Annotated in this window: 92 protein-coding genes and 3 pseudogenes; 19 read left to right on the plus strand and 76 right to left on the minus strand. The window is 44.6% G+C overall.

Translation table 11 applies throughout. From position 1 onward, the window contains the following. Positions 1–62: 62 nt before the first annotated feature. The 15 genes and pseudogenes from ACIFSR_RS31975 to ACIFSR_RS32045 all read right to left on the minus strand — a co-directional run. Positions 63–857 (minus strand): ABC transporter permease, encoded by a 795-nt coding sequence (locus ACIFSR_RS31975; protein WP_339204910.1) that lies wholly within the window; start codon positions 855–857, stop codon positions 63–65. Next, a pseudogene (locus tag ACIFSR_RS31980) lies at positions 854–1,729 on the minus strand (ABC transporter ATP-binding protein); the annotation flags it as partial. The pseudogene ACIFSR_RS31980 and the gene ACIFSR_RS31975, both read right to left, overlap by 4 nt. A 105-nt stretch (positions 1,730–1,834) precedes the next feature. Beyond that, positions 1,835–2,944 carry an ArsR/SmtB family transcription factor gene (locus tag ACIFSR_RS31985; RefSeq protein WP_430063205.1) on the minus strand — a complete coding sequence of 370 codons (1,110 nt, stop codon included), beginning with the start codon at positions 2,942–2,944 and terminating at the stop codon, positions 1,835–1,837. A 171-nt stretch (positions 2,945–3,115) separates the two neighbouring features. Next, entirely contained in the window at positions 3,116–4,060 is a 945-nt protein-coding gene (locus tag ACIFSR_RS31990; RefSeq protein ID WP_339204913.1) for an EamA family transporter, read from the minus strand. 216 nt (positions 4,061–4,276) lie between these two features. Next, positions 4,277–5,104, minus strand: a complete 828-nt coding sequence (locus tag ACIFSR_RS31995) for a carbohydrate ABC transporter permease (RefSeq protein ID WP_339204914.1) — start codon at positions 5,102–5,104, stop codon at positions 4,277–4,279. Then, the gene (locus tag ACIFSR_RS32000; RefSeq protein WP_430063207.1) at positions 5,101–5,985 is read right to left on the minus strand and encodes a carbohydrate ABC transporter permease; all 885 of its coding nucleotides are present in this window, start codon (positions 5,983–5,985) and stop codon (positions 5,101–5,103) included. Before ACIFSR_RS32000 ends, ACIFSR_RS31995 begins: the two co-directional genes overlap by 4 nt. A 146-nt stretch (positions 5,986–6,131) precedes the next feature. After that, a complete protein-coding gene (locus ACIFSR_RS32005; RefSeq protein ID WP_339204916.1) occupies positions 6,132–7,442 on the minus strand; it encodes an ABC transporter substrate-binding protein in 1,311 nt (436 codons plus the stop codon). Positions 7,443–7,588: 146 nt separating this feature from the next. Then, positions 7,589–8,734, minus strand: coding sequence for a response regulator transcription factor (locus ACIFSR_RS32010; RefSeq protein WP_430063209.1), 1,146 nt, complete (start codon positions 8,732–8,734; stop codon positions 7,589–7,591). Positions 8,735–8,756: 22 nt separating this feature from the next. Then, positions 8,757–10,565 (minus strand): sensor histidine kinase, encoded by a 1,809-nt coding sequence (locus ACIFSR_RS32015; protein ID WP_430063211.1) that lies wholly within the window; start codon positions 10,563–10,565, stop codon positions 8,757–8,759. A 249-nt stretch (positions 10,566–10,814) separates the two neighbouring features. Continuing rightward, positions 10,815–12,401: a glycoside hydrolase family 43 protein gene (locus ACIFSR_RS32020; protein WP_430063213.1), complete on the minus strand. Its 1,587-nt coding sequence runs from the start codon at positions 12,399–12,401 to the stop codon at positions 10,815–10,817. Positions 12,402–12,428: 27 nt separating this feature from the next. After that, positions 12,429–14,420, minus strand: a complete 1,992-nt coding sequence (locus tag ACIFSR_RS32025; protein WP_430063215.1) for a YjhG/YagF family D-xylonate dehydratase — start codon at positions 14,418–14,420, stop codon at positions 12,429–12,431. A gap of 28 nt (positions 14,421–14,448) precedes the next feature. Further along, positions 14,449–15,912 carry an alpha-ketoglutaric semialdehyde dehydrogenase GucD gene (gucD, locus tag ACIFSR_RS32030; RefSeq protein WP_339204921.1) on the minus strand — a complete coding sequence of 488 codons (1,464 nt, stop codon included), beginning with the start codon at positions 15,910–15,912 and terminating at the stop codon, positions 14,449–14,451. A 31-nt stretch (positions 15,913–15,943) separates the two neighbouring features. Beyond that, positions 15,944–16,819: a fumarylacetoacetate hydrolase family protein gene (locus ACIFSR_RS32035; RefSeq protein WP_430063217.1), complete on the minus strand. Its 876-nt coding sequence runs from the start codon at positions 16,817–16,819 to the stop codon at positions 15,944–15,946. A gap of 120 nt (positions 16,820–16,939) precedes the next feature. Then, positions 16,940–17,701, minus strand: coding sequence for an IclR family transcriptional regulator (locus ACIFSR_RS32040; RefSeq protein ID WP_339204923.1), 762 nt, complete (start codon positions 17,699–17,701; stop codon positions 16,940–16,942). Between the two features lie 310 nt (positions 17,702–18,011). After that, positions 18,012–18,329 (minus strand): annotated as a pseudogene (locus ACIFSR_RS32045) (IS4 family transposase); the annotation flags it as partial. Positions 18,330–18,567: 238 nt separating this feature from the next. Between ACIFSR_RS32045 and ACIFSR_RS32050 the strand changes: the two are divergent. The 4 genes and pseudogenes from ACIFSR_RS32050 to speD form a co-directional block, all read left to right on the plus strand. Further along, positions 18,568–18,975: pseudogene (locus ACIFSR_RS32050) on the plus strand (zinc-binding dehydrogenase); the annotation flags it as partial. Positions 18,976–19,099: 124 nt separating this feature from the next. After that, positions 19,100–19,921: a helix-turn-helix domain-containing protein gene (locus ACIFSR_RS32055; RefSeq protein WP_339204924.1), complete on the plus strand. Its 822-nt coding sequence runs from the start codon at positions 19,100–19,102 to the stop codon at positions 19,919–19,921. A 183-nt stretch (positions 19,922–20,104) separates the two neighbouring features. Then, positions 20,105–20,539, plus strand: coding sequence for a VOC family protein (locus ACIFSR_RS32060; RefSeq protein ID WP_430063219.1), 435 nt, complete (start codon positions 20,105–20,107; stop codon positions 20,537–20,539). 12 nt (positions 20,540–20,551) lie between these two features. After that, entirely contained in the window at positions 20,552–20,977 is a 426-nt protein-coding gene (speD, locus tag ACIFSR_RS32065) for an adenosylmethionine decarboxylase (RefSeq protein WP_339204926.1), read from the plus strand. Between the two features lie 518 nt (positions 20,978–21,495). On the opposite strand, the gene ACIFSR_RS32070 is transcribed toward speD, so the two are convergent. The 3 genes from ACIFSR_RS32070 to lpdA are packed head-to-tail and all read right to left on the minus strand — an operon-like array spanning position 21,496 to position 24,727. Next, positions 21,496–22,680 (minus strand): ABC transporter permease, encoded by a 1,185-nt coding sequence (locus ACIFSR_RS32070; protein WP_430063221.1) that lies wholly within the window; start codon positions 22,678–22,680, stop codon positions 21,496–21,498. Beyond that, entirely contained in the window at positions 22,664–23,296 is a 633-nt protein-coding gene (locus tag ACIFSR_RS32075; RefSeq protein WP_339204928.1) for an HlyD family efflux transporter periplasmic adaptor subunit, read from the minus strand. The genes ACIFSR_RS32070 and ACIFSR_RS32075 overlap by 17 nt, the downstream gene beginning before the upstream one ends. A gap of 30 nt (positions 23,297–23,326) precedes the next feature. Next, on the minus strand, positions 23,327–24,727 hold the full coding sequence (gene lpdA, locus ACIFSR_RS32080) for a dihydrolipoyl dehydrogenase (protein ID WP_430063223.1): 1,401 nt from the start codon (positions 24,725–24,727) through the stop codon (positions 23,327–23,329). Positions 24,728–24,922: 195 nt separating this feature from the next. On the opposite strand from lpdA, the gene ACIFSR_RS32085 reads away from it, so the two are divergent. Next, positions 24,923–25,489 (plus strand): TetR/AcrR family transcriptional regulator, encoded by a 567-nt coding sequence (locus ACIFSR_RS32085; protein WP_339209751.1) that lies wholly within the window; start codon positions 24,923–24,925, stop codon positions 25,487–25,489. A gap of 143 nt (positions 25,490–25,632) precedes the next feature. Here ACIFSR_RS32085 and ACIFSR_RS32090 read toward each other — a convergent pair whose 3' ends face one another. Beyond that, entirely contained in the window at positions 25,633–25,974 is a 342-nt protein-coding gene (locus ACIFSR_RS32090; protein WP_430063225.1) for a hypothetical protein, read from the minus strand. A 21-nt stretch (positions 25,975–25,995) separates the two neighbouring features. Next, a complete protein-coding gene (locus tag ACIFSR_RS32095; protein WP_430063227.1) occupies positions 25,996–30,381 on the minus strand; it encodes a helix-turn-helix transcriptional regulator in 4,386 nt (1,461 codons plus the stop codon). 352 nt (positions 30,382–30,733) lie between these two features. On the opposite strand from ACIFSR_RS32095, the gene ACIFSR_RS32100 reads away from it, so the two are divergent. After that, a complete protein-coding gene (locus ACIFSR_RS32100) occupies positions 30,734–31,918 on the plus strand; it encodes an acyltransferase (protein WP_430063229.1) in 1,185 nt (394 codons plus the stop codon). Between the two features lie 53 nt (positions 31,919–31,971). On the opposite strand, the gene ACIFSR_RS32105 is transcribed toward ACIFSR_RS32100, so the two are convergent. Together ACIFSR_RS32105 and ACIFSR_RS32110 are read right to left on the minus strand one after the other, a co-directional pair. After that, positions 31,972–32,607 (minus strand): hypothetical protein, encoded by a 636-nt coding sequence (locus ACIFSR_RS32105; RefSeq protein WP_339204932.1) that lies wholly within the window; start codon positions 32,605–32,607, stop codon positions 31,972–31,974. After that, the gene (locus ACIFSR_RS32110; RefSeq protein WP_339204933.1) at positions 32,607–33,074 is read right to left on the minus strand and encodes a hypothetical protein; all 468 of its coding nucleotides are present in this window, start codon (positions 33,072–33,074) and stop codon (positions 32,607–32,609) included. The genes ACIFSR_RS32105 and ACIFSR_RS32110 overlap by 1 nt, the downstream gene beginning before the upstream one ends. Before the next feature lie 242 nt (positions 33,075–33,316). Between ACIFSR_RS32110 and ACIFSR_RS32115 the strand changes: the two genes are divergently transcribed. Next, the gene (locus tag ACIFSR_RS32115) at positions 33,317–34,189 is read left to right on the plus strand and encodes a VOC family protein (protein WP_430063232.1); all 873 of its coding nucleotides are present in this window, start codon (positions 33,317–33,319) and stop codon (positions 34,187–34,189) included. 96 nt (positions 34,190–34,285) lie between these two features. Here ACIFSR_RS32115 and ACIFSR_RS32120 read toward each other — a convergent pair whose 3' ends face one another. The 5 genes from ACIFSR_RS32120 to ACIFSR_RS32140 form a co-directional block, all read right to left on the minus strand. After that, positions 34,286–34,693 carry a GNAT family N-acetyltransferase gene (locus ACIFSR_RS32120; protein ID WP_430063234.1) on the minus strand — a complete coding sequence of 136 codons (408 nt, stop codon included), beginning with the start codon at positions 34,691–34,693 and terminating at the stop codon, positions 34,286–34,288. A 184-nt stretch (positions 34,694–34,877) separates the two neighbouring features. Further along, on the minus strand, positions 34,878–35,924 hold the full coding sequence (locus ACIFSR_RS32125) for a hypothetical protein (protein ID WP_430063236.1): 1,047 nt from the start codon (positions 35,922–35,924) through the stop codon (positions 34,878–34,880). Then, positions 35,890–36,417, minus strand: a complete 528-nt coding sequence (locus ACIFSR_RS32130; protein WP_339204938.1) for an RNA polymerase sigma factor — start codon at positions 36,415–36,417, stop codon at positions 35,890–35,892. The genes ACIFSR_RS32125 and ACIFSR_RS32130 overlap by 35 nt, the downstream gene beginning before the upstream one ends. Before the next feature lie 126 nt (positions 36,418–36,543). Beyond that, a complete protein-coding gene (locus ACIFSR_RS32135) occupies positions 36,544–36,876 on the minus strand; it encodes a hypothetical protein (protein ID WP_339204939.1) in 333 nt (110 codons plus the stop codon). 98 nt (positions 36,877–36,974) lie between these two features. Beyond that, positions 36,975–37,484, minus strand: a complete 510-nt coding sequence (locus ACIFSR_RS32140; protein WP_339204940.1) for a GNAT family N-acetyltransferase — start codon at positions 37,482–37,484, stop codon at positions 36,975–36,977. Positions 37,485–37,598: 114 nt separating this feature from the next. On the opposite strand from ACIFSR_RS32140, the gene ACIFSR_RS32145 reads away from it, so the two are divergent. The 3 genes from ACIFSR_RS32145 (at position 37,599) to ACIFSR_RS32155 (ending at position 40,819) form a co-directional block, all read left to right on the plus strand. Next, a complete protein-coding gene (locus tag ACIFSR_RS32145; RefSeq protein ID WP_339204942.1) occupies positions 37,599–38,480 on the plus strand; it encodes a LysR family transcriptional regulator in 882 nt (293 codons plus the stop codon). Between the two features lie 282 nt (positions 38,481–38,762). Beyond that, positions 38,763–39,692, plus strand: coding sequence for an ABC transporter ATP-binding protein (locus tag ACIFSR_RS32150; protein ID WP_339204943.1), 930 nt, complete (start codon positions 38,763–38,765; stop codon positions 39,690–39,692). Positions 39,693–39,697: 5 nt separating this feature from the next. Beyond that, positions 39,698–40,819 carry an ABC transporter permease gene (locus ACIFSR_RS32155; protein ID WP_339204944.1) on the plus strand — a complete coding sequence of 374 codons (1,122 nt, stop codon included), beginning with the start codon at positions 39,698–39,700 and terminating at the stop codon, positions 40,817–40,819. 84 nt (positions 40,820–40,903) lie between these two features. Here the strand turns inward: ACIFSR_RS32155 and ACIFSR_RS32160 are convergent, their stop codons facing one another. From ACIFSR_RS32160 to ACIFSR_RS32190, 7 genes are all read right to left on the minus strand, one after another. Then, positions 40,904–41,974: a cation diffusion facilitator family transporter gene (locus tag ACIFSR_RS32160; protein ID WP_430063240.1), complete on the minus strand. Its 1,071-nt coding sequence runs from the start codon at positions 41,972–41,974 to the stop codon at positions 40,904–40,906. Positions 41,975–42,206: 232 nt separating this feature from the next. Then, entirely contained in the window at positions 42,207–43,889 is a 1,683-nt protein-coding gene (locus ACIFSR_RS32165) for a glycerol-3-phosphate dehydrogenase/oxidase (RefSeq protein WP_430063304.1), read from the minus strand. 186 nt (positions 43,890–44,075) lie between these two features. After that, a complete protein-coding gene (gene glpK / locus ACIFSR_RS32170; RefSeq protein ID WP_430063242.1) occupies positions 44,076–45,566 on the minus strand; it encodes a glycerol kinase GlpK in 1,491 nt (496 codons plus the stop codon). A 31-nt stretch (positions 45,567–45,597) separates the two neighbouring features. Then, complete coding sequence (locus ACIFSR_RS32175) at positions 45,598–46,152, minus strand: glycerol-3-phosphate responsive antiterminator (protein ID WP_430063306.1); 555 nt, start codon at positions 46,150–46,152, stop codon at positions 45,598–45,600. 60 nt (positions 46,153–46,212) lie between these two features. Continuing rightward, positions 46,213–47,232: a LacI family DNA-binding transcriptional regulator gene (locus ACIFSR_RS32180; RefSeq protein ID WP_430063244.1), complete on the minus strand. Its 1,020-nt coding sequence runs from the start codon at positions 47,230–47,232 to the stop codon at positions 46,213–46,215. Between the two features lie 140 nt (positions 47,233–47,372). Further along, positions 47,373–47,741, minus strand: a complete 369-nt coding sequence (locus ACIFSR_RS32185; protein ID WP_372238973.1) for an ArsR/SmtB family transcription factor — start codon at positions 47,739–47,741, stop codon at positions 47,373–47,375. 92 nt (positions 47,742–47,833) lie between these two features. After that, the gene (locus tag ACIFSR_RS32190) at positions 47,834–50,500 is read right to left on the minus strand and encodes a family 78 glycoside hydrolase catalytic domain (RefSeq protein ID WP_430063246.1); all 2,667 of its coding nucleotides are present in this window, start codon (positions 50,498–50,500) and stop codon (positions 47,834–47,836) included. Between the two features lie 219 nt (positions 50,501–50,719). Between ACIFSR_RS32190 and ACIFSR_RS32195 the strand changes: the two genes are divergently transcribed. From ACIFSR_RS32195 to ACIFSR_RS32205, 3 genes are read left to right on the plus strand one after another with little or no spacing between them, the layout of a single operon-like run. Beyond that, positions 50,720–51,586, plus strand: coding sequence for a helix-turn-helix domain-containing protein (locus ACIFSR_RS32195; protein WP_430063248.1), 867 nt, complete (start codon positions 50,720–50,722; stop codon positions 51,584–51,586). A gap of 49 nt (positions 51,587–51,635) precedes the next feature. Beyond that, positions 51,636–51,797: a hypothetical protein gene (locus ACIFSR_RS32200; protein ID WP_339204950.1), complete on the plus strand. Its 162-nt coding sequence runs from the start codon at positions 51,636–51,638 to the stop codon at positions 51,795–51,797. 47 nt (positions 51,798–51,844) lie between these two features. Further along, on the plus strand, positions 51,845–52,489 hold the full coding sequence (locus ACIFSR_RS32205; protein WP_430063250.1) for a metal-dependent hydrolase: 645 nt from the start codon (positions 51,845–51,847) through the stop codon (positions 52,487–52,489). Positions 52,490–52,594: 105 nt separating this feature from the next. Here the strand turns inward: ACIFSR_RS32205 and ACIFSR_RS32210 are convergent, their stop codons facing one another. The 11 genes from ACIFSR_RS32210 to ACIFSR_RS32260 form a co-directional block, all read right to left on the minus strand. Next, entirely contained in the window at positions 52,595–53,578 is a 984-nt protein-coding gene (locus tag ACIFSR_RS32210) for an alpha/beta fold hydrolase (RefSeq protein WP_430063308.1), read from the minus strand. A gap of 235 nt (positions 53,579–53,813) precedes the next feature. Further along, entirely contained in the window at positions 53,814–55,181 is a 1,368-nt protein-coding gene (locus ACIFSR_RS32215; RefSeq protein ID WP_430063252.1) for an ATP-binding protein, read from the minus strand. Then, complete coding sequence (locus ACIFSR_RS32220) at positions 55,178–55,852, minus strand: response regulator transcription factor (RefSeq protein WP_339204952.1); 675 nt, start codon at positions 55,850–55,852, stop codon at positions 55,178–55,180. Before ACIFSR_RS32220 ends, ACIFSR_RS32215 begins: the two co-directional genes overlap by 4 nt. A gap of 132 nt (positions 55,853–55,984) precedes the next feature. Then, positions 55,985–57,460, minus strand: a complete 1,476-nt coding sequence (locus ACIFSR_RS32225) for a protein adenylyltransferase SelO (protein ID WP_430063254.1) — start codon at positions 57,458–57,460, stop codon at positions 55,985–55,987. A gap of 271 nt (positions 57,461–57,731) precedes the next feature. Beyond that, the gene (locus ACIFSR_RS32230) at positions 57,732–59,945 is read right to left on the minus strand and encodes an S-layer homology domain-containing protein (RefSeq protein WP_430063256.1); all 2,214 of its coding nucleotides are present in this window, start codon (positions 59,943–59,945) and stop codon (positions 57,732–57,734) included. 511 nt (positions 59,946–60,456) lie between these two features. Then, entirely contained in the window at positions 60,457–62,745 is a 2,289-nt protein-coding gene (metE, locus tag ACIFSR_RS32235; protein WP_430063258.1) for a 5-methyltetrahydropteroyltriglutamate--homocysteine S-methyltransferase, read from the minus strand. A 110-nt stretch (positions 62,746–62,855) separates the two neighbouring features. Next, positions 62,856–63,758, minus strand: coding sequence for a LysR family transcriptional regulator (locus tag ACIFSR_RS32240; protein WP_076267414.1), 903 nt, complete (start codon positions 63,756–63,758; stop codon positions 62,856–62,858). Between the two features lie 170 nt (positions 63,759–63,928). Beyond that, positions 63,929–64,789 carry a helix-turn-helix domain-containing protein gene (locus ACIFSR_RS32245; RefSeq protein WP_430063310.1) on the minus strand — a complete coding sequence of 287 codons (861 nt, stop codon included), beginning with the start codon at positions 64,787–64,789 and terminating at the stop codon, positions 63,929–63,931. Between the two features lie 94 nt (positions 64,790–64,883). Further along, positions 64,884–65,885: a phosphotransferase gene (locus ACIFSR_RS32250; RefSeq protein ID WP_339204956.1), complete on the minus strand. Its 1,002-nt coding sequence runs from the start codon at positions 65,883–65,885 to the stop codon at positions 64,884–64,886. 33 nt (positions 65,886–65,918) lie between these two features. Next, positions 65,919–66,644, minus strand: a complete 726-nt coding sequence (locus ACIFSR_RS32255) for a class I SAM-dependent methyltransferase (protein ID WP_430063261.1) — start codon at positions 66,642–66,644, stop codon at positions 65,919–65,921. Positions 66,645–67,007: 363 nt separating this feature from the next. Further along, positions 67,008–67,478: an SRPBCC family protein gene (locus ACIFSR_RS32260; protein WP_339204960.1), complete on the minus strand. Its 471-nt coding sequence runs from the start codon at positions 67,476–67,478 to the stop codon at positions 67,008–67,010. 291 nt (positions 67,479–67,769) lie between these two features. Between ACIFSR_RS32260 and ACIFSR_RS32265 the strand changes: the two genes are divergently transcribed. Next, positions 67,770–68,174, plus strand: coding sequence for a VOC family protein (locus ACIFSR_RS32265; protein ID WP_430063263.1), 405 nt, complete (start codon positions 67,770–67,772; stop codon positions 68,172–68,174). Between the two features lie 105 nt (positions 68,175–68,279). Here ACIFSR_RS32265 and ACIFSR_RS32270 read toward each other — a convergent pair whose 3' ends face one another. The 10 genes from ACIFSR_RS32270 to ACIFSR_RS32315 all read right to left on the minus strand — a co-directional run bounded on the left by ACIFSR_RS32270 (position 68,280) and on the right by ACIFSR_RS32315 (position 78,487). After that, entirely contained in the window at positions 68,280–68,603 is a 324-nt protein-coding gene (locus tag ACIFSR_RS32270) for a hypothetical protein (RefSeq protein WP_430063265.1), read from the minus strand. Between the two features lie 63 nt (positions 68,604–68,666). Then, positions 68,667–69,104: an SMI1/KNR4 family protein gene (locus ACIFSR_RS32275; RefSeq protein ID WP_430063267.1), complete on the minus strand. Its 438-nt coding sequence runs from the start codon at positions 69,102–69,104 to the stop codon at positions 68,667–68,669. Between the two features lie 178 nt (positions 69,105–69,282). Continuing rightward, positions 69,283–70,161 (minus strand): cation diffusion facilitator family transporter, encoded by an 879-nt coding sequence (locus ACIFSR_RS32280; RefSeq protein ID WP_339204963.1) that lies wholly within the window; start codon positions 70,159–70,161, stop codon positions 69,283–69,285. A gap of 236 nt (positions 70,162–70,397) precedes the next feature. Beyond that, positions 70,398–71,891 carry a ribosomal protection-like ABC-F family protein gene (abc-f, locus tag ACIFSR_RS32285; protein WP_339204964.1) on the minus strand — a complete coding sequence of 498 codons (1,494 nt, stop codon included), beginning with the start codon at positions 71,889–71,891 and terminating at the stop codon, positions 70,398–70,400. A gap of 329 nt (positions 71,892–72,220) precedes the next feature. Next, a complete protein-coding gene (locus ACIFSR_RS32290) occupies positions 72,221–72,580 on the minus strand; it encodes an MmcQ/YjbR family DNA-binding protein (protein WP_339204965.1) in 360 nt (119 codons plus the stop codon). Between the two features lie 57 nt (positions 72,581–72,637). Further along, a complete protein-coding gene (locus tag ACIFSR_RS32295; RefSeq protein WP_430063312.1) occupies positions 72,638–73,762 on the minus strand; it encodes an NAD(P)/FAD-dependent oxidoreductase in 1,125 nt (374 codons plus the stop codon). Positions 73,763–73,883: 121 nt separating this feature from the next. Continuing rightward, positions 73,884–74,510, minus strand: coding sequence for a hypothetical protein (locus ACIFSR_RS32300; protein ID WP_339204966.1), 627 nt, complete (start codon positions 74,508–74,510; stop codon positions 73,884–73,886). Between the two features lie 364 nt (positions 74,511–74,874). Further along, the gene (locus ACIFSR_RS32305) at positions 74,875–75,717 is read right to left on the minus strand and encodes a sugar nucleotide-binding protein (RefSeq protein ID WP_339204967.1); all 843 of its coding nucleotides are present in this window, start codon (positions 75,715–75,717) and stop codon (positions 74,875–74,877) included. A gap of 176 nt (positions 75,718–75,893) precedes the next feature. Beyond that, positions 75,894–77,378 carry an amidase family protein gene (locus tag ACIFSR_RS32310; RefSeq protein ID WP_430063271.1) on the minus strand — a complete coding sequence of 495 codons (1,485 nt, stop codon included), beginning with the start codon at positions 77,376–77,378 and terminating at the stop codon, positions 75,894–75,896. A gap of 140 nt (positions 77,379–77,518) precedes the next feature. Further along, entirely contained in the window at positions 77,519–78,487 is a 969-nt protein-coding gene (locus ACIFSR_RS32315) for a DMT family transporter (protein WP_430063273.1), read from the minus strand. Positions 78,488–78,604: 117 nt separating this feature from the next. Between ACIFSR_RS32315 and ACIFSR_RS32320 the strand changes: the two genes are divergently transcribed. Further along, positions 78,605–79,957 (plus strand): PLP-dependent aminotransferase family protein, encoded by a 1,353-nt coding sequence (locus tag ACIFSR_RS32320; protein ID WP_430063275.1) that lies wholly within the window; start codon positions 78,605–78,607, stop codon positions 79,955–79,957. Between the two features lie 3 nt (positions 79,958–79,960). On the opposite strand, the gene pruA is transcribed toward ACIFSR_RS32320, so the two are convergent. The 3 genes from pruA to ACIFSR_RS32335 are packed head-to-tail and all read right to left on the minus strand — an operon-like array spanning position 79,961 to position 83,688. Further along, complete coding sequence (gene pruA / locus ACIFSR_RS32325; protein ID WP_339204971.1) at positions 79,961–81,508, minus strand: L-glutamate gamma-semialdehyde dehydrogenase; 1,548 nt, start codon at positions 81,506–81,508, stop codon at positions 79,961–79,963. A 60-nt stretch (positions 81,509–81,568) separates the two neighbouring features. Then, positions 81,569–82,471, minus strand: a complete 903-nt coding sequence (gene rocF / locus ACIFSR_RS32330) for an arginase (protein WP_339204972.1) — start codon at positions 82,469–82,471, stop codon at positions 81,569–81,571. Between the two features lie 5 nt (positions 82,472–82,476). Next, positions 82,477–83,688, minus strand: coding sequence for an ornithine--oxo-acid transaminase (locus ACIFSR_RS32335; protein ID WP_430063278.1), 1,212 nt, complete (start codon positions 83,686–83,688; stop codon positions 82,477–82,479). Positions 83,689–83,857: 169 nt separating this feature from the next. Between ACIFSR_RS32335 and ACIFSR_RS32340 the strand changes: the two genes are divergently transcribed. Beyond that, the gene (locus ACIFSR_RS32340; protein ID WP_339204974.1) at positions 83,858–84,169 is read left to right on the plus strand and encodes a hypothetical protein; all 312 of its coding nucleotides are present in this window, start codon (positions 83,858–83,860) and stop codon (positions 84,167–84,169) included. On the opposite strand, the gene ACIFSR_RS32345 is transcribed toward ACIFSR_RS32340, so the two are convergent. From ACIFSR_RS32345 to ACIFSR_RS32360, 4 genes are all read right to left on the minus strand, one after another. After that, a complete protein-coding gene (locus ACIFSR_RS32345; protein WP_430063280.1) occupies positions 84,162–85,130 on the minus strand; it encodes a phosphotransferase family protein in 969 nt (322 codons plus the stop codon). The genes ACIFSR_RS32340 and ACIFSR_RS32345 overlap by 8 nt on opposite strands. Before the next feature lie 131 nt (positions 85,131–85,261). Beyond that, on the minus strand, positions 85,262–85,558 hold the full coding sequence (locus ACIFSR_RS32350) for a DUF6509 family protein (protein ID WP_339204976.1): 297 nt from the start codon (positions 85,556–85,558) through the stop codon (positions 85,262–85,264). 109 nt (positions 85,559–85,667) lie between these two features. Next, complete coding sequence (locus tag ACIFSR_RS32355; RefSeq protein WP_430063283.1) at positions 85,668–86,600, minus strand: manganese-dependent inorganic pyrophosphatase; 933 nt, start codon at positions 86,598–86,600, stop codon at positions 85,668–85,670. Between the two features lie 255 nt (positions 86,601–86,855). Continuing rightward, positions 86,856–87,428, minus strand: coding sequence for a GNAT family N-acetyltransferase (locus ACIFSR_RS32360; RefSeq protein WP_339204978.1), 573 nt, complete (start codon positions 87,426–87,428; stop codon positions 86,856–86,858). A 540-nt stretch (positions 87,429–87,968) separates the two neighbouring features. Between ACIFSR_RS32360 and ACIFSR_RS32365 the strand changes: the two genes are divergently transcribed. Then, positions 87,969–88,154: an anthrone oxygenase family protein gene (locus tag ACIFSR_RS32365; protein ID WP_339204979.1), complete on the plus strand. Its 186-nt coding sequence runs from the start codon at positions 87,969–87,971 to the stop codon at positions 88,152–88,154. A gap of 9 nt (positions 88,155–88,163) precedes the next feature. Here the strand turns inward: ACIFSR_RS32365 and ACIFSR_RS32370 are convergent, their stop codons facing one another. From ACIFSR_RS32370 to ACIFSR_RS32385, 4 genes are all read right to left on the minus strand, one after another. Beyond that, positions 88,164–88,619, minus strand: a complete 456-nt coding sequence (locus ACIFSR_RS32370) for a GNAT family N-acetyltransferase (protein ID WP_339204980.1) — start codon at positions 88,617–88,619, stop codon at positions 88,164–88,166. A 324-nt stretch (positions 88,620–88,943) separates the two neighbouring features. Next, positions 88,944–89,837 (minus strand): sugar phosphate isomerase/epimerase family protein, encoded by an 894-nt coding sequence (locus tag ACIFSR_RS32375; RefSeq protein WP_339204981.1) that lies wholly within the window; start codon positions 89,835–89,837, stop codon positions 88,944–88,946. 19 nt (positions 89,838–89,856) lie between these two features. After that, the gene (locus tag ACIFSR_RS32380; protein ID WP_339204982.1) at positions 89,857–90,714 is read right to left on the minus strand and encodes a sugar phosphate isomerase/epimerase family protein; all 858 of its coding nucleotides are present in this window, start codon (positions 90,712–90,714) and stop codon (positions 89,857–89,859) included. After that, the gene (locus ACIFSR_RS32385; protein WP_339204983.1) at positions 90,711–91,769 is read right to left on the minus strand and encodes a Gfo/Idh/MocA family protein; all 1,059 of its coding nucleotides are present in this window, start codon (positions 91,767–91,769) and stop codon (positions 90,711–90,713) included. Before ACIFSR_RS32385 ends, ACIFSR_RS32380 begins: the two co-directional genes overlap by 4 nt. A 143-nt stretch (positions 91,770–91,912) precedes the next feature. Here ACIFSR_RS32385 and ACIFSR_RS32390 point away from each other — a divergent pair, with 143 nt between their 5' ends. Beyond that, positions 91,913–92,779, plus strand: coding sequence for an AraC family transcriptional regulator (locus tag ACIFSR_RS32390; protein WP_430063287.1), 867 nt, complete (start codon positions 91,913–91,915; stop codon positions 92,777–92,779). Positions 92,780–92,791: 12 nt separating this feature from the next. On the opposite strand, the gene ACIFSR_RS32395 is transcribed toward ACIFSR_RS32390, so the two are convergent. From ACIFSR_RS32395 to ACIFSR_RS32440, 10 genes are all read right to left on the minus strand, one after another. Beyond that, on the minus strand, positions 92,792–93,091 hold the full coding sequence (locus ACIFSR_RS32395; RefSeq protein WP_339204984.1) for a hypothetical protein: 300 nt from the start codon (positions 93,089–93,091) through the stop codon (positions 92,792–92,794). Between the two features lie 16 nt (positions 93,092–93,107). Then, positions 93,108–93,773, minus strand: coding sequence for a ribonuclease H (gene rnhA, locus ACIFSR_RS32400; RefSeq protein ID WP_430063289.1), 666 nt, complete (start codon positions 93,771–93,773; stop codon positions 93,108–93,110). 123 nt (positions 93,774–93,896) lie between these two features. Next, positions 93,897–95,129 carry an ArnT family glycosyltransferase gene (locus ACIFSR_RS32405; RefSeq protein WP_430063291.1) on the minus strand — a complete coding sequence of 411 codons (1,233 nt, stop codon included), beginning with the start codon at positions 95,127–95,129 and terminating at the stop codon, positions 93,897–93,899. A 201-nt stretch (positions 95,130–95,330) separates the two neighbouring features. Beyond that, positions 95,331–96,083, minus strand: a complete 753-nt coding sequence (locus ACIFSR_RS32410) for a methylenetetrahydrofolate reductase (RefSeq protein WP_430063293.1) — start codon at positions 96,081–96,083, stop codon at positions 95,331–95,333. 168 nt (positions 96,084–96,251) lie between these two features. Further along, the gene (gene pyrE, locus ACIFSR_RS32415) at positions 96,252–96,782 is read right to left on the minus strand and encodes an orotate phosphoribosyltransferase (protein WP_430063295.1); all 531 of its coding nucleotides are present in this window, start codon (positions 96,780–96,782) and stop codon (positions 96,252–96,254) included. Positions 96,783–97,002: 220 nt separating this feature from the next. Then, on the minus strand, positions 97,003–97,392 hold the full coding sequence (locus ACIFSR_RS32420; protein WP_430063297.1) for an NUDIX domain-containing protein: 390 nt from the start codon (positions 97,390–97,392) through the stop codon (positions 97,003–97,005). Between the two features lie 15 nt (positions 97,393–97,407). Then, positions 97,408–98,070 carry an HAD family hydrolase gene (locus ACIFSR_RS32425; RefSeq protein WP_430063299.1) on the minus strand — a complete coding sequence of 221 codons (663 nt, stop codon included), beginning with the start codon at positions 98,068–98,070 and terminating at the stop codon, positions 97,408–97,410. Then, positions 98,067–99,398, minus strand: coding sequence for a serine hydrolase domain-containing protein (locus ACIFSR_RS32430; RefSeq protein WP_430063301.1), 1,332 nt, complete (start codon positions 99,396–99,398; stop codon positions 98,067–98,069). Before ACIFSR_RS32430 ends, ACIFSR_RS32425 begins: the two co-directional genes overlap by 4 nt. A 371-nt stretch (positions 99,399–99,769) precedes the next feature. Then, the gene (locus ACIFSR_RS32435) at positions 99,770–101,128 is read right to left on the minus strand and encodes a UDPGP type 1 family protein (RefSeq protein WP_339204992.1); all 1,359 of its coding nucleotides are present in this window, start codon (positions 101,126–101,128) and stop codon (positions 99,770–99,772) included. 18 nt (positions 101,129–101,146) lie between these two features. Further along, positions 101,147–102,043 (minus strand): LysR family transcriptional regulator, encoded by an 897-nt coding sequence (locus ACIFSR_RS32440; protein ID WP_339204993.1) that lies wholly within the window; start codon positions 102,041–102,043, stop codon positions 101,147–101,149. Between the two features lie 119 nt (positions 102,044–102,162). Here ACIFSR_RS32440 and ACIFSR_RS32445 point away from each other — a divergent pair, with 119 nt between their 5' ends. Beyond that, positions 102,163–103,245, plus strand: a complete 1,083-nt coding sequence (locus tag ACIFSR_RS32445; RefSeq protein WP_144376722.1) for a branched-chain amino acid aminotransferase — start codon at positions 102,163–102,165, stop codon at positions 103,243–103,245. Positions 103,246–103,291: the final 46 nt, after the last annotated feature.

The following is a 103,291-nucleotide window of genomic DNA, read 5'->3' on the forward strand; positions in this document are numbered from 1 at the left end:
ACTTGACGGGGTGCAGTTCACAAGGTTTTCACAACCTGTGCAGGGCAGCCTTTTTTTACATATTAAACTCGCCAGCTGACCAATCGATTAACGATGACCATTGTCATAGCTGTGTAGAGAAGCATCATGAGGCAATCCAGCATGACCCCCTGTGTCCAGCCATGAAGCAAAACTACGCGCATGGCGTCCGCTGCATAAGTTGTAGGGAAAATATACGAGACGACCTGCAGCGCTTTAGGCAGCTGATTGAGCTCTACCATGACTGGAGATAGAAAGGTTACAACCATCATAAGCAGCTGAGCAAGCATACTGGTCAACTGCTGATTCGGCGACCAGAAGCCTATGCATACGCCGAGCCCTACCACACTCGTCAGCGACAGCAGCATAACGACTGGCAAACCCCATGATAGATGAAGGTCTACGCCATAAACAAAATAACCAATGACACCCAGCAATACGAAGGATGGAATCGTGCTCATAAGCCCGCGCAGCAAATTAGCGGCTACGAAGTTTATTTTCCGGATTGGAAGCGATGCATAAAATGTAAAATGTCCCTGATGCTTTTGCATCGATATTTCTTGCCCCATACTATTTAAGCCCATAATAATGACGCTAAATATCATATTGCCCGCAATGATTTGAACCATCATCTCCGGGGCTGGGTCAGCGATAAAGAAACGCATAAATAAAATCGTCGTGAGCGGAAACATCGTTGCCAGCAGCACAACGATTACCCAGCTGTCACGTATAAGCGCGAATTGAATGCGGAATAAAATTTCCAGCTCCGTCCATAATCGCTTCGGTCCAGATAGTTGTATGGACTGCATGTGCCGCAAGCCAAGTGGTGTTCCATTCATGATGCGGATACCTCCTTCATCGCCAAATCATCAATATGGAAATAAACATCCTCTAAGCTTGGAGGCACTACGGCATATTCCAAAATCGGCAGTTCTGTATGGTCGATAATATACTCTAGCACTCTGCCGGCAACATTCTTCTCAACTAGCAGCAGCAAACGATTCTCGCCGCTCTCCTGCACGATCCCGTAATGATGAAGGGCAGCAGCAGCTTCGGCACGACGCCCATTCTCTGTCGTAAGCTCAAACTTCAAGCGCTGATCAACCTTCTGCTTTAACGTTGCTACATGATCAATCGCCAGCAGCCTGCCATGATTGATAACAGCCGCTCTGTCTACAACCTGCTCAGCCTCCAGCACATTATGCGTGACCAAAATAATCGTCGCGCCTTCGCGATTGCGTTCTTGGATTAAATTCCAAACGAGCCGCCTTTTTTTCGGATCAAGCTCATTGGTAGGTTCATCAAAGATAAGCGCAGGTGAACGGCCAATTAGCGCTGTACCAATACCGATCAATCGTTTCTGTCCCCCGGACAGCTGCTTCAGCAGCTTGTTTCTTACATCCGCCATATCAAATTGCTCTAATAATTCCTTCGCCTGCTTTTCTGCCTCTGATGCTGGCATCCCTCTTAGCCTGCCCGTAAAAGAAAGCGCTTCGTGCACTTTCAGCGCTGACAGCACATGCGGCTCCTGTGCGTAATAAGCCACCATGCCGGATACGTGACGCGTATTCTTCATCACATCCTCGCCGCAAAACAAAACCTGTCCTTTGGTAGGTTTCAATTGACCGACCATTTGTTTAATGAGCGTTGACTTGCCCGCCCCATTCGGGCCGAGCACGCCGAGTATCTCTCCTTCACGAATCGTAAGCGAGATATCATCATTGGCTGTGACCATCGTTTTGCCTTTCTTATATACCTGACTAACTCCCTTTAGCTCGTATACATACTCACCCAATCTCATTCACTCCCTTATGTATTACGGCAGCAGCTTACGCCTTGTTTGCTCCCAGTAATAAGCGATTTTTTCTTTGTCGAGCTCATAATAGATGCGATTATCTACCCGAATCAGCTGAATGAGATTTAGATCAAACAACATATTCGTATGATAGCTTATAGCAGCAGGCGTTAAGCCCATTTCCTGAGCAAGCTCATTGCCATAGTAATTTTTATGGCGAAGCAGCTCAATCAATTCCAGCCTTCGCCTATCGGCAATAACCTTCAAGAAACGCTCAATCGTCTCTTGATCCTCGTTACGCCATGCAAAAGCGTCATTGTTGATTCCAATCACCACCAAATTGGAATGTCCTTCACGGTCATCACGATGAATGCCAACACGCACCTGCGAAAAATAACTAACATGTACGGCTGTCTCTTTATCGACCAGATCAACATCCATCTTCGTAATATCGCGGATCGCGCGCTCTGGCTGTTCATCAAATAAGGCACGATATTTCACAGCTCCAGCTTCGCCAAGCTCCTTCAAGCGATCTCGCATAGGCATATAGGCATAACGATGAAACTGCTCCATTATAAACAGAGTCCGCTGTTTGTATTCCTCAGAAAATCGAATATGTTCCAGCAGTGCCGCATGCTCCGCTTGATCAGGCAGCTCACATCCCGCAACGAGCTCGTAAAGCAGCTCCGCATCCTTCGAGATGGCTCCCCAGTCTCTCCCCTTCGTCCATTCCATGTTCTCGTCATTATATTTCGCAGCTGCCAGATGGAAGACGAGCTCGCTTGCAGGCTTGTCACGGTAAAACGCCAGAAAATCTTCAGAACTATTCAGCTTGTCTCGTTCCTCTACAAACAGCATAACCATGACATAGTCAAGCCGCTCTTTAAACATGTTGTCACCAAACAGGGCAGCTATCTCTGCTTTCACATAATTGCTCATGCTCGCATTCGCGGTCTCCGCCATACGAATCATTTCATCATCCAGTGTAAAATGAATCTCGCGCGCGAAAGCCTTCATATGCTCGAATTGCGCAACAAATTTCATCGTGACTAAAAATTCAATAGGCTCATGATAAGAAAAATGTAATCTTTTGGCTGCTATTTTCCAGTCTAAAATAATTAACGCCTCCATACTTCGTTAAGCATTCATTTAATGTTATTTAAACAATATACAAAAGTCATTTAACAATCGTTAAACATTAATTTAAATGAACCAACCTAAATTGTCAATATCATCCACAAAAAAAGCTCTGCACAGGCTTAACTTCTTAGCCCATGCAAAGCTTCCTCTATCCATTATTTTTTACGATCCGAATAATCGCATCAGCAAGATACCCGCGAAGGCAAGTGAAATGCCGGTGATCTCTATCTTCGTGAACTTCTCTTTCACAACGAATCGTGTATAGAGCAGCACAATCAGAACGTTTAGAGCTGTGACAGCAGATACTAGCCCCGCTTTGCCAAGATCAAATGCGGTTACAATAAGCATCATGCCGACAGCGTTAGTTGTGCCGACGGCCAAACCAATAAGAAACGTTTTTTTGCCGCTCCAAGCTGGTGGCTTAGCGGTTAAACTAACGCTGGAAGAATGCTGTGACACACGCATTTCCCCCCGGGCAGTTACCGCACCCAGCAGCGACAACGCTCTTCTAGCTCTCTCCGCTTGCAGATCTCGCAGCCACCATATACCAAAACACGATGCGCCCGTCAAAAACATAAAAAACATGGTAGGAAACAAATCTGCTTCCATAATTGTTGACCATTTGCCTGACAAATCATTTGCTGCAAACAGCAGCATGGCCAGCAGCCCCCACTGTGCTCCTTGCAAATTGCGCAGCGAGATGTCATTCGATAGCCGAACGAGAAGCACTCCGCCAACAATCACGACAAATGCAATGAATTGCATCGCATGGAGTTTTTCTCCCCAAAGTCCAAACGCAACGATCACAACAACGACTGAAGGCAATGCCGTTAGTATCGCTACAAGTGAAGCCTTGCCGACTGCAAACCCCTTGAACATACTGGCATTCGCACCGAATGAAAACAAGCCCATTTGAATGCCTATCAACGCCGCGAGAGTCCAGTTCGATGAGAACACTAACGCGCAAATTCCATTTACGAGCGCTCCCATAGTAAACGCACCGCATAGCAACAAGTTACGGTTAAGCGGCTTCTGACTCGTCCAATGGTACAGAATGCCTCGCAAGCCAAAACATAAGGCTGCAAACACTGAATAAGTAAGCCACATGAGTGCAATAGAACCCCTTTCCTTAATCAAACCTATATGAAAGATAAACAAAAAGGAAGCGGTTGTCTACACCGCTTCCCTTTTTAAACAAACGTTGCAAGTCCCATCTTGTTCTCCCTCGATAAAACATTCCCTTTGGAATTAAACTTACAATTAGTGAAAAACGCCCGATTATAGAATCAGGCGTTTCTAACAAATCTATTGATTTAATACATGTCAGCCTTTGACAGCGCCAGCAGCGATACCCTTGACGATATGCTTTTGCATAATAATAAAGAAGATGAATATCGGCACCAATGTGATGACCGTAAGTGTCATGAACATCGGCCAATCAACGGTAAATTCGCCTTTAGCTTTATAGATTTGCAGAACGAGTGTCGATTTGGAGGATGAGTTCAAAAACAGCATAGGTGCCAAAAAGTCGTTCCATATCCACATCGTCTGAAAAATGATGCTCGTTATCGTAATGGGCTTTAGCAGCGGAAAGATGATCCGCCAGAAGATGCCCCATACACTACAGCCATCGATGACGGCCGCTTCGGGCAGCTCCCGGGGTATCGACTTCATATAGCCCGTCATTAGGAAAAAGACGAACACAGAGCCGCTCGTGTACAGAATGATCAAACCGGATATTTTGTCGATCAGGTGCAAATCACTCATCAGCTGGAACAAGGGAATGAGAGTCGCTTGGAAAGGAATCATAAATCCGGCAAGCAAATAGAGCATAGCAAACCGTGTTAATCGATTCGCATTGAACACAACCGGGTATGCCGCCATCGCACCAATCAAAACGATCAATACGACAGAACAGACGGTGATTATAAAACTGTTCCAAAAGCTTTGCAAGATCGATGTTTCCTCGAAAACCTGAATATAGTTTTTAAAGATCCATTTCGAAGGAAGAGCCATCGGGCTTCTTGCGGCATCTTGCATCGTTTTGAATGTGTTGACAATGATTAAATAAAACGGAAAGAACGCTATTAATCCTGCAGGGAGCATGATAATGTCTAGAATCCATAACCGTTTTTCAAAGGTTTTTTTCATTGTATGCCCTGCTCCCTTCGTTGCATTACTGTAACTTGGAAGATAGCAATCGCTAACACTATTAGGAAGAAGACGATCGACATTGCCGATGCTAGACCGTATTGTGTTTCAGATATTCCCCTTAATACGATGACCTGGGTTATCGAGTAAGTTTCATAGCCAGGCCCGCCCTTTGTCAATGCGAATGGAATTTCGAATACTTTGAGACCGCCGGTAAGCAGCAGCATGACGCTGACCGTCATCGCAGGTGCCAGCAGTGGAAAAGTTATAAACCGAATTTGTTGTAAACGATTCGCCCCATCTATTGAGGCAGCTTCATAATAATCTTTCGGAATGGATTGCAGAAATGCCAAATACAACACTGCGTGCCATCCTGTTATCGCCCATGTTGCCACGACGATTGTTGACAGTTTCGCTAGCAACGGGGCTGATAGCCATGGCTGAGGACCGATGTTAAACAGCTCACTAAGGACGGTGTTCAGTACCCCTGACCCAATCGGTGCAAGGATAAATCCCCAAATATAGGCAAGCAGCAAGCCGCTTGGAATCGACGGAAAGAAAAAGATGGCGCGATGAATGTTTCTCGTTAAAAATTTTTGATCCAATATCATAGCGAGCGGGATAGCTAACAACGTAACAAGCAAAGCCTTGCCAAAAGTAAAAAATAACGTATAGGAAATGGCGGATGTAATCGCATCATCACTAAATATCCGCACATAGTTTTTCAAGCCAATAAAATCATATGCCTCCGTATATCCATCAAAATTAGTAAAGCTCAAGAAAAACGATTTGATCAGCGGATAGATCGTAAACAATGAGTATATAGCTAGAATCGGAAGCAAAAACAATAGAAACTGTAGTTGACGAACATATTTGACCATAATTTGCCTCCTTTGAGACTTTGATTGATGATGTCGGCAGTCGATAAAACTGCATTGGAAGCATTCAATTAATAGAGGATCAAGGTGTAAATAGTTGAAGAGAGGGTAGTAGGCTTCAACATACCCTCTACTTTAACTACTTCCGATTATTTATTTTCCATTTCTTTCAGTTTCTTATCTAGTGAAGCCGTTGCTTGCTCCGGTGTTATTTTGTTTACGGCTATATCTTGGATCGATACAAGGAATTGGTTGCGCAGCGCTTCTTGATGTCTGTCCCACGATACCATTGGCAAATAAATTTTTCCTGCCATCAGCCCATCGTTATATGCTGGTGCATACGCCGGGTGGACTTTGCTTTCATAACCGTGAGCTGTAATGATGCCGCCAGTGCCTTCCTCGAATTGCTTCAACCCTTCTTGCGTTGTCATATATTCGAGGAACAGCAAAGCTTCTTCCTTGTTTTTCGTTTTACTGTTGACAGCGAAACCTACACCAGGAGCACCGTTGTAATATTTGTTGCCGGGTTCTTTTCCTGGAATCGGCATAATTTCGAACTCAATATCGGGATTCGTTTTCTCAATTGTGGCAATGTTCCAAGGGCCGCCAGGGAACATCGCTACGTTGCCAAGGGAGAACTCGTTCATCACTTGGTCACCGGTTAGTCCAATCATATCTGGCGTCAAAATTTTATTATCGATAAGCCCTTCCTTCCACATCGTTAGCACTTCAGTCCATCCTTCAGCAAATGTTGCCTCGCCCTTAAACAGCTTCTCGTCGAACGTTGGGTCTTTCGTTAGTACATTGCTGCCGAACATGGCGGAATGAATAATCGTAATATCATGCATTCTGTCATAGAGTGGAATGATGCCCGCTTCTTTAAGCTTCAAGCAGTCCTGGATGAACTCATCCCATGTTTCTGGCAATTTAGTGATGCCAGCTTTTTGAAACAATTGTTTGTTATAAAACAAGCCGCCTGCCCATCCGCTTTGAGTGAAGGCATATGTTCTTCCATCTTTACTTAGCATCGGTTTGTTACTGTCCAACATAACGGACATGAATGGTTCGTCAGTCAAATCGAGCGCGTAACCGCCATCGATAATCTCATTGCGGTTTTCTGCGGCAATGATGAAAATATCAGGTGCCGTATTGGACAACAGCATCGTCTGAAGCTTAGCAATGTAATCCTTTACCGGTGGAGCAAATTGAAAATCGAATGAAATATGTGGATATTTTTCTTTGAAGCCGTCTATAACAGGCTTCATTTCTTTTTCATTGTTCCATGCAAGAATGCTTAGCTTGACTGGTTTAGGTGCATCATTGCCCTTTTCAGCATTGTTGGCCGTACCTTCATTACCGGTATTGCCTTTATTACCTGTATTGCTGTTTTTACCGCATGCAGCGAGCACGACTGATAAACAAAGGAGAGTGATAAGAAGCAGTAGAGACGTTTTCTTCATGTTTGATTAACCCCCATGTAATCGTTTTTTTGTAATAAGCACTCGTTGTAAGCACTTACATTTAGAGTGTAATATGAACTCGCTTGAATCTGAATTCATATTGTTGCATCATTTGTTGTCAAATGTTGCACTAGCAGCAAATCCGATTAATTGGGTCGAATAGACGATGCGCGGTACTCTTTAGGCGTTACGCCGAAATACTTTTTGAAAGCGCGGCTAAAGTGGCTCTCGTCCAAAAAACCGATATGCTCCGCGATGTGGTTGTTCCTCCAATTCGTTCCAACGAGTAGTTCTGCGGCTTTAATCATCCGCACCTGGATCACATAAGCCCAATAATTCACACCGAATTCCTGTTTGAACGCACGACTTAATTGATACTTGTCTATATCGAAGCGATCTGCCACTGATTGCAAAGATAAATCCTCTTGATACCGGGTTTCTACATACGGTTTAATCCGCCGCACAGCATCCTGAAGCTTGGATCCGGCTTCCGAAGCAGGCGTTCTTACCGCTAGCATGCTCTCGGAAATTAGCTGTGGCAGAAATGCCGCATCTTGGGAAATTGAGCTGATTCCGACAGACAATGTGTGAGACGGTGATGACTCCGCTACTTTTTCCATCACAGATTCACTTAATTCCCTCAATAGACCGCTAGACAGATCGTCCCCCCCGCCGACTAGCACTACTTGCTCCTTGCGGTTTTTACAACACATAACACAGTGGATTTTGATGACCGCTTGTTCTTGCAGCAAGCAGGAATAATCTTGGTCCGATGGCAGACTGTTCTCGAATGTCAAAATAGCAAAACGTTCGATGGCGAGAAATTCCAGGCAGTCTTGGAAGTTTATCAACGAATTTGCTTCGATCTGTCCAGCGTATATCGTCCGATCGAGCTCACTTCGAATCGATTTCTGAGCATCCAATAGGGACTGTTGAATCAGCTCGCGCAAAGCCTCCTGAAGCAATTCGGCATCGACCGGCTTTAACAGGTACTGGGAAACATGAAGTCGAAGCGCATCCCTTGCATATTCGAATTGATCATATGCACTTAAAATAATTGTTCGCGGTATTTTGTCCAAATGTTGAATCCGCTTCAGCGACTCGATTCCGTCGAGCAACGGCATATGAATATCCATGATCATCAGATCGGGACGGAAGGTTTCTACCATGTTGGCCGCTTCTTCACCGTCATATGCATGTTGCACCTTCGTAATCCCTAGCTCCTTCCAATCCATCACTTTATTTAAATATCTATGCAAAGATAATTGATCGTCCACAATAAGCAATTTCATGCTCGCTACCTCCCCGAAGATATCACGTTCTGGGCAACACGATATAAACCGTTGTAAATATCCCTTGCCTGCTTCTAATCTTCAGTCCGTAATCAGGTCCGAATTTCAATCGGATACGCTGATTGACGTTGAATAGGCCTATCCCATCCGGCTTAAAGTCTTGTTGCTTCAATTGCCTAGCCAATTGACGGCTTCTGCTCCTTGATATCCCTTTTCCATTGTCTTGGATAACGATCATAATTCCTTTTTTGACTGTCATAACCCTAATCGTCATTTTTGCTGACTGCGGATTTTCGCCAAATCCATGAAAAACCACGTTTTCTACGAGAGGCTGCAGGATCAACTTGATCGTTCTGTTTTTTAGAATCGACTCGTCCGGAATAAGAAACTCGATGTCAATTCGATCGTCATATTTTTTGTTCACAATATAGAGATAATCCCTGACGTTCTGAATTTCTTGTTCCAGCTCCACCATCTCTTCCGATTGCTTCATGGAATACCTTAGCAGACTGCTCAATGACAACACCAAATGGTTGGAATCCTCCGTACTTCCACATACAATTTCGGTTTGCAGCAGTTGCAGCGTATTGAATAGAAAGTGTGGATTGATCTGGGACTGCAGCGTTTTGAGCTCTACCTCTTTTAGTGCAATATCTGATTGATAATTTTGTTTGACCAACGTTTCGATCCGGATGACCAGTTCCCTAAATTTGTCGCCTATCAAATCCAATTCGCGATACCTGTATTTATTCTTAATGATATAAATACTGTCTTCGCCAATCTTGTCCAATGTTGAGAGCAGTTGCCCAAATGGGCGGGATATCCGAGCGGTGTTCAAGATGGATATGAGGAGGTTGAGCAGCAAACAAAGATAAATAAAACCGATCAAGTTTGACTTCAGTGAGTCTGATTGTCCTCTGATGACAGACATCGGAATCGTCGAGATCATTCTCCAACCCTGAACGGCAGTAGGGTGGAATATAACAAGTGTCTCATTTCCGCCAAGCTCGGTAACGAAACTTCCTGAGTCGCTGGCATAAATAAGCTCGATACCTGAGAAGTCAAGTTTTGTCCCGATTGCCGAACTATCCTTATGGGCGATGATAGTCTGCTGATCATCGATCATAAAGATGCTTTCATTGTTTTGATAGGAGCTAAATTCAAACATCCCGTTGATTTTGGCTAAATCCAAATTAGCAATGACAGCCCCGATCGTTCTAAGGGTATAATCTTTAACCGGAAGAGCGATCGATAACGTCGGCATGTTATATTTTGAAATATTATTTTCTAAGTAATAGTCCTGCGTATGGAGTCCAAGCGTAATGAATCCTTTGTTTGGAGTATCCGAGATCGCTTGCCTAAACCAAGCTTGTTCGGAGAAAGGATAATCCCACCGAAGTGATTTTCTGCCATCCAGGTTGTTTACATAGCCATTTTTGCCCAATATCAAAACATCACTTACCATTGATTGCAAGGAAGATACGCCAAATGCAAGGTCCGCGATATTCCTCTCATGCTGGATGCGCCCTGCGATATCCATTTCCCTGCCTGGATTCATCAAGCTTCCAACCGAATAATGGCCTGTTAGAAGAACGAGCGGGCGAGTCGCTTCTTCAAGATTGAAGCTGAGCCCGCGTGCTGCCTGCTCCATTATTTTGTAGCTGGATTGAGTGACTTCTTTGGTAAGACTTTTAGTTGAGTCCTGAACGGATAATAGTCCCAGCAACAATAAAAGTAGAATGTTTACAATTAAATATGAGAACATAATCGTTCGAATGATGGTTTTTCCAGGTAAGGAACTAATCAAGAATCTGACAGCATTGTTCATCATTCCGTCCCTCTTTCATAATTTCTAAGCCCATAAAAAGGAGTACCTCCCCAAATCTTTAAGTGTTAAGCACACCACTAACACCGAAAGAAATGGGAAGGTCCTCAGATATATAGTATTCAACAAAAAAATCTATTTTTCCCAGCTGGATTTGTTGGTATTACCACCCGAGTCCACCTGCAGCTCTATTTACACAAAACCCACAACAAAGCTATGGGTCGTATAAGACGTAATATCTGCTGTAATCTTTATTTAATGATCCGTTTGCACAACATCATACTCTTCATATCGAAAATAATCGAAATCAGCATGCTTGCGTTCCCCGCTTAAGTCTTGGACGCAAACACCGATAAAATTGCCTGTAAAACGAATATAATCAGCATATTCATCAGATAAATGGCTAACATCAAGCTGTGGGCCAATCACAATCCATTCACCTGTCTGGCCCGCATACATGAACCTGGCCATTTCACGCTGAATACTGACCTTCAATCGGTATGTTCCATCCGCAATTGGAATATCTTGATCCAGTATTTCGTTATACATTCCATTTTGTGATTGTACAATCCCAATACATGTACCTAATTTCTCATGATGCGTCAGGCGCAAATAGACATAATCACGGGTATCGTAGAACAGAATCAATCCCGCCATTTGCTGATAATGCTCTGGACGGTATTCAATGGATGTTTCCGCTTCACAATACATCGATTGTTGTCTACGCGCGACAAGACTTTGGCGATGCGTTGAACTCATGGACTCCTGGCCGCGAAGCCGCAAGAATCCTGGCCTTTCCGTTAAGGATAGCCAATCGGGACTTGCAGGGATGCGAAGGGTGTTCCATTGCAGCCCAAGCTGTGCTCTATCAAAGTGGTCGAGGCTCGGTTCAGCTGGGAATGGATGTGTTGGCAATTGAGGTGCTTGCACCACATATTGCGGCGAATTGGCTCCTCCGTCAACAGCGATCCAATCATCATCCGTCCAATGACAGCGCTGAATGGCCGTTTCTCTGCCGAGCATACATCGCTTATCAATCACAGGACGACCGACGAGGTGAACCATATACCACTCGCCGTTCTGCGTTTCCACTAGTGAAGCATGCCCCGCCTTTTGTAATTTCAATTCCGGCTTGCCCGCAGATGTCAAGATTGGATTCGCGGGATCAACTTCATAAGGACCATCGATATGCCGAGAACGCGCCATCGTGACAGCGTGTTCATATTGCGTTCCACCTTCAGCTGTCAGCAAGTAATAGTATCCATTTCGTTTATATAAATGAGGCCCTTCGGTTAATCTCAGCTGTGTGCCTAGAAAAATATTTTTCTTAGGACCAATAAGTTTCTTCTTTTCCTTCGAGTATTCCTGAAGAATAGTGCCAGCGAAAGAGTTTGTCCCTCTCCTATGATCCCAGATCATATTCAATAGCCATTGGCGACCATCCTCATCATGAAATAAGGAAGGATCGAAACCGCTGCTGTTCAAATAAATGGGCTCAGACCAAGGCCCCATTATATCGTCCGCCGTCACCATATAATTATGAGTATCCTTGAAGGCTCCCGTGCGACTTTTTACATCTGTATAAATAAGATAGAAAACGCCTTCATGATAGCTTAAGCATGGTGCCCACGCGCCACCGGAATTAATGTTGCCTTCCATATTCAATTGTGAAGAACGTGTCAATATCGAAGTGAGCGGACGCCAATTCACCAAATCCTTGGAATGGTGAACACGTACTCCCGGGAACCATTCAAATGTCGAAGTTGCAATATAATAGTCTTCTCCTACACGCAAGATAGATGGATCAGGATGAAATCCTCGCAGTATGGGATTGTTAATCATGTTCCCCAACTCTCCTTTAAATCTTGTTTAACTGTTCATTATTTCCTGGCCTTCTGCCGTGTTCATACCCGCTTCCAGCAGTTTGACGATTCTGTCTACGTCATAGACGCATCCCCGCCATGTGCCGCCGCTCGCTGCTTGCAGTGCAGCCCATAGCCGAGTGTCGTCAGGAAGATCAGGGTCTTTCGCAAGATCGGGATGAGGCTTTCTAGAAGCCAATACATTCGTTCCCACTTCCGAATCCTCCGGCACCTCACCGCTGCCTACCATTTCGACATGTCCCTCTAATTGACGGAGGTCGATACGGATGTCAATCCAATCGCCATTGCGAAGCTGGCCAACGGGTCCGCCAGCAAGAGCCTCGGGTCCAATATGACCTATACAAGCGCCAGTTGAGACGCCCGAGAAGCGTGCGTCTGTAAGCAGTGATACTTCTTTGCCGAAGGGCAGATGCTTAAGCGCTGAAGTCAGCTGGTAAGTCTCTTCCATCCCCGTACCCGATGGGCCGCGCCCAATGAGTACCATAATATCCCCGGCAACGATGCCTTTGTTTTTTATCGCATGGATTGCTGCACGTTCCGTCGTGAACACTTTCGCCCTGCCGACGTGGCGATAGACCCCATCACTGTCAACCATTGAAGGATCAATTGCAGTCGATTTAATAACAGAGCCCTCGGGACAAATGTTTCCTGTCGGGAAAGTCACAGTCGAGGTCAGCCCTGCTTGTTTGGCGCGTTCCGGGCTGAAGATGACGCGGTCTGGATCAATCCCCTCGTTCTCCAGCAAATGCCGGCGCATGCGGTGGCGGCGTTCTGACGATTCCCACCAATCCAGCGTCTCCCCAATCGTATTGCCTGTTACCGTAAGCGACTTCTCATCCAAAACGCCAAGTTTGCGCATATGCAGCATAACCTCAGGTACACCGCCAGCAAGGAAAGCTCTCACTGTCGGGTGATGTTCTGGTCCATTAGGAAGAACGCTGACTAATCGCGGGACGCTGCGGTTGACTTCTGCCCAATCAGCGACAGTTGGCAGGGTGAGCCCCGCCGCATGTGCGATTGCAGGAATATGGAGCAGCAAATTTGTAGATCCGCCGAAGGCTGCATGAACGGCCATCGCATTTCGAATGGCATGATCCGTTATAATCTGGCCTGTCGTCAGTCCGCTCTCCGCCATTTTGAGAGCAGCTCTGGCAGATTGCCGTGCCATTTCCTCCCACACCGGCTGTCCTGACGGTGCCAGTGCAGCATGAGGAACGGTCATACCAAGAGCCTCCGCTATCACCTGCGCCGTTCCCGCTGTTCCTAAGAACTGACAGCCTCCACCAGGTGTCGCGCACGCGCGGCAACCGAGATCAGCCGCTTCCTCAAGCGAGAGCTCACCATTCGTATATCTCGCGCCAATCGTTTGGATCTTGCCTGCATCCTCGCCTTGGGTCGGTGGAAGAGTAACGCCGCCAGGAACAATTACGCCAGGAAGTTTACCCATCCCTGCCAGTGCCAACATCATGGATGGCAATCCTTTGTCACAAGTGCCTACCCCCAATACGGCAGAGCGTTGCGGCAAGGAACGAATAAGACGTCTTAATACCATAGCCGCATCATTGCGGAACGGCAGTGAATCGAACATCCCCGTCGTCCCTTGTGAACGGCCATCACAAGGATCGCTAACGAAACCCGCGAAGGGCACGCCTCCAAGATCTGTGATTTCCTCCGCTGCGGCTTTCATCATGATTCCAACTTCCCAATGCCCCGTATGATAGCCAAGAGCGATCGGGCGGCCGTCCTCATCTCGAATGCCGCCTTGGGTTCCAAGAATGAGTATTTGCTTTCCCAAAAGCTTCTTCGGGTCCCATCCCATGCCAACGTTCTGTGTTAATCCGAATAAATCACCGCTTGGTGAATTACGAAGCATATCCGGGGTAAGCGGCAAGGAGCCGCTTGGTCCTGGAGCATGGGTATAGATGTCAAAATAAGAATCGATATCTTTGCCCATTATCATTTCGAAGCCTTCATTCATTTCACACCATCCATCCCTTGTGTTGTCGTTATGGCTTAATGAATACGGTTTTGATTGAAGTATAGAATTCAATAGCGGCTTGGCCTTGCTCCCTTGAATGCGAACTGGACTGTTTCATACCCCCGAACGGTGCTTGAAGCTCAACACCGGCTGTCTCTGCATTAATACGGATGAGACCCGCTTCCATATCTTGAACGAACTGCAAAGCGTTTCCGATATTACGGGTATAAATTGATGCGCTAAGACCATAGTCCGTATCGTTCGCAATCTCTATCGCTTCTTGAATATCATTCACTTCGATTAGTGTAAGCACAGGCCCGAATATTTCTTCTTGAGCAATCGACATTTTTGAAGTCACTTTATCAAAAATCGCTGGCGTGACATAGAAGCCATCTGATAATGCGCCCTCAGTTGGTCTTGTGCCGCCATACAGCAATACTGCCCCTTCTTCTACACCCTTACTAATGTAAGATAGAACGGTTTCCATTTGTTTTTCATTCGCACATGGGCCTAACCATGTCTGTCCATCCATTCCATCTCCAACCTTCAATTCAGTCACCTTCTGGAGCAGCTTCGACTTGAACTCCTCATAAATATCCTTTACTACGATAACTCGGCTTGTCGCAGTGCACTTCTGGCCAGTAGAACGAAGCCCCCCGCTAATTGTCGCTTCAACCGCAAAATCAATGTCTGCATCTGCCGCAATTAGGATCGGATTTTTTCCGCCCATCTCAAGCTGATACTTAGCCCCGCGTGCCAACGCTGCCTGCCCTACTGCTTGCCCTACCGCATTGGAGCCCGTGAAGGTGATTCCGTTAATATCAGCATGTTCCGCAATACCTTGACCAATGACGCTGCCACTGCCTACGATCATATTCAGAACACCGGCTGGTAAGCCTGCATCATGGAAGCATTGCATAACTTTCGCTGCTGTAACCGCTGTTTCCGTTGCTGGCTTCCATACGACCGAGTTCCCATATATTAATGCAGGTGCGATTTTCCAAATAGGAATAGCAACTGGGAAATTCCAAGGGGAGATCACCCCTACCGTTCCGAGCGGTGACCTTGTAGTATACAAGAAAGCATCTGGATCGGAAGAAGGTATAACATCACCTATTTTTCGCATGCCTTCTCCTGCATAATAACGCAGAATGGCCACTCCACGTGCCGTCTCGCCCTTCGCCTCGGGTAATGTCTTACCCATTTCCCTCGTCATCGCTTCACCGATTTCATTCATTCTACTTTCCATAATATCAGCTGCTTTGAACAGCAAATTACCCCGCTGTGATCCCGTTAGCTTACGCCAAGCAAGCTTGGCCGCCTTTGCAGCTGCTACAGCATCCTCTAGATCCCGTTTAGTCGAATCCGGGATCATACCTACGACTTCGTTTTTATTTGCTGGACTTATGCTTTTCTGCGTTCTGCCGCTCTCGGAGCTTCTCCATTCGCCATTAATGTAGTTGTTATATATAGCGTAATTTATATTTGCCATTTTAATCTTCCTCTCTTTTTTAAATTGCTATTTAGGCCAAAACAGCAGTATTCACTAGTGTTCCAAGGCTGGTGATTTCGATTTCAATGACATCTTCAGGTGCAAGTGTGAACTGATTCGGAGGAACGATACATGTACCCGTGAGGAGGATCGTACCATCGTACACAATATTATCCCTGTGCAGAAAGGAGACGAGTTCCTCCAGCTTGCGTTTAAGCTGTCCCGTGCTTGCTGATTCATCGACTACTTTTTTTCCATCTCTATATATCCGCAAAGTGATCTGCAACTGGTAGGGATCTTGAATCGTTTCGGCTAATCTTATGACCGGTCCAATTGAGCATGATTGTTTCCAAACCTTGGCTTGCGGAAGATATAACGGATTCTCTCCTTCAATATCGCGGCAGCTCATATCGTTGCCAATAATGTATCCTACAATATGGCCTCGCTTATTTAAAACCAAACCAAGCTCCGGTTCCGGAACCTGCCAATTCGAGTCGCTTCTCAAGCAAACATTATCAAGATGGCCAACCGTCCGAGCTGCTGTGGATTTCATGAACAATTCTGGCCTTTCTGCATCATACACCTTGTCATAGTAGGTGGATGCATTCAGCTTGCCGCCAGTCGCCTCATAATTTCTAGCTTCCTTGCTGCGCGCATAGGTTACACCGGCTGCCCATACTTCAGGGGCAGCTACTGGCATAAGTAATTCAAGACTAGCAAACTCCCTATCCAGCGGCTGATTTGAACGGATCAGATCATTCACGTCTTCAAGTGGTGTTTTTCCTGCCTTCTCGATTCGTTCAAGGAATGATATAAAGTCCGAATCCGCCAATTTGAATACCTTATCCTCGTCAGTTACTGCTGCCAAACATTGCTCTACGCCATCACGATATCGAATAATTCTCATTTTAACCTCTCCTTGTTTTATAATATAAAACGACGTTCTTAAAATATAATATAGATCGACTTGCTTTCATCGCATGTCGATCTAGCATTAACTCAATAGTTATTGCTCAGGAAGCTCATCTTAGAACTGATAACCTAGCTGGCGAGAAATTTCACTCGTTTCCTGCCGAATCAGGTCAATTAAATGTGCCAGTTCTTGATCATCAACGTGTGCTACCATGGTGGATATGCTCATCGCCGCTATCACTTGTCCGTTATGATTGTATATCGGAGCAGCCGCACACCGGACCCCCGGCTCATTCTCCTCATTATCAATAGCATAGCCTTGCTTCCTGACTTGCTCCAACTCTTTCAAAAAAGCTTCGGGGCTGTCGATCGTCTTATCCGTAAGCTTAACAAACGTATGTCCTTCCGCAATCTGCACCTGATCTTTAATAGACCGGAAAGCCGCCAATACTTTACCCACGGCGCTGCTATGCAGAGGTATTCTGCGACCGATACGTGAATAACGAATAGCGGCCTTATGGCCCTCTACTTTATCAATGTATATTCCTTCTTTTCCATCGTCCATAATGACCAAATGTGTCGTTTGGCCAGTGGTAGCAGACAAAGCCCTAAGATGCGGTCTAGCGATTTCCCGAATATCAAAATGATTGAGAAGCAATTGCCCCTTCTCTACAAACCTCATCCCGAGGCGGTATTTCCCAGTCTGCTCATCCTGTGTAATGTAATCATGAATTTGAAGCGTTTTCAACAAAGAATGAACTGTACTTTTGTGCAAATCCATTTCTGAGCTTATTTCAGACAGTTTGTACTCCATATGTTGCTCATCGAATAAGTCGATAATTTTCAGTGCTCTATCCAACGCTTGAATGATGGGCATATTCCTTCACTCGCTCCCCTCCTAGAAGCGGTTTTATATTATAAAACCGTGTTCTAAAATATTGTTGGATAAATAATAGCAAACTCTAATTGCAATGTCCACCCTCTGTTGTCATACAGCAGACCATCTTTTGAAAGCTAAAAACACGTTACAGCTCAACGAATCTATTTTTGTTTGAATAGCAAGAACATAATTGTCACTGCGTGTGAATAAAAAATATAGCTTTTTAATTTTAGATACTCAACTTTCGCAGCTTAAATCTATGAATAATCCCTTGATGTAGCTAGGCAAACCGAGGATTCACTCACGGAAATCCGGCAGAAAGTGCACGCTGTAACAAGTCTACGACAGCATCCGGTTTACGGGTGAGTGCCTCCAGACTACGCTTATATCCATGACTGCGTTTGTAAATATGTTCCTTCATTTCGCAAATTCGATTCACCAGTTTGGCAGAAGAAAGCATGACGAAGTCAATTGGAGCAAAACTAAACCCATCTGACCAACCAAGTGTTAGCATGGCAAATCCCTTGGTGAAGCGTCCAGTCTTGTGGTCGAATACACGAGCTAGCAGCTCGGCTTTCTTACTCCGATTAAGGTTTAAAACGGAATCGTCGATAATGAAAACACGCTAGAAAAACGTGTTTTTGCCTGTTCAGACAAGGACTCTTGGTGTAACATATGAATTACATCACCTTCTTTGTTTGCATGGTTGCTCGACACTTCCATGATACCGAACAAAGAGGGTGTTTTTCTGTCAAGACGTGCAATATATCCCTAATATTCCTTGTAACCATAAGGGTTATCTAGTATTTCGCAGGTGCGAAAGTTGAGTTAATAATATGAGAAGAACATGATTTTAGTAACGTGACCAGGTGTATGCATTAACAGGGATGCGTTTTCGCGCTCATTCCGAGTACACTTGTCTGCCTGAAGATGGAGTTGTAGCTTAGGAACTTCCGCCATACAGCTTGCCAAGTATTATGGGGCAGAAGTTACCGGTGTGTGCAGTACCACAAATGTAGAAATGATGAAATTTCTGGGAGCCGATAAGGTCATCGAGAACGGGACATACTTGACAGTTGAAGGGCAAGGGATCGCAAAGGTGAGTTCGAAGGATCTAGTTTTCCTCAAAGAGCTTATGGAGACGGGGAAAATAAAATCAGTCATAAATATGCTATCCGTTGGAACAAATTCCTGAGGCTCACAGGTATGTAGAAAAAGGGCACAAAAAAGGAAATGTCGTCATCACCGTGGAACATGCTAACACAACTTAACGAAGATCTGCGCCCTATTTAACATGTTCGGATATATGCTGGTTTGACGTCTTTCTGGTACTCTACATGAGAGGAGGGAGCGACTCCACGGATTAACTTCCATGGTTCTGGTCGCACATATGCTATGTTGTTACAAACGTATATTCCGCAAGCTCCTTTATCAAGTTTTGTAGATTACTTCTGGTATTTCGAAGGATATAGTCCACCTCATTCGAAGGAGCTATCGCTGCCTGATGGTTCGATAGAAGTTGTAATCAACCTGCGTGAAGATAAGATAAAATTGTTTGACCGAGCATATAAGGACCCGTTGCAGACATATGGCAGCTCTGTTATTTGCGGGCCGCATTCCGAATATTTCATCATTGATACTTCCACAGAGACCACGGTCTTGGGCATACATTTCAAACCGGGTGGTATTTATCCATTTCTTAAAATGCCTGTGAATGAACTACATAATAGGCATGTTTCCTTGGATACACTGTGGGGAGTCAGAGCCCGTGATCTGCGCGAGATGTTGCTTCAATCGGAACTTTTGGTCGATAAATTTCGAATACTTGAAGAAAGTCTGATAAAGCTAGCCTCCCGACCGCTGATACGACATCCGGCTGTAAGTTTCGCACTTACCGAGTTTCAGAGCTTGCCTCATACTAGACCCCTCTCGGATGTAATCGGACAAATCGGTTTAAGCCAAAGGAGGTTTATCCAGGTTTTTAAAGAAGAAGTGGGGTTAACTCCCAAGCTCTTCTGTCGACTTCGCCGCTTTCAGGAGGTATTGAATAGAATAGACCGAGCCAAGAGCGTCAATTGGTTGGATGTCGCTATCGCTTGCGGTTATTATGATCAGATGCATTTTATTAAGGATTTTCAAGCGTTCTCCAGTCTTAATCCTACAGATTATTTCTCAATGCAAGGCAGGCATCACAATCATGTTGCGATCCACAGTTAAATCTTTATTCAATCGCAGACGATGTTATATCAATCGGTCAATAATTAAATATAGGGTCAATTTTTTACTATACCCTTATTTGGAGAACGGTTAGGATATTTATATGAGGCGGGAACAGTCCACATGATTGCATCTAGCGATATTGCATAGCTCATCATTCGGGAAAAAGGAAGGTGGAAATAAATGATTAATGCAACTCCATTCCTATGGATCAAGAATACTGCGGAGGCGATTGAGTTCTATAAGAAGGCTTTCGATGCGGTAGAGATTTACCGTTTGACAGAGCCTGGTGGCAAAGTGGCTCATGCTGAAATTACAATCGGCGGAGCCAAAATATCACTCGCAGGTGAATATCCTGATTACGGTATTCTGGGGCCGGAAACTTTGGGCAATACAACGGTTGGTGTCCAACTTCAAGTCGACAATGCGGATAAGCTGTTCCAGCAGGCAATTGCGGCTGGAGCGACAAGTGTTAATCAGATGACGGATCAATTCTATGGTGACCGTGCGGGAAGTGTGAAGGATCCGTTCGGACATTATTGGATGATTTATACGACTATTGAAATCGTGAGCCCGGAGGAAATGCAGAAGCGATTCCTCGCTATGTTTGAGAGTTAGCTGATCAGTGCAATGATTGCTTTGACTACATGCAAGCAAGTTAAAGGTCATGTTGCTGTGGATGCTTGGGGTATTGATTTTGATCACTTAAATGCAGCTGACCTGATATGCAAACAAATGGTTCAAGCAGCTGAAGCGAGTGGAGCTACGATTCTTTCGGTCCAATCCAAGCAATTCGAACCACAGGGCGCCACGGTTCTTATTCTTTTATCTGAGAGTCACATGTCCATTCACACCTATCTGGAAAAAGGCTTTGCAGCGCTGGATTGCTACACGTGTGGAGAAACTGTCGATCCTCAAGTAGCTATTCAAGCCATGATTGACTTCTTACAACCGAATTCAACTTCACAAGCAAGCACATCAAGAGGCATGGGTGCGCTGCATGTTCGTATTTCGGATGAGGCAGATGCCTTGGATGCTGCGGAGTCGAGAAAGTAGTGGATATTCGTACTTATTCTGGATCGATACAGCTTGCGTAATGTACTCTAACAGCGGTTAATGCTGTTGGAGTTTTTTTGTTTTGGGTAAAGGATAAACAAAACTTGCCTCTTATTTCTGAATCTGGTGATTGACACGGAACGATGATGCCTTATTTTGATGAACATGCTCTTAAAATGAAAACTCGCGGAACGTGGATTCGGTATATGGTAGGAAATCGCCCGAATAGAGGGAAAACGTAGGAATAAATGATCTACGATCCCCGAAAAGCATATGTAAGTGAATTTATTGTTTACAAATGCTAATTTTGTGGACACGATAATAGTTTCGTTGTTTTATTTGTTCTGGGTTTTACTCCCTTGATTATTTGAAAAATAGTGTCTTTAAACTATTTATTAAACGCGAATAAACAAACCTTCGAACAGTCGAGAATCTGAACTCTCGTATTCCCCCGTGTTCCCTTGACTGAAATAGGGTATCTATCTTAGTCAAGGGCGTTATTCGAACGAGTAAGGAACTTAACGATTTAACGAACCGCTGCTCGGCAGAATGTCCGCACTCACGACTCGTTCCCGGCTGGAATATGTTTTCCCTGCTTCCCGCAGTACCAGTAATCCAGTGAATAAGGACACGCCGCCTATAATGATTAGCAGTGCTCCGAGCTCCTGACTGTAGGCTGTTAGCGCTCCATCCCGAAACGCCATCCCGCGTATGAGGCGGTTAAGCCAGTTCATTGGCAATACCCATGCAAAAATTTGAAATGGCTCTGGGAAAGCAAGCGGAGTCAGTTGAATTCCAGTTGCAAGAAATGAAGGATACAATACGAAGCTGGTTCGCAAATTGACTTTAGACAAATCTTTGGCAGAATAGCCGATCAACAGCCCCATAAGTGACAATGCAAAGGCATAAACAAGCAATGGGATAATAAAAAGATAAGGTTCCGCTTCAAACCGCATTCCCCCCACCTGCTTCAGTAATCCATAACATAAGAGCAGCGAAAGGGCGGTCATGACCGCGTAAGGAACACTGCGAATCCAAAGCTGCAAGGGCGACTTTCCGTTTGCAAAGAGCTTCCCTTCCTGACGCAAACGAGGCGCAATAGAGCCCGCTGCGCTTGTTGTAATCATGAGAACCACAATGTTTACAAAACCAAGCACCATAAAGCCGACATAGCTTGTGGTTGGATTAAACAGCATCCGCTGCTGAAGAGACAACGGAGAAACAACGCCTCTAGCGGTTTCGGCGTCCATCCCTTTTTGAACCAGACGGGACATAGAAAGGGTCATATTTTCCGTTACGATGACTTCCTGAATCGCTGTCCGAATGCCGGTTAACCCTGAGGGCATCGTGTTATCCATTAAAATGCCGATATTCGTTGATATGCCCTGCTGCTGAAGCTGCTGAAGCTGCTTAGGTAGCATGATGACCGCTACAGCCTGCTCATTTGCAAGCATTATTTCCGGGCTCAGGCGGCTCGCGTACACATTTGTAACTTTCATGTAGGGGGAAGCATTTATTTTCGAGATCAGCTGCCGCGAATACGAGCTGTGATCCTCATCAATGACTACAACAGGCGATTCACTAATTTGGTTATGCGAGAACATTAAACCAAAAAATAAGGCCGCAACAAGCGGACCAATAAAGATTAAACGCAAATACTTACTGCCCGATACGTACCTCCATTCGTCAATCAGCGATTTCATCAAGTCTCACCTCCGCCGTCATCCCCGGAAGCAAATCAGCATTTGAATCCACAGCTATTCGGACAAGAAACATACTTAAATCTGCTTGCCCTTTTTCACGTGACATGCGCAGGTTTGCAAATTGAGGAGCCGCTGAAATCGAAGTCACAATACCAGTCACCTGTGCGGGATCATCCAAATACGGAAAATGAATACCAATGCTTTGATCAACCTGAAGCTTCTGGATTTCACTTTCCTGTATGTAGAGATCTGTATAATAGTTGTTTTTTTGCAAAACCGCCATAGGCGCTCCTTGTTTTACTTGATCCCCCGGCTTAACCGGAATCCTGCTGATCAACCCGTCATCTAGTGCAAGCACATCTTCTTCTCCTTCTTCAGCTAATTTAACCTTGAATAACACATCACCCCGTTTTACCCAGTCACCCGCAGCCACACCCACCTCTACAATCGAACCTGGACTTTTCTGATAAAACAGGGTCGTTTGCTCCGCCTCAAGCACACCTTGTTTCCTCATCTCAGCCAGACTGACAGCATCCTTTCCTTTAACAACAAGAAGTGAACCTCCAACGATCAGCGCAATCGCAATCCCAATATAAAAACCAACTTTTATTTTCATTCCTCAATCTCTCCCATTCTCTATTCGCAGTTAAATCTGCTGCTCTTTTTTTACCTTCATCGTTTTTCTAACCGCGTTTTCGGCAGCCTCCATAATTACTTCTCCCAATGTCGGATGGGGATGAATGGTCAAAGCCAAATCCTCCACGGTTGCCCCCATCTCGATAGCAAGGCCAAGCTCTGATACGAGTGTTGAAGCCTCCACGCCAACGATTTGTGCACCGATCACGATTCCTGAGGCAGAGTCCGCTAAAATTTTTACAAACCCTTCAGTCTCCCTCAATGCCAGAGCTCTTCCATTGATTGCAAAAGAAGCTTTGCCAATAACAATCGGAATGGACTTAGCTTTTGCTTCCGTTTCATTTAAACCAACGCTGGCCAGCTCTGGATGAGAAAAAACGACGAGCGGAATGGCTTTATAATTAACCTCAGAGGCATGACCAGCAATGGCTTCTGCCGCAATTTTTGCTTCGTAAGAAGCCTTATGGGCGAGTGCCGGACCAGCCGTAATATCTCCAATGGCAAAAATATTAGGAATAACCGTTCTGCACTGTTCGTCTGTCTCAATCAGTCCCCTGCCCGTCACGGGCAAGCCTATGTTCGCAAGCCCTAAATGACCGTCTGTATTTGGTTTTCTGCCGATAGTGACTAACACATACTCCGCTGTAACCTCATGTTGCTCCTTATTTTTTAAATAATGCAGTGTAATTGAATCAGCATGCTGCACCACTTTCTGTGCTGTCGCCCCAGTAATCATTTGTATACCATCGGCTTTCAACTGCCGAACCACAGGAATCGCGAGTTCTGCCTCGAAGCCCGGCAGCACTTGTTCTCCTCCTTCTAGAATCGATACCTTTGTTCCAAATTTGGCATACATTTGGCCGAGTTCGATCCCGATATAACCGCCGCCAATAACGACCAAGCTGGTCGGAACTTCAGGGAGCGACAGCGCTTCTGTGGAAGATAAAATCCGTCCTCCAACCGGAAATGCTTGCAGCTCAATCGGACGAGATCCCGTTGCCAATATGGCGTTTTCAAAAGAAATGGTTTGCTCTCGGCCGCTTTGCTGAATAATTGCTGTATGTTTATCAACCAGTCTGGCCTCTCCCTCCAAAATGCTCACACCAGCAGTCTTTAATAAATAGCCAACTCCTCCTGCCTGCTTTTTCACAATTCCCTGCTTGAAATGCTGCGCAATTTCAAATGCTGCTGCCGCATCCGCATGATTGAACTGCCTGAGCAAATCATAGCGATGCGATTCTGCAATTAATGCTTTGGATGGAATACAGCCAACATGCGTGCAGACCCCGCCGAGCTGACTGCGTTCCACAATCGCCGTCTTCATTCCAAGCTGTGAAGAACGAAGCGCCGCCACATAACCTCCCGGACCTGATCCAATGACCAATGTTTCTACGGATTCGAGCTTACTCATTTCCTGATCCCTCCTGATGTAACCATTTAAAATATGATGACCGCAATATATTATAACCATCATATTTTAAAACCGTCAACAGCCGTATTAACCCCTTCCGCTAGCTAACCGTTGCTAACTCTCTCAATTGACACTCTATATTATGACGACTATAATATTTTAAAGATAGAATTATGAAGCTGTGGAGTGATTACAATACCGTATCCCAAAGGTCATAAGATGAAAGTGCGGAATAAGATCGTTGAAAGTGCTGCCCAAGCTTTTCGCACGAAGGGCATACTCGATGTAAGTGTTCCGTTCATTATGAAGGGGGCAGGACTTACGCATGGAGGGTTTTATTCACACTTTGACAACAAAGAACAGCTGGTCGCCGAAGCCTGCCGGTATGCGATCAGCGATACCATAGCCATTTTGCAGAATGCTGCTGATCAGGAGAAGCAAAATCCCAAAATCAATAGTGTCATCGATTATTATTTAAGTCCGTATCACCGCGACAAAACAGAGATGGGCTGCATTCTTCCTGCTCTTTCTGGCGAAATTTCCCGTTCTTCCGAAGAGGTCCGGCAGGTATTCACCCACGAACTGGAGCGGATGATTGCTTTTATTTCCAATCTAGCGGAAATTGACACAACCAAGGGCAGCGCACTGATCAGTACAATGGTCGGCACTCTTGTTCTTGCACGGTCTGTTCACGATCCAGAACTGAGCGCTACTCTTCTTTCGGCAGGCAAGCAGTACGCCAAAGAGCTGGTTAGAGCTTAGTATTGCCCGTGGCATGTCCAATAAATAAAAAATAAGGCGTCACAGAAATAAATCTCTGTAACGCCATTTTTTCAATATTCACATGATTTCTTAAGCAAATCATGTTATCTTTGGGACATTCTCTTCTGTGTGATTGGTGGAGCCTAGCAATTAGAATAATGTTCTTTCTCTGATCTAACCCATTCAATCAAACCATTCCTTGCGGGATAGGTTTCTTCATAATCAGATTTATCCTTCAGAAGCTGGAGTCCCTTTAACGTTAATTTTGCTGGTTTTAGCGAATAGGCGTCGCCCACTCTCAATACTCTTTCTAGGTACCCTTGTTTCTCAAGAAAACGGATCATATTATCGAATTCATAGTCTAATAGGCCATAGTCCTTCCCATTAGGCATAAAATCTTTTCTATGAATTTCCCTAAGGATACTGTATCCGCCTCTCATTCTCACCTCTCCAATCTTATGAGTAATTATTGTATTCTCCCACATATAAATGCCTATCCCATACAACTAAGTAACCAGTTCTAATTCTTTTGCACGCGCAATGGCCTGACTGCGCCGTTTCACGCCTAATTTTCCGTATAGATGGAATACATAACTTTTCACGGTGCTTTCCTTTAATCCAAAACGATAGGCGATTTCCTTATTTGACAATCCATCGGTTAAAGCATACAAAATCTCTGCTTCACGATTTGTCAGCAGTTCAACTAGCGGCTGTGGCTCTGCAGTATTGTCAGCGTTATCTAATGGACTGTACTCCGAATCGCTACTAGAAGCAGACGCACTGCTTTGAATTAGGAATTCCTCTGACGATTTCAAATAAACCATCCGTGCAATCATAAGATCCAGCACTTCCAGTATCTCCTTCGTAAATACATCGGAGAACAGATTATTCTCCAAATAAAGAACAGATTTCAATGATGTTCCTGGAAAGGAAACCGGCATACAAAGAACAGACTGAGACTTACTGCGAGTGATATAGGGATCAGCTGCGTATGAACTGCGTGAAGCATTTGCAAGCACGACCGAATCACCTGTCTTAACCACATAACGGACGATAGCCTCCGCGTACGAAACCTCTCCATCACTCTCATTTCTAGTGCCAGCATGATCTGCAATGGTGAAAATCTCTTCATGGCTCTCCAGCACATATCCCTTTTCCGCACCGGAATACCGAAGTGCCGACTCCAGGAATTGGCTCATTACATTAGAGTCATCTGCCTTTCTTGACCAATCTGTAATTTGCCGTATAAACGCCTTTTCATCAACGAACATTGGCGTGGTTTCATGGATAGTGCTTACTTGTCCAATTTCCTCAGTGGCAGCCACGCTTTCTGTTTGTAGTTCCGCCATAGCTAATTTCAGCTTGGAATTTGACTCCATCAGTCTTTTTGCTTTAGCAGTTGCACCCCATCTTGAATAAGCAGCGCAGGCATCTGCAATCAGAACATCCGCTCCGGTAATACTCCCAGCTTCCCTATAGAAGATTGAAGCACGCTCACAAGAAATAGCCTCCATTAGCCCATTTCCTTCTCTTCGAGCTTCTCGGGTCGCTCCCTCAAATCCTTTGGCTGCATTCACTCGGTCACCATCAATACGGTGGAGCTCAGCTGTTATGAGCAAATATGCTGAAGATTCATTCCCGTAATATCCCGTCCATTGCCTCATGCTGCGCAATTGCTTGTTAAGCTTTGCACGAATGCCCTTTTGCTCATCCACCGCTGCCTCCGCATACATGGCAGCAAGCGTCAGGGAATGGTAAATATGCTGTTTGCGCACTTGCATCCGGGTTTGACGATACGTGTTGAATTTGCCCTTCTCTACCCATTCCAGGGCATCGTGATATCGTCCGAACAAATAAGCAATTTCAATCTGGCTGGTACAAGTATAATAAACCTCATTATTCAGCTTCTCCTCGAATCGATCCTTCAGCAACGGCACTACGACTTCATCGTATTCGCCCGCTCCATCCTGCATTTGTGCCACATACCACCTCGCAATGCGAAAGACATTAACTGTGACTTCATCCAGCAGCTGCTGTGAAATTTCTTCATAATTCGAAATCCGAGCAGTAAGTGTATGCAAATCACCGGTATGAGTGGTCGTAGAGGTTAGCATAGCGATACTTACATAAGACAGATTAATTGATTCCATCCCATAATAAATCGATTGTTCAAAATGCTTGGCGCTTGCTTCAGGATTCTGCTGCAGCCCAACAAGCCCCTTAATATAGTGCAGTCTGCTTCGCAAATCCGAGCTTTCAAAGGAGGCTGATAGCTTAAATGCCAAATCTATATATTGGGGTCCCGTATGGTAGAAAGAAATTTTAAAAATAATCATGCCATAGCCAGCAAGCATAAAAGCGAACGCTTCGTTGCTTCCATGCTTTAGAGCGTAGCGAATGAACCTCGAGAAAAGTACAGCAGACAGTTCAAGGCTTAATGTAAATACAGAAGAAGATATCGCCATGACCAAGTCCGACAAGGCTTTATACTCAGGATTACGATTAATCGGTAAATTCATAATCTCATGCCGCATACTAAATAATGCACCTTGCGTCATGATCAATTCCTTTACGATGACAGCTTTAGAGGGCTTACTGGAAAAAATCCAGCCAAATTCCGCCAGCGCCTGCTTTCCAATATGGACAGCAAGCTCGTCATTCTTCAAGTACGAATACATGGCTATGCGTTTCAGGTAAATCTGAGAGCGCTCCACCAAGTCCGTAGTACAGGACATCAATTGTTCGAGCAGAGCTTCTGCCTTGTCTATGCGACGGCACATAAATTCACATTCAGGCAGCTCCAGCATCAGACGATAGGCTAGTGAGCTCGTACTCCTCCAATCACCCCCCGCAAGCTGCAAGCCTTTTTCAAAAAAGTGCAGAGCAGCCGCAAATGCTGTTGCTGCCTTCGATTTCAAACCGGCCTGATAATTATATTCAGCTAGCTCCATCTTTTCTGCTTCATTTACCAGCTTATCGCTGCCCATATTCAAGTGATACACCACATCATAAATGGAGTGTTCACGCTCTTCTAATGAATGGTCGCGTAGCACACGGCCGATGGTCAGATGCAAGCTCGCTTTTTCCGCTTCGGCAATAGTCATATAAGCTGCCTGCTGCACACGGTCATGCATAAATGTATAATAACCTTCATCCGCTGCTGCATCATCCATTTCAATTTCTCTACTTAATAAACCCTCTTCCTCTACTAAACGTAAAAGCTGAAGTGTATGAAGCGGAGAGCGGCCGCTTACTAAAGCGATCGTAGAGGAATGAAAACGATGACCAATCGCAGCACCTATGGCAAGCAGCTCAACCATATCCGGTGAAAGCATACGAATACGGGTCCCGATTAAATGAAGAATGTCAGGATGTTCCGGTATTTGTGCAACTGCCGCACCATCCCAATTCCAAATCGCAGCTTCCTCATCATAATAAAGCTTATTCTCACGATACAGGCTGTCTAGAAGACGATGTACGAATAGTGGATTACCGCCTGTTCGATGATATAGCACCTCTGCAAGTGTTCGTACACGAGCCGAATTTTCGTTAAGAACATGCGAAAGAACTTGCCTTACATCCAAATAGGTCAGCGCTTCGAGGGCGATATGCTGTACAGGTATGGATGAGCTTGCATGCTGCAAGTTAAGTGTGTTCTCCATCCATACGGCTGCTTCACCTTGATTTGCTCCGTTGTCCGAGCAGCCAGAAGCCGTTTCCACTCTGAACGTTCCTAGTACTAGTAAGTTTAGTCGATTGGGAGCATGGGCAAGCGAACGAAGGACATCCAACGTAGCTGAGTCTGCCCATTGTAGATCGTCTAGAAAAATAAGGAGAGGATGTTCCTTTTCAGCAAATATATTCATAAAAAGAGGAATCAAGCGATGAAACCGAATAGCCGCTTCAGCAGGAGGCAGCGGCTCCACAGACGGAAGTTCGCCAAAAAGCTTAGCTGCTTCTGGCAGCAGCTGTACGATAACAGCTGCTCCTTGACCTAATGCCTCTTCCAACTGCAACTTCAGCTTTGCCATTCGTTCAGGGGACTGGCTGTATATTTGCCGAATCAAGCTCCGCAGAGCCTGCAAGAGCGGCGAGAGAGGAACGTCACGATTCATCAGATCACATTTCCCTCCAATGAACAGACTGCCTTCTTTTCTAGCCAGCACCTGAAACTCTCGAATAAGCGCGGTTTTTCCACTGCCTGCACTTCCGCTAACGAATACGAACGAAGACACGCCGGCTTGCGCCTGTTGCAAAACCTCGCGGAGCGCCCTTCCTTCCATTTCACGACCAAAAAGAGTTTTTGGAAGCTGAAACCGACTAGCCTCATCGACACGAGCGATTTCGAAAGGGATGATCTCTCCTTTTTTCTCCATAGAAGAAGCACAGCTTTTCAAATCAAACAACAATCCAAAAGCACTCTGATAGCGGTCTTCTGGCCTCTTCGACAACAGCTTCATAATTATATTTTCGAGAGAATCCTCCAGCTCCAAACGCACCTCACGCAAAGGCATTGGCACAATCGCAAGATGGGCATGCAGCCATTCTTCCCTATTCTGAGCTTGAAAGGGCAGACGACCTGCGAGCATGTGATAAAATATCATGCCTATTGCATACAAATCGCTTCGTTCGTCAGCTTTACGATTGATTCTGCCTGTTTGTTCAGGAGATAGGTAGGCGTAATCTATTATTCTTTCGTCTGTGAGCACAACACTATTTATTTCCGATTGAATGAGTATCCCTGCTGGATTCAAATGACCGATCAGTAGGTTTTGCTTATGAGCCTTATGTACGGATTCAGTCAGCGCGATCGCTATATGTAAAAAGGAAGATGTATCCATTTTATTTCCGTTCAGCAAATCCTTTAACTTAACATTATTTGCAAGCAACATGTTATCCAGTCCTCCATCTTATCCGTGCAATGCTACTTTGCCAAAACGTTAAAGGCTATTCCACAGTTTATCACTGTTCAGTCAAGTAATGAATAAGAATTACAAATAGGTCTGGTTGCCAATAAAAGAGCCCCAGAGAGTAGTCTCTGAGGCTCCAATCTGTTAAACCTGATGGCTATAAACGAAAGCACAAAAAGCCTCTTTCAGCGTTAGGAAGAGGCTCATTCTTCTGTTATCCGATATAAAAATAAAAGTATTGGCTGAAACTGGGACTAACCTTATAATAACGAATAGAGGTTTCCTCATAGCCTCTTAACACAAGCTAGTATCTTATAAAAATAAGGGGATTTTAATGGCACAATTAGCAAAAAGACCATATTTGCCTGCGCTAGACATTTTTAGAGCATTCGGTATTTTAGCGGTCATCATGATTCATGCAACATCAGCGGTCGTAGCTAACTACGATCACAAGGCTACGCTATATCCTCTTTATGTCTTTCTAAACACATTTACCAAATTCGCAGTGCCCGTCTTCATCTTTCTAAGCGGCTTCGTCCTGTTTTACAACTACTACAACAAACCCTTCACAGCAACAGCAATTGGGCAGTTTTACAAAAAACGAATATCTAAAGTATTGATTCCTTTTATCTTATTTTCGTTCCTCTATTTCGCCTTTACGAGACTGGCAGCTTACGGATTTAGTGACCTGCAGACCTTTATCGGTTACTTTACAACGACTAAATTTCTCAAAATGCTTATTTTTGGCAAAACCTATGTACATCTTTATTTTGTCGTTATTATTATTCAATTTTATGCAATATCACCACTAATGCTGTACGCCGTTAATCGGTTTCGAAAATCCAGCCGGCATATCGTCTGGATAGGTTTGCTGGTGCAATGGTTATTTATTTTTATCATCGTCCGGGAATATCATGTGATTAGCCCCGGCAGCTATGCGTTTACGTATATGCTTTATTTTACGGCAGGTGCGTTTATCGGTATTTATTATGAGAAATTCGCTGAATGGATTAATCTCACTAGAAAAAACGCTACGCCGGCAAAAATTGCAGCATCGCTTGTGCTGTGGGCACTATTCTTATCGTCAAATATGACTATGGTCTACTTTTATTACGAGAAACGGTTAACTGGGCTATCTGTTATAAACACAAGTCTATTAGAACTGATAGATGAGGTGCGTTGCGTTACGGCTGCTATTGTGCTGCTTCAAGTTTCCTTCTGGATTTATACATCATGGAACAAAATGGTCGTCAAAGCTCTTATACATATCGGTGCCACATCCTTTGGCATATATTTGGTCCATCCATTAATTCTGTATCTATACCGCCAGACGAATGCCAGCGGCTCTCCAATTCTGTTCCATGTTTGGGTGGCCGGCGGCTTCCTGCTCGCACTCGCTATTCCTTGGGCTATCATGGCACTAAGCGCACCATTCAAATGGCACTGGCTGCTGTTTGGTCCGCTTCCAACTAAGAAGAAACAGCCTGCTTCTCCAATACAGCCAAGTATTCAAGGATAATAAAAAAAAGAGCCGTTCGATCGCTTCCAAAGTAAGCGCGGACGGCTCTTCTATTAAATTGCTTCCTTCATTTCCGTTTCTGATTTCGCATCCGCTTTAATCTCCCGCTGCTCATCATTTAGCTCATATAATAATTGCCCGTTTGCATCATAGGCATACACCTTATTCATCCTGGAAGCCGACTGCTCTTTAGTAGAGCTGCGAATAGAACGCCCAGCAAGATATACCCCGTCTTTCATAAGCGCATCCTGCTCATATCCATCCCACCATGCAATTTGCACCCTGCTTATATTCGGATCATTCAGTTGACCAACAGCATAATAATGACGATACTTGCCAAAAGTAGACATCCCCATCCGAAAGCTGAGTAAGATTTGCGGGTCCAGCTTCATTCCAAATCCACCGCCGCGGAAGCTCCAAAAAAGTCCAAGCGAACGTTTCACGAACAATTGATGTTGGAGCTCATGTTTATGATCAACGATTAGCAAAAGCTCATAGCCTTGGCCTGTCTTTGCTTTTAAGGAAATTGGAGCGTAAGGAGACTCCATCATATCCAGTGCACGCTGTGCTACTTTCTCCACACGAATAGAGCTTTGTGAGAAAAGCGCAGCATAGATGATGGAGCAAGCCAGAAGAATCAATAACCAACGGATCAAGTGACCGAAAACTATTTTCGTAGATGACTGCATTAGTCTGCCTTCCCCTCCTCAAGTGGTATATAAAAGGAAAAGGATTCGCCATAAGCTTCATTAAATACGGTGACGCTTTTCAGATTAGGCGGCACGTTAGTAAACGTAAATTGACCATTTGATCGATAAAGCCGCATGGATGCACCTGAAGATTGATACTGAAGCACCTCATTGGCATCTGTTTTTATTTGAATGGTATTAGGCAGTTGCGGCACCGAAAAAAAACGTTTTGAAGATAAATAAACAGTCAGCTTCCCTTCCCCATAAACAACGCCGTCAATACTTATCTCTTTGTTGAAATAGGTTTGCTTATCTGCATCCACCTTATAATAAAAACCCTTCTTCTTAGCCTCGCTCAGCTCAGCATTATGATCAAACAAATCAATTGAAGGAAGCGCAAAAAGCAGCGAAAAACCTCCAATAACAATAAGCAGCACCCACTCTACCCTTCGTAATATTTTTCTCATTCCAACCTCCTTTTGATTAAAATACTATAAGTTGATTACTTTTAATAAGCTACTTTAATTTTTATACTGTATATGCTATTATAGACCTACTTCATACGATTTGAGCTTGTAGCAGCCTTAATGCTCGTTGGTTACATTTTCCAATATTGTACATGATATAGACGTAAAGGACTATGCTTTAGGTGCAGTTTATTTAAAGCAATCAAGTATCACAACCATATATACTTCAAGGAGGATTAATCATGTCGACATTTTTGGATGAACAAATTTCACTGGGAGAAGTAAAGCTTAAGGTAAGCAATCTCGAGCGCTCAATCCTTTTTTATACGGAAGTTGTCGGGCTAAAGGTTTTGCAGCATGATGAAATGCATCGTGTTGCAGCGTTCACTGCTGATGGGAAACATACGCTGCTCATTCTAGAGGAAGTACCGAATGCCGTTGTGCCGCAAAAACGCTCTCATGCTGGTTTGTACCATTTTGCAATTCTGCTGCCGGATCGTCGCTCCTTATCGCTTGCGCTCCGCAACTTGATCACAAGCGGCATTCATATTGGGCAGGCCGATCATTTGGTAAGCGAGGCGCTTTATATTTCAGATCCGGATCATAACGGCATCGAAATTTACGCGGATCGTCCGCGTGAAGAGTGGAAGCGAGATGCCGAGGGCAATTATGTGATGGCAACAGACCCGCTTGATTGGGAAGATCTGCTTGCTCAGAGTGATGGTTTGGAATGGAGCGGTCTCCCGCAAGGAACCGTTATTGGACATATCCATCTTCACGTAGGCGACCTTAGGAAGTCGCGCGCGTTTTATGAAGGCAAGCTAGGCTTTGATGTTGTTGGCGATTATGCGCAAATGGCTGCTGTATTCGTCTCGGCTGGCGGATACCATCACCATATCGGCATGAACATTTGGGCAGGCGCAGGTGCTACCTTGCCGTCAGCCAATACGGTTGGCTTATCTTATTATACGATTGTTTTCCCAACTTCAACTTCTCGTGAAGCTTGGCTCGAGCATCTGCGCAGCGACGGTGTTGAAGCTGCGGAGCAAGGAAACGCGTTCGTTGTACATGACGCTTCCGGCATTGCTATTCACGCGACTGTAAAATCGGATTAATTGTTTATTCTAGTGAGCAGAGCTGATTCAAATAACAAAGGCAGACTAGGACATCAAATCATGTCTTAGACTGCCTTTGGTTTGTTCACCCCTAAACTATCTTTTCATTAGGCGATTCATAAATCGTTCTGTATCTTTTATAAATCCATACTGTTCATACAATTCATGAGCATCATGCGTTCGCAGTATGCCGCCAATCCCTTCGAATTCTTTGGTAATGTATTCAACTAACTTCTTTCCGAGACCTCTACCTCTATATTCTTCATCAATAAAAACATCACACAAATAATAAATCGTTGCCCAATCCGTTACAATTCGAGCGAATCCAACCTGCCTTTTATTATCGTAGATGCCAAAACAAACTGAATTTTGAATGGATTTATGAATCGTTTCCGCTGGCCTTTGGTTTGCCCAATAACTCCTTGATAAAAATTTGCAAACGGTATCCATATCAATAAGTGACTTGTCATCACTAATTAGAAACTCTTTATATAGATGATTCAAGTTGATGGCCTCTTTTCATAATGTATTTTTATACATATAAATTAATATATATTCAGATTAATTTTATTTATATTTTTTGTCAATACAATGCAGGTTAACAGCTACTTCTGTAACCAGTCCATACCATCAACAAAGAAAAGAGGAACTGCATACCAGCAGTTCCTCAAATCGCACAAGAATTGAATTAGTCCATCGGAATGACCTTATCAAAAAATTCGACATCTTTTATTTCTTTATCATTGATAATGGGGGTAAATGGCTTCACAATCGTTATGGTGTTAGTTATAAGATCCCCCGAGGACATCCCCTTAAAAACAGCCGTTGTCTCCGATGTTCCATCTTTGTAATGTATGGTGATTGGATAATGATCCGCATACTCGTTTAACCCTATTTCCCGCGAGGAGCGGCTCGCTGCCTCAGAAATCTCTTTGGTATGCGCACTGTCTACTTTTATTGTAACGGAAATGGGCGAGATAGAAATGGATGATAGTGTTGCTTCGTAGTTATATAATGATATGCCTTGATCAATCTGATACGTTGTTGACATATCCTTATAGTCCAAATTGAATTTGATTTTCCATGAACCTGGATTTACTTTTTCAAATATATCGGGATAAACATCTGCCGCCTCTAAATTACTGAGCATCAAAGTAGCAGGACTTCCTGCGATTGTTCTATTCTTCGTTAAATAACTCATCATTAGACTGATTTTATTATCGCTTGGATTCTCATCGTCCAATAAGGTGTAACCGGTTGAAGAGCTATTTGAACTCATATGATCAAAACTTAAATGTGTCTCAAAACGATACCTTTTGGCATCTAGAACGGTACCTTCCGGCGCGGTGAAGTCCAAAAGAACATATATCAAATTGCTGTCTCCGATAATCTGTTTAACTTCAATGATTCCATTCTCGTTAACCGCTTTTTTGTTGACCAATTGAGCGCCGTTTTCCAAATATAGCTCCTGTTCGTCATTCGCCGGGTTTAGAAAGTTTAAAAATTTCATATCGAGGCCCATATAGCTTGCTGCAAAAGCAGTTGTCGTTAACAAACAGATCATAACCGCTGCTGCCAGCATCGCAGATCTTACATGTCTCCAGGATGCAGGTATTCTTTTGTCCACGGTTTCCGATTCAATTTTTACAATCATGTCGTGTAATAGTTTGTCCTTATGTTCCTTATTAGGCTTTATGGTTTCAAATATTCCCTTGAACTGGTTTTCCGTCAACATATATCCCTCCCAAATCATCCTTCAGGCGTGTTCGTCCTTTGGATAATTGTGTTTGCAGCGTGCTCTCTTTTCGATCTAGTAGTTTTGATATTTCTTTTACAGAATAATCCTCCACATAGTAGAGGTATAACACCGTTCTGTATTTTTCAGGAAGCCGCAGCAATTTCTCGAGTATATCCCTCTGCTGCTCATTGTTATCCCAGTAAGTTTTTTCCGACAAAACGTCTACATCAACCCTGCGAGATTTCCACCAGCTTTTTAATACGTCTTTACAAGTGTTTTTGGCCGTCACAATAAGCCATGCTTTTTCATGCTCGCGGTCATTAAAGGTTTTGTTGTGCTTGAATAGCTTTAAGAATACAGACTGAACAGCGTCATCCGCATCCATCGTATTTTTCAATAGGATGAAACATAATCTGTACACCATATCGATATTCCGCTCATACATTTCAGAAAACTCACTATGGGTACGACTTATAGATTGGTTGTCCATTTATTCACCTCCTATATAAAACACGAACGACCATTCAAAAATATCTTATAAGAACATTTTTTTATATGGCTTCATGAAATAAGAGCAGCCTGCCATACGGCAAACTGCTCCTTGTTCTTTATTTTATTAGAATTCAATCCATATTGGCAGTATTAAAAAAATGATTGTAACTACCACGCTTATAGCAAGCAGGAGCTCACCAATTCTTTTGCTGACGACTGCTCCAAAATCATGAATATGTCTTTTCGAAATTAATATTGTCGCTAACCAAAACGGCATGGAAGCTAAAAAGGGATAGTTGAAACCATCTGTGCCGTTTGAATATACTGCTAATCCCATTAGGTTAAAGAGATAGTGAGTTAAAATAAAACCATTCCCAAAATTATAATTTATTAAAAACCCTGAAAATAAAAAAAGTATAGAAAGTGATCCATAACCAAAAGGTTTTCTAACTGCCAAAATAGATCAACTCCTCCGCAGATACAATATCCATATTGTACCATATGAATTTATGTGAAGATATCTATTCTGGGAGTTTACCTGATCTAACAGGTCAATTAAATCAGCGTTTTGTAATAAAAAACCGTTGCATCTAAATTACCGTCTGCCGATCGTGCATAGCCAGGAATACGTCCGGCTTCAATGTACTCTAATGAAGTATACAGGATATTCGAAGGATCCCCCTCCCTCGTATCGAGAACTAACAATGTTCTGCCATCGTGTCTTGCTCGCCCTTCTGCCTTTTGCATAAGTAAACGTCCAATTCCTCTAAGACGATAGTTTGGATGAGTCATTAATTTTGCAATTTCCCCTCTATGTCCGCCATTTTGCTTCGTACATAGATGCAGCTGCACGCTCCCAACGATTCGATCATCGATTTTGGCAACGTATAAAATCACCTCTGGACTTAACACAGCCTCCCAATACATTACAGCATCAGAAAGCTTCATTGGGGGTAAAAAGCCAATTGAAGCACCATCTTCAACGACCTGCACCAACAGATCCGCCAGCCCGCTAACATGTTCTTCAATGGATTGTATTTGTTCAATTATCACATCATTAGCCATCCAAATCTCCTCCAAACCATGAGTATAGTTTAATAGTAATGAACGAAGTATAATTTGTATAACGAATTTATTTGATTATAATGATTCATATTTCAAATTAGTTGAGGTGCAGCTATGGATATTCCACAGTTAGAGGCTTTCTTATCGGTGTGCAAAATTCGCAATTTCACAAGGGCCGCAGAGTATTTGCATATCTCGCAATCTGCTGTTACAGCAAGAATAAAAGCGCTGGAACAGTCCGTCGGAAAGCCGCTGTTTCTACGTGATAACCGAAATGTAAGCTTAACGCAGGCAGGCATCCATTTCCTCCCTTATGCCGAGAGGATGCTGCTGCTGTTTGAAGAAAGCAAGATAACGTTATCCGAAGGATTAGAAAACTATATCGTCATGAGCGGTCCTGGCTCTGTTTGGCATTACTATTATTTGCAGCATATTGTTTCGTTTAGGCAAGCACACCCGAAGGTGGCTATTAAATTTCTGAGCTACATCGATTCCAGCTACATGATTCGTGATCTTTTACTCGATGGCGTTGTACAAGTAGCTATTCGATACGACCCTCTTGATCGCCCTAATGTTACTAAACATTTCCTATTTGAGGACGAAATTATTCTTGTTTCTTCTCAAAATAGTTCTAACTTGTTTACGAAAACAGACTTCTTTTCGGGACAATATTGTCACATCGAGTGGGGATATCCGTTTCCAGATTGGTTTCGCTCAATCGTTGGGGAAGGTTATCTGCCTACTTTTGAAACCGACCACTCCACCATAATGCTCACATTGCTTTTGCAAGGAGCAGGATTTGGCTTCCTTCCCCGATCTATTGCACAGCCTTTTCTAGATGATCACCGTTTATATGAACTGCGCTGCGAATTGCCTTTTCCAGTTACGAGGGCCTATGCTCTCTATTTAACAGACAATCGCGACCATCCAAGTGTAAAACTAGCCTTGCAATTGCTCGATGTTCCTCTAGCTTCGACAGGAGATTCAACACGCTGATCGTTTTCAAAATCTCCAAACCATTCCGGCCTCCGCCTTAAGACTGAGTCCGAAGCATGCTTAAGACGGTACTCTCATAAAATGGATACGGTTAAAATTATTGTAGCAGATCAATTAAATCGGAAACCTTACATTACAAAAACAAAGCGTATGCTTTCGAAGTGAGTTTTTGCTTCACAAAAACGAAGCGTATGCTTTCGAAGTGAGTTTTTGCTTCACAAAAACGAAGCGTATGCTTTCGATGTGAGTTTTTGCTTCACAAAAACTTTAGGAGGTTACATAATGCCCGTATTAGAAGTGCGTAATTTACAAAAGAGCTTTGGATCAGTCAGCGCTGTAGCCGGCATTAGCTTCACCGTCGAGGCTGGAGAAGTGTTCACCATCATCGGTCCAAACGGCGCAGGAAAAACGACTACGCTTGAAATGATTGAGGGGCTGCAAAATCCTGATTCCGGCCAAATCGAATTTGGTCCTCTAAATTGGACAAAAAACAGTGAACAAATCAAGGTGTCCATCGGTGTTCAGCCTCAGTCCAGCGCTTTGTTCGATTTATTGACGGTAGAAGAAAATTTAGATTTGTTCGCTACCTTTTATCCAAAATCCCGGCCAGCAGCAGAAGTGCTCGAAATGATTAATCTCACTGATCAGCGCAGCAAGCAGGTTAGGAAGCTCTCCGGCGGACAGAAACAACGGCTTGCCATCGGACTCGCCATGATTAATGACCCTACGATCATTTTTTTAGATGAGCCTACAACAGGACTAGATCCGCAGGCAAGACGGAATATATGGGACATTATTCTTAAGCTGAAGGAGCTAGGCAAAACAACCATCCTTACTACCCATTACATGGAAGAGGCCGAAAAGCTGAGTGACCGTGTATGCATTGTTGATCAAGGGAAAATCGTCACCTTAGATACTCCAGCTGCTTTAATTGATCGGCTCACGAAGGAACGAGAGGTCAGACTTACCTTTATTGATGGCGCTGAGGCAGCACTTGAGACTGAGAAAGTCGCTACACTCCACCATGCTGTCGTCCGTACGAATCGCGATGGCGCTTCGCTCCAGCTATGGACGACCCAGCCTGAAGAAACATTGTATGAGCTGTTTGGATTTACGAAGGATCGCGGTTTCCGCGTCGAGCAAATTTCTATTCGTGAAATGAGTCTGGAAGATGTATTCATTGCCTTCACCGGCAAGGAATGGAGGGATTAAGTTAAATGAACAGCACCAAACAATTTTCCAAAATGTTTAGCGCCCAGGTCAAAATGATGTTTCGCGAAAAACAAGTATGGTTTTGGAACATCTTTTTTCCGATCATACTAATGGTATTGTTTATGGTCATTTTTGGCGGAGGCTCATCCGATAGCTTTAAAGCTACAATTGCCGTTGTTGATTCACAGCCGAATGCCAATTCGAGCATGCTGCTTGAGCAGCTGCGCCAAATTCCAGTATTTGAGTTCAAAGAAGAGCAGCCGATCACGAAGGAAGCCGGCAATACGCTCATTGAAAAACAAGATATTGATGCACTCATTATTTTGCCTGAATCCGACAGCTCCACCACAATGCAGCTCGTTGTAAACAAAGCCAATGAGCAAGGAGCTACCACCCAGGCTATTGCCGGCATTTTGGATCAATTTATTCAACAGACGAATTGGACCGTTGCCAAAGCTACGCCAACATTCAGCTTAACTAGACAATCCATTTCGCAAGGCTCCGAGGATTTGAATTACGCAGACTTCCTGCTGACTGGCATGATCGGTCTAACACTCGCGCAGGGCGGTCTGTTCGGCATGGTCAGTCTAGTTGAGATGCGCAGAAAGGGACTGATGAAGCGGCTTCGCATGACGCCAGCCAAGATGGGCCTTTACGGGCTGGCAGGCGTAATTGTAAAGCTGTTGCTCGGCGTTTTTCAAATCATTATTTTAACATTGATTGGCGTATTCGGTTTTGGCGCAAATCTTCATATTAATGTATTAAGCTTAGTTATTGCTTTCTTTGCAGGCGCACTCGTATTTAATGCGATGGGTTATTTATTCTCTTCCTTCAGTAAATCTATAGAAGCTTATATGGGGATGTCCAACATTGCCAGCATGCTCATGATGTTTCTTAGCGGTGTATTTATCCCACTCGAAATCATGCCAAACTGGCTGCAGCCTATTGCACAAATTTTGCCGCTTACTTACTTCGTGGAGGGCATGCGGGATGGTCTCATCTACAATTCCGGGATCGTTTCAACCTCATTCTGGATCGGTATTGGCATTATGGTCACATGGGGTGTTGTATCCTTCTTAATCGGCTCCCAAGTGTATAAATCGAAATCAGCTGTTGAAGCAGCCTAGTCGTAAGCATAAGCTAAAAAATAGGGCTGTCACAAAAGTAGATCATCCTACTGAAGTGACAGCCCTATTTTACGATAATCGGATCTATACTTTGCAAGCAGAGTGCTTCAATTGCGATTTCTCGATCTGAATCGTTGAATGTTCAATTTGGAATCTGTCGGCCAGATGTTGAATTGCTTCCTGAAGAATGACTTGGCAATCCTTCTCATCCTCAACAATAAGATGGCAGCTTAAGGAGTCTATTCCCGAAGTTATTGTCCAAATATGAAGATCGTGAACGTCTTTGACACCTTGAATGTCTAGCAGTGCTTCTTTAACCTGCTCAGCATTCACATGAGCTGGCGTTCCCTCCATCAGAATATGAACGGTTGATTTAATCACTCCCCATGCGCTTCGCAAAATAAGAAGAGCAACCACTACACTAATGATTGGATCAGCGATATACCACGAAAATGAATACATCAAAATGCCGGCAATGATCGCGCCTACCGAACCAATGGCATCTCCGATGACATGAAGATATGCACTCCGAACATTTAGATTGTCCTTCACATCCGCCTTCCGCATAAGAAACCATGCACTTGCTATATTAGCCAGCAAACCGATACCAGCTATAATCATCATCGACCCGCTCGCGACGGTCGGCGGTTCACCGAACCGCTTGATTGCCTCCGCAATGATAAACGCGGCGATAACGAACAATGTAATGCCATTAAACAAGGCTGCCAATATTTCAAAACGATGAAATCCATAAGTGCGGTTAGAAGAAGCTGGACGCACGGCAATCCACATTGCTGCCAAGCTTAACGCCAGTGCAGCTGTGTCACTCAGCATATGCCCTGAATCAGACAATAGCGCCAACGAGTTCGTCACAAGTCCCCCTACAAATTCCAGAACCATAATACCCGCTGTGATAATAAGTGCGATCAGCAGCCCCGCTTTATTATTCGGAGCATGAGAATGTCCATGATGACCATGACCATGCGAGTGACCATGGTGATGACCGTGATGGCTGTGATTCCCATGCGAATGTTTAGCTGCGTTCTGTTCATGGTTATGGTCGCATCCTCCATCTCCATGATCATGTTGATGGTTTTCCGCAATGGCTGCTGATTTTAAATTTTCCCCTAGTTTCCCATCCTGTGATCCGTTCATAATTCTCTCCCCCAATCCATTCCAACAGACTTTATTAGTCTGCATCTAAACCAACTTTTTCATGAATGCAATCAAATTTCTATAACATATGAATACATGCTCATATGTTATTAAATTTATTATATGTAATTTATGCTAATGTTGCAACAACTTTTACGCACAAAAAAAGAGGCGCATCTCTGCACCTCCATTTCTATTCGGATTCCATAGATCTAACGAATATCGAAGCAGTTTAGCCTTTCAGCGGCTCTACTGCTTCAACCAGCTTTTCTTCCAGCTCCAATGTATAAGCAGTCCGCTGCTCATCATTCCACTGCAGACGATTCGCCATCGCGGCTATGACCTGTGTTTTCCACTGCTGAACATATCCGATTTGGAAAAACAAATCACCCGTGCGGCGAATAAAGAAATCAGTTGGCTTCACTGTCATTTCCGCCTCTATGGCGTAACGAAGCTGTACCGCTAGTATGAGCGGCAATTCAAAGGTTTCCGCCCAAGCGCCTGTGCTTTGCGCAAGCGAGAACAGCTGATCCACGTTTGAGCCATAACGCTGCGCCAGAAAAGCAGACTCTTCCTTACTGAAGCCATAATGTGCTCCCTCTGCTGATTTCTTCTGAACAAAAGGCTCAAAACCTTTTGACCCGCCTAAGTCCCCGCCTGACATCGTAATCGTCTTGGTCTCGCTTTTGGCAAAAGCTTTGCTGCCGCCCTCCTGCCCGAGCAGTTCTACTACTTTATCTACAACGGTTTCAGCCATCTTGCGATAACCCGTCAGCTTGCCGCCCGCAATGGAAATCAGCCCGGAATCCGATACAAAAATCTCATCACGACGCGATATTTCCGAAGGCGATTTCCCTTCTTGCTGTATAAGCGGGCGTAGGCCTGCCCAGCTTGATTCCACGTCCGCTTCCACAAGCTTTAGATCTGGGAACATAAAGTTAACAGCTTGCAGCAAATAAGTGCGATCCGCAAGCGTCATCACTGGATTGACGGTATTGCCCTTATAGTTGGTATCCGTCGTACCGAAATACGTTTTTCCCGCGCGCGGAATTGCAAATACCATGCGGCCGTCCGGCGTATCGAAGTAGACGGCTTGGCGCAATGGGAAACGACTCTGGTCGAAGACCACATGAACGCCTTTTGTCAGACGGAGCGTTTTCCCCTTTTTCGATCCATCAATTTCGCGAATATCATCGACCCAAGGACCCGTAGCATTAATGACTTTAGTTGCCTTCAACTCGTATTCAGCGCCGTTAATCATATCTTTAACCAACGTGCCTGTTATTTTACCGTCTTTGCCATAACGAAGCGTCTCTACCTTGGCATAGTTCACCGACAATGCGCCGGTTTCTACCGCTTTCTTCATTACTTCTATCGTTAGCCGTGCATCATCGGTACGGTATTCCACATAATATCCGCTGCCCTTTAAGCCATCCCGCTTCAAAAGAGGTTCCTTAAACAGCGTGTCCTCTACGTTCAGCATCATCCGGCGCTCTTTTCGTTTGACGCCAGCTAGAAAATCGTAAACACGCAAACCAATCGATGTCGAGAACTTACCGAAGGTGCCGCCCTTATAAAGCGGAAGCAGCATCCATTCCGGTGTCGTAACATGCGGCCCGTTCTCGTATACGATTGCCCGCTCCTTGCCAACCTCAGCTACGACACCAATCTCTAGCTGCTTCAAGTAACGCAAACCGCCATGGACCAGCTTCGTCGAACGGCTAGAGGTCCCCGCTGCAAAATCCTGCATCTCCACTAAAGCCACTTTCATACCGCGCGCAGCAGCATCAAGCGCAATGCCCGCGCCAGTAATTCCTCCGCCTATGACGAGTACGTCCAGCTGTGATTGCTGCATCTGCTTCAGTACTTGCTCACGATTTTGGGCAGCAAATATTTCTTTATTATGAATGGTCATCATGATTTCCTCCCGATTGTCTATTTATTATTGTTCTGCCATTTACAGTTCATTACTCATGAATGAATCTAAATAAACAAAAAAACCACTCAAACCGCTCCCCAATCCCTAAAAAGGGTGTGGAAGCGGTTCTCGTGGTTTCTCCTGATCTCCAACCGTTATTAACTTGCCATCAGTATAGCATAATTATTGCGCGAAAGCCATGGCCGCTCGGACTGCACGATGCCATCCGCTGTATAAATCGGCACGCGTCTCCTCTTCCATTGCAGGCTTAAATACTTTATCTACCTGTCTCAGCTTAGCCAGCTCCTCGCGGTTTTGCCAGAAGCCTACCGCAAGTCCGGCTAAATATGCTGCTCCGAGTGCTGTAGATTCATTTACTACTGGCCGCTCCACTGGAACGCCAAGCAGATCACTTTGAAATTGCATAAGCATGTTGTTGGCAACGGCTCCGCCGTCTACACAAAGCGACTCCAGCGGCAAACCTGATTCCTCCTCCATAACGGAGAGGACATCTTTGGTCTGGTAAGCCAGCGACTCTAATACTGCACGGACAAAATGCGCCTTGGACGTTCCCCGCGTGAGTCCAAATACGGCTCCTCTAACATCGCTATTCCAGTACGGCGTACCGAGTCCAACAAATGCCGGCACGACATAAACGCCGTCCGAGGACTCCACCTGCTCCGCCAGTGCTTCCGTCTCGGAAGCCGATTCAATAAGCTCTAGACCATCTCTAAGCCACTGAATCGCAGCACCTGCCACAAATACGCTGCCTTCAAGCGCATACTCCAGCTTGCCATCAACCTCCCACGCAATCGTGGTGAGCAGCCCCTTCTCGGAGACGATTGCTTTGGTGCCCGTATTCATTAACATGAAGCAGCCCGTACCATATGTGTTTTTGGTATTTCCTTCTGCATAAGCATTTTGACCAAACAAAGCTGCTTGCTGATCACCAGCTGCACCTGCAACTGGAATTTTGCGTCCGACTATTTCATCAACCACATGTCCGTAAACTTCAGAGGAAGAGCGTACCTCCGGCAGCATCGCTTTAGGAATGTTCAAAATATGCAGAAGCTCATCGTCCCAGCTCCGCTCATGGATATTGAACATAAGCGTTCTAGAAGCATTCGAAACATCCGTTACATGCACCTGTCCACCGGTTAAATTCCAGATCAGCCATGTATCGATCGTGCCAAAGAGCAGCTCGCCTTTCTCAGCACGCTCGCGTGCGCCCTCCACATGCTCAAGCAGCCAGCTCACCTTCGTGCCTGAGAAATAAGCATCAATGAGCAGGCCCGTCTTCTCATGAAACTGTTGCTCATAACCGCTTTTCTTAAGACCATCACTAATTTCCGCCGTTTGGCGGGATTGCCATACGATCGCGTTATAAATCGGCTGACCCGTCGTTTTGTCCCAGACAACGGTTGTTTCCCGTTGATTCGTAATTCCGACTCCAGCAATTTGCTCAGCGGTAATGCCTGTTTTGGCCAGCAGCTCTGCCATTACCTTTTTCGTCGACTGCCATATAAACCTAGCATCTGCTTCTACCCATCCTGCATGCGGGTAAAACAGCGGAAGCTCTTCTCTTGCTATATCTACAATGGTTCCACTCTTATCCACGAGCAGCGCGCGCGTGCTGGTTGTGCCCTGATCGAGCGATAACATATACGTTTCCACTTGAACCCCTCCTTCACTTCTTTGCTTCCGCTTATTTTCCTAGCTTCCACAGCTCTTTCCGTGATGTCGTTATCGCCGAAGCTCCCGCTTCAAGCGCCTGGCTGACATGCGCCTCCGTGCGAATTAGTCCTCCCGCTATAATGGGAATGCCGCTCCGCTGCTTCACTTCACTTATAATATCCGGTATAACACCCGGCAGTACCTCAATGAAATCAGGACGATTTTTGTCCAGCACCGTATAACTTCTCTCCAAAGCATCCGAATCAATAAGAAATAATCGCTGAATGGCAATCAGTCCATTCTGCTTCGTACGACCAATAACGCTGGATCGCGTCGAGATAATGCCTGCAGGCCTAATAGACTGGCATAGAAACTCTGCCGCGTATTCATCGTTTTTCAAGCCATCGATCAAATCGGCATGCAGCAGTACCTTTTTGTTATGCTGGCTCGCCAGATCAACGATATGCTTTAACTGCCCCAAATGCCCACCAAGGAGCACCATGTATGAAAAAGGCGAGGCAAGCACCGCTTCCACATCCTTCAGCTTATGCACTGCCGGCAATACGTTTTGCCCGTTTAGCAACATCGACATCTTGCCACCTCCGCTCGAATGCTTGGATTGTACTCGTCTTAGCGGCTGCTTTATTCAGCGCTTCACTCGTTTAATGCTGCTCTCACGTTCCTGCAGCTTGGTCGGCAATACGATCTTTTTCGCAATATCCCGCTTTGAAGCTAGACGTTCAGCAAGCAGCTCAACAGCCGTCTCGCCCATATACTCCATATGCACCTTAACCGTTGTAAGCGGCGGCTGCAAAAAGGCTGAAATAGCGATATCATTGTAGCCAACAATTGAAATATCTTCTGGTACCCGAAGCTCCGCTTCATGGAGTGCACGGAGGGCGCCAACAGCCATAGAATCATTTTCGATAAAAAAAGCGGTTGGCACTTTATTCGCTTTTATCGCTTGCTGCATCAGCTTATATCCATCTTCGGAATACAAATGCTCCCCCGTATAAACAAGTTCTGCATCATAAAGTCCTTTATCAGTCATTCGTTCTATAAATACATGCTCGCGATCATCACGCACACGCTTATTATTTACTAAGTTATGCCCGCCAATATAACCGATTTCGGTGTGGCCAAGGCGAGTTAGATAATCAATCACTTCTGAAACCGACTTGCCTATATCAATAACAACAGAATCAAATTGATTGTCATCCGGGGAAGAATCAACGAACACAATAGGCTCCAGCCCCTCTGGAAAACGGTTCAGATCCTCCTTCTCGAAGCGCCCGATTGCGATGATGCCGTCAAACGACTCGCCTCGCCAATCTTTCTCGTCAGAATGGACTTGCATAAACAATTTTACCAAATCCATATTTCTATGGAAGCACTCTCGCTCAATGCCTAGCCGAATGGCCATGTAATAAGGATCAAGCATTTCCTCTTGATCAGAATACCAGTTCACAAGACCAACCCGGTAACGCTCTTTAAGCCCAGCACCGTTACGTTGGCGCAGCGTCTTGTAATTTAACTGCTGCGCGATTTCAAATATACGTTTGCGTGTCTCATCTGCAACCGATATGGCTGGATCATAATTAAGCACCCGCGACACGGTCGCAATCGAAACCTTTGCTTGTTGTGCAATCTCTTTAATTGTAGCCATAATACCTTTCCTTCCTGCCAACCCGTGACGATAAGTAAAATTATACTTTAATTTTACTAAAAATCAATAAAATCCAATCGTATAAAACAAAAGCTGCTCCCCATGGTTGCTAACCGTGAAGAGCAGCTTTGTTTGATGTATTATTCATGCTTCAAATGCTGAAGCGTCAGCATAAAGACTTGTTCTACATGATCGTCATCGAGCGAATAAAAGACGGTTTTCCCGACCTTCCTGCGCTTGACGATACGCATGTTTCGCAGCAGCCGAAGCTGATGAGAAACCGCCGATTGCCCCATTGAGAGCACCTCAGTCAAATCATGAACGCAAAGTTCAGACTGCACTAGCGCATGGATAATCTTCACTCGCGTGGGATCGCCAAGCGCCTTGAACAAATCAGCCAACTGAGCAGCTGTTGTTTCATTAATCATTTTGCTTCTAACATTCTCTATGTTTACCTCAGAGCCTGCGCACGAATCATCACATGCTGCGACAACTTGATTATCCATCATCATCCCACCAACCCTATTCATCCTAAAGCACATTATAACATGTTTCGGTTGATGGGGTGAATTTGAAATGTCTGCTTGCAGCCTGCACAGATCTACCAAGCAAATCGATAGCTGCCAGATCCTGCTTGTATCGTAACGCCTGCCTCAGTCTCAGCTGCTGATGTTATTCCCGCACTCTCGGCTAGCAACCCGCCGCTCTCGGTCACCTTCATCCCTGATTCCGCACCTGGCAAACGAATTTCCGCAGTGGTATTCGAAGGAATCGTCACATCAAGCGTGAAGTGCCCCTCTTCCGATTTGGACCATTTTGAGCTAACTGAGCCATATACCGTCTCAATCTTCCCTTCCGCCCACGTCAGCCCTTCGCCCGGAAGCGGTGCGATGACGATTCGTTTATAGCCAGGAGCATCTTCCACCGTTTGAATGCCCGCTACCGTCCGGTACATCCAATCGCCAATCGCTCCGTAAGCATAATGGTTAAATGAGTTCATATCCTTGCTCCAGAAGCTTCCGTCCTCCTTGATACCGTCCCAATGCTCCCAAATCGTCGTAGCGCCTTTGGTCACAGGGTAGAGCCAGGATGGATAGGTTTGCTGAAGCAGCAGCCTATATGCTACGTCGTTTTTACCAAAAGCACTAAGCACATGGTTCAAGTAAGGAGTACCGACAAAACCTGTCGTCAGATGGTCTTTGCTTTGCTCAATCAGCTCTGTCAGCTTGGCAATAGCGCGTTTCTCTGCTCCTTCATCCAAGAGTCCAAACATCAAGGCTAACACTTGAGCCGTTTGCGTCGGAACAGCCAGCCGTCCAGCACCTGTTACAAACTCTTCTCTAAGCGCTGCTACAATATTGTCGTACAGCTCCGAGTATCTCTTCGCATCAGCCTCCTTGTTGAGCACTGCTGCCGTCTTCTGAACGATAGATACCGAACAGGCATAAAAGGCTGTCGCGATAAAATCCCGATCCGTTGCGCCTACATAATCGCCCGACTTGGCATCAAGACCAAGCCAATCCCCGAAGTGAAAACCTGTATTCCATAAAAACTCATTTTCGCCTTGGCGCTGAATATACGATACCCACGCCTGCATGCTGTCATATTGCTCTTCTAATATTCGTTTGTCTCCGTAACAAATATATAACGTCCAAGGGCAAATCACTGCTGCATCTCCCCATGCTGCCGAGGACATGTCATTCTCGCCCAGCACCTGAGGAACCACGAATGGAACGCCGCCGTCTTCTGCTTGATCCGCCTCTACATCCCGCAGCCACTTCGTGAAAAAAGGAGCGACGTTAGATAAATAAGATGCTGTTTGAATGAACATTTGCGCATCGCCAGTCCAGCCGAGACGTTCATCCCGCTGCGGGCAGTCGGTCGGTACGTCAAGGAAATTCCCCTTGAGGCCCCATTTGATATTATGCTGAAGCTGATTGACGAGCGGTTCAGAGCACTGAAACTCACCGGTTTCCTCCATATCCGAATGCAGCACAACACCTGTAAAATCATCAAGCTTAATGCTCTCCGTTTCAGGGAAGCCAATCAGCTGCACATATCGGAAGCCTTGAAACGTAAAGCGCGGCTCATATGTTTCAGTCTCCCCGCCCTTCAGCACATATCGAATCATTTGTTTTGCCGCCCGCAGGTTTTCGGTGTAGAAGTTGCCTTCCTGATCAAGCACCTCTGCATGCAGCAGTGCTACTTCGGAGCCCGCTTCTCCCTTTACGGCAAACTGAACCCAGCCAACCATGTTTTGGCCAAAATCAAGCACGGTTTCCCCTTTGGGTGTCGTAATCAGAGCAATCGGCTTTAACCTCTCCTGCTTGCGAACAGGCTCATTCACCTGCGGCCTAAGCATATGCTTCTCATGCTGAACCACTTCAACACTCTGCCACTCTTTCGCATTGTCTTCATAAGCGGCTGTACTCCAGCCCTCTTGTTCCAGACGTGCATCATACGTCTCGCCATGATAAATTTCCGAGAACTGAATTGGACTGACCGCGGCCTTCCACTTCGCATCGGATACGATGACCTCTTCACGTCCATCCTCGTAAACGATGTGCATTTGCAGCAGCAGCGCCAAACGATCGCCGTACACGCAGCGCTGATTGCCCCACGCCAGATTCCCTTTGTACCAGCCGTTTCCTAGGGAAGCGCCAATTGCATTCCCGCCTAATTTCAGCAGAGCAGTCACATCATAAGTTTGGGTTTGCAGCGTATGATTGTAACTCGTCCAGCCCGGCGCAAAATAACTATCGCCAACTCGCTGCCCATTCAGCTCTAGCTCGTATATGCCGAGTGCAGTCGCATAAACCCGCGCTTCCTTCACTTTGCCTGTAAGCTCAAAGCTTCTCCTCATTAGCGGGCTAGGCTCCGCTTCAATTGGCAGCATCGCAAGCGGCGCAGCGATCCAGTCGCCAAGCCACTCGTCTGGACTAAGCAGTCCCATTTCCCAGAAGGCAACAGCAGACCAAGCGGTTTCATCTCCATTTTGATTCCAAGCCCGAACTCGATAATAATAACGCTTACACGATTCAGCGACAAAAGAGTCCAGCTCAACATGCGTTGACTGCTCGCTATTCACGCGCCCTGACTGCCATAGGATCGATGCAAAGTCTGATTCTGCCGCAATCTCAATCTCGTAAGCCGTTTGAATAACTGCCCTCTCATCAGAGTGTAGTTTCCATCCTAATCGAGGTTTTGTCACTCCGATTCCAATTGGATTTTGCTGATATTCACAATATACTGCGCTAATTTCAAACATCCTGTAATCCTCCTTAAGATTATTGACAACTATTAGTTGATTGCCCGAGCCTATTATAGAGTTGGCGCCCTTTTTTTGAGTGTTCGCCTTCCTTGCCACAACGCTTTACACTATAATTATAAAAAAGCATGCTTGAAAAATGTTGGGTAAAACGGACAATATCATGCGGCAATCAGGACATTTTCACAAAATGTAGAACTTGCGCAGGGAGAGCTCACGATGAACCATCCCGTAGAAACATACCGTGGAGAGTACTTTTTTCAAAACAACCAGCTGCTTTATGTTAATCGTGCAAGCGAAAGCATCATGAGCCCTTATCATGATCACGATTTTCTTGAATGCGTATATATTGCAGAAGGAGCCGGCTATCACCATATCGGAGATCAGGTGCATAAGGTGCGGAAAGGTCAAGTATTTTTCATTCCTATCGGCATTTCTCATGTGTTCAGGCCGATTTCCTCCGACCAAGCCCGCAACCCATTAAGCGTATTCAACTGCGTCTTTTCTCCATTGCTGCTGCATAAGCTTAGTGCATTCGCTTCCGATTATCGCAGCGTGCAGTTTATTAATGATATGGAAAGCGGCAAATTTCCCTATTATTCTTGTATGGATACAAATAGTCAGTTTGAGAAGCTGTTTCTATCCATGCATAGAGAATTCGAACTGACTCAAAGCGGCTCGTCCGATTACTTGCATACGCTGCTGCTCCAGCTGCTCATTACTCTGCAGCGCTCTGTTGCTAGCGAACCGGAAGCAGCGGCTCGTGCGCCGCAGCAGCTGGAATTTATAAAGCTGTTACATGATCTTGAGCAGCGTTTCCAGCAGGAGCTGACCCTAGCTAAGCTGGCCGAGACTAGCGGCTGGAGCGAGCGTCATCTGCAGCGGCTCTTTCAGCAGTATACGAAACAAAGCTTTCATCGTTATTTGCAAAATTTGCGTATCCAAAAAAGCCAAGAGCTGCTTCGTGGCTCTCAGCTGAAAATCAATACCATTGCCGAAATGGTTGGCTATCGCGATATTCATTCTTTTAACGCATTGTTCAAAAGGTGCACCGGCATGACGCCTAGCATCTATCGCAGAGGCTAGAGAATAACCTCAGCTGGCATGCCTAAGCAGAAGGAGGTTCAATACCATCATGTTTACTCTAAAAGAAAAGCTCTATTTGCTTCAGCTGCTGAAGCAGCAAAATCGGAAACGTTTATTTGGCTTTGGCAAAAAAGACCCGGCGCATGATCGGCTGGTAGAGAAGCTGGAGCAAATGGTTCGAAACGAGCAAGTTAACAAAGAACAACTATAATAGACTGCCATATTTCATGCCACGCATCGTCAGTCACAGGAGGAATTATGACAGGAAAGACCCATCTTGCAATCGGAGCAGCTGTTGGTGCAGCCGCTTCTGTTTATTATCCCTTTTCGATCGAGCACGCCGCTTTGTACATTGCCGTAGCCGGATTTTCAGCACTAAGCGCTGATCTTGACGGACCAAGCATGCTCAGCACCAAGCTCAGCAAGTTATCGAAGCTCATTCGTGAGCTTACGCTTTGGTCCGGATGCCTGCTAGCCGGAATCGTTGCCTATTATTTTTTCACAGATCAGTCTCCATCACCGGTGTACATAGGCGTCGCAGCCGCTATCTTCCTGCTGGGTCTTGTTGCTAAACAAGGCGTGATCCGCAATGTACTTGCCAGCGCAGTTGGCTGTGCGGTTATGTACGCAGGCTACTACTATCAAATGAACTGGCTTATCGGCTTCGGACTATTTTCAGTTTGGGTGCCTTGGCTGAAGCACCGCGGTATGACGCATACGATATGGGCCGTTCCGATTTGGGGATATATCGGCCTTGGACTGGAAAATCAGCTCCAAATCGAAGGGATCGCGATCGTAGCTATGCTTGGTTATTTATCTCATCTCGTAGCGGATACACTCACGCCAAGCGGCGTAAAGTGGCTATATCCGCTTACGAAAAAATCTTTTAAAATCCGTTTGTAATCAAAAATAAAAGCGGCAAGCCTTAGACGAGTAAATCGTCCGAGACTGCCGCTTTTTTATTTAGCCTAATATCTTCTTGGTCAGCATCTGCTTCAAAATAATCATCTACTTGTCTTGTTTTACTTGCTCCATAAATGCCCGGAAGTTCTCAGCGATTTCTTTTGATTTGGTATGGTGCAAATAATGACCACCTTCAAATGTCATCACTTTACCATGAACAGAATCTTTTATTTGCCCTTCATGCAGCGGTATCCATCCTTTTACGCCTGTGTTATTCGCTTGTATAAAGAAAATAAGGGGAAGCTCTTTTGGGAATGATAAGCTTCGAGCTGCAACAAAATTGGGATAAAGATTTTCCAATTCATTTATGCTGGTGTTATTAAACATGTTTTTGTTTTGCAGCATCTTCATTTGTTCTTTTGTTTCATCATCATATGGCATTCCAGCAAACGGATCCTCACCAAACTTCATCATCAATCTTCCAAAACCTGATTGTTTGAGCAGTTTAAAGTTTCCTAATGGCAATTTAGCATCCATACCGGGTTGCGTTGGAACACTTGTATCTATCCCGACAAACGCACTCACTTCGTTTGGATATTTATTCACATAATCGAGGCCGTAAATGCCTGTAATGGAGTGGCCCATTAGAATAAAACGGTCAATATTAAGGCTCTGCAGCGCTTCATGAATTTCACTTACTATATTATCTGTCGTTCTTTCTTTGTTGGTCCTATCACTTAATCCATAACCAAAAGGCTCAACCGCGACAACTTTGTAAAATGGTGACAGCTCGTCAATTAACGGCTTAAAATCAAGCACTGGTGTCGCTGTTCCTTGACCAGGCAGGAGCACGATTGTTTCTGCGCCTTCTCCCTGAATCAAAATATTCATATTTTTCCCGTCTACCTTAACAGACTGACCATAGGGTTTTATTTTACCTTCCTCTGATTTGCCGCTAATCTTGTTCACGACAAAAACCGCAGCTACAAAAAGGACGATTGCTATAACTATTACTGCTAGCACTTTAAGTAAAATGAACAATATTTTTTTCATTTTACTAACTGGTTTTTTGCCTGAATTCAAATCCATTTTCTTTGCCTCTCGTATGTTCACTCTCATCTTCTCCTGTCATTTTCTCTGTGTTGGGCACTCTTAATTGGCCGCTAAAGAAAGCTTATACGACGAAGATGTACTCCGCGTGACGGCAATATGAACTGAATATGAACAGCAAAAAAAATGCTGCGGCAACACATGCAATGAGTTTGCACAGGCTGCTGCAGCATACAGTAAACGAGCGATGTCGACTAATACATTATGAATCGAATTACTCTGTCGGAGTAATGATTGGCAGGGTGACAATGAAGGTCGTTCCTCGGCCGGGCTCGCTTTCCACTCGGATGTCACCTTGATGAAGCGATACAATCTGTTTAACGATGGCAAGTCCCATACCGCTGCCTTCATATTTACGGCTGTGGGAGCGATCTGCCTTAAAAAAGCGCTCGAAGATACGCTTCTGATCCTCTAGTGCAATACCTATGCCGCTGTCGGATATTCGGACGGTCACGTTTTTGATATCTTGTTTGATACTCACTTTAATGATGCCGCCATCCTGCGAAAATTTGATGCTATTGCCGATTATATTAGTCCATACCTGATTTAACAAATCATGATCAGCTGAAAAAATAACAGTGGGCAAATGGAGGTCGAAATGAATTTTGCGAGTCGACCACTGCGGCTGAATTGCGACGATAATTCGTCTTATTTGCTCGTCAAGTCTAAATGCGGTCAGATGCATCTGTTGTGACTGTGATTCAAGCAAACTCAGCTTTAGCAGACTATCGCTCATCTTGGACATCCGTTCGGCTTCAGCGATAATAATATCTAGGTAGCGATTTCGATCATTATCCGCAACATTGGCTTGCTTGAGCGCTATAGCATAGCCAGAAATCGAGGTGAGCGGAGACTGAACCTCGTGCGAGACGTTCGTAACGAATTCTCTGCGCATCTGCTCCAACTGCTGCAGGTCATGCATCATTTCTTCGAAGCTTCGAGCTAGCGTTCCCAGCTCGCCCGTTTGTTTAATATTCAGCTTGACGTTGAAATCTCCAGATGCTATCCGCCTAGTCGCTTTCGTCAGCTTTTTGATTGGTCTTATTAGAAATATGGAGGCAATTAGAATAAATAAGCTTCCTGTAATCAACGCATAAGCGACAAAAGATAATCCCCATCTGAGTATAGTAGAGGCAGATGGAGGGGAGAGTGCTTCCACAAACATCGCTTTTATTCCCTTGTCTGTATTGAGCGGCAATCCTATGAAAGTAACAGTAACCCCCTTCATACGAACCTGAACTATTTCTCCAGCCAGTACCTTCATTACTTGTTCCTTGGCTATTGCAGCAGGCTTATGCCCGTGCAGTGCTCCGAAAGACTGAAACCGATCCGTCGTTTCGTAAATTCGAACATGATAGGAATTGAGCTGCTTCATTCCACTTACGAGTTTGTCCGCTTCATGTGAGGGGATGGCCTCATAAATTCGGGTGATATCCTGTCCAAAATTACGCATCAAAATTTGTGAGTTCTCGCTCAATTTCTCTTGAAATGCCCAAGTTGCTACAAAAAAAGCAATGATCGTGCCCCCGATCACGGAGACTAGAAATATGAGGACTACTCGTGTGTATAAAGATTTGATCATTCGTGCACCTCAAGCCGGTAGCCAAGCCCCCGCACCGTCTCGATATGAAAATCGGTAGTCGTCGCGAAGCGTTCGCGCAATCGTTTAACATGTACGTCTATTGTTCGATCGTCGCCTGCATAATCAATCCCCCAAATTTGGTCGATTAGCTGCTCACGCGTATAGATTTGTCCAGGTGTTCCAGCGAGCTTATAAAGGAGTTCAAACTCCTTGAGCGGCAACGCAAGTGATTCCGTCCCTCTCATTACCTTATAGGTCTGCCGGTCAAGAATGATGCTGCCGAGCCGTATCGTCTGCGTAGAGCCAATTCGGTATCTTTTCAGAAGAGCCCCAACACGAGCCGTCAGTTCCAGTGGATCAAATGGTTTCGTCAAATAATCATCCGTCCCGAGCTGGAAGCCTTTCACTTTCTCCCATGTCTCGCCTCTTGCAGTCAACATAAGTAACGGAAGATCAGGATTGCTTCTTCGAAGCTCCTTGCACAACGTCCAACCATCCATAATCGGCATCATAATATCGAGTACGACAAGATCAATATGCATCGAGGCATAGACGGCTAGCGCTTCCTTGCCGTCTCCCGCTTCAGCTGTTTCGAATCCGTCGTTGCGTAGAAATAAACAAACGAGTTCGCGAATGTTCGCATCGTCATCAGCAACCAGTATAGTAGGCATTCGTTCCCTCTTTCCCTGTTATGCATTCCATATAATAGTAATCATTATACTATAAATCTAGATGAATTATAAAAACAGCACAGAACAGACAAAAGCAGCTGACCTTTGAGGTGAGCTGCCGCTTTTTTTATATCAGGTACCGCAAAAAGTTTGATATGGACGGGTTGATTCCCCAGGGAACGTGTAATGATCAGAACGTTCACGGGAGTGATCGTAGGGGCTCGAAAGAACACTTAGAAGCTGCTCCATCACACGGTTGTCGTCTTGCTTCACTGCGGCTTCTAGCGCTTCTTCTACTCGAAGGTTGCGCGGGATTACCGCAGGGTTGCTTGCGCCCATCAACTGATGAGATGCGGCTTTGGATTCCGGCTGCCTGCCAAGTCTCGCTTGCCACAGCTCATACCATGGTGCAAATCCCTCGGTGCCAAAGAGAGCTGTATCTTCTGGTTTATCTAATGTGAACGAGCGAAAGGTATTGGTATAGTCAGCACTATGCTCCTGCATCATGCGCAGCAAATCTGTAATTAGAGCTTCGTCTTCAAGCTCTTCATTAAAAATTCCAAGCTTCGCTCTCATTCCGCTAAGCCAGCTTTGGTGATACAACTCTGCAAATCCAGATAACGCATCCTCTGCCAGTTTTATAGCTTGTTCTTCGTTGTCATGCAGCAGCGGCAATAGCGTCTCAGCAAATCTTGCGAGATTCCACGCGGCGATACGCGGTTGGTTGCCATAGGCATAACGGCCATGAACGTCAATGGAGCTGAACACCGTTTCGGGATCATAGGCATCCATAAAGGCGCAAGGGCCATAATCAATGGTCTCTCCGCTAATCGACATATTGTCAGTATTCATCACACCGTGGATAAAACCGACGAGCTGCCATTTGGCGATTAGCGCTGCTTGGCGCTTAATGACTTCTTGAAGCAGGCCAAGATAGCGATTTCCAGCTTCGCCAACCTCTGGGTAATGCCTTTGCAAAGTGTAATCAGCAAGTTGTCTGAGTTCTTCAGCCGTACCCCACTGGGCAACGAATTGAAAGGTGCCAACGCGCAGATGGCTGGAAGCCACGCGGGTCAGAATTGCTCCCGGCAGCTCCGTCTCGCGGTATACAGGCTCGCCAGTTGTGACAACGGCGAGGCTGCGAGTGGTAGCAATACCAAGCGCGTGCATAGCCTCACTTATAATATATTCGCGCAGCATCGGTCCAAGTGACGCCCGGCCGTCGCCTCCGCGGGAGTATGGCGTTCTGCCAGAACCTTTAAACTGAATATCAAACCTCTCACCAGTGGGCGTAATTTGTTCACCCAGCAATAGAGCACGGCCATCCCCTAATCTGTTAAAATGACCGAATTGATGCCCAGCATAAGCTTGAGCAAGCGGCAAAGCGCCTTCGGGAATTTCATTTCCCGACAGCATAGCAGTACCATCCTGGCTTAGAAGCGATTGAACATTTAACCCTAGTGATTTTGCGAGCGATTCATTCATAATATTCAACTGCGGAGAGTGCACAGGCGGCGGGCTCATTTTTGTGAAAAATGTTTCCGACAGCCGTGCATAACTGTTGTCAAAGTTCCAACCTGTTTTATCTAATGCTGTTTCCTCAGTCATCGTATCTCCTATATTCTTGTGTCGTTTATCTTCGTTATTGCATGGCCATCTAATGAAAAAAGTCATAAATACCATTTATCACCTAGATGGTTCCCATTTCTTTGCAAGGCAATTCGGTTTATATAAATTGATTATAACACCATTTCCTCCTTCGCTTCTCCTCTTTGAACCTGAGCAAGCGTTTGTGGGTGGTTTGACTGGTCCAATACTGTGAATAGCAGACTTTGACTAGGAAAATGAATACATAGCCATTGAGCAGAGAGCTGCATGATCAATCTAAGTACTTCTCGGGATATAGCAGCTTCTGCAGCCTCAAAAGGATCGCCGCCGCTTGCTCTCGAACCAGCGTCTGCCGCGGATTGAACTTGCCGTCGCTGCCGACCATCACCTTATATTCGTTGACGGCTTGGATAGCGCGGAGACTCGTCGCGGATAGACCCTTAATGTCGCCGAACGCTATTCGCCCCTCACTGCCGAAGGTTGCTAAACGACCAGCATTTGCGGACATCATCGCTGCCTCTTCGCGGGTAATCGTACGCTCAGGCTCGAACCGACCTGATGTACGGTCAGTAATGCCGAACTTTGCAGCTCTTGCGATTTCGTCGCTGTACCATTTGCCCGCTGGAACATCATTAAAGGGAGAGCTGCCAGCAGGCTGATCTGTAGCGCCGTGTACCAAGCGGAGCAGCATGGCTGCGAATTCAGCGCGAGACAACGTCTTTTTCGGAGCCAGTACATTATCCTTCGCGCTTACGCCCTGGATGTAACCTTCATAAAGTGCATGTGCCATATTTTCTCTTGCCCAGCCGGCAACTTGATTAGCATCCTTAAAGTCAGCTAACGGAGGAGCAGAGACCGATAAATAGAAAATAGTTTTGGCCACAGCAGGCGCAGCATCCTTCCGATACCCAGTTAGCGAAACGACATGCACACCGGAGGGCATTCCCGCAAAAGCCACTTTGCCTTTTGCATCGGTCACCATCGTCTTCCCACCTACTGTCACCGTTATATTCGGCGCTGGCAGTTGACCCGATTTACGATTCGCTTTCTTAACGAACAGCTCGAAAGGAGAATTCGCTGAAGGCCGCCCCTCTGCTAGTTGGCCGTTCGCATTTGATCCATTAACAACGACTAAGTCGATAACCTCGGTTGTATCCGAACCATAATAAAGAAGCAATCGACTTCTATCACTAAGAACATTCCCGCTGCTAGCATTTTCCGGGAACATCCAACTGCTATATCTACTATACTCAGCGAACTTCCATCCATTCTTATTCTTTCCGCCGTATTGCAGGGCGTCGATTCCTTTAATCGAGGTGATTACCTTCTCCCCGGAGGAAGCCGTCTTCATTTCATAGGCAATTCCTTCTTGCTTGAGGAAAGCAAGAGCTGTATCTATCGCCTTGCCGCCACTTGGAACGCGTCCTTGTGCGATCGTACCTGTAGGCCCCTCGATCTGAATAATCGCGCTGCCCGCGGCCAAGTTCAAGTCATCGATCAGCCGTTCTTTGCCATTCACATACAGCTTATAAGCGGTCAACGCCAAATAAGCGTGGAGCGTCGCCTTCATATCCAAAACGCCATCGCTGCGCTCCGAGAATCCACCTTCATCCAATCGACGCGACATCAGAAAATCGAGCGGCTGAGCGCCTCGTTGCTGCGCGAACGCAGCAGCGTCCATTCGTTGCGATGACAGTGCAATGATAACCTGGGCTGTCGCCGCTGTGCTGAATTCGAAGCCGCCGTCGACTGATTGCTGCATGCGCAGCCACTCCAGCGCTTTCTGCTCTGACTCCGTCAGCTCCCGATCTTGCGTTCTCGAAATGAGTGACAAGCCTGTCAAAGCTACAGCCGTTGCCATAGCACTACCTTTCCCATTAACGGACTCGGACCAGCTTCCATCTTTCAGCTGCTGATTTGTGATGATATGAGAAAACGCGTCAGGATACCAGAAAGGGTTTGAATTAGGAGAGTAGGGACTGGAACTCTTCGCCACGACATAAGCGGGTACGAGTTCATATATCCCCTTCTTCTCAAGGTCAGGATTGTTCAAAACTGCGGAGAAAAAATCAAGACCAGCGATATTGTTAATGTTGCTGCCGCCAGCAGCAGCATAAGCGATCACCGTTCTTGTCATATCTATATACGTATCAAATCTTCCGCCATTGTTTAATATGACATCCGCTTTCTCCTCCAGAAAGTCTTTTGGAACTGCTCGGCCGTTCTTTGCAAATCCGATCGCCGCCCAATCCGAAAATGGTTTCTGATCATATAGCAATTGCTCTGCTTCCTTTAATGCATCCTGCATGTCGGTTGTGAAGGCCAGCGAACGATCGATCTTGCTGCTCGCGTTCACGCTGCCGCCAGATGCCGGCTTCTCCGGCGTATTGGCTGACGCGACGCCAACAAGCAGCTGCAACATCAGACAGCCAGCCAGAAAGACGCGCCCTATCCTCATCATTACGTTCAATCCATTTTGTTTCATTCGTATTGCTCCCCTCCTGTAAATCAACGTAAATCGTTTTAATGGTAAAATTTACACTAATTGTTAGACGGTACAAAACCTTATTTGTTTCGGATAATCTGAATAAATAAAAACGGCGATAGACTAGGGCTTCATCATGACGTCCTAGTCTATCACCGTATAGTTGGACAATAGCAGGCTGGATCAGTCCCATACCTGATCCAATTTGTCTGAATAAAAAAGGTAAGCAAGTTGATACCACATTGATGAGTTCTGCGGCTCTTCTGTGACTAAATCTATTAGCAATGTCCTCGCTTCTTCCAGTTTCCCTGCTTCTCTTAAACTTATGGCTGTATGAAGCTTATCCATGATATTCATTCCTTTTAAAATCAATTCGTTTCGTTTATCGTATCATATTTGAGAAATCAGCCTAATTCTAGTTATTTATAAAACAAAATCGTATCTGAGCCTATCAAAAAGAGCAGACTGCCGTGGCAGCCTGCTCTTCCGTAATCTATTTTAATAACCAAGCTTACACCTGCAAAGAATGTTTCGCACGGGCGATCTGTGTCGCTTCAACCATGTTGCGCAAGGAATCAACGGTTTCTTCGAGTCCACGTGTTTTAAGTCCGCAGTCTGGGTTAATCCAGAACAGCTTCAGATCAAGCACACGCAAAGCGCGTTCGATCATACTCGTCATTTCCTCCACTCGCGGAATACGCGGGCTGTGGATGTCGTATACGCCTAAACCTATACCTAGCTTGTAAGTATTCAGCTCAAAGCTATGAATCAATTCACCATGACTGCGTGAAGTCTCGATGGAGATAACATCTGCATCCATCGCTTCAATGGAATCAATCATGTCATGGAACTCGCAATAACACATATGCGTGTGAATTTGCGTCGTATCCCGAACCGTGCATGTAGTCACGCGGAAAGCTTTGACAGCCCAAGCTAAATAGTTGGCTTGGTCTTCTTCCTTAAGCGGCAGACCTTCGCGAACCGCAGGCTCATCAACCTGAATCATCCCTATGCCCGCTTGCTCAAGCGCTTCTACCTCTTGTCTAAGCGCATAGGCAAGCTGGTAAGCGATTTGCTCACGCGTAATGTCATCACGGACGAACGACCAGTTCATGATCGTGATCGGTCCCGTAAGCATTCCTTTAACTGGACGTTCAGTCTTCGACTGAGCATACTTCGTTTCCTCGACAGTCATTGCTTCTTCGAACGCTACATCTCCAAAAATAATTGGCGGCTTCACGCAGCGGGAGCCATACGACTGTACCCAACCGAACTGAGTGAACGCAAAGCCCGCAAGCTTCTCACCGAAAAACTCAACCATATCTGTCCGTTCAAATTCGCCATGCACGAGTACATCCAGTCCGATTTCTTCCTGAAGCTTAATCCAGATATCGATTTGATCACGGATGAAGCTAGCGTATTGTTCATTGTTCCAATCACCCTTGCGCCATTGTTGACGGGCTTTGCGCACCTCAGCGGATTGCGGGAAGCTGCCAATTGTCGTCGTTGGGAAAATCGGCAATTGCCATTTTTTCTGTTGGGCAATATGACGCTCAGAAAATGGCAGATTGCGTGTTGGATTCTGCTCGCTAATAGCGGCTACGGCTTGCTGAATGCTGCTGCGATTGCGCTCGCCTGATTGCTTAAGTGCCTCTAGAGCAGCATCACATTTCTCAAGCTCGGCAGTAACGAAAGCATCTTCCGAAGTAACTGCTTTCGCAAGAAGAACAATCTCATCCAGCTTCTCATCCGCAAATGCTAGAGCCCCCTTTAGTTCAGGCAATAGCTTAGTCTCATTTTGCACTGTGACTGGAACATGAAGCAGGCTGCAAGATGACTGTACAATTAGCTGTTCAGCCGTTACGACTTCAGCCAACTCTTTCAACAATGCCAATTTATCGCGAAGTGACGCTTTCCAGATGCCGCGGCCATCAATGACTCCTGCACCTAGAACCTTGTCCTGAGGGAAGCCAAATTGTTTAATGGATGACAAGTTTGTGGACAAACCGTGTACGAAGTCAAGCCCAATTCCTTTGACCGGCAACGCAACGATGTCAGTATAGTTTTCTACGGATTCGAAATACGTTTGCAGCATGATGTTTAGATTAGTTACCGATGAAGCAAGCGTGGTATAAATATTTTTCAGGCGACTGCGATCAGCATCGCTAAGTTTTGTTACAAGAATTGGTTCATCTATTTGTACCCACTGAACGCCTTCTTTTTCAAGCTCTTGCAGGATCTGCACATAAAGCGGCAGCAATCGATCCAGCCAAGCATCCGTCTCTGATTGACTGTATCCTTTGGACAGCTTCAAGAAGGTTAATGGGCCGACAATAACGGGTTTTCCCTCGATACCGAGCTTTTCCTTAGCTTCCAAATATGCGATAAGCGGCTTATTCTCTGTAAGTACAGGTGCTGCTCCGTCAAGTTCAGGTACGATGTAGTGATAGTTGGTGTTAAACCACTTGGTCATTTCGCTTGCCGTTGCATCCTTCGTTCCGCGGGCAATGCCATAATAAACCGACAGTGGTACTGAACCGCCTTCGTAAGTGAAGCGCTTCGGAATGATCCCGAACATCGTTGCTGTATCAAGAATGTGATCGTAATAGCTGAAATCATTGACCGAGATAAGGTCGATGCCTTTCTCCTGCTGCTTGCGCAAATGATTCAAACGGATTTCTTGAAGCTTGCCATGGAACTCTGATTCTTCAAGCTTGCCTGCCCAGAACGCTTCTAGCGCCTTCTTCCATTCCCGATCCGCACCAATACGTGGATATCCCAAAACACTGCTTTTCACCATCTCGTAACACTCCTATACAAATTGTTACAAGAAAGATAACACGTATTCACTGTTATAGAGTAACTGGATTAAACTATATCTAGTCATAGCCTTAAGCTATACCCGCACTTTTATTTGCCAATCGCTTGTTTAAGCGCCTCAATATATGCCGATCCGAGCTTGGATAAGGAAGCATTTCGCTGTGAAATCCAACCTACATTAATCGTCTCCTCGCAATCGAGCGGTACTGGAATAATCTCATTTCCGTTTAAATCAGCGCTTAGAACACCCGTCGATATCGTATATCCGTTTAGTCCAATCAGGAGATTAAACAGCGTCGCCCGATCGTTTACACGGATGCTTTTTTTATGAGTCATCGTACTTAAAATTTCTTCTGAAAAATGAAAAGAATTGTATTCGCCTTGGTCAAAGGACAAATAGGGATAATTTTGAAGCTGGTCAATGGTCACGATCGATTGATTGGCTAACGGGTTATTAATGCTGATGAAAATATGAGGCTTAGCTGTAAATAAGCTAATAAACTGTAAATTCGCCGTTTTGAGCAGCTTATTGATTACCTTCCCATTGAACTCGTTAAGATACAAGATTCCAATCTCGCTGCGCAGGCTTTTAACATCTTCAATAATTTCGTAGGTTTTAGTCTCGCGTAATGTTAATTCATATTCTTCCTGACCATACTCGCGAACCAAACTGACAAATGCATTCACTGCAAAAGCATAATGCTGAGTAGAAACCGAAAAATGCTGCGGCGAAGGCTTGGCATTCAGGTAACGGCTTTCCAACAATTCCGCCTGCTCAACGACCTGCCTAGCATAACTTAAAAACTCAACACCTTCCTTAGAAAGTGAAATTCCTTTATTAGATCTCTCGAAAATCTCTAGCTGCATTTCCTCTTCCAGATCCTTAATGGCATTGGAAAGACTAGGCTGAGAAATAAACAACCGCTTGGCTGCCTCATTAATGGAGCCTCGATTGGCGACCTCAATTACGTATTTTAATTGTTGTAGAGTCAATGAAATACTCCCTTCTAACATCCTGCTTGTCTTTCTTACATTATACATATAAAACAAGCCAAACATTGCATCCTCTGCCGTTTAAGCATAAGAAAAAGGAACCCGAATTGCAGCGGATTCCCAAACGTTCTTTAAAGCTATCGCTGGAATGCTCAATCTACGTCCTTCCTTCAATTTCTCGCTATAGCACTGCTTTCAGTACAATCATTCAATATACCTCTACTGATGAAAGGTGCGATCGATACCAGTGCTTTTAAGCCTTCTTTCTCAAAAGCTTTTTTCGCACATTCGTCAATTGCCTCTGTACTTATAAATGGCGCCAGCGATACAATGGCATTTATGCCCTCTTTTTCGACGGCTATCCTTGCACATTCATCAATGAATTCCTTACTTATAAATGGGGCCAGTGACACAATGGCATTAATGCCTTCTTTTTCAACCGCCATCTTCGCATATTCATCAATCGCACCCTGACTAATAAATGGGGCTATCGCTACGAGTGAATGTATGCCTGCTTTTTCAAAAGATAGCTTCGCGTACTCGTCAATCGCAGCTTCACTCATAAATGGAGCTAACGATACGAGTACATAAATGCCCTCTTTTTCAAACACCTGTTTTGCAAATCTGTCTATCGTCTCTTCACTAACAAAAGGAGCAAGAGCCAAAAGATCGCCTATTTCAGCAACGTCCTCTGCATTCGCAACGAATTCATCCACTTGCTCTGTTTTGAGCAATGGTGCAATTTCGGAAATATCTTTAAGGGAAACTTCATTATGTTGTAAATAATCTTCTGTTGAATGCTCCAGCATACTTCTAAGCAGTTCAGTACCTTTGCCTTCGTCCAAAATCTCATCGATACTGACATCAAAAATTTCTGCGATCTGAGGAAGCTTAGAAATATCAGGCATCGTCTCTCCCCGCTCCCAATTGCTCACCGCCTGATAACTGATATTAAGTCTGTCTGCTAAGCCCATTTGGGTAATTCCGATCTTCTTCCTTAGCTTCGAAATATTTCTGCCTACCTTCATCATATCAAACACTGTCATCACCCCTCGTTCAAGATACTTTCAGTGTATATTTGACCCTTCTTTTTGTATATCAAGCGGTGCTTGAGCCCAGAATTTCTCAAACCAGATATAATTCAAGTAGTGCTTGCAAGGCCTCACGATGCTGATTCAACCAGTTATTTCGTGTTTGAAATTGATGGAGTATATAGTTGAAGTTAGCTTCAATCGATTTTCCTGAGTAATGCTGACCTATATAAATATGGAGAACTGCAATATGATAAATCTGCGTCATGAGCTGCAAATGATTAATTTCTTGTATAGTTGCCTTGCGAAAATCGGCATAGCCCTTAATATAGGCTTCAGTCATTTCCAAAGATCCATCCGACATTTGCAAAATATGATTAAGGCTAATGGCAAATTCCATAAAACTAGCATCAATTGAAGTGAAATCAAAATCCAATACGCCACATATGTTGTTGTTTTGGGACAATAGGTTGAATATGAGCAAATCATGATGAACGAGCTGCCTTGGCAAGCTTTTTAGCTGGTGGATAGACATCTCAACGGACAAAATCGTATCTTTATAGAAGTTCAGGTGGGATTCAGAAATGTGAAATGGCGGATTTTCAATAAAAGAAGTTATATCATTACGATGGGCGAGTGGATGAAGATCATAAAGATCTGAGAAAGCTTTTCCATGGTGGTCTAGCAGATCAGTTTCATATTCGCTCAGTGTTGAAGAGATTTCTCCAACTACCTGACCAAGTTTCAAGGCTTGTTGTGTTTCTACTATTTCTGGTACACGGCCTTCAATAAATGATACGACCGCACCTAAAGTACCGTCTGCTAGTTGTATGTATTCATCCCCATTGAGCGTCCGAAGAAATACAGGCACTTGAAATGTAAGATTGCTGCCATTCAAAAACGAAGTTATTTTCGATTCCATTTCTATGCTTTGTACATTTTTCGTATAACGATCGTAGATGCGGACTACATATTTTCGATCATTGATTTTAACAATCTTCGTGAGGTTTGTTAAACCAAAAGGAACGGACTCGATTTCATAGCTCGGATGAATAAAATAAAAGTGTATTAGCTCATCGATTAATGTCTGCATCATATCCCCCTACTCCTAATTAAGGATGCTATCCTTCTATTTCCGAGCTTTCACAATGAGAAAATGAGGATTAGTCGAAAGACGATCATACCAACGCTTATACCAATCCATAGCATCTGGTTTATCTTTAAAGGCTAAATCCGGCTGCGGCTCGATGATTTGATCAATGATAAATTGGGCTGATGTGACATTCAGAATCTCTTGAAGAGGCCTCCTATAAAATGTAACCTCCACTGGGCCAGATTCTTTCTTATTCCAGGTTTCCATAAGCAGCTCGTGAGCAAAATAATCAGGTCTTTCAAAATGTTTAAAGTCCATAAATGGATGATGTACGGAGAAAACAACTTGTCCACCCGGTTTCAATATGCGATGAAATTCTTGAAAGGTTGGGGCCCAATCATCGATATAGTGCAGGGTTAATGAGCTTATTATAAGGTTGAATGTTTCGTTTTTAAATGGGAGGGGCTCCGTTAAATCACAAGCGAATGCTTCTGCCTCATGACCAACTCGCCTTTTGCATGCTTCTACCATAGCAGGACTCAAATCAATAGCTGTTACTTGAGAACCGCGCTTTAAAAATTGCTCCGTGTACCAACCTGCAGCACAGCCAGCATCAAGGACTGTAAGTGAATTCATATCATTTGGCATAAGTTTCATCATTGCTGGCCGCTCATAATAAGCGTTGTGCCCGCTCTCAGTATCCACATGCTTTTCGTAGTCTTTTGCAAGTTTGTCGTACGCTGTGACAACCTTTTCCTTCATTTTGTTCACACCCTCCTATTTCACAAATTTCACCCATAACCTATCAAAAACAAATTTGAAAAATGCCACGTAGAAATAGCTAGCGGAATAATCGATAATAGCTTAAGCCAATTCTTTTTAGCTGCAAATCCGACCACTAACATGATTACCCCTATGATTAACAATACAATTAGTGCTAAAAATGACATCTTGATGCCTCCCAGCTCGTAATCCAGCAATCATCAGCTTCCTTACAAATCAATTCTAATAAAAACCTTTTTTTGAAACGAGTACCAACTTTTTGTAGTACCTGTTCATATATGATTTCTATTATCTTGCTTGATTGTTAAGAGAAGATTGCCAGTACAAAGCGTTTAAACGAGGTTAATCAAGGTCAGTGACTAGCTCTTCTGCCCTAATCTTTAATTGATTATTTCGATGCTCCAAAAAACTTTTCATGTACTTTCTTAATATTAATCTTTCTGTGAACCACCCAATTAATCCAAACGGAGCCTCAAAAACCAATATGTCTTTCATTAATGTCATTCCATCATGTTCCTCAAATAAATGCTCATGTCTTAAACTTTTAAAAGCCCCCTTACTCATTTCGTCTACAAAAAGATAGGGTCTTTCATATTCCGTAATTTTCGAGGTTAGTTTTTGTCTGATTAGAAAATGAGTAGCCTGAAAGGTCACGGTTTCTCCTTTATTAATCATGCCTTCAATCGTACCTGCTATAGCCCTCTCCTTCGTATGTTTCCAGACCGTTTGAGTATGTACTTCTATATTCCTCGCTAAGTCAAAACAATGATGTATTGGAGCATTTATAAGAACCTCGGTTTTAACAGTAACCAATCCAAACACCTCATTAAGCTACAATTACTCTTAAAACCAGCATTGTACCCATTTTTAAATTAACTCTTTAGGCAGCCAATGATCAGAAATAATATATAAATACCTTCTCCAGCTGCAACTTCATTTTATCATTACTGGAAATTCACTGCCTGCCAGCTTGATAAAATAAAGTTAAATTTTTTTTTGGAATCTGTCGATTCTCTAATTTCTCATTCGTTGTCTAAATAGAAGCTGAGTTCATCGGTTATCTGCAAAAATAATCCAAACTATGGGATGAGAGGATGTTATAAGATGGCAAAACACACAACTTATATGATGTCGGAGGACGCAAAAGCTCAAGCTGAGTTCTATACTCATGCGCTTGGTGGAGAGATCCTGTCCGTTATGACGCATGGACAGCTTCCTGATGCAAAGGAAGAACTCAAGGATAAAGTTGTTAACTTGAGTCTGATGGCTGGAGGAATTCACTTTTTAATGTCCGATTCTGTATTTGAACCAATCATTCGCGGAAATACCATACATCTGTGTCTCGAGTATGATGCAGAGGCTGAAGCCCGCGAAGCCTTCGATAAGCTAGCTGTAGGCGGCAACATAAAGTGCCCGTTAGAACCCGCATTCTGGGGCACATTATTCGGACATATTGAAGATAAATACGGCGTAATGTGGATGATCACCACCGCTGGACCAACTGCCTAAACAATAATTGCAAGAGCAAAGCCCGCCCGAAAATAATATCGGGCGGGCTTTTTTGGAGAATTAAGAAGAACTGCATAACGGCAGCTCCTCCACCATAGTTATCCGTTAGTTGAATATATTTGAAGGAATCTCGCCATTGGAAAAGTAACGGATTACTTTATTTTTTTCTTCAGCATATTGAATCTCTTTTTTTGTACTGTTTCCTATATATCCATCAACATCAATTACGAATATTTCATCAGACATATCTATTTTTCTAAAATGCAGATGCCCTAGTAACTCTGCTTGTTCTTCTGTAATTTTAAAACCATCGCTTTGTTCAAAAAAAGCAACGCTAATAACAATATTGCCTTGAAGTGTAAGAAACGCGTTTGCTTTTTCAAATTGATCTTTGAATTTTGTAGAACCACATAAAGTTATTACCCGCATGTTCAATCCCTTTCTGATGATGCTTTTATTATAGGGTATCCATTGATAACTTCAATTCCGTTTTCATTCATCCAACACGCTGGATATTTTCAATTTGACATGTGAGTGCTGTTCAATTTGCGTTTGCAAGAAATCTTCAAATGATTCAGAGAGCATAACAATCCCCTTATCACTTCCTTCATACCACTCCAGGACCGGTGAATTGTCATTTCCATTTAACTCAAAAAATCGAATTTCATATCCTTGATGCATCGAGAATATAAATGCGTTCTCTAAAAGTATTATCGGATAATTATTCTCTCTTACTAATTCTCTAGCTTCAATCTGTAAATCCCTCAATTGCGAGAATTCAATATCGCTCCCTTGAAACAATTTCCCATGATTATGACCAGCTGCCAATAAGAATTCTTGATAAGCAAATGGTAATTTATTGCCAATCTCACTTTCCAATAAGTTAAGTTCTGCTTCTGTACATCCTTCAAATGGTATATTCGTTTGCAATTTGTTATCATGCAACAGCTTCAATATTTGATGTCTATTCAGAACAAAATCTCCTATTCTCTATTGAGTTTTCGTTAAACATAGATTATTTGCATCCATCCCTTAATGAAAATGCATAGTGATACGGTCAGCTGTTACCATTATTTCAGTAACAGACATCTGAACTTATTCTGTGTACTTAACTACTCGCCAAAAAAGGCTCTATGTGAATGTGAACGTAGGAAATGCTGTGCAATTCAGCAATACGTCTCTCAATTTGTTCTGAAATGTCATGGCTTTCGCCTACATTTAGCTGATGGTCTACGGCAATCGTTACGTCTACCAGTTTGTTATTCCCGTGAATACGAGCTTTTATATCAATTATTTTCTCTACACCTGGGGTATCGGAAACGGTTTGTTTAATGGTTTGAAGTTCTTCATGATCGAAACCGTCTGTAAGCGCATGTGAACAATCACGAAAAATATCCCATGCTGTTTTACAAATAATGATGCCTACAATTAGAGCTGTGACTGGGTCAAGCCATGGCAAGCCAAATTGTGAACCGATGATGCCAACAAAAGCGCCCATGCTTACAAGAGCATCCGAACGATTATCTTGTGCGGCCGCCATCATTGCGTGACTGTTTATTTTCTTTGCTAAACGAATGTTGTAAAGATAAACGAAATAAATGGCTATGGCACAAAATAGGGCAGTCCACGCTGCTATAATATCAGGTGATTCGATTGTTGGAGCTCTGAACTTCATCACCGTTTGATACAATACTTGTATACCAACAGCGAACATTATAAAAGAAGCGATTAGGGCAGCTACCGTTTCAGCTCTGTAATGACCATACCGATGGTTTTTGTCCGGTGGTTTCCGTGATATTTTAAGCCCGATCAACACGGCTATAGAAGCAATAATATCGGTTGAGTTGTTTAGACCATCAGCTGATAAGGCTTCGGAGCCAGTGAGGTAACCTATAATTAACTTTATTGCGGACAAGAAAATATAAGCGCCAATGCTCAGCCATGCACCTTTTTCGCCTTGTTTGATATCATCATACGTTTCTTGCACTTATTTCACTCCCAGTCGGTTTTGCAGAACAAAACCTATGTTACTTGATAGAATGCGTGTGGGTCTAGAGAAACAGTTTTGTTTTTGGCATCAAAAATAAGCTCAGACAAACAGTGTTGCACAGCCCCAATTTTTAATATCGAATCATGCAACTGGCAAATAATAAAACTGACCTTTGATTACACAAAAAAAAACAGCAGCCTTATGGCTGCTGTTTCGTTTAAATGATACGATTTTTAGTCAAAGTTTCCCGTCAGTTCAATCGTTTTTGTGGCGACACGGTCGTGAAATTCACGATCATGTTCGACGAACACAATGGTCGGTGCATACTCATGCAGCAGCTCCTCAATCTGCATCCGGGAAATGACGTCAACAAAGTTCAGCGGTTCGTCCCAAATATGCAGATGAGCCTCTTCACATAGACTTCTCGCGATCAGAACCTTTTTCTTCTGTCCACCGCTAAACGCCGACATATCCTTCTCAAACTGGATACGGGCGAAATCAAGCTTTCGCAGCACGCTTTTAAATAAACTTTCGTCGATTCCGTGCTCTGCTGCATAATCCGAAAGTGACCCTCGCAGATGAGAAGTATTCTGGGATACATAGGAAACGCGCAGCTGAGGATCAATCCGAAACGTACCCGTATAGTGAAGCGCCTCGCCGTTTAGCAGGTGGAGCACACTAGACTTACCCGAACCGTTTGGACCCGAAATGGCGATCCTATCCCCTTGTTCGATCGTCAAACTAACGTTCTCGCAAACTGATTTTTCCCCGTAATAAATCGAGACGTGATCCAGCACAGCCAGTTCCGATTTGGAATACGCGAGTTGAGAGATCACAAGGCTTTCTGACTGTTCAATATTTCGAAGCAGTTTCGATTTTTCTTCTACAGCGGCGTTTTGCCGCTGCTCAATGGATTTCGCGCGTTTCATCATTTTAGCAGCTTTGTGCCCGACATATCCTTTATCCAGCTTGGAACCGGAGTTTCGTGTGCCGTTTTTCGATTTTTCAATCTCGTGGGACCAGCCGCTTGTGCGTTTGACAGAGCTTGATAAACGCTCGATATCTTTATATAGCTTTTCGTTTTGTGCCAATTCGAACGTGTCCTGGCGAGTTTTGTTCGTCCACCAGCTGGAGAAGTTGCCTTTTTGAATTTCTATATTTGTTTTGTTGATCGATAAAATATGATCGACACAGCGGTCGAGAAATGAGCGGTCATGTGACACAAGAATAAAACCGCGCTTCGTGTTTAAATAATCACCGACGAGTTTACGTGCATGCAAGTCGAGATGATTGGTTGGCTCGTCGATGAGCAGAAAGCGATTGTCCTGGATGAACAGCACGGCAAGCAGTACCTTCGTTTGCTCGCCTTGGGACAGCGTTTCGAATGGTCGGTACAACACATCTTCCGAAACCTTAAGCAGATTCAGTTCACGCATCAGCTTCCAGCGCTCATAGTCTGGCACGATTTCTTCGATGACGTCGACGGTCAAATACTCCGGATGCTCGACGGGAAACGGAAAATAATCAAAGGCAACGGGTGCGGAGATCGTACCGCTGTATTCGTATTTCCCCTGCAGCAGGTTAAAGAACGTCGTTTTTCCCCGACCGTTTCGCCCTGTAAACCCGAGCTTCCAGTCTGTATCGATTTGAAAATGAACATTTTCGAATATGAGATCATAGCTGCCTGGATAGGCAAAAGTGAGATTAGATACTTGAATCGCGGGCATGGCGATCATCCTTTCGTATGAAAATAAAAAAGAGACGCAAGAAAGGTGCTTTCTTGCGTCTCTAATCCATACGAGGAAATACAGCCCCATTTTATGGGACTGGATGACTATCCGGATAGGGAGAGCAAACGAAATGCAGACCTTTCTTGCAGAGACGAAATAAACCAACCACAGCGGATCGCTGAGTTCGTTCTTTTCGTGATCTCACAGCAAGAAAGTTCTACATTGTATTCGTTCAACTCCCGTCATCAAAATTAGGTACAGTTTATCACAATCTTAATTTAACTACAACCTGCGAAGTCCCGTCATACGCTCTGAGCCATATCTAATTAGTTCTTTTCGATAATAGATTCTCGAAGGCTCTTAGAAAGACTTTTGACAACCAGCTCGTAAGAATGATCAATCATTTCAAAAACATCCGACTCTGGCAAAGAACCGTCGATCGTAATTGTATTCCAATGTTTTTTATTCATATGGTATCCTGGTCGAACAGCCTCATGCTGTTCCCTTAAGTTTTCCGCAATTACCGGATCACATTTTAGGTTTAAGCGAAGATGCTCCCCTTTGTCCTCAAAAATAAACGCGAATATTTTACCTGCAACTTTGATGACCAACGGTTCGAATCCGAAGGGATAATCCTTAGTCGCTCCGTTCTTCGTTAAACAGTATTCGATGATATTATTCTTCAAAACAGCAGCTCTCCTTCTACGATATTAAAATGACTCATTATGAATTTATCCTACAGCTCAGCTAATGGCTTTACAAATTTCATAATCGGTTAAATCGATATCCAATTCCATTCCTAGTGCTAGCTTAGCCAACTGATCTCCGATATAAGGTCCCATCGTCAAGCCGGAAGCCCCGAGACCGTTTACCGCAAGCAGTCCCTCCCAATCTGGAATGGCGCCTATAACCGGAAGAAAATCGGCAGTAAAAGGGCGAAAGCCTACTCTTACTTCCTGAAATGTACTATCTGCCAGATCAGGTGCGAATGGAAGACATTTGCTTAAAATTTCATGCATTCCACCGGATGTGATCCTCGTATCATAACCTTCAATATCATTTTCATGAGTTGCTCCTATGACGATTTTTTGCTGATCAAAGGCGAGCAAATATTGATCGGAAGGCGGCATAACAACCGGCCAGATGCCAGTATTCTGTTTGGCATCTGGAACCTGCAAGTGCATGATTTGTGCTTTCTGATAACTCACTTTAAAATTAATGCCCAACGGTTGCAGCAGCTGCCCTGCCCAAGCCCCTGCACAGACGATCACGATGTCAGCCGGGTAACTAATTGCCTGGGCCGTTACACCCGTTATTCGGTTGGATTGATATTCAAGCCTAGCATCCCCATAGATAAGCTCAGCCCCATTCCTCTGTGCAGATCGAAGCAAAGCATCACGCAGCGCACGGCCGTCCACACGAGCAGCTCCACTAATATGAACGGAAGAATATCCTTCGACGAGCAGCGGGAAGAGCTCTCGGGTCCGTTGTTCATCAAGCTGCGTAATCTCACCGATTTCTGGAGCTTCTTCTAAACGCTTGTAAGCTCTCGCTTCCATTTTCTCGATTTTCTCCGAATCCATATGTATACTGAGGGCGCCTACCTTGGCATATCCGGTTTCGGTTTCCCCTTCACTTTCCAGCTCTTCAATTAAAACAGGGTAATAACTTGCTCCAGCCTTAGCAAGGCGATACCACGCCTTATTGCGCCGCTGCGACAGCCAAGGACAAATAATGCCAGCTGCTGCATCCGTAGCCTGTCCTTCATCTTTCCTATCGATAATGAGGACATCTGCTCCCCGCTTAGCCAAATGGTATGCGGTTGATGCTCCAGCAATTCCTGCACCAATGACAATGATTTTCATGATGATTTCACTTCTTTCTATAATCGCTCTTCTCATTATAACGAGATCCCTCTCAAATAGAAAAAGCCGCGTATGACGCGGCAATTTAAGTTTCTCATGAGGTGCAATGGTCTATTATCTAATTTTAATCATCTGACATATCCGTTAACGATATAGGTATTTCAACATAATCAGGTCCTACAATCTTTACACCATCTTTTTCATCTGAGCCCACCGCAACCGAAATACTGAACTTATCTGACTCTTGTATTGCCTTTTTATCAGAAACTAAGTCAATCACAACCGTTCCTGTACCGTCTCCCGTTGATTTATAGGCGTCTCGTCCTCTTCCAACTTCAATTATTGCTCTCCATTTATTTTCTGTATCCGCGGTAGTCAATGTCGTTATATAGTCCGCAGGTATGGATTTTGTTTCTTTTTCAGGATAACTGCTTGTAATGTTTGAAATATACCATTTATCAGGAATATTGAAAGCAACACCACCCCAGTCTTTAGGGTCGATTGAAATCGAAGCAACAATCTGTATATGTTCCGGAATTCCTTTGTCTCCCTTGATAAATAATGTTCCTTTTGCTGATGTATTCAAATCTGTAGAATCAGAACTCACGCTAAAACTTCTAGTTTGAACTATCTTTTCGTTAACTGCTGTTTTGTGAATAAATTTCTCTTGTCTTGATGACAGCTGTAAAATTAAAATGGCCACACTAATTATTAATACAGCAAGCAAAATGTATCTCGCTTTTATAGTCATATCTGCCCTCCTTAGCAGTCCACATAACTTTATCTTTTACGAAGTAAATCAGCTTCTAAATACTTTGTAAGGTAAATCGTTACTCCCAAATGATATTGTATAAATATCTTAACATATATTGGTTTTACATCCTTATTGAATTAATCTTTCAGTTAGACACACACTTACCACTAAAATAAAAACAAACATAAGAAAAGACCGCCATCGGCGGTCTTGGACTTACAGCGACAGCACGAACAAAAAAAGCAATTCCCTCTCAAAAAGGAATTGCTTTACCTGTTGTTTTTGCTACGGGATCAGCCTGTTGTCGCAGGGCTGTTTAGTAAAAAAAGAGCCGCCCGCCGGCCGCCCCATCCTTTTTAAACTATTGCTGCTCTTTATCCAAATAACCGCTCACTAAATATGATATCATCTCAGCATTGGTGCTCCGCGGAGCGCTAGCAAAGTCATCGCGATTCGAACGCAATTGAAAATAATATGCAGCATCATTATCCTCATATAATCGTTCTCGCAATATACTCTTTTCACTTCCTAATTGATTTAAAATTTGTTCATAAAATTGTCCTTGAGTCAGCGTATCCACTGCGTCTAAATGAAAAATTCCTTTTAGCTCTTTTTCAATAATGAAGCGCAGCTGTTTAGCGAGCAAAACATCCAGAAGGTTGTTAAACATGAGATTGCTGTAAACCTCTATCTCTTTATTATTTTCGATACTATCTTTAACCGTGTTCCATCTCGGAGAATCTTTCCCCCATATCGCGGGTATTCTGACAATGATCGCTCGTTCATTCAAAATTTCTGTAAGCATGTTTTCACATTCGATTTTGAATTTCCCATAATCGGTGCCAGAAATAGGTAGATCTGTTTCAAAATGAGGCTTTGAAAAGTCCCCATCAAATACGTTCGTCGTAGAAAAGAAATACAGTCGGCTATTATGCTTAGCTAATTCCATAGCCAATTCTTTATGGAACAACAGCTGTTGATCAAACTCTCCTCTTAAGCAAGAAATAACAATATCGGGTTTAATCGAATGGATGATTTCCTTCATTTCAGCCATTTGCTCAACATCTAATTTGTACTGCTTATCAGTAGGCAGACTCGTAAATGATGAAGAATAAGTGCCATACAGGTCAAAACCGTGCTGCATTTCATCGACTAATGCTCTTCCTACAAGACCGCTTGCACCTAAAATAAGTACCTTTTGCATTATAAATACACTCCTCCAAAACACCTTTATTAGAAAACGATCCATGACTAATAAAAGATACGCAGTCACTAAAACATAACAAGCCATACTTGTTTCTATTCCTTATTTCTTCCCAAAAAAACAGACGTAAACCAGCGGATTATACCCGTTGTTTACGCCTGCTTATTTCAAGCTATTCAATTAAAAGCTGACGGAGACACACGATGCTTGGTCGCCTGCTCAAAGCCATATGCTAGTTTAATTAAGGTAGGCTCGCTGAAGGCTGTACCGATAAAGGTGACCCCTTGCGGTCCCTTGGTCGTATAGCCGCCTTCGGCAATGATTCCCTTCTCCGCATAACCGCCAGGCACGGTAATGACCGGATAACCCGCTCTTGCGGCAAGATCATCGCCATCATCATTGCCTAGGAACAACAACGCATCCAGTTGATGCTCCTCTAATGCGAAGTCTATTCCCTGCTTGCCTGCCAGCTCTTTATTTCTCAAAACACTATCGACATATTCCTGTTCGGTCAACGTTCCGCTCGTTTCCTCCGCCGAAAGCAGCGTATCCTGCCCATATTTTAAAGCAATGTCTGCGTGCTCTTCATTATAAGCAATTAGCTCCTTCAAGGAATGAACCGGAACCGATTCATTCAGCTTTCCGAGGTAGTCATTGATATATTTTTTGAATTCATATCGCAGCACATGCCAATCCCATTCAACCTTCTCACACGGCAGCTCAACGGGATCGATAATCGTCGCGCCAGCCTGTTTCAAAACCGCAATAGCCGACTCCATGATCGCAAGCCTGTCTTCGTCCAAATCTTTATAATAAAAGCGCGGAATTCCGATTCTTGCTTGCTTTAAATAACTAGCATCAAGGAAAGGCGTATAGTCGGAATGGGCTTGCTTTGCCCCATTTACCGTAACCGCATCTCGCTCATCGGCGCCTGCCAATGCTCCAAGAAGAATAGCCGCATCCGTTACCGTTCTAGTCATCGGACCTGCCGTATCCTGAGTGTTTGTAATCGGTATAATGCCCGCTCGGCTTACTAACCCAATCGTTGGTTTAATTCCTACTAAGCTCGTTTGGCTTGCAGGGCTAATGATGGATCCCGAAGTTTCCGTTCCAATTGCAGCAGCTGCCAAGTTGGCGGCAACCGCAGCGCCTGATCCCGAGCTTGAACCGCCAATGAACAGCTCTCCCGGACCGTATGGGTTAAGCACAAGGCCTCCTCTTGAGCTGTATCCCGCCCACATCGTGCCTGACATGAAATTAGCCCATTCTGTCATGTTCGCTTTGCCTAGCAGAACCGCACCTGCGGCACGTAATTGCGAAGCAACAAAGGAATCTTCCGCAGCATATGAATTCGCTAAAGCTACTGATCCCGCGCTTGTGTGCATATTGTCGTTTGTATCGATGTTGTCCTTGAGCAAAATCGGAATACCGTGCAGGCTGCCACGACTCCCTTTTTCTTGTCGCTCTTTATCTAAAGCTTTGGCAATTTCAATGGCATCGGGATTCATTTCCAAAATAGATCGAAGAACGCCATCATATTTGCTGATTCGCTCCATATATAACTGGACCAGCTCTTCTGAGCTTATCCATCCCTTTTCCATTGCTGCTTGCATGCTTGTAATATCCGCTTCCACAATCCATGTATCCTTATTCTCGATCACTTGATCATCCCCTTAACGCCGCTTCTAATAACCTACAAACCTAATCATATCCATTATTAGAGCAGCTGTCAGCGTAGAGAATGGGTATAACTAAGCTTTCCGGCAGCAGCTGTACGACTCAATGGAATCGCTGCCTTCTGTTATCGTTCCACCTTTTGAGAAACACTTATCGTAGATGTTCCCTTTCTTTTACCGAATGCCCCCATGTTCGTGCCCAGCACACCAACAACGATAACTGCAGCGCCAATGAAATGGTAGTATGCCAGCTTCTCGCCGAGAAACACAAATCCACCGATAACAGAGACCAACGTAGCCAGATGATTAAATACGCTCACTTTAGACGCTTCAAGCTTGGATAAGGCGTAATTGCTGAGCAAGCTGGATACGAGCGAAGAGAGTACGCCCAAATATAATATCGATAGGAGGAACACTGGACTGGCAAATGGCTCAAAATAATGAGCAATCGTTCCTTTGGCGACATGTTGGCTTATTGCGATAAAGTTAAATACAAGGAAGCCAATAGCCGTCATCATATACGTCATCGTCATTACCTTCATGCGACCAGAGAGTCTCCTTGCTAGTACGCTATAGCCGGCCAAGGAAAGAGCTGACAAAAGTATGAGCAAGGTGCCTTTAACATTAGAAATATCGATTGACGTCCCCTTCATGACAAAGATGAATATAACCCCTGCAACGGAGAGCAGGGTCGAAAGCTTCTGCACCTTAGTCGTCCGCTCCTTCAAGAAATACGCTGCGGCAATCATCGTGAAGATAGGCACTGTGGCATGAATAATGCCTGCTTCTGCGGAGGATGTAAACTGTAATCCATAGGCTTGGAAAGCAAAAAACATCGACGGATAAAAGACAGCTAGCGGAAGAATGCTTAGCATATCCCGCGCTTTAAGCTGCAGCTTGATCCAGCCGAATGTGACTGGTATTGTTGCCGCAATAAAAGATATGGTGAAGCGGTGGGCGAGACTGTCCAGCGGACTTGTAACCGTCAAGGCTATTTTTCCGAAAAGAAAAGAAAGCCCTACAATTGTGGAATAAACAATAATCGCTGTATACGCAAGCCGTTTCGACTTCAAATCATTGTGTGTTGACATCATGGTATACCTCCTAGTAACTGTTCGCTTTATATAGGTATCGTATCTCCAAAGCTGCACATGCTACAATATACAAAAAAGCCATCTGTATCGGTACAGATGGCAGGAGGCACTGTTAAAATGTACTTTTATTTAAAGCTCATGAATGAGCTGGAGGAGCTCATTGCAACGCAGCCCTATAAGGATGGGCAGAAGCTCCCTTCCATTCGAGCGCTGGCAGGGCAATTCAGTTGCAGCAAGAGCACAATTATTAAAGCTTTGGATGAGCTGGAGAAACGCCATCTCATTTATGCGATGCCAAGAAGCGGCTATTTTGTTGTAAAAGGGATGAACGCCGCTCAAGATGAAGCAACCCGCCTGCTCAACTTTGCAGCATCGGCGCCCGATCCGGCATTGTTTCCTTATTTGGATTTTCAGCATTGCATTAATAAAGCCATCGACACTTACCAGAAGGACTTATTTGTTTATGGCACCGCCAAAGGAATGGATTCCTTGATTGATATCGTTCGCAAGCAATTGATGAGCTATCAGGTGTTTGCACCAGAGCGCAATATCTTTGTTGTCTCCGGGGTTCAACAGGCGCTGTCTCTGCTTGCATCTATGCCATTTCCGAGCGGCAAGCAGAAGGTGCTGATTGAGCAGCCAGGTTATCATTTGTTTATAGAGTATTTACAAACACGGCAAGTACCCGTAATCGGCATCGAGCGTCGTTTCTCCGGCATTGATTTCAACAGGCTGGAGGAGATCTTTCGCACAGAGGACATTAAGTTTTTTTATACGATGCCGCGGTTTCACAACCCGCTTGGCTGCTCCTATTCGAAGAAAGAGAAGCAGCTGCTCGCTAAGCTGGCCGCCAAATACGATGTATATATCGTTGAAGACGACTTTCTAGCTGATTTCGAACAGAACAGCAAAGCCGATCCGATCTACACTTATGACGACTCCTCTCATGTCATCTATTTAAAGAGCTATTCCAAAATTATATTTCCCGGCCTTCGTATCGGTATTGCGGTCATCCCTGATTTACTTGCAGAAGCGTTTCGCCTATACAAAAAACAAGACGACATCGACAGCTCCATGCTGTCGCAAGCCGCTCTTGAAATCTATTTGCGCAGCGGCATGTTCGAGCGTCATCGCGCCAAAATCCGCGGGAAGTACTCGGCAAGGGCGAAGCTTCTCGATACGGCGCTTGCGATGGAAGCTTCACGCAGCAAAGGTGCCTTCACCTATGAGCGATCCAAATATCCGATCGTTCATACTCATATTTTGCTTCATGAAACCATTTCTGTCCCGCTCCTAATCAGCAAATTGCGCAAGGAGGACGTACTGGTTGATGCCATGGATCGCGACTACTTGTCTACTTTTCAGAGGGCAAATCTATTGAAGCTTAATGTGACCAATGTGATTGAGGGGAACATTGAGAGCGGCATTGAACGGATCGGCAGCCTAATAGCCCAATCCGCTCGCCTGTAACGATTAGAATTTTTCTGATACAACCTTCGCCTGCGTGAAGAGCAGCAAATAATCACGCCCGCCCGCCTTCGAATCCGTACCTGACATATTAAATCCGCCAAAAGGATGGACGCCAACTAAGGCCCCCGTACACTTACGGTTAAAATAAAGATTGCCGACATGAAACTGCTCGCGGGCCTGCTCCAATTTGCTGCGGTTCCGCGAGATGACGGCACCCGTCAGCCCATAATCGGTGTTGTTCGCGATAGCAAGCGCTTCGTCAAAGCTTCCCGCTTTAATAAACGCGAGTACCGGCCCGAATATTTCCTCTTGCGCGATGCGGGCAAGCGGAGCGACATCCTTAATGATTGTAGGTTCAATGAAATAACCGCTGCTATCTCCAATTTTGCCGCCATGCACGATGATTCCTTCGCTGCGCCCGACCTCGATATATTTTAAAATGCTCATGTAGGCTCGCTCGTCAATGACCGGTCCAACGTAAGTAGACTGCTCGCTTGCTTTCCCAAGCTTTAGCCGTTTTGTTCGTTCAACAACCTTATCAATAACCTCGTCATAGACGAGTTCATGCACAACAGCACGCGAGCAGGCCGAGCATTTCTGTCCTGCATAACCGAAAGCGGATGCTGTAATCGCATCGGCCGCCAGCTCAAGATCCGCCTCCGCGTCAACAATAATCGTATCCTTGCCGCCCATCTCTGCAACGATGCGCTTCAACCATTTCTGATCCGGCTGGCCGATAGAGGCTTTCTCGTTAATACGCAGGCCTACCTCCCTTGACCCCGTAAAGCATATAAAGCGGGTTAATGGATGCTCCACCAAAAAATCACCCACCTCATTTCCCGCGCCGGGCAAGAAATTCACAACACCGTCAGGCAGCCCTGCCTCCTCCAGCAGCTCAACAAATTTCGCCGCGATAACAGCCGTCGCGCTGGCCGGCTTTAATACTACCGTATTGCCGGCAACAACCGCCGCCATGGTCATGCCCGCCATAATCGCAAGCGGAAAATTCCATGGCGGAATAATAACGCCAACGCCAAGCGGGATATAGACTAGCTCATTATCCTCGCCTGATACAGCAACAATAGGCTGACGCTCTGCAAGCCGTTCCATCTCCCGCCCATAATACTCCAAAAAATCGATGGCTTCAGCTGTATCTCCGTCGGCCTCCGCCCAGCTCTTGCCCGCTTCATAAACGAGCCAAGCAGAGAACTCGTGCTTACGCCTTCGCAGTAACGTCGCTGCTTTATACAATACTCTCGCCCTCGCAGAAGGCGTCACTTTTTTCCAATGCTCGAAAGCCTCTGCGGCGGCAAGTATAGCTTTATGCGCAAGCTCGGAATCCGCCTGTGAGACGATTCCTACAAGCTGCCCAACATCAGAGGGATTGATTGATTTCCGCTTTTGAATCGTCTCGATGCGGTCGGCACCAATCCTTAGAAAATACTCTTGGCCCAGCTCCAGTTCAACTTTGCGCAGCGCCTCCTGAAAATCATTAATATGGTCGAGTACCGAAAAATCGGTAAATGGTTCGTTCTGATATGGCTCCCGCATAGCTCAGTTCCTCCTGCTCATTCGAATCTTTGCTAGTCGCTTGAGGCTCTTTCCCTTGCTTCACAAAATCTGTTCGCCGAGCAGCGAGCCAATTAGCTCCACCGCAAGTTTAGCCGTCTGGTCATTATGGTCGAGGCTTGGGTTAACTTCCACAACTTCGGCTGATGTGACCAGATCCGATTGATAAAGAAGCTCAAGTGCAAGATGCGCTTCACGGTAGCTGAGCCCGCCCCTGACAGGCGTGCCCGTACCTGGTGCCTCAACCGGATCAAGGCTATCAATGTCAAAGCTGACGTGGACGCCATCAGTCGTTTGCTTAAGCTGCTGTATCACCTTCTCCATCACGCGAGCAATACCAAGGCGATCAATATCATGCATGGTATAACAAGCGATGCCTAAAGATCGGATATAGGCCTTCTCGCCGGAATCAAGCGATCTGGCTCCGACAATTGCGACATGCTCTGGCTTTATTTTGGGCGAAAATCCTCTTAAATTCGTTAACAAAGGAATGCCTCTGCCAAGGCTGATGCCAAGCGACATCCCATGTATATTGCCCGAGGGACTTGTATCCTCCGAATTCAAATCCGAATGCGCATCAAACCAAATGACTCCAAGATTTTTAAAATGCTCGGCTAAGCCAGCAATCGTCCCAATGGAAATGCTATGATCTCCGCCTAGCACTAACGGGAATTCCCTTGCCGCAACGATCTCCGATACGCGCTCAGACAATCGGCTGGTCACTTCGTGCACCTCAGACAAATGTTTGGCATTTACGGATTGAAGCGGCGGTATTGGAGTGACTAAGCCAATCTCGCCCGCTAACCGATGCGGGATGTGAAGCTCCGCCAGCTTGCGGCTAAGCTCTGCCGCCTGCAATATATGCGCTGGACCAAGCTCCGCACCGGGATTCCCTGCCCCTTTCCCAAAAGGAACAGCAACGATTGCCACCTGTTGAATGCTCATCGCCGTCACGCTCCTGCCTGTATGCTATTCGCGAAGACCGTTTGAATTTGTTCGAAGGCAAAGTCGAGCTCCTCTTCCGTGATGATGAGCGGCGGTGCCAACCGAATGACATGCTCATGCGTTTCCTTGCAAAGCAGTCCCAGCTCCATCAGCTTCTCGCAATAAGGCCTTGCAGGCGTCGAAAGCACAATGGCGATGAACAATCCGCGTCCTCTAATTTCAACAATGTCCGGATGGCGCAATGTAGCAAGCTTGCTCATCAAATACTGCCCCAACAGCTGTGAGCGGTCCGCCAGCCCTTCCTCTTCGGTTACTTCAAGCGCTGCAATCGCAACAGCGCAGCTAAGCGGATTTCCTCCAAAGGTTGAACCATGAGAGCCCGGCTCGAATACATCCATAATGCTCCCGTTCGCGGCGATAGCCGATACAGGCATGACCCCTCCACCCAGCGCTTTCCCCATAATATAAATATCAGGAATGACATTTTCCCAATCGCATGCGAATTTTCGTCCTGTACGCCCGAAGCCGGTTTGAATCTCATCTGCCACAAGCAGCACCTGCTGTTCTGCACATAGCTGAGCAACAGCAGCAAGAAATCCATTCGGAGGAATCCGAATGCCCGCCTCGCCTTGAATCGGCTCAATCAATATCGCAGCGGTATTCGGCTGCATCACCGCCTTCACTGCCTCCAGGTCGCCATATGGAACAACACGAAATCCAGGTGTAAAGGGGCCATAACCTTGCTTATATTCCTCCGTTGAGGAGAAAGACGTCAGTGTCAGCGTTCTGCCATGGAAATTGCCCTCAAAAGCGATGATTTCAGCTTGATCATTCGGTATTTGCTTGACGCCGTAAGCCCAGCGACGTACAGCTTTGATCGCCGTCTCAACTGCCTCTGCCCCTGTATTCATAGGAAGAATTCGTTCCTTGCCGGTATAGGCTGCCAGCTTCTCGCAAAACGCACCAAGTGCCTCATTATGAAAAGCTCGTGATGTAATCGTGACCTTATCCGCCTGCTCCTTTAACGCTCTAATGATCCGAGGATGTCGATGCCCTTGATTCAATGCCGAATAAGCGCTCAACATATCCATGTAGCGCGCACCTTCTGAATCCTGCACCCATACGCCCTCTGCGCTGCTAATCACAATCGGCAGGGGATGATAATTATGGGCGCCAAATTGCTCTGCCAGCTCAATATCCTTATTTGCCCTGTTCATCACCTGCTCCTCTCTGCATGCACCGCAAAAAATAGCTGTTTTTGAATTTTATGCGGTTAAGGGGCGACAAATAACAAAGGGAACCGAGGATAGGCTTAAAGTAACAATTTCACTTGTACAAATCCGCGAGGCTTGCTTTAATAATATTTGGGGGAAAGGGGATTGAGTGATGAAAAACAAAAAGGTTTTTCTTACAATGCTGATTAGCCAAATCTTGTTTGGATTGTTTACGATCGTTTGGCTTTTTGTCGCGTTAATGTCTGTTATGATGTTCGACTCGCCAGGTTCAGAAAATCTATTCTGGCCTGTGCTTTTATTCATTGTGATTTGGCTTTATCCGGTAGCTCTTATTTTGTCCATTATTGTAAGCTGGGTGCTTTATCGGTTCAACAAAATGAAAATAGCGGTTACCATCGCAATGGTACCGCTCATTTGGGTGCTGCCTCTTTTCGGTTTTTTAATCTATGCCAATGTCAGCTGATCGATGACATGGCTAAAAAACGTTGCCAGCCCTGCTCCATATTATTGCGTGTCCATTGCAGATGATTAACATCCTCATACTGCCGGAATGAGCACTCTATACAAATAATAAGATCCAAATAAAGATCATAGAGTGCTCTGCGCCCATGTTCTGCCGTAGTCAGCTGCGTTATTCCATAACCTTCAAGGAACGCAGCCGTGTTACAGAAGTGACTAAAATAATGCTCCATTAGTGGATCGCCCCAAAGTGCACGCTCAAAATCAATAATTCCTGTAATCGCTCCGTCTTTTATAAAAACATTGCCGTCCCATAAATCCCAATGAATGAGCCTCGGTTCCGTTACTTCATCCAGCACGCCAAGCCTACGCGCAACCTCGCTTCGAATCGTATCGTATTCCTCAGTCAGCCGCACACCTTCACTTTCGCCATCTGCAAGCACGCCAAGCAACAGGCTGTGAAAAGCCTCTCTCCATGTGCGATTCGCTTCATTGTTAGCCGCATATAAGCCAAATCGCTCTCCGTGAATTTCATTTAATTGACGGTTATAGATACCTAGCTGATAATCGATCTGATTACGCTGCTCATCGGTCAGGCGATCCTTCACTTTGTTATAAGGTTCGCCATCCAGCATCTCCATAATGAAATACTCGCAGTTTACGATCGATTCCGAAGCATCATGGACATAAACAGCCGGTACTGGAATCACGCCCATTTGCTTCACCAATCGCAGCACCTCAACCTCTGCTTTCATCAAACCTTGCTCATAGCTCATCAGTTTCGCAGACGCTAGCGGCGCCGCTTTCACGATAATTAATCGCCCGTCATCCAGCATGACTTGATAGGCTGCGTTCGCCCATCCATCCGTAAGTTCTTTAACAGCAATGGCAGCTTGTCCAAAAGCTTTCGATGTAATCGCTGTCATTTCACTTTCTGACAGCTTCCTCTTTATTCCGCTATCCATCGTTTCTCATCCCCTATACATGGATTTCGCAACTGCTGCGGCAGGCTATGCGCAATAGAGCTAATAATTAGCTCTATTGGCACAGATGGTATACTGAATTATGTATTATAATTCAACTGCTAAAAGGCTGTTTATTCCTCCGACTTGTCAAAATGCTCCTGACAAAACGCCAGTACCATCTTCTCTTCATCCTCTTCCAGCTCAAAATCAATGTACTTATTGGAGGAAGTGGTTAGAAATTCATACTTTGCGATGCGGGCTGTATCCTCTTCGATCACATAAATGACACGGAGCGTCACGCCCTCGTCATGATAAAGCTCATCATCATCCGCTACATCCAGATCGAGAATGAACTCATACCTCTTTCCTGACAAAATGCCAAACGGGTCCTTCATTAATTCAGCGCTATATTCTGTTACAGTAAACATGTCATCCGCTCCTTCTTCTCTAGTATAGCAAAACAAAAGCAGCCTGAAACTTGAAATCCAAGCTTCAGACTGCTATTTTTTTGGCAAACGGCTGCTGCCTCGCTGTTTCTTACAGGCTGCTTAGCGTTTCTGTAAGAACAGGTACGATTTGCGATTTGCGGGAAACAACGCCTTTGAGTACCGCTTTATTGTCTACCAACGTTACGTTGTAAGCTTTCTCAACCGCGTGAGCTTGAGCGCCAAGTGCAAGCGCTACGGAATCATTGTTCAAAATGTCCGTTACAACAAGCACAAACAGATCAAGACCTTTTGTTGCAATAATATCGTTAAGTGCTGCTTCCAGCTCCGCTTGGCGAGAAATAACATCGTTTGTATCAACCGCGTTTACTTGCGCGATTTCTACTTTGTAGCTACCCATTGCGAATTCTTTCGCATCTAGGGAAATCAGCTGTGCAATCGTTTTGTCGCTAAGATCCGCGCCTGCTTTAAGCATGTCCAGACCATAGCTTTCTGCATTAACGCCAGCGATTTCAGCAAGCTCGCGAGCGGCTGCTACATCTTGCTCCGTGCAAGTTGGCGATTTGAACAGCAAGGAATCAGAAATGATAGCAGACAGCATAAGGCCAGCAATTTCTTTGCGGATTTCAACGCCGTTCTCTTTGTACAATTTATTCAAAATCGTCGCTGTGCAGCCTACAGGCTCAGCGCGGAAATATACAGGGTGGCTTGTCTCGAAATTAGCAATACGGTGGTGATCGATTACTTCAAGTACACGTACGCTGTCGATATCGTTTGCGGATTGTTGACGCTCGTTATGATCGACCAAAATAACAGTGTCAGTCTCGTCAGCAACATTCTCGATCAAACGAGGAGCTGGAATGCCGAAATAATCAAGAGCGTATTGTGTTTCGCCATTAACGTCCCCAAGGCGAATCGCCTCAACGTCAGCACCTAGCTTTGTTTTTAGCTCAGCGTATGCGATCGCTGATGTAATCGTGTCGGTATCCGGGTTTTTGTGCCCGAAAATAAGCGTTTTAGTCATTTCGAGTACTCCTTAAAAGTTATTTTTCGGCTGGACCAAACAGTCATTAACGGCCCATGTCCTTTTGTAAATGCTATACTAAAAACCATTATAGCTTTAAGTGCTCTTTATTCCTATACCTTTACACTGAATTAAATTATAAAATTTGTGAATGATGTATTGGCTGCACGATAAAATGCTGTTGATGTTCGATGAATTTTAACAAAACGAAAGGACTGCCCGCTGGCAGCCCATTCATTTTCCGTTTTTCAACTATCACTTTTTAAGCTTGTAATAACTGTATTCCCTATTTTCAATAACGATATTGTTTTGAAATTCAAAACCGCATTTTAGGATCACTTTATTCGATGGTACGTTGCGTATCTGAGCGATAGCCACGAGCTCCTCGACATTCGTATTTTCGAACAAATACTGAATCAATCCGTTTGCAGCTTGAGTCGTGTAACCCTTATTTCTATGATCATTTGAAATCCCATAAAAAATCTCTCTGTTGGGCGGCGATATTTTATCCAATATTCCTGTCCCGCAAACACCGATAAATTTGCCAGTATCTCTGGATATTATACTCAGTCGCAGCCGCAGCTCTCCTATATCACCATCGTTGGATACCTCTTCTAAAAAACGCAGGTTTTCTGGTATTTCATAATGGTTGAACCAGTCTGCCCTTTGTTCCTTAGAAACATTCCAATCCAGCAAAAATTCATGAAAATGAGGCTGCCAAGTGAGATTATGCAGAGCATCTAAATCCTCGACCTGATACTCTCTCAAAATAATATCTTTGCACGCTATAGTTAAAATGCTATTACCTGTATTTTGTGAATGACTCATCGATATCCTCCTAATGTATAGAAGGAATACAAAGCAGAATATTGAGAAGCATCATAAATCACAAAAAAAGCAGCAAATCACAAGGATTCGCCGCATGATGTGATGTATAACACACTTTGCTTTGTTTCCTTGTAATAGTAAAAATAGAATTGTGGATTAAACTATTACAAAGTAACTGGCATAGTGTTGATTCCCCTTCCAAATATAACCTGATAGAAATTGTAGCAAAATTAAAGCTCAAAGACAATAAAATACACAGAATCTATCTGTGCAGGCAAACTATTTCTGACCGGACTTCGAATATAATGTGCAGCCGCTAACTTATTTACTTCTTGCCGCAGGCGCAGTTCTACTATTTGTTCTTCGCTGGCGTACTGAGCGACGAGCAGATTTGCTCGTGTAACAGGTATGATCGATCTAACTGTTAGTTAAGATGCTGAGGCAGCCTAGAATTGAAAAGAAATACTTAGGCTGCCTCAGCCATAAAAAAAATAGGCTTTACAACAAAATGGAAATATATTCCCGCTGCAACCTATTTGCTTGCCGGCAGCTAATGTATTTAACGTACCTTTAAACGATATGCTTGCCTCAGCAGATCCAAGTGTTGCAGGCCCCGAATTATGGACGCGTTATGTTGCCAGCTGGACGCCATGGAATCATGTGCGAACCATTTCCACCCTTGCGTCGTTGGTTTGTTTTATTATAGAGTTCCGACATTCGGGCTAAAGGCTGTACTTAAAGTTTTTTTTCAAAACAAAGGCTTGAATCGCACGCAACATATTCACCATATCTATCAATTTCATAATAATGATGTTTTTTATAGAAATGAAGCGCTTCTGGCTGAGGAGCCCCTGCTTCCAAACGAATATATTGATAATTCATATCCTTCGCTCTGGCTTCTAAATCATTCAAAACCTGTGCGGCTATGCCGTTCCTTCTAAATTCGGGGCTGACATAAAATCGTTTTAATTCTATATACTCCTCATCCAGCGGTTTTATGGCTCCACATCCAACCGGTTCCCCTTGCTCGTATGCGACCACAAATACAATTTGCTCAATCCCTGGATCATTAAAATCTACTGTAAATACTTCCTCTGCCGTATATCTTTGCGCTAAATCCTCATCCAGCTTCTGAATAAGCCTATGTAAATCTGTATCGGTATGTGATACTTGTACAATTTTCACTGCCATTTCTGCACGTCCTCTAGTTTGAATGGTTTACATGATTATCAATCGATGGTACTCCGTCCTCTATTATTTTACCGAATTCGCTTCACCCTTGCCAACTTAAAGCTAACTGCAAAAGTCAAAAAAGCTCTCATGGACTAAGCCATGAGAGCTTTCTTTTGGGCGGTTTCATGAGATTTTCGCTTAAATCTACATCACACATTCATCTCAAACCGATGACTAACCTCTTATTTGCCGCCGTGCAGCCAGACGGTTTGCCTTCCAGCTGGACTGCTTGCAGCCAATAATTCATCTGTAGAGAACGATTGAGGATGCTCCATGCTTGTTTTATTGTCCTTTAAAAGCTTTCAAAAACTGAACGGCTTTGCTAATATCCGCTTCTGGACTCGTACCAACCTCACGCTCGATCGTCAGATATCCTGTATAGCCAATTTCCTGAAGCGCTCGCAAATATGCCGGCCAGTCCACAGTACCATCACCAAGCGGCACTTCGCGGAACGCGGAGCCTGTTTCGGCCATCGCAGCAATTTTTTCATGGTCGAGTGCAACCTCGTAGCCATAATCGCCATAAACGTCGCGCGGATCAACGTCTCCCAGCTTCACGCCGTCCTTCGCATGCGTATGAACGATATAATCCTTAAGCGTGTACACGCCTTGAACAGGATCATCTCCTGTAACCATAACCATGTTGGCAGGGTCAAAGTTAACAGCTACGCCTTTGGTGCCAAGACCATCAAGAAACGACTTCAAATGCGCAGACGTCTCAGGTCCTGTCTCAATCGCAAAATAAGCGTTCATGTCATTCGCGAATCTAGCTAGCTCTTCACATGCCGCATGCATCGTCTCATAAACACGGCTGTTTTTGTCGCTTGGAACGATACCGATATGCGTCGTAATAATGTTTGTTCCAAGCTCCATGCCAAGCTCCATAATCCGTTTGGATTTATCGATTTTCGCACGGTTTTCCGCAGGGTCCTGAAAACCATGGCCGCCCAAATCGCCAACAAGAGCGGAAATATCAAGGCCCAGCCCATCAATATAAGACTTCCATTCTTTTCTTGCAGCTGTGTTCAGGTTAGCAGGGTCCAGCTCGCCATGTACTGCATACATTTGCACGCCATCCGCACCAACCTGCTTCGCTTTAAGCAAACCTTCCTTTACACCAACCTGAAAGCTATCCACGATAACGCCGATTTTGTTCGTAATGATAGGTGATGTCATCTTCGAGTCACTCCTTCGTTTAAATTTCGTTCCATACACGTTTTACGAATTCAAAGCCAAGTCTCGTTCCAAGACGGCAATCTTCCAAGCCTTCAAACTCGATGGAAATATAATCATCATAGCCGCTTTCTTTCACTGCACGCAGTACTTGCGGCATAGCGATGTCACCATGTCCGACGATTGCGCCCCGAAGCCAATTGCCGCCTTTGGATTTAAACCAGCCTTCACCCGGATTTTCGGTAGATGGACGATAGTAGAAATCTTTAATATGGACCATAGAAGCCAGGCTGACATTGTTTTTAACAGCAGCAAGAGGATTCTCATCCACACAAAGGAAGTTCCCGACATCAAGCGTTGTCTTGAAGTTTGGACGATCTACAACCTCAATGAGTGCCTGTACCCGGTCGCTATGTTGTATAAAATAACCGTGATTTTCTACACTTGTTGTAATTCCAAACGTTGCTGCATAATCCGCAACAGCTTGGCAAGCCTTCGCTAGCTTTGGCAGCTCCAACAAGAAGTTCGAAATGGATAGGTTTTGCGATGATGCCACATCATGACGCATCTTCTTCACGCCAAGTGCTGCTGCAATATCCACTTCACGCTTCAAGCGGTCAAGCTCCAGCTCGAATTGCTCTTCATTTAAACCGGAGAAGTTTGCACCTACCGCATAATTCGATATTTCAATACCGCTTTCCTGCGCTTGCTTCTTAATCACTTCGATCAGTTCCGGATTTTCAGTAAGGTTAAAGCCAAGCGGTACTATTTCAACATGCTCTCCTCCAATGGATGCAATATATACGATAACATCCTGTATCGTCATTTCGCCCGTTCTCAGTGCATTATATAAGCTGTATGTGCTGATTCCTAATTTCATAGACGCACTTCCGCTCCTTTTGCTGCGGATTCATAAATGCCGACTAATATCTTCATAATTTCCACGCCATCCGCCACTGGGCTGATTGGCTGTTTTCCGTTAGCAACACAATCAACGAAGTGGTTGATCTCATTTTGGAAAGCGCCAACAAAATCAAAGCCAGCGTGATCCGTCTGCGGATATACGTTTAAGATCGTGTCATTTTGCTCTGTTACAATAACGGTTTCTGGATCGATTTCAAAACCGCCTTTTTCCCCATACAGCTTAACTGTATTTTCATTAGACTTGGCATGCAGCGTGAAGCTGACATCTACGAGCAGCGATGCGCCATTCTCGAAGCGAATAAGTGCATTCGCCAAATCCTCAACTGTGTTTTTCTCCGCATCATAATCCGCCGCTTGGTAGAAGCTCAGGTTTTTTACATTGGCACGATTGCCAAGCTTGCGATACGTATTGGCACTAACGGATACCGGCTTCGGACGTCCCATCAAATACCAGCAAAGATCGATGACGTGTACGCCAATATCAATAAGCGGTCCGCCGCCTGAGCGCTCAATGTCGGAGAACCATCCGCCTGGATTTCCAAGACGTCTGAGCGTTGATGCTTTGGCAAAATAAATTTCACCGAACTCGCCTCTGTCAGCCATCGCACGAATCAATTGTGCACTCGTATCGTATCTGCGGACGAAGCCCACTTGAAGGAGCTTGCCGGATTGCTCTACAGCCTCTTGTACAAGAAGTGCATCTTCAACCGTACGGCAAAGCGGTTTCTCTACGAGCACATGCTTGCCAGCTTTAAGAGCCGCAATGCTGATTTCAGCATGCGTATTGTTCCACGTACAAATGCTGACTGCATCAATAACTGGATCGGCGAGCAGCTCGTGATAATCCGTATAAATTTTTTCGGCGCCATATTTCTCAGCTGCGGCTTTTACGCGCTCTTCATTTAAATCGCAAACCGCGTAAATGTTCGCATTAGGATTTTTCTTATAGGAATCTAGATGAGATGATGAGATAGAGCCTGTTCCAATAACCGCGATTTGTATCGGTTTCATTGCTAATCTCTCCTTATGAATTCTAATAGTAAGGTTTTGCATGTCTACACTTTCGTATTATAATGGTTTCAACCTGCAACTCCATGTAAAGCTGTGCGGTTTGTTTGTACAATTGTGCTATCCTACTGAGGAGGTCTTTCAAGTTGAAAAAATTCGAAGAACTGCGTGAGCCCATGGACATGCCAGACCCTCATTTTCCGATAAAACTGCATCACAACACCTTCGACCAGCAGGGAATGGTCATTTTCCAGCATCATTTTCATGAACATCTTGAATTTTTATATTTTGTGTCGGGCAAAGCCTCGATAGAGTGCGGTTCTACTACGATAACAGCATCCGCTGGCGATCTCATCGTCGTGAACAGCAATGAGCTTCACTACGGAATCAGTCTATCATCAGATTTGTACTACTATGCGCTCATCGCCGACATTTCCTTGCTGCACAGCCAGTCGGTGGATGCTGCCGAAACAAAGTTCATAACGCCCATTACGCAGAACCGCCTTCTGCTGCAAAATTATATTGGTGACGACAGCAAAGTAACGTCCTGCATGCATGCCATCATCAATGAGCTCGAGCAGCGCGAGTTCGGTTACGAGCTGGCCATAAAATCCGAGCTCTACCGCCTGTTGACGCTGCTGCTTCGCGGTCATGTCGCTACCGTGCTCACCAAAGACGAATATGCAGAGCGTATGAAGAACATTGAGCGCTTCGCGCCTGTCTTCAAGCATATTGAGGACAGCTACAAGGATGAGCTTTCGGTGGACCAGCTGGCAAGCATGGCAAACCTCAGCCGCTACCACTTTAGCCGATTGTTCAAAGAGCTGAGCGGCCATACCGTTACAGAATATATAACGATGACACGGCTCGGCAAAGCCGATTACTTGCTGCGTCATAGTCCGCTTACCGTGTCGGAGGTTGCAACAGCGACAGGCTTCAATGACATTTATTACTTTAGCCGTACGTTCAAAAAACACAAAAAAGTTTCCCCGTCCTCGCTTCGGGGAAACTAATGTTGTTTAATGTTAAACATTTAAATTTTTGTGGTAAAACAGAGTGGCCGCTCGGGCCAGCTCCTTCAGCTTGTCTTCATTCATTTCAGTAAGGTCATAGGCAATAGAGACATTTTCAAAGAAATAGTTCCAATCGCCTGCCTTCTCAATTGCTTCGATTTCTTTTATTAAATGGCCGAAGGTCTCTATTCCTTCAATGCTTATATAGATTCTTGCTAATTCATAGAAACCTTCCGTGTTGCACGCAACACCTGTCATTGTTATACCCACTATAAAGTGTTCAAAATAATGGTCTGGATATTTATCTTCCAATATGCCCCACCGCTCCTCATTTGCGGCCAAAATCCGCTTTGATTTCGCCCCACTCCTCGGTATTCCATTTCAATACCTTATTCGTGTAGGTATGGGTTTGAAGCCACTTCACAGCTTGATCTGTAAGCTCCCAAATTTTCGAAGTCGAAGCATCCCTTTTTAAGGTCGAGGCTACTTTTTTGTTGCGAAGCCAGCTTAGCGCTGTTCTTGAATCACTGTAAACCGTCCTTGTGCTGCCTTTCTCCTTCAAATAGGAAAGAGCATGTACGATAGCAATAAACTCGCCTAAATTATTAGTGCCGTTCGGTACCGGTCCGACGTAAAACAAAATTTCACCTGTCTGCGTGTCTACCCCTTTATACTCGACAGGACCGGGATTTCCACGCGTACCCACGTCAACAGAAATACTATCATAATCAATGGAAGCAGTATCTTCCTGGATCAGTACAGGCTGCTTTACGCTGCTCCCTGTTTTTGCGCTCGAAGCAGCAGCTTTGCCTGAGCCTGTCCCCCAATGACTGCGCCAGCCGTCTTGGAAAGCTTTTTCCGCCAGCTGCTTCGTCTCGAAAGATTTAAACTTCGCATCCTGTACTCCGCTAACCTGCGCTTGGCACTCGGGCCATGAAGTGAATATCCCTGTTTTCTTGCCAACCCATACGACATAATATTTTCCTTTTGCCATTTACCAAAATACCACCTTTGTTAAAGTCCTTATTCATACTTTCATTCCAGCTGCTTATATTCGAATAAAACGCGATATTACATTTAGTTCTATCTATTATAAAACGTCCATGCCTTAAAGCAACTATGCTCGATAACCTTCGTTTTTATTTGGTCTGCCCTTAGACGTTATGGTGCATGAAAGCAAATATCCTAGTCCCAAGAAACAAAGCGGAATCGTGGGATAAAAATATCTTGGCGTAGGCGAGAAGGGAAGATACAGCAGTATGCTAAACACGGCGAGCAATGCAATCATCATATACATCGCATTTCTTCTTTCATGGATAATGATCTTTACGAGTCCACCCAAACCAATGACCATAACGATCATATGCAAAATGGTTATCAGCTTGGACAATAGCTTATTTACTGTTATATATCCTAAACCCGGAAAAATCTCACTAATATAAATTAGCAGCTTGCCCCAGCTGTACCAGCTCAGGTAGGTGAAAAACTCATTGCGGAAACCATTGATGATTCGCTCATAAGCTATTCTCCCCATTTCCGCGGGATCTTGTTTAACGTCAACATGGGGACTCCGTTCAAAAGGATAAGAACCCCATAACAACGGATTTCCCGTCTGCTCCGCGAGCAACAGCACCTTATCTAAGGTCATCCAATTGCGAATCCACCAGGGCAGCATCGTTGCAGCAAATCCGATCGTAATCACGGAAATCGCTTTTAGCACCGCTGCCATTCCATATTTTCTGCCGTATACCGCTACACCAGCTAGCAAAACAACTATAAAGGGAACGATCGTTGGCCGGATCAGTACACAAATGCCGAAGACGACACCTAGTAATAGAAACCATCTAAGCTTTGTCTCCTGTGCACACCTCACTAAAAGATAAATAAATATTAGAAAAAATAAACCGTATAACGTTTCTGTTAAAAGATACATTGGCGATAAAATAAACGTGGGATGCAATAAATAACAAGCCATCATCAACAGGCTAATGCCTGTATGCGCAAACATCCGTCTCGCAATCCCATACATGATAATTGCACATATAAGTTGTATCAATATTTGCAGCGCCTGAATTTGTACGACTGGGGAACGATCTCCCGCATATCCAAATACGGCATAACAGCCAGCCAAAAAAAGAGGATAACCTGGCGTTGTAAACGCATTAGGTTTTTCTGAATAAGCATATGGCGCATATCCGTAAACGCCCTCGTGAAGTAGCTGCAGCACCATTTTATTATAGCCAACCTCGTCACCCGTCAGCTTTTTATCCCAATCTGTATAATAGCAGCGAAGCAGCAAGCCTAGCACAAGCAATATGGTGAAAATGACCGTTTTGGTTCTGATAGCCATATCGTGTTCAACCCTTTTTTAACATATTGTACGAGATCTTAACTTCCTCACATTTCCAAATGACCACACTTGAACGATTGTAGCATTATTCTAATCTTGCAGCCAATGAAGTTTTTTTCATAAAAACACAAAAAAAGACTGCTCCTCTTGGCATGTTGCCTTTGGAGACAGCCGTCATTTATTTTCCATTCGCATTTTACTTTATACGAGTACTTTACTGAAGATCCCATCAAAATAAGCCTGCAAATCTACTTTTATCGGCATAAAATAAATATGGCTGTTCGTCTTCTTCGTAAACGCTAATGCTTTCCTCGCAAAATCGATATTCCACTCAAGCGTCGGTTGAAAATCAGCAGGGAATACAACATGATTTCTTGTTTCCCAATATTTTTGTGATTTGTCCGATACGACCGGCGATACGCCCCAGAAAATTTCGGAGCCCTTCACCATATCTGAATACTGCTCCATCAAGCTCAGATCAAAAAATGGCTGCGTGAAGAAACCGTCTGCTCCCGCTTCAAGCTTTTTTTGTACATACTCATATTCCTCGTCCATGCTGCCGCGATAAGGATCTATTGCTGAATACACCTTAATATGGGGGTAATCCTTCTTGATCTTGGCGATCAAGTCTAAACAAGTCGTCGGATAAACAACCTTCTCACTATTTTTTGGAACATCGCCGGTTACGACGAGCACCTCAGTAATGTTATGTTTGTCTAAGCGCTCTATGAATTGCAGCGGTTCTACACAGTCGAAGTCCATTGCCCGGATATGGGGAATGCTGGACTCATATATAGATTTGCATAGGCAGGATGCCTCCCAGCTGCGCAGCTCGAACCTCGTCAAATCAGGAATATTAATTGTATTGATAGCAGGAAACTGTGTTTTAATTAAATCCAGCTCCGCCTTCAGCTGGGCCTCGTCTCTTGGAACCAGCTCTAATGAAATTCTCACCTCATAAGCCCCTTACTCTATATAGAATGAATAGAATCCATGCTCGTCAAGAATATTGCATATTAATACATATTAACGAATTTTAATTCAAATTGCCAATCAATTTAATAGCAGCTTGCTATCATTTTCTCTTATAAAGAGTAGTAATTGCTCAGGTATTACGAAATATTACTTAGTCGAAGCTTGCAATAGCTCATCGATATGGAATAAAGAAATGTAGGTTAATCCCGCCTCTTCGAGATTCCTCCTGCCCAGCGGCTCTCGTTCAATAACCGACATAACGGACTTGATCTCAGCCCCATATTCCCTTAGATCATCGGTACTGATAAGAATCTGTCCTCCTGTTGTAACCACATCTTCAATAATACAGACCTTTTTCCCTTCTATATCTACTCCTTCAGCAAGCTTACAGGTACCATATTTCTTTGCTTCTTTTCTTACAAATGCAGCAGGTATGCCTGTTTTCAGTGAAAGAGCTGTTGCAATCGGAATTCCGCCCATCTCGAGCCCCGCCAATACTTCGGTATCGCTGGGTACTAACGGTGCCAGTTTCTCTGCAATTTCTGCCAAAAGCTTAGGATTGGACTCAAATAAGTATTTATCAAAATAGTGGTTCGAAACTTGACCTGAACGCAGCTTAAACTGTCCCTCTAAATAGGCTGCTTCATAGATTGCTTTCGCCAATTGTTCTCTCATCATTTTTAAAACACTCCTTCGCGTTTTTAAGTATAAAAAAAACACTAAAGCAGCAATCGCTTTAGTGTTTCACATAAGAATGGAAATATAAAAATGATAATCGAGGTCTTTCCCGAAGCGCCTCTATCATCATCTCCATACCTCCACCCCTTCCAGTTATTCCTATTATTGTAAAGGTGAATTTACCATTTTACAACTAATTTTTCATAGATGGCGAAAAGAGCTATAGACAAGCAATGACTCTAGACACCTGTAGATCGTTTTTCTTTTCCTCTAATGTAAACCATGCGATTCCTTTCAATACCTGCTCATCAGCAGAGAGCTCAGGGTCTACTCCAAGATGCGCCTCTTCCTTCGCATCAACGGTAACAAGGTAGCAATAATCCGGCCCTAATGAATATTCCGCTTCAAATAGTAGTCTTTCAGCTTTGCCATTTAGACAGACTTCTTCCTTAACCTCACGAATAACCGCTTCCTCATTCGTTTCCCCAGTTTCTACGCCACCGCCGGGCAATGTCCAGAAGCTCCGATTCTCGAGGGGATGATCTTGAAAGACCATCAAAATTTTCTCATCACGAATAATTGCCGCACAAACCCTCGGTCTTAGCTCCATTTTAGCTTTCCTCCGTTATTTCCATTGTTCAACTAGATGTCTAATTTCTATTAAGTCCGTCACCTTCGCGTCATACTCAAATGACTCCGTATAATAGTTGTCTTCCTTCCATATTCCCCTCATGCCTGTCGCTTTGCTCGCAGTGATGTCATTGACTGGATGGTCTCCAACATAAACACATGCCTCTATTGCCACATTCAGTTTTTCCGCAGCTCGCAGGAATATAGCGGGATCAGGCTTTCGGAGGCCCTCCCGCTCCGAAATAAGAATTTCATCAAAATAATGAGCGATTTGGAGGGCCTGAATATTGCTCGCTTGAAAGTCGCCGAATCCGTTCGTAATCATCGCCAGCTTATAGCCTTTTTCCTTAAGGCTATCGAGCAGTTCTATCATATTAGGAAATGAAACCGCATGATTTGAGAAACCTATTTTATAGTCTTCTAGCAACTCATTCCAATCCAGCCTAAGCCCAAACTCTCGTATGAGCTCCTGGTATACTTTGTCCTTCCAAACATAGCCACGACTGTCTAATGCGATGAACCTTTTAATATAACTCTCTTTATCCACCTCGCCGTTCGGTCTAATCAATCTCTCGAATTGCTCCTCTACGAACTTCAATAAGGAACGATCACGATCCAGCAGCGTACCGTCTAAATCAAAAATAACGGCTTGTATCATGACTTAACACTCTTCACTGCTTTTTTGACGCCGCCAAACAGCTGAACCGTTAATTCTGGTACAGATCCGTTTACAGTAAAAGTTATCTTTCCGTCCATTCCATTCAAGAAAAACAGCAGTTCTCCCTCTACTGCGGAATACGGACAGAGCTCAAATTTAAACCACGTATTTTGGGTGAGATAAAACTTCTCTTGCTCTTGCGAAATGATTAATGGCGAGGCTGGCTCCCCTTCCACATCGTAGCTGCCAACGAGATTGTTATACTGATTGATTTCCAGCTTGATCGGCGTATGCGATATCGGAAGCTGCACTTCCTCGCCCAAAACAAGCCGCGCCAGCTGCTGACTAATCGGTCCTACCTGTGTCGTAACTAGATTAGATAAAACGATTACCGTTACATCTTCTTTTTTATAATGCCTCATTTCGGTTAAGAAACCATTAATGCCTCCGCCATGGCCGATAACTTTCCTGAGGCTGCCCATAATTTCTTCCTCATATATAAATAATCCGTAACCATATGTATCTTTGAAAGGTGTCGTCATGCTCGCATAAGCCTTCTCGCTGATCTGCCTCTGTGAATGCAACGCCAGTCCCCAAATATAAAGGTCCTCAACGGTCGAATACATGCCTCCAGCGCCGGATGGAATAGTCATTTCCAGAAACTCTGCATTCACTACTTCACCCCAAACCTCGTAGCCAGATGCACGGTTTTTCAATATTTTCTTAGCATGATCATAACCGGTATTTATCATTCCGAGCGGCTTCAATATGGCATGGTAGATATAGTCCTCGTAAGTGCGTCCGGATATTTTCTCGATAATTGCTGTAAGAAGCACATAACCTGAATTGCTGTAATCAAACTTCTCCCCCGGTTCAAACAACAAGGGTTTGTCTGCAAATCTGGAAATGAGGTCGTCTGTAGAAGAAACAAGTCTCATCTTTGATACAAAATCCTCTAGGCCTGTGTAGTTCGGAATTCCTGATGTATGTGTTAGCAAGTGATGAATCGTAATTTTATCGCCATTTGGGTAGCTGGGGAGGTACTCGGAGATCGGATCTTCTACGTTCAAAAGCTTCAGTTCATGCATCATAACGATTGCTGCTGCCGTAAATTGCTTTGTAATCGAGCCGATACGGAATTTCGTCTGCGGGTCATTCGGAACATCAAGCTCAAAGCTTGCCATCCCATAGCCCTTATTTAAGATAATTCGTCCCTCGAATGCAACCAATACACAACCGTTAAGATAACCTAGCTTAGCTAGACAATTGCAATGATTGTCTAGTTTTTGTTGCAATTGATCGGTAGATGTTACGTGTTCTGTATTCATCAGATCATCTCCCTTTAGAAAGAAGTCTATTCTATTAGCTAATTAACATGAATAATCAGCCACCTCAATAATACCGTACACACGTTCGTAATGTAAACATTTTCCTTGTTGATATCTTTTTATAAAATAAGTAACGCAGCCCTATATTTAGACTGTGTTGGCGCTCGAATGATTTTAATACATGTAATGAACTCAGGAGACGTTATTTCACTCCAATTATCGTTTTTTGAACTCCAACGAACTCCAGTAACGTTATTCTGCAAAATAACTTCAATGTATGGAGCTACAACGTTAAATAGCGCCAGTGGGATTCGTTACATACCAAAAAGAGTCTAATTTGATCATATAGCGACTCTGGAGTTCGTTAGCGATCAGTCAAAGCCCCAATCTTCCGCTTTCAAGCCTTCACCGTTATACGAAGTTAATGGTGAAATTTCAATATCACGACCTTGCAGCTGCTCTTCAGAAACACCGGCGGCGCGCAGCCAGCTTCGATGAAGCGACTGAACGAGCTTGCGTGCACTAAGCGGACTGTCTTCACCCGATTTATTTTTGACCGGAGCGAATTCCTCCTCACGAGTCCCCCGCACAACAGTAACTTCATCGGCCAATGGAAAAAAATCGAAAATAAAGCGTTCGAGCTTATAGGCATTTGGCTCCGTAGGTGTGATGATGCTTCCTTCGGCGTCCATGTATTTCATCTTTTTGGAGGCAATATGGAAAGGGATATCCGTATCTGCATGCTCTTCAATGAAGTTCAGCTTAAATAAATGGATAGAAATATGCCCTAAGCTATAGAACGATCGTCCGTCATTCGTTCTTTTATCCTTGATGGATGACGGAATTTCGTTATACTCGAGCACAGCCGGACGATCATTTTTCAAACATAAAATCCCGATTTTCTCGTCAACATCCGTTTTTTCGATAACCTTTGTTGCAACCATCTGATTGCGTGACGCAGCTAGTCCAATAAAAGCAGGGTCTGCGACCTTTATGAGCGCATTGTCTACATTATAATAAAACAACCACTCTAAGCCTCTTTGCTTCATATCAGCAATTGCTCCTGTGCGTTTTAACGACGCGAAACATTCTCCATTGCCGCTAGGGGCCAGCATAAGTGTTCCGTCCTCCGATAAAAGCAGCTTACCGTCATGACCGAGCGCAGGCATCGTATTTTGCTGGAAGAAAAAACAGTCCTCCGCTGGATAACCAAAGTAATGTAAGGAATGAAAAAATGCCTTCGTTGCTTCATGATTATCGGGGCTTGTCATGATATACCATGGGATAGACTTGCCGGCTTTTCTCGATAAATACAGCAGCCGCTCTGCTTGAAGCTGAAATAAAGATTTATGGGATGGAAGTCCAATATCCAGCGTACCCTTAGGCCCATCATGGCCAAGCCTGCTGCCCTGACCGCCAGCAACAACGATAACTCCAGCTTTCCCAGCTCGCAGCAGCTCCCATCCCTTTTCTGTATATGCCGCTTTTTCTCCCTGTTCAAAGTCTTCCCAGTCTTCAAAAGGTATCGAAGATATCGTATCGTTGTTCAGCTTCTTAGTATCGCTGCGGCCGGCTAAAGTCTTGGCTATCCGCTCAAAATCAATTTCTAAAATTTGCGCAGCCAGCTTGTTTTTCTCCTGCTCCGGTAGGTTTGCAAGCATCTCCAGAACATGCTGCTGCTCATACATACGAAGCTTGGCTTCCGCTAATCTTATAGGTAGCTGATCCAAGTGTTGTCTCCTCCTTTATTACATTTCAGTACGAAAGCTTTCAATAAATTGCTGCGCGCGCTTGGACAAATAATGATCCTTCAGCCATAGAATGCCGACACCAGACTGAAAGTCTGCATCCTCAATGTTGAGCATTTTGACGACGGTGCTTGGAAAAGAAGACATAACCGATTTCGGAAATACGGTCGCCCCAATGCCGCAAGCGATAAGGGACATAATAATGGCGACACTAGAGCATTCGCATATAATATTAGGAACGAAGCCGTGCCGTTTGCACTCGTTCACGACCTGCTCATGCATGCGAGTCGTTCGATCCGTCTTCAAGGTGAGGAACGGAAACTGGGCAAGCTCCTTCATGCACAATGCTTCTTTTCCTGCATATTCCGTCCATGAGCTTGGAATAACGGCTACAAACGGATCTGATGGCAGCGGCATAATGGAGTATTGCTGCGGATGTTTCTGTGCCTCAAACGGCAGCCGAGCGATAACTAAATCTATGGCTCGCTTCTCCAGCTGTTCACCAAGATAGAAGTGATCGCCCTCCGATATTTTAAACGTAACTTGAGGATATTTTTCTCTGAACAGCTCAATATTTTTGGGCAATAAGGAAATGCAGGAAACAACAGACCCGATCGACAGGACGCCGCGAACCCCCTCCTCCATCCCCTTTACTTCTCTGAGGGATTCATCAAATTGCAAGAGCAGCGACTCTGCCTTCTGCTTGAGCAGCTCACCTGAATCGGTCAAAATCAACCCTTTGCCGTTTCGTTCAAACAGCTTGACGCCAAGCTCCTCTTCCATTTGCTTCAATTGCCTGCTAAGAGGCGGCTGTTCCATATTAAGCAGCTTTGCAGCGCGCGTAACCTGTCCCTCTTGTGCTATAGTTAAGAAGTATTTAAGCTGCCGCATGTCCAATTCGATCACTCCGTCCGTTCATACCCTAAAGGTATGGACATTCAATAAAATAGATATTTTAAATATATCGCATGAAGTGATAGCATTCAATTAACGATCAATAAAGGGAGATGGGCCATTTGCTACAATCATTGGAAATCGAGTTAACCAAAAACAAGAAACAACAACCAGAAGTGGACCAGCTTGGGTTCGGCAATCATTTTACGGACCATATGTTTATTATGGATTATTCGACGGACAACGGGTGGCACAAGCCGCGTATTCTGCCTTACCAACCGATCGTATTAGACCCTGCAGCTAAAGTGTTTCATTATGGACAAACGATCTTTGAAGGCTTGAAAGCGTATAAAACCGACGATGGTCGCGTATTGCTGTTCAGACCTCAAAAAAACATACAACGAATGAATCGCTCTAACGAGCGACTCAGCGTGCCTGAGCTCGATATTGATTCAACGATTGAAGCTTTAAAGCAGCTTATTTCAGTTGATAAGGACTGGATTCCAACAGCACCTAGCACATCGCTTTATATTCGTCCTTTCGTCATAGCGACTCAACCTCAGCTTGGTGTAGCACCGTCTACAGAGTATAAATTCATCATCATTATGTCGCCGGTAGGCGCTTACTACACAGAAGGCGTGAACCCGGTAAAAATCTTCGTCGAATCCGAGTACGTTCGTTCCGTAAAGGGGGGCGTGGGCGAAGCGAAGACTGCCGGCAACTACGCTGCTGGTCTGAAAGCACAGGAGCTTGCTAAAGAGAAAGGTTATTCTCAGGTGCTATGGCTCGATGGCGTACATCGCAAATATATCGAAGAAGTCGGAAGTATGAACGTCTTCTTCAAAATTAACGGCGTTGTTCATACACCTGCACTAAACGGCAGTATTCTCGATGGGGTGACTCGCAATTCCATCATTCATATGCTCCGTCATTGGAATATTGAAGTTGTCGAGCGTCCGATTACGATCGAAGAGCTGTATGAGGCTGGCCGCAGCGGCGCATTAGAGGAAGCTTTCGGAACTGGTACGGCTGCTGTTATTTCTCCTATTGGAGAACTGAACTGGCAAGATGATGTTCTCGTCATCAATGGAGGCCAGACTGGCGAAATCTCCAAGAAGCTTTACGATACGCTAACGGGCATTCAAATGGGCAAAATTGCAGATCCATTTGACTGGATGGTAGAGGCTACTCCTGTTAACGTCTAGCTTATTTTAATAAAAGGCTGCCGAATTGATATGCTCCCCAAATAGT

Source organism: Paenibacillus sp. NRS-1760, assembly GCF_050467785.1.
GTDB lineage: Bacteria > Bacillota > Bacilli > Paenibacillales > Paenibacillaceae > Pristimantibacillus.

Bases quoted from the DNA above. Each gene is read 5' to 3' on its own strand.
- ACIFSR_RS32220 (WP_339204952.1), bottom strand. From the start codon at position 55,852: ATGCCTACTATACTGGTTGCTGATGACGATGCGAACATTCGCGAACTC.
- ACIFSR_RS32175 (WP_430063306.1), bottom strand. From the start codon at position 46,152: ATGTTGCTAAACGGGCAAAACGTATTGCCGGCAGTGCATAAGCTGAAG.
- ACIFSR_RS32225 (WP_430063254.1), bottom strand. From the start codon at position 57,460: ATGACTGAGGAAACAGCATTAGATAAAACAGGTTGGAACTTTGACAAC.
- metE (WP_430063258.1), bottom strand. From the start codon at position 62,745: ATGGTGAAAAGCAGTGTTTTGGGATATCCACGTATTGGTGCGGATCGG.
- ACIFSR_RS32180 (WP_430063244.1), bottom strand. From the start codon at position 47,232: ATGGCTACAATTAAAGAGATTGCACAACAAGCAAAGGTTTCGATTGCG.
- ACIFSR_RS32405 (WP_430063291.1), bottom strand. From the start codon at position 95,129: ATGGCTATCAGAACCAAAACGGTCATTTTCACCATATTGCTTGTGCTA.
- ACIFSR_RS32110 (WP_339204933.1), bottom strand. From the start codon at position 33,074: ATGAGAAAAATATTACGAAGGGTAGAGTGGGTGCTGCTTATTGTTATT.
- ACIFSR_RS32150 (WP_339204943.1), top strand. From the start codon at position 38,763: ATGCCCGTATTAGAAGTGCGTAATTTACAAAAGAGCTTTGGATCAGTC.
- rnhA (WP_430063289.1), bottom strand. From the start codon at position 93,773: ATGGCAAAAGGAAAATATTATGTCGTATGGGTTGGCAAGAAAACAGGG.
- ACIFSR_RS32340 (WP_339204974.1), top strand. From the start codon at position 83,858: ATGAAAAACAAAAAGGTTTTTCTTACAATGCTGATTAGCCAAATCTTG.
- ACIFSR_RS32320 (WP_430063275.1), top strand. From the start codon at position 78,605: ATGTACTTTTATTTAAAGCTCATGAATGAGCTGGAGGAGCTCATTGCA.
- ACIFSR_RS31985 (WP_430063205.1), bottom strand. From the start codon at position 2,944: ATGGAGGCGTTAATTATTTTAGACTGGAAAATAGCAGCCAAAAGATTA.
- ACIFSR_RS32005 (WP_339204916.1), bottom strand. From the start codon at position 7,442: ATGAAGAAAACGTCTCTACTGCTTCTTATCACTCTCCTTTGTTTATCA.
- ACIFSR_RS32385 (WP_339204983.1), bottom strand. From the start codon at position 91,769: ATGAAACCGATACAAATCGCGGTTATTGGAACAGGCTCTATCTCATCA.
- ACIFSR_RS32190 (WP_430063246.1), bottom strand. From the start codon at position 50,500: ATGTTTGAAATTAGCGCAGTATATTGTGAATATCAGCAAAATCCAATT.
- ACIFSR_RS32145 (WP_339204942.1), top strand. From the start codon at position 37,599: ATGGATATTCCACAGTTAGAGGCTTTCTTATCGGTGTGCAAAATTCGC.
- ACIFSR_RS32425 (WP_430063299.1), bottom strand. From the start codon at position 98,070: ATGATACAAGCCGTTATTTTTGATTTAGACGGTACGCTGCTGGATCGT.
- ACIFSR_RS32010 (WP_430063209.1), bottom strand. From the start codon at position 8,734: ATGAAATTGCTTATTGTGGACGATCAATTATCTTTGCATAGATATTTA.
- ACIFSR_RS32025 (WP_430063215.1), bottom strand. From the start codon at position 14,420: ATGAATGAAGGCTTCGAAATGATAATGGGCAAAGATATCGATTCTTAT.
- ACIFSR_RS32165 (WP_430063304.1), bottom strand. From the start codon at position 43,889: ATGACCATTCATAATAAAGAAATATTTGCTGCCCAAAATCGTGAGCAA.
- ACIFSR_RS32305 (WP_339204967.1), bottom strand. From the start codon at position 75,717: ATGCAAAAGGTACTTATTTTAGGTGCAAGCGGTCTTGTAGGAAGAGCA.
- ACIFSR_RS32130 (WP_339204938.1), bottom strand. From the start codon at position 36,417: ATGGACAACCAATCTATAAGTCGTACCCATAGTGAGTTTTCTGAAATG.
- ACIFSR_RS32020 (WP_430063213.1), bottom strand. From the start codon at position 12,401: ATGATTAACAATCCCATACTGCGAGGATTTCATCCTGATCCATCTATC.
- ACIFSR_RS32100 (WP_430063229.1), top strand. From the start codon at position 30,734: ATGGCACAATTAGCAAAAAGACCATATTTGCCTGCGCTAGACATTTTT.
- ACIFSR_RS32270 (WP_430063265.1), bottom strand. From the start codon at position 68,603: ATGCGGGTAATAACTTTATGTGGTTCTACAAAATTCAAAGATCAATTT.
- ACIFSR_RS32040 (WP_339204923.1), bottom strand. From the start codon at position 17,701: ATGCCCATCATTCAAGCGTTGGATAGAGCACTGAAAATTATCGACTTA.
- ACIFSR_RS32345 (WP_430063280.1), bottom strand. From the start codon at position 85,130: ATGGATAGCGGAATAAAGAGGAAGCTGTCAGAAAGTGAAATGACAGCG.
- ACIFSR_RS32075 (WP_339204928.1), bottom strand. From the start codon at position 23,296: ATGAAAATAAAAGTTGGTTTTTATATTGGGATTGCGATTGCGCTGATC.
- ACIFSR_RS32060 (WP_430063219.1), top strand. From the start codon at position 20,105: ATGATTAATGCAACTCCATTCCTATGGATCAAGAATACTGCGGAGGCG.
- ACIFSR_RS32055 (WP_339204924.1), top strand. From the start codon at position 19,100: ATGTTGTTACAAACGTATATTCCGCAAGCTCCTTTATCAAGTTTTGTA.
- ACIFSR_RS32090 (WP_430063225.1), bottom strand. From the start codon at position 25,974: ATGTGGGAGAATACAATAATTACTCATAAGATTGGAGAGGTGAGAATG.
- ACIFSR_RS32315 (WP_430063273.1), bottom strand. From the start codon at position 78,487: ATGATGTCAACACACAATGATTTGAAGTCGAAACGGCTTGCGTATACA.
- ACIFSR_RS32195 (WP_430063248.1), top strand. From the start codon at position 50,720: ATGAACCATCCCGTAGAAACATACCGTGGAGAGTACTTTTTTCAAAAC.
- ACIFSR_RS32350 (WP_339204976.1), bottom strand. From the start codon at position 85,558: ATGTTTACTGTAACAGAATATAGCGCTGAATTAATGAAGGACCCGTTT.
- ACIFSR_RS32205 (WP_430063250.1), top strand. From the start codon at position 51,845: ATGACAGGAAAGACCCATCTTGCAATCGGAGCAGCTGTTGGTGCAGCC.
- ACIFSR_RS31975 (WP_339204910.1), bottom strand. From the start codon at position 857: ATGAATGGAACACCACTTGGCTTGCGGCACATGCAGTCCATACAACTA.
- ACIFSR_RS32355 (WP_430063283.1), bottom strand. From the start codon at position 86,600: ATGACTAAAACGCTTATTTTCGGGCACAAAAACCCGGATACCGACACG.
- ACIFSR_RS32215 (WP_430063252.1), bottom strand. From the start codon at position 55,181: ATGATCAAATCTTTATACACACGAGTAGTCCTCATATTTCTAGTCTCC.
- pyrE (WP_430063295.1), bottom strand. From the start codon at position 96,782: ATGATGAGAGAACAATTGGCGAAAGCAATCTATGAAGCAGCCTATTTA.
- ACIFSR_RS32230 (WP_430063256.1), bottom strand. From the start codon at position 59,945: ATGAAACAAAATGGATTGAACGTAATGATGAGGATAGGGCGCGTCTTT.
- ACIFSR_RS32000 (WP_430063207.1), bottom strand. From the start codon at position 5,985: ATGGTCAAATATGTTCGTCAACTACAGTTTCTATTGTTTTTGCTTCCG.
- ACIFSR_RS32245 (WP_430063310.1), bottom strand. From the start codon at position 64,789: ATGATGAAGGTAGGCAGAAATATTTCGAAGCTAAGGAAGAAGATCGGA.
- ACIFSR_RS32095 (WP_430063227.1), bottom strand. From the start codon at position 30,381: ATGTTGCTTGCAAATAATGTTAAGTTAAAGGATTTGCTGAACGGAAAT.
- ACIFSR_RS32360 (WP_339204978.1), bottom strand. From the start codon at position 87,428: ATGAGTCATTCACAAAATACAGGTAATAGCATTTTAACTATAGCGTGC.
- lpdA (WP_430063223.1), bottom strand. From the start codon at position 24,727: ATGAGTAAGCTCGAATCCGTAGAAACATTGGTCATTGGATCAGGTCCG.
- ACIFSR_RS32185 (WP_372238973.1), bottom strand. From the start codon at position 47,741: ATGATGGATAATCAAGTTGTCGCAGCATGTGATGATTCGTGCGCAGGC.
- ACIFSR_RS31990 (WP_339204913.1), bottom strand. From the start codon at position 4,060: ATGTGGCTTACTTATTCAGTGTTTGCAGCCTTATGTTTTGGCTTGCGA.
- ACIFSR_RS32125 (WP_430063236.1), bottom strand. From the start codon at position 35,924: ATGTTGACGGAAAACCAGTTCAAGGGAATATTTGAAACCATAAAGCCT.
- gucD (WP_339204921.1), bottom strand. From the start codon at position 15,912: ATGGCAAATATAAATTACGCTATATATAACAACTACATTAATGGCGAA.
- ACIFSR_RS32255 (WP_430063261.1), bottom strand. From the start codon at position 66,644: ATGAAGGAAAAGGTTGTCACAGCGTACGACAAACTTGCAAAAGACTAC.
- speD (WP_339204926.1), top strand. From the start codon at position 20,552: ATGATTGCTTTGACTACATGCAAGCAAGTTAAAGGTCATGTTGCTGTG.
- ACIFSR_RS32370 (WP_339204980.1), bottom strand. From the start codon at position 88,619: ATGGCAGTGAAAATTGTACAAGTATCACATACCGATACAGATTTACAT.
- ACIFSR_RS32035 (WP_430063217.1), bottom strand. From the start codon at position 16,819: ATGAGAATTATTCGATATCGTGATGGCGTAGAGCAATGTTTGGCAGCA.
- ACIFSR_RS32250 (WP_339204956.1), bottom strand. From the start codon at position 65,885: ATGATGCAGACATTAATCGATGAGCTAATACACTTTTATTTTATTCAT.
- ACIFSR_RS32105 (WP_339204932.1), bottom strand. From the start codon at position 32,607: ATGCAGTCATCTACGAAAATAGTTTTCGGTCACTTGATCCGTTGGTTA.
- ACIFSR_RS32375 (WP_339204981.1), bottom strand. From the start codon at position 89,837: ATGACATCACCTATCATTACGAACAAAATCGGCGTTATCGTGGATAGC.
- ACIFSR_RS32265 (WP_430063263.1), top strand. From the start codon at position 67,770: ATGGCAAAACACACAACTTATATGATGTCGGAGGACGCAAAAGCTCAA.
- ACIFSR_RS32380 (WP_339204982.1), bottom strand. From the start codon at position 90,714: ATGAAATTAGGAATCAGCACATACAGCTTATATAATGCACTGAGAACG.
- ACIFSR_RS32210 (WP_430063308.1), bottom strand. From the start codon at position 53,578: ATGGATTTGAATTCAGGCAAAAAACCAGTTAGTAAAATGAAAAAAATA.
- ACIFSR_RS32140 (WP_339204940.1), bottom strand. From the start codon at position 37,484: ATGGCTAATGATGTGATAATTGAACAAATACAATCCATTGAAGAACAT.
- ACIFSR_RS32335 (WP_430063278.1), bottom strand. From the start codon at position 83,688: ATGAACAGGGCAAATAAGGATATTGAGCTGGCAGAGCAATTTGGCGCC.
- ACIFSR_RS32200 (WP_339204950.1), top strand. From the start codon at position 51,636: ATGTTTACTCTAAAAGAAAAGCTCTATTTGCTTCAGCTGCTGAAGCAG.
- ACIFSR_RS32115 (WP_430063232.1), top strand. From the start codon at position 33,317: ATGTCGACATTTTTGGATGAACAAATTTCACTGGGAGAAGTAAAGCTT.
- ACIFSR_RS32430 (WP_430063301.1), bottom strand. From the start codon at position 99,398: ATGAATACAGAACACGTAACATCTACCGATCAATTGCAACAAAAACTA.
- ACIFSR_RS31995 (WP_339204914.1), bottom strand. From the start codon at position 5,104: ATGAAAAAAACCTTTGAAAAACGGTTATGGATTCTAGACATTATCATG.
- pruA (WP_339204971.1), bottom strand. From the start codon at position 81,508: ATGCGGGAGCCATATCAGAACGAACCATTTACCGATTTTTCGGTACTC.
- ACIFSR_RS32300 (WP_339204966.1), bottom strand. From the start codon at position 74,510: ATGACTATAAAAGCGAGATACATTTTGCTTGCTGTATTAATAATTAGT.
- abc-f (WP_339204964.1), bottom strand. From the start codon at position 71,891: ATGCCCGCGATTCAAGTATCTAATCTCACTTTTGCCTATCCAGGCAGC.
- ACIFSR_RS32420 (WP_430063297.1), bottom strand. From the start codon at position 97,392: ATGGAGCTAAGACCGAGGGTTTGTGCGGCAATTATTCGTGATGAGAAA.
- ACIFSR_RS32070 (WP_430063221.1), bottom strand. From the start codon at position 22,680: ATGAAATCGCTGATTGACGAATGGAGGTACGTATCGGGCAGTAAGTAT.
- rocF (WP_339204972.1), bottom strand. From the start codon at position 82,471: ATGAGCATTCAACAGGTGGCAATCGTTGCTGTTCCTTTTGGGAAAGGG.
- ACIFSR_RS32015 (WP_430063211.1), bottom strand. From the start codon at position 10,565: ATGATGAACAATGCTGTCAGATTCTTGATTAGTTCCTTACCTGGAAAA.
- ACIFSR_RS32160 (WP_430063240.1), bottom strand. From the start codon at position 41,974: ATGAACGGATCACAGGATGGGAAACTAGGGGAAAATTTAAAATCAGCA.
- ACIFSR_RS32155 (WP_339204944.1), top strand. From the start codon at position 39,698: ATGAACAGCACCAAACAATTTTCCAAAATGTTTAGCGCCCAGGTCAAA.